At 56.1% G+C, this 113097-nt stretch carries 105 protein-coding genes, 4 tRNA genes, 16 pseudogenes, 4 CRISPR repeat arrays and 1 riboswitch (2 of these 130 only partly in view); of the genes and pseudogenes, 79 read left to right on the plus strand and 46 right to left on the minus strand.

All coding sequences use genetic code 11. From position 1 onward, the window contains the following. Window positions 1-1178, plus strand: a pseudogene (locus FDY98_RS00750) (putative bifunctional diguanylate cyclase/phosphodiesterase); it begins 665 nt to the left of the window's first position. On the opposite strand, the gene FDY98_RS00755 reads toward FDY98_RS00750, so the two are convergent. The 8 genes and pseudogenes from FDY98_RS00755 to FDY98_RS00790 all read right to left on the minus strand — a co-directional run bounded on the left by FDY98_RS00755 (window position 1156) and on the right by FDY98_RS00790 (window position 8800). Continuing rightward, window positions 1156-1665 carry a DUF2878 domain-containing protein gene (locus tag FDY98_RS00755; protein WP_022520893.1) on the minus strand — a complete coding sequence of 170 codons (510 nt, stop codon included), beginning with the start codon at window positions 1663-1665 and terminating at the stop codon, window positions 1156-1158. The pseudogene FDY98_RS00750 and the gene FDY98_RS00755 sit on opposite strands and share 23 nt — an antisense overlap. Further along, window positions 1666-2935, minus strand: a pseudogene (locus FDY98_RS00760) (class I SAM-dependent methyltransferase). It lies immediately after the preceding gene. After that, window positions 2932-3729 (minus strand): DUF1365 domain-containing protein, encoded by a 798-nt coding sequence (locus tag FDY98_RS00765; protein WP_241254316.1) that lies wholly within the window; start codon window positions 3727-3729, stop codon window positions 2932-2934. The pseudogene FDY98_RS00760 and the gene FDY98_RS00765 overlap by 4 nt, the downstream one beginning before the upstream one ends. Next, on the minus strand, window positions 3729-5096 hold the full coding sequence (locus FDY98_RS00770; RefSeq protein ID WP_101148325.1) for an NAD(P)/FAD-dependent oxidoreductase: 1368 nt from the start codon (window positions 5094-5096) through the stop codon (window positions 3729-3731). The genes FDY98_RS00765 and FDY98_RS00770 overlap by 1 nt, the downstream gene beginning before the upstream one ends. Further along, the gene (locus FDY98_RS00775) at window positions 5093-5878 is read right to left on the minus strand and encodes an SDR family NAD(P)-dependent oxidoreductase (RefSeq protein WP_022520890.1); all 786 of its coding nucleotides are present in this window, start codon (window positions 5876-5878) and stop codon (window positions 5093-5095) included. The genes FDY98_RS00770 and FDY98_RS00775 overlap by 4 nt, the downstream gene beginning before the upstream one ends. Before the next feature lie 36 nt (window positions 5879-5914). Further along, the gene (locus FDY98_RS00780) at window positions 5915-6346 is read right to left on the minus strand and encodes a nuclear transport factor 2 family protein (RefSeq protein WP_022520889.1); all 432 of its coding nucleotides are present in this window, start codon (window positions 6344-6346) and stop codon (window positions 5915-5917) included. A 31-nt stretch (window positions 6347-6377) separates the two neighbouring features. Then, the gene (phrB, locus tag FDY98_RS00785) at window positions 6378-7790 is read right to left on the minus strand and encodes a deoxyribodipyrimidine photo-lyase (protein ID WP_101148326.1); all 1413 of its coding nucleotides are present in this window, start codon (window positions 7788-7790) and stop codon (window positions 6378-6380) included. A gap of 86 nt (window positions 7791-7876) precedes the next feature. After that, window positions 7877-8800, minus strand: a pseudogene (locus FDY98_RS00790) (MerR family transcriptional regulator). Between the two features lie 491 nt (window positions 8801-9291). On the opposite strand from FDY98_RS00790, the gene FDY98_RS00795 reads away from it, so the two are divergent. After that, a complete protein-coding gene (locus tag FDY98_RS00795) occupies window positions 9292-10194 on the plus strand; it encodes a TIGR01777 family oxidoreductase (RefSeq protein ID WP_027958783.1) in 903 nt (300 codons plus the stop codon). On the opposite strand, the gene rapA is transcribed toward FDY98_RS00795, so the two are convergent. Together rapA and FDY98_RS00805 are read right to left on the minus strand one after the other, a co-directional pair. Then, complete coding sequence (gene rapA / locus FDY98_RS00800; RefSeq protein WP_027958784.1) at window positions 10191-13136, minus strand: RNA polymerase-associated protein RapA; 2946 nt, start codon at window positions 13134-13136, stop codon at window positions 10191-10193. The two genes, FDY98_RS00795 and rapA, sit on opposite strands and share 4 nt — an antisense overlap. A gap of 113 nt (window positions 13137-13249) precedes the next feature. Then, window positions 13250-14053 carry a TlpA disulfide reductase family protein gene (locus tag FDY98_RS00805; RefSeq protein ID WP_027958785.1) on the minus strand — a complete coding sequence of 268 codons (804 nt, stop codon included), beginning with the start codon at window positions 14051-14053 and terminating at the stop codon, window positions 13250-13252. A gap of 116 nt (window positions 14054-14169) precedes the next feature. Between FDY98_RS00805 and FDY98_RS00810 the strand changes: the two genes are divergently transcribed. The 3 genes from FDY98_RS00810 (at window position 14170) to FDY98_RS00820 (ending at window position 16875) form a co-directional block, all read left to right on the plus strand. Continuing rightward, a complete protein-coding gene (locus FDY98_RS00810; RefSeq protein WP_027958786.1) occupies window positions 14170-14415 on the plus strand; it encodes a hypothetical protein in 246 nt (81 codons plus the stop codon). A gap of 119 nt (window positions 14416-14534) precedes the next feature. Next, on the plus strand, window positions 14535-15743 hold the full coding sequence (locus tag FDY98_RS00815) for an ABC transporter substrate-binding protein (protein WP_027958787.1): 1209 nt from the start codon (window positions 14535-14537) through the stop codon (window positions 15741-15743). A 151-nt stretch (window positions 15744-15894) separates the two neighbouring features. Continuing rightward, on the plus strand, window positions 15895-16875 hold the full coding sequence (locus tag FDY98_RS00820) for a Fic family protein (protein WP_027958788.1): 981 nt from the start codon (window positions 15895-15897) through the stop codon (window positions 16873-16875). Window positions 16876-17019: 144 nt separating this feature from the next. Here the strand turns inward: FDY98_RS00820 and FDY98_RS00825 are convergent, their stop codons facing one another. The 6 genes and pseudogenes from FDY98_RS00825 to typA form a co-directional block, all read right to left on the minus strand. Then, the gene (locus tag FDY98_RS00825; RefSeq protein WP_027958789.1) at window positions 17020-18345 is read right to left on the minus strand and encodes a branched-chain amino acid ABC transporter permease; all 1326 of its coding nucleotides are present in this window, start codon (window positions 18343-18345) and stop codon (window positions 17020-17022) included. Next, window positions 18345-19349, minus strand: a complete 1005-nt coding sequence (locus tag FDY98_RS00830) for a branched-chain amino acid ABC transporter permease (protein ID WP_027958790.1) — start codon at window positions 19347-19349, stop codon at window positions 18345-18347. Before FDY98_RS00830 ends, FDY98_RS00825 begins: the two co-directional genes overlap by 1 nt. A 16-nt stretch (window positions 19350-19365) precedes the next feature. Further along, window positions 19366-20085, minus strand: a complete 720-nt coding sequence (locus FDY98_RS00835) for an ABC transporter ATP-binding protein (protein WP_027958791.1) — start codon at window positions 20083-20085, stop codon at window positions 19366-19368. A gap of 75 nt (window positions 20086-20160) precedes the next feature. After that, on the minus strand, window positions 20161-20931 hold the full coding sequence (locus tag FDY98_RS00840; RefSeq protein ID WP_027958792.1) for an ABC transporter ATP-binding protein: 771 nt from the start codon (window positions 20929-20931) through the stop codon (window positions 20161-20163). A 50-nt stretch (window positions 20932-20981) separates the two neighbouring features. Further along, window positions 20982-22425, minus strand: a pseudogene (locus FDY98_RS00845) (sodium-dependent transporter). 258 nt (window positions 22426-22683) lie between these two features. Next, window positions 22684-24535 (minus strand): annotated as a pseudogene (gene typA / locus FDY98_RS00850) (translational GTPase TypA). Window positions 24536-24765: 230 nt separating this feature from the next. On the opposite strand from typA, the gene FDY98_RS00855 reads away from it, so the two are divergent. From FDY98_RS00855 to rpsG, 16 genes are all read left to right on the plus strand, one after another. Beyond that, complete coding sequence (locus FDY98_RS00855; RefSeq protein WP_009288153.1) at window positions 24766-25761, plus strand: biotin--[acetyl-CoA-carboxylase] ligase; 996 nt, start codon at window positions 24766-24768, stop codon at window positions 25759-25761. Continuing rightward, complete coding sequence (locus tag FDY98_RS00860; RefSeq protein WP_009288152.1) at window positions 25758-26597, plus strand: type III pantothenate kinase; 840 nt, start codon at window positions 25758-25760, stop codon at window positions 26595-26597. Before FDY98_RS00855 ends, FDY98_RS00860 begins: the two co-directional genes overlap by 4 nt. A gap of 119 nt (window positions 26598-26716) precedes the next feature. Then, window positions 26717-26800 (plus strand) — tRNA-Tyr (locus tag FDY98_RS00865). Between the two features lie 105 nt (window positions 26801-26905). After that, window positions 26906-26979: transfer RNA gene (locus FDY98_RS00870), tRNA-Gly, on the plus strand. A 13-nt stretch (window positions 26980-26992) separates the two neighbouring features. After that, window positions 26993-27067, plus strand: a tRNA-Thr gene (locus FDY98_RS00875). A 251-nt stretch (window positions 27068-27318) separates the two neighbouring features. Continuing rightward, window positions 27319-27394 (plus strand) — tRNA-Trp (locus tag FDY98_RS00880). Between the two features lie 72 nt (window positions 27395-27466). Next, the gene (gene secE / locus FDY98_RS00885) at window positions 27467-27850 is read left to right on the plus strand and encodes a preprotein translocase subunit SecE (RefSeq protein WP_008959179.1); all 384 of its coding nucleotides are present in this window, start codon (window positions 27467-27469) and stop codon (window positions 27848-27850) included. 8 nt (window positions 27851-27858) lie between these two features. Then, window positions 27859-28392, plus strand: a complete 534-nt coding sequence (gene nusG, locus FDY98_RS00890) for a transcription termination/antitermination protein NusG (protein WP_008959178.1) — start codon at window positions 27859-27861, stop codon at window positions 28390-28392. Between the two features lie 119 nt (window positions 28393-28511). Next, window positions 28512-28943 (plus strand): 50S ribosomal protein L11, encoded by a 432-nt coding sequence (gene rplK / locus FDY98_RS00895; RefSeq protein WP_027958795.1) that lies wholly within the window; start codon window positions 28512-28514, stop codon window positions 28941-28943. Window positions 28944-28945: 2 nt separating this feature from the next. Next, window positions 28946-29638: a 50S ribosomal protein L1 gene (rplA, locus tag FDY98_RS00900; protein ID WP_027958796.1), complete on the plus strand. Its 693-nt coding sequence runs from the start codon at window positions 28946-28948 to the stop codon at window positions 29636-29638. A gap of 319 nt (window positions 29639-29957) precedes the next feature. Beyond that, window positions 29958-30458 (plus strand): 50S ribosomal protein L10, encoded by a 501-nt coding sequence (gene rplJ / locus FDY98_RS00905; protein ID WP_022520871.1) that lies wholly within the window; start codon window positions 29958-29960, stop codon window positions 30456-30458. Between the two features lie 112 nt (window positions 30459-30570). After that, on the plus strand, window positions 30571-30939 hold the full coding sequence (gene rplL / locus FDY98_RS00910) for a 50S ribosomal protein L7/L12 (RefSeq protein WP_022520870.1): 369 nt from the start codon (window positions 30571-30573) through the stop codon (window positions 30937-30939). Window positions 30940-31271: 332 nt separating this feature from the next. Next, on the plus strand, window positions 31272-35348 hold the full coding sequence (gene rpoB, locus FDY98_RS00915; protein WP_022520869.1) for a DNA-directed RNA polymerase subunit beta: 4077 nt from the start codon (window positions 31272-31274) through the stop codon (window positions 35346-35348). 10 nt (window positions 35349-35358) lie between these two features. Then, window positions 35359-39573, plus strand: coding sequence for a DNA-directed RNA polymerase subunit beta' (rpoC, locus tag FDY98_RS00920; RefSeq protein ID WP_009288147.1), 4215 nt, complete (start codon window positions 35359-35361; stop codon window positions 39571-39573). A gap of 213 nt (window positions 39574-39786) precedes the next feature. Further along, on the plus strand, window positions 39787-40161 hold the full coding sequence (gene rpsL / locus FDY98_RS00925) for a 30S ribosomal protein S12 (RefSeq protein WP_008959173.1): 375 nt from the start codon (window positions 39787-39789) through the stop codon (window positions 40159-40161). 188 nt (window positions 40162-40349) lie between these two features. Further along, window positions 40350-40820: a 30S ribosomal protein S7 gene (gene rpsG, locus FDY98_RS00930; RefSeq protein WP_009288145.1), complete on the plus strand. Its 471-nt coding sequence runs from the start codon at window positions 40350-40352 to the stop codon at window positions 40818-40820. Here rpsG and FDY98_RS29215 read toward each other — a convergent pair. Next, window positions 40753-40968, minus strand: coding sequence for a pentapeptide repeat-containing protein (locus FDY98_RS29215; RefSeq protein WP_081742684.1), 216 nt, complete (start codon window positions 40966-40968; stop codon window positions 40753-40755). The two genes, rpsG and FDY98_RS29215, sit on opposite strands and share 68 nt — an antisense overlap. A gap of 99 nt (window positions 40969-41067) precedes the next feature. Between FDY98_RS29215 and fusA the strand changes: the two genes are divergently transcribed. The 33 genes and pseudogenes from fusA to trhP all read left to right on the plus strand — a co-directional run bounded on the left by fusA (window position 41068) and on the right by trhP (window position 62496). Further along, window positions 41068-43191 (plus strand): elongation factor G, encoded by a 2124-nt coding sequence (fusA, locus tag FDY98_RS00940; RefSeq protein WP_009288144.1) that lies wholly within the window; start codon window positions 41068-41070, stop codon window positions 43189-43191. A 29-nt stretch (window positions 43192-43220) separates the two neighbouring features. After that, a complete protein-coding gene (tuf, locus tag FDY98_RS00945) occupies window positions 43221-44414 on the plus strand; it encodes an elongation factor Tu (RefSeq protein WP_009288143.1) in 1194 nt (397 codons plus the stop codon). Between the two features lie 159 nt (window positions 44415-44573). Then, window positions 44574-44885, plus strand: coding sequence for a 30S ribosomal protein S10 (gene rpsJ / locus FDY98_RS00950; protein WP_007112007.1), 312 nt, complete (start codon window positions 44574-44576; stop codon window positions 44883-44885). 160 nt (window positions 44886-45045) lie between these two features. Then, window positions 45046-45684 (plus strand): 50S ribosomal protein L3, encoded by a 639-nt coding sequence (gene rplC / locus FDY98_RS00955; RefSeq protein WP_009288142.1) that lies wholly within the window; start codon window positions 45046-45048, stop codon window positions 45682-45684. Between the two features lie 15 nt (window positions 45685-45699). Continuing rightward, window positions 45700-46305, plus strand: coding sequence for a 50S ribosomal protein L4 (rplD, locus tag FDY98_RS00960; protein ID WP_007112005.1), 606 nt, complete (start codon window positions 45700-45702; stop codon window positions 46303-46305). Then, a complete protein-coding gene (gene rplW / locus FDY98_RS00965; protein WP_008959167.1) occupies window positions 46302-46598 on the plus strand; it encodes a 50S ribosomal protein L23 in 297 nt (98 codons plus the stop codon). Before rplD ends, rplW begins: the two co-directional genes overlap by 4 nt. Window positions 46599-46615: 17 nt before the next feature. Further along, on the plus strand, window positions 46616-47446 hold the full coding sequence (rplB, locus tag FDY98_RS00970; protein ID WP_008959166.1) for a 50S ribosomal protein L2: 831 nt from the start codon (window positions 46616-46618) through the stop codon (window positions 47444-47446). Between the two features lie 33 nt (window positions 47447-47479). Then, window positions 47480-47743, plus strand: a pseudogene (gene rpsS / locus FDY98_RS00975) (30S ribosomal protein S19); the annotation flags it as partial. 29 nt (window positions 47744-47772) lie between these two features. Then, window positions 47773-48105 (plus strand): 50S ribosomal protein L22, encoded by a 333-nt coding sequence (gene rplV / locus FDY98_RS00980; RefSeq protein WP_007112002.1) that lies wholly within the window; start codon window positions 47773-47775, stop codon window positions 48103-48105. A gap of 10 nt (window positions 48106-48115) precedes the next feature. Continuing rightward, window positions 48116-48816 (plus strand): annotated as a pseudogene (rpsC, locus tag FDY98_RS00985) (30S ribosomal protein S3). Between the two features lie 15 nt (window positions 48817-48831). Then, a pseudogene (gene rplP / locus FDY98_RS00990) lies at window positions 48832-49244 on the plus strand (50S ribosomal protein L16). Beyond that, window positions 49244-49435, plus strand: a complete 192-nt coding sequence (gene rpmC / locus FDY98_RS00995) for a 50S ribosomal protein L29 (protein WP_007111999.1) — start codon at window positions 49244-49246, stop codon at window positions 49433-49435. The pseudogene rplP and the gene rpmC overlap by 1 nt, the downstream one beginning before the upstream one ends. A gap of 1 nt (window position 49436) precedes the next feature. After that, complete coding sequence (gene rpsQ, locus FDY98_RS01000; protein WP_007111998.1) at window positions 49437-49697, plus strand: 30S ribosomal protein S17; 261 nt, start codon at window positions 49437-49439, stop codon at window positions 49695-49697. A gap of 49 nt (window positions 49698-49746) precedes the next feature. After that, window positions 49747-50117 (plus strand): annotated as a pseudogene (gene rplN / locus FDY98_RS01005) (50S ribosomal protein L14). Window positions 50118-50131: 14 nt separating this feature from the next. Then, a complete protein-coding gene (gene rplX, locus FDY98_RS01010) occupies window positions 50132-50446 on the plus strand; it encodes a 50S ribosomal protein L24 (RefSeq protein WP_007111996.1) in 315 nt (104 codons plus the stop codon). A gap of 18 nt (window positions 50447-50464) precedes the next feature. Beyond that, window positions 50465-51004 carry a 50S ribosomal protein L5 gene (gene rplE, locus FDY98_RS01015; RefSeq protein ID WP_007111995.1) on the plus strand — a complete coding sequence of 180 codons (540 nt, stop codon included), beginning with the start codon at window positions 50465-50467 and terminating at the stop codon, window positions 51002-51004. Between the two features lie 10 nt (window positions 51005-51014). Next, window positions 51015-51320: a 30S ribosomal protein S14 gene (gene rpsN, locus FDY98_RS01020; RefSeq protein WP_022520866.1), complete on the plus strand. Its 306-nt coding sequence runs from the start codon at window positions 51015-51017 to the stop codon at window positions 51318-51320. Window positions 51321-51352: 32 nt separating this feature from the next. Next, on the plus strand, window positions 51353-51745 hold the full coding sequence (gene rpsH, locus FDY98_RS01025) for a 30S ribosomal protein S8 (protein ID WP_007111993.1): 393 nt from the start codon (window positions 51353-51355) through the stop codon (window positions 51743-51745). Window positions 51746-51754: 9 nt separating this feature from the next. Next, on the plus strand, window positions 51755-52285 hold the full coding sequence (gene rplF, locus FDY98_RS01030; RefSeq protein ID WP_009288139.1) for a 50S ribosomal protein L6: 531 nt from the start codon (window positions 51755-51757) through the stop codon (window positions 52283-52285). 9 nt (window positions 52286-52294) lie between these two features. Continuing rightward, the gene (rplR, locus tag FDY98_RS01035; protein WP_022520865.1) at window positions 52295-52645 is read left to right on the plus strand and encodes a 50S ribosomal protein L18; all 351 of its coding nucleotides are present in this window, start codon (window positions 52295-52297) and stop codon (window positions 52643-52645) included. An 11-nt stretch (window positions 52646-52656) separates the two neighbouring features. Then, window positions 52657-53157, plus strand: a complete 501-nt coding sequence (rpsE, locus tag FDY98_RS01040; protein WP_007111990.1) for a 30S ribosomal protein S5 — start codon at window positions 52657-52659, stop codon at window positions 53155-53157. 6 nt (window positions 53158-53163) lie between these two features. Then, window positions 53164-53346: a 50S ribosomal protein L30 gene (rpmD, locus tag FDY98_RS01045; RefSeq protein WP_022520864.1), complete on the plus strand. Its 183-nt coding sequence runs from the start codon at window positions 53164-53166 to the stop codon at window positions 53344-53346. Between the two features lie 3 nt (window positions 53347-53349). Further along, window positions 53350-53784, plus strand: a complete 435-nt coding sequence (gene rplO, locus FDY98_RS01050) for a 50S ribosomal protein L15 (RefSeq protein ID WP_009288138.1) — start codon at window positions 53350-53352, stop codon at window positions 53782-53784. Continuing rightward, on the plus strand, window positions 53785-55116 hold the full coding sequence (secY, locus tag FDY98_RS01055) for a preprotein translocase subunit SecY (protein WP_008959155.1): 1332 nt from the start codon (window positions 53785-53787) through the stop codon (window positions 55114-55116). A gap of 64 nt (window positions 55117-55180) precedes the next feature. After that, window positions 55181-55294, plus strand: a complete 114-nt coding sequence (gene rpmJ / locus FDY98_RS01060; protein WP_008959154.1) for a 50S ribosomal protein L36 — start codon at window positions 55181-55183, stop codon at window positions 55292-55294. A gap of 123 nt (window positions 55295-55417) precedes the next feature. Then, window positions 55418-55774, plus strand: a complete 357-nt coding sequence (rpsM, locus tag FDY98_RS01065; protein ID WP_022520863.1) for a 30S ribosomal protein S13 — start codon at window positions 55418-55420, stop codon at window positions 55772-55774. A gap of 39 nt (window positions 55775-55813) precedes the next feature. Beyond that, complete coding sequence (rpsK, locus tag FDY98_RS01070) at window positions 55814-56200, plus strand: 30S ribosomal protein S11 (protein ID WP_007111985.1); 387 nt, start codon at window positions 55814-55816, stop codon at window positions 56198-56200. 12 nt (window positions 56201-56212) lie between these two features. Then, a complete protein-coding gene (gene rpsD / locus FDY98_RS01075) occupies window positions 56213-56833 on the plus strand; it encodes a 30S ribosomal protein S4 (protein ID WP_008959152.1) in 621 nt (206 codons plus the stop codon). Window positions 56834-56931: 98 nt separating this feature from the next. After that, window positions 56932-57926 (plus strand): annotated as a pseudogene (locus FDY98_RS01080) (DNA-directed RNA polymerase subunit alpha). Window positions 57927-57965: 39 nt separating this feature from the next. Continuing rightward, the gene (gene rplQ, locus FDY98_RS01085) at window positions 57966-58352 is read left to right on the plus strand and encodes a 50S ribosomal protein L17 (RefSeq protein ID WP_008959150.1); all 387 of its coding nucleotides are present in this window, start codon (window positions 57966-57968) and stop codon (window positions 58350-58352) included. 328 nt (window positions 58353-58680) lie between these two features. Further along, entirely contained in the window at window positions 58681-60012 is a 1332-nt protein-coding gene (locus tag FDY98_RS01090; RefSeq protein ID WP_035539384.1) for a D-alanyl-D-alanine carboxypeptidase family protein, read from the plus strand. An 89-nt stretch (window positions 60013-60101) separates the two neighbouring features. After that, complete coding sequence (locus FDY98_RS01095) at window positions 60102-60977, plus strand: DMT family transporter (protein ID WP_027958798.1); 876 nt, start codon at window positions 60102-60104, stop codon at window positions 60975-60977. A gap of 140 nt (window positions 60978-61117) precedes the next feature. Beyond that, window positions 61118-62496, plus strand: a pseudogene (trhP, locus tag FDY98_RS01100) (prephenate-dependent tRNA uridine(34) hydroxylase TrhP). Here trhP and FDY98_RS01105 read toward each other — a convergent pair. Both FDY98_RS01105 and FDY98_RS01110 read right to left on the minus strand, forming a co-directional pair. Then, entirely contained in the window at window positions 62481-63101 is a 621-nt protein-coding gene (locus tag FDY98_RS01105; RefSeq protein WP_340146621.1) for a DODA-type extradiol aromatic ring-opening family dioxygenase, read from the minus strand. The pseudogene trhP and the gene FDY98_RS01105 overlap by 16 nt on opposite strands. 102 nt (window positions 63102-63203) lie before the next feature. After that, the gene (locus FDY98_RS01110) at window positions 63204-63632 is read right to left on the minus strand and encodes a DoxX family protein (RefSeq protein WP_442907953.1); all 429 of its coding nucleotides are present in this window, start codon (window positions 63630-63632) and stop codon (window positions 63204-63206) included. Between the two features lie 350 nt (window positions 63633-63982). Between FDY98_RS01110 and FDY98_RS26445 the strand changes: the two genes are divergently transcribed. Beyond that, on the plus strand, window positions 63983-64153 hold the full coding sequence (locus FDY98_RS26445) for a hypothetical protein (protein WP_340146622.1): 171 nt from the start codon (window positions 63983-63985) through the stop codon (window positions 64151-64153). 278 nt (window positions 64154-64431) lie between these two features. On the opposite strand, the gene FDY98_RS26450 is transcribed toward FDY98_RS26445, so the two are convergent. The 4 genes and pseudogenes from FDY98_RS26450 to FDY98_RS01130 all read right to left on the minus strand — a co-directional run bounded on the left by FDY98_RS26450 (window position 64432) and on the right by FDY98_RS01130 (window position 66669). Beyond that, window positions 64432-64611: a LysR family transcriptional regulator gene (locus tag FDY98_RS26450; RefSeq protein WP_340146623.1), complete on the minus strand. Its 180-nt coding sequence runs from the start codon at window positions 64609-64611 to the stop codon at window positions 64432-64434. A gap of 107 nt (window positions 64612-64718) precedes the next feature. After that, the gene (gene thiE / locus FDY98_RS01120) at window positions 64719-65351 is read right to left on the minus strand and encodes a thiamine phosphate synthase (RefSeq protein WP_027958802.1); all 633 of its coding nucleotides are present in this window, start codon (window positions 65349-65351) and stop codon (window positions 64719-64721) included. Beyond that, window positions 65341-66148, minus strand: a pseudogene (thiM, locus tag FDY98_RS01125) (hydroxyethylthiazole kinase). Before thiM ends, thiE begins: the two are co-directional and overlap by 11 nt. Before the next feature lie 23 nt (window positions 66149-66171). Beyond that, window positions 66172-66270, minus strand: a riboswitch (TPP riboswitch). A gap of 54 nt (window positions 66271-66324) precedes the next feature. Next, complete coding sequence (locus tag FDY98_RS01130; protein WP_022520854.1) at window positions 66325-66669, minus strand: hypothetical protein; 345 nt, start codon at window positions 66667-66669, stop codon at window positions 66325-66327. A gap of 244 nt (window positions 66670-66913) precedes the next feature. Between FDY98_RS01130 and gloA the strand changes: the two genes are divergently transcribed. Together gloA and FDY98_RS01140 are read left to right on the plus strand one after the other, a co-directional pair. Continuing rightward, the gene (gene gloA / locus FDY98_RS01135) at window positions 66914-67450 is read left to right on the plus strand and encodes a lactoylglutathione lyase (protein ID WP_009288132.1); all 537 of its coding nucleotides are present in this window, start codon (window positions 66914-66916) and stop codon (window positions 67448-67450) included. Window positions 67451-67459: 9 nt separating this feature from the next. Continuing rightward, the gene (locus FDY98_RS01140; RefSeq protein WP_027958804.1) at window positions 67460-67828 is read left to right on the plus strand and encodes a DUF6164 family protein; all 369 of its coding nucleotides are present in this window, start codon (window positions 67460-67462) and stop codon (window positions 67826-67828) included. Here FDY98_RS01140 and FDY98_RS01145 read toward each other — a convergent pair. Both FDY98_RS01145 and ampC read right to left on the minus strand, forming a co-directional pair. Next, window positions 67825-68490, minus strand: coding sequence for a cupin domain-containing protein (locus tag FDY98_RS01145; RefSeq protein ID WP_022520852.1), 666 nt, complete (start codon window positions 68488-68490; stop codon window positions 67825-67827). The two genes, FDY98_RS01140 and FDY98_RS01145, sit on opposite strands and share 4 nt — an antisense overlap. A gap of 191 nt (window positions 68491-68681) precedes the next feature. Next, the gene (ampC, locus tag FDY98_RS01150; RefSeq protein ID WP_035539380.1) at window positions 68682-69854 is read right to left on the minus strand and encodes a class C beta-lactamase; all 1173 of its coding nucleotides are present in this window, start codon (window positions 69852-69854) and stop codon (window positions 68682-68684) included. Window positions 69855-70003: 149 nt separating this feature from the next. Between ampC and FDY98_RS01155 the strand changes: the two genes are divergently transcribed. Continuing rightward, entirely contained in the window at window positions 70004-70879 is an 876-nt protein-coding gene (locus FDY98_RS01155; protein WP_022520850.1) for a LysR family transcriptional regulator, read from the plus strand. A 23-nt stretch (window positions 70880-70902) separates the two neighbouring features. On the opposite strand, the pseudogene FDY98_RS01160 reads toward FDY98_RS01155, so the two are convergent. From FDY98_RS01160 to FDY98_RS01175, 5 genes and pseudogenes are all read right to left on the minus strand, one after another. Beyond that, window positions 70903-71996: pseudogene (locus FDY98_RS01160) on the minus strand (metal ABC transporter solute-binding protein, Zn/Mn family). Window positions 71997-72031: 35 nt separating this feature from the next. Beyond that, window positions 72032-72921, minus strand: a pseudogene (locus FDY98_RS01165) (metal ABC transporter permease). Next, the gene (locus tag FDY98_RS01170) at window positions 72905-73639 is read right to left on the minus strand and encodes a metal ABC transporter ATP-binding protein (protein ID WP_035539377.1); all 735 of its coding nucleotides are present in this window, start codon (window positions 73637-73639) and stop codon (window positions 72905-72907) included. Before FDY98_RS01170 ends, FDY98_RS01165 begins: the two are co-directional and overlap by 17 nt. Beyond that, entirely contained in the window at window positions 73636-73785 is a 150-nt protein-coding gene (locus tag FDY98_RS25845) for a hypothetical protein (RefSeq protein WP_162836274.1), read from the minus strand. Before FDY98_RS25845 ends, FDY98_RS01170 begins: the two co-directional genes overlap by 4 nt. 155 nt (window positions 73786-73940) lie before the next feature. Further along, window positions 73941-74636: a hypothetical protein gene (locus tag FDY98_RS01175; protein ID WP_027958934.1), complete on the minus strand. Its 696-nt coding sequence runs from the start codon at window positions 74634-74636 to the stop codon at window positions 73941-73943. 161 nt (window positions 74637-74797) lie between these two features. On the opposite strand from FDY98_RS01175, the gene FDY98_RS26455 reads away from it, so the two are divergent. From FDY98_RS26455 to FDY98_RS26465, 3 genes are all read left to right on the plus strand, one after another. Further along, window positions 74798-75547, plus strand: coding sequence for a CRISPR-associated endonuclease Cas3'' (locus FDY98_RS26455; RefSeq protein ID WP_340146624.1), 750 nt, complete (start codon window positions 74798-74800; stop codon window positions 75545-75547). 68 nt (window positions 75548-75615) lie between these two features. Beyond that, window positions 75616-77274 (plus strand): CRISPR-associated helicase Cas3', encoded by a 1659-nt coding sequence (cas3, locus tag FDY98_RS26460; protein WP_340146625.1) that lies wholly within the window; start codon window positions 75616-75618, stop codon window positions 77272-77274. Next, on the plus strand, window positions 77267-77470 hold the full coding sequence (locus FDY98_RS26465; RefSeq protein ID WP_340146626.1) for a hypothetical protein: 204 nt from the start codon (window positions 77267-77269) through the stop codon (window positions 77468-77470). Before cas3 ends, FDY98_RS26465 begins: the two co-directional genes overlap by 8 nt. A 5-nt stretch (window positions 77471-77475) precedes the next feature. Here the strand turns inward: FDY98_RS26465 and FDY98_RS01185 are convergent, their stop codons facing one another. Next, window positions 77476-77907, minus strand: a complete 432-nt coding sequence (locus FDY98_RS01185) for a DUF29 domain-containing protein (RefSeq protein ID WP_027958936.1) — start codon at window positions 77905-77907, stop codon at window positions 77476-77478. Window positions 77908-78480: 573 nt separating this feature from the next. Here FDY98_RS01185 and casA point away from each other — a divergent pair. The 9 genes and pseudogenes from casA (at window position 78481) to FDY98_RS01230 (ending at window position 92607) form a co-directional block, all read left to right on the plus strand. Further along, window positions 78481-80177: pseudogene (casA, locus tag FDY98_RS01190) on the plus strand (type I-E CRISPR-associated protein Cse1/CasA). Continuing rightward, window positions 80177-80842, plus strand: coding sequence for a type I-E CRISPR-associated protein Cse2/CasB (gene casB, locus FDY98_RS01195; RefSeq protein ID WP_027958938.1), 666 nt, complete (start codon window positions 80177-80179; stop codon window positions 80840-80842). Before casA ends, casB begins: the two are co-directional and overlap by 1 nt. Window positions 80843-80902: 60 nt before the next feature. Next, window positions 80903-81994 carry a type I-E CRISPR-associated protein Cas7/Cse4/CasC gene (cas7e, locus tag FDY98_RS01200; RefSeq protein WP_027958939.1) on the plus strand — a complete coding sequence of 364 codons (1092 nt, stop codon included), beginning with the start codon at window positions 80903-80905 and terminating at the stop codon, window positions 81992-81994. 9 nt (window positions 81995-82003) lie between these two features. Beyond that, a complete protein-coding gene (cas5e, locus tag FDY98_RS01205; RefSeq protein WP_027958940.1) occupies window positions 82004-82756 on the plus strand; it encodes a type I-E CRISPR-associated protein Cas5/CasD in 753 nt (250 codons plus the stop codon). Beyond that, window positions 82756-83445 (plus strand): type I-E CRISPR-associated protein Cas6/Cse3/CasE, encoded by a 690-nt coding sequence (gene cas6e / locus FDY98_RS01210; protein WP_027958941.1) that lies wholly within the window; start codon window positions 82756-82758, stop codon window positions 83443-83445. The genes cas5e and cas6e overlap by 1 nt, the downstream gene beginning before the upstream one ends. A 9-nt stretch (window positions 83446-83454) precedes the next feature. After that, window positions 83455-84375 (plus strand): type I-E CRISPR-associated endonuclease Cas1e, encoded by a 921-nt coding sequence (cas1e, locus tag FDY98_RS01215; protein WP_155705661.1) that lies wholly within the window; start codon window positions 83455-83457, stop codon window positions 84373-84375. After that, window positions 84376-84669, plus strand: a complete 294-nt coding sequence (cas2e, locus tag FDY98_RS01220; RefSeq protein WP_027958943.1) for a type I-E CRISPR-associated endoribonuclease Cas2e — start codon at window positions 84376-84378, stop codon at window positions 84667-84669. A gap of 110 nt (window positions 84670-84779) precedes the next feature. Further along, window positions 84780-85175: direct repeats of the CRISPR family, unit length 29 nt; unit sequence CCGATCCCCGCACGGGCGGGGATGAACCG. A 390-nt stretch (window positions 85176-85565) separates the two neighbouring features. After that, window positions 85566-85900: a CRISPR direct-repeat array (repeat unit 29 nt; unit sequence CCGATCCCCGCACGGGCGGGGATGAACCG). A gap of 392 nt (window positions 85901-86292) precedes the next feature. Continuing rightward, window positions 86293-88152: a CRISPR direct-repeat array (repeat unit 29 nt; unit sequence CCGATCCCCGCACGGGCGGGGATGAACCG). A 90-nt stretch (window positions 88153-88242) separates the two neighbouring features. Next, window positions 88243-89857: a CRISPR direct-repeat array (repeat unit 29 nt; unit sequence CCGATCCCCGCACGGGCGGGGATGAACCG). 429 nt (window positions 89858-90286) lie between these two features. After that, window positions 90287-91504, plus strand: coding sequence for a DUF898 family protein (locus FDY98_RS01225; RefSeq protein ID WP_081742683.1), 1218 nt, complete (start codon window positions 90287-90289; stop codon window positions 91502-91504). Continuing rightward, window positions 91504-92607: a M48 family metallopeptidase gene (locus tag FDY98_RS01230; RefSeq protein WP_027958152.1), complete on the plus strand. Its 1104-nt coding sequence runs from the start codon at window positions 91504-91506 to the stop codon at window positions 92605-92607. Before FDY98_RS01225 ends, FDY98_RS01230 begins: the two co-directional genes overlap by 1 nt. A 42-nt stretch (window positions 92608-92649) precedes the next feature. Here FDY98_RS01230 and FDY98_RS01235 read toward each other — a convergent pair whose 3' ends face one another. Next, a complete protein-coding gene (locus FDY98_RS01235; RefSeq protein ID WP_027958153.1) occupies window positions 92650-92958 on the minus strand; it encodes a hypothetical protein in 309 nt (102 codons plus the stop codon). A 66-nt stretch (window positions 92959-93024) separates the two neighbouring features. Next, window positions 93025-93993, minus strand: coding sequence for an alpha/beta hydrolase (locus FDY98_RS01240; protein WP_009288119.1), 969 nt, complete (start codon window positions 93991-93993; stop codon window positions 93025-93027). Window positions 93994-94145: 152 nt separating this feature from the next. On the opposite strand from FDY98_RS01240, the gene FDY98_RS01245 reads away from it, so the two are divergent. Beyond that, window positions 94146-95237: an acyltransferase family protein gene (locus FDY98_RS01245; RefSeq protein WP_340146627.1), complete on the plus strand. Its 1092-nt coding sequence runs from the start codon at window positions 94146-94148 to the stop codon at window positions 95235-95237. Here the strand turns inward: FDY98_RS01245 and FDY98_RS01250 are convergent. Continuing rightward, window positions 95221-95844, minus strand: a complete 624-nt coding sequence (locus tag FDY98_RS01250) for a hypothetical protein (RefSeq protein ID WP_009288117.1) — start codon at window positions 95842-95844, stop codon at window positions 95221-95223. The two genes, FDY98_RS01245 and FDY98_RS01250, sit on opposite strands and share 17 nt — an antisense overlap. A 531-nt stretch (window positions 95845-96375) precedes the next feature. Here FDY98_RS01250 and glnA point away from each other — a divergent pair. Continuing rightward, on the plus strand, window positions 96376-97782 hold the full coding sequence (gene glnA, locus FDY98_RS01255) for a glutamate--ammonia ligase (protein WP_022520804.1): 1407 nt from the start codon (window positions 96376-96378) through the stop codon (window positions 97780-97782). Window positions 97783-97881: 99 nt separating this feature from the next. Here the strand turns inward: glnA and FDY98_RS26470 are convergent, their stop codons facing one another. Beyond that, the gene (locus FDY98_RS26470) at window positions 97882-98007 is read right to left on the minus strand and encodes a hypothetical protein (RefSeq protein WP_255200397.1); all 126 of its coding nucleotides are present in this window, start codon (window positions 98005-98007) and stop codon (window positions 97882-97884) included. On the opposite strand from FDY98_RS26470, the gene FDY98_RS26475 reads away from it, so the two are divergent. The 4 genes from FDY98_RS26475 to ntrC all read left to right on the plus strand — a co-directional run bounded on the left by FDY98_RS26475 (window position 97957) and on the right by ntrC (window position 101061). Beyond that, entirely contained in the window at window positions 97957-98109 is a 153-nt protein-coding gene (locus FDY98_RS26475; RefSeq protein ID WP_331280475.1) for a DUF4124 domain-containing protein, read from the plus strand. The two genes, FDY98_RS26470 and FDY98_RS26475, sit on opposite strands and share 51 nt — an antisense overlap. Next, complete coding sequence (locus FDY98_RS01260; protein ID WP_052475667.1) at window positions 98046-98330, plus strand: hypothetical protein; 285 nt, start codon at window positions 98046-98048, stop codon at window positions 98328-98330. The genes FDY98_RS26475 and FDY98_RS01260 overlap by 64 nt, the downstream gene beginning before the upstream one ends. Window positions 98331-98578: 248 nt before the next feature. Next, window positions 98579-99637 carry a nitrogen regulation protein NR(II) gene (gene glnL, locus FDY98_RS01265; protein WP_027958155.1) on the plus strand — a complete coding sequence of 353 codons (1059 nt, stop codon included), beginning with the start codon at window positions 98579-98581 and terminating at the stop codon, window positions 99635-99637. After that, a complete protein-coding gene (ntrC, locus tag FDY98_RS01270; RefSeq protein WP_022520802.1) occupies window positions 99634-101061 on the plus strand; it encodes a nitrogen regulation protein NR(I) in 1428 nt (475 codons plus the stop codon). Before glnL ends, ntrC begins: the two co-directional genes overlap by 4 nt. Before the next feature lie 326 nt (window positions 101062-101387). On the opposite strand, the gene FDY98_RS01275 is transcribed toward ntrC, so the two are convergent. The 5 genes from FDY98_RS01275 to FDY98_RS01295 form a co-directional block, all read right to left on the minus strand. Next, the gene (locus tag FDY98_RS01275; RefSeq protein ID WP_007111925.1) at window positions 101388-101561 is read right to left on the minus strand and encodes a DUF6435 family protein; all 174 of its coding nucleotides are present in this window, start codon (window positions 101559-101561) and stop codon (window positions 101388-101390) included. A gap of 88 nt (window positions 101562-101649) precedes the next feature. Continuing rightward, window positions 101650-102177: a YqiA/YcfP family alpha/beta fold hydrolase gene (locus tag FDY98_RS01280; protein ID WP_027958156.1), complete on the minus strand. Its 528-nt coding sequence runs from the start codon at window positions 102175-102177 to the stop codon at window positions 101650-101652. Window positions 102178-102182: 5 nt separating this feature from the next. Further along, the gene (locus FDY98_RS01285; RefSeq protein WP_027958157.1) at window positions 102183-102314 is read right to left on the minus strand and encodes an entericidin A/B family lipoprotein; all 132 of its coding nucleotides are present in this window, start codon (window positions 102312-102314) and stop codon (window positions 102183-102185) included. Between the two features lie 964 nt (window positions 102315-103278). Next, entirely contained in the window at window positions 103279-103818 is a 540-nt protein-coding gene (locus FDY98_RS01290; protein ID WP_022520798.1) for a phosphatase PAP2 family protein, read from the minus strand. After that, window positions 103781-104944 (minus strand): glycosyltransferase family 4 protein, encoded by a 1164-nt coding sequence (locus FDY98_RS01295; protein WP_022520797.1) that lies wholly within the window; start codon window positions 104942-104944, stop codon window positions 103781-103783. Before FDY98_RS01295 ends, FDY98_RS01290 begins: the two co-directional genes overlap by 38 nt. Window positions 104945-105267: 323 nt before the next feature. Here FDY98_RS01295 and FDY98_RS01300 point away from each other — a divergent pair, with 323 nt between their 5' ends. Next, a complete protein-coding gene (locus FDY98_RS01300) occupies window positions 105268-106272 on the plus strand; it encodes a porin (protein ID WP_022520796.1) in 1005 nt (334 codons plus the stop codon). A 321-nt stretch (window positions 106273-106593) separates the two neighbouring features. Beyond that, complete coding sequence (locus FDY98_RS01305) at window positions 106594-108267, plus strand: bifunctional metallophosphatase/5'-nucleotidase (protein WP_027958158.1); 1674 nt, start codon at window positions 106594-106596, stop codon at window positions 108265-108267. A gap of 21 nt (window positions 108268-108288) precedes the next feature. Here the strand turns inward: FDY98_RS01305 and FDY98_RS01310 are convergent, their stop codons facing one another. The 5 genes from FDY98_RS01310 to FDY98_RS01325 all read right to left on the minus strand — a co-directional run bounded on the left by FDY98_RS01310 (window position 108289) and on the right by FDY98_RS01325 (window position 110936). Next, complete coding sequence (locus FDY98_RS01310) at window positions 108289-108657, minus strand: DUF1428 domain-containing protein (RefSeq protein WP_027958159.1); 369 nt, start codon at window positions 108655-108657, stop codon at window positions 108289-108291. A gap of 21 nt (window positions 108658-108678) precedes the next feature. Further along, complete coding sequence (locus FDY98_RS01315; protein WP_027958160.1) at window positions 108679-109041, minus strand: YciI family protein; 363 nt, start codon at window positions 109039-109041, stop codon at window positions 108679-108681. Continuing rightward, a complete protein-coding gene (locus FDY98_RS26480; RefSeq protein ID WP_340146628.1) occupies window positions 109038-109397 on the minus strand; it encodes a VOC family protein in 360 nt (119 codons plus the stop codon). Before FDY98_RS26480 ends, FDY98_RS01315 begins: the two co-directional genes overlap by 4 nt. Beyond that, window positions 109382-109882: a YciI family protein gene (locus FDY98_RS26485; RefSeq protein WP_340146629.1), complete on the minus strand. Its 501-nt coding sequence runs from the start codon at window positions 109880-109882 to the stop codon at window positions 109382-109384. The genes FDY98_RS26480 and FDY98_RS26485 overlap by 16 nt, the downstream gene beginning before the upstream one ends. A gap of 142 nt (window positions 109883-110024) precedes the next feature. After that, a complete protein-coding gene (locus tag FDY98_RS01325; RefSeq protein WP_027958161.1) occupies window positions 110025-110936 on the minus strand; it encodes a LysR family transcriptional regulator in 912 nt (303 codons plus the stop codon). 98 nt (window positions 110937-111034) lie between these two features. Here FDY98_RS01325 and FDY98_RS01330 point away from each other — a divergent pair, with 98 nt between their 5' ends. Then, complete coding sequence (locus tag FDY98_RS01330) at window positions 111035-112087, plus strand: aldo/keto reductase (protein ID WP_027958162.1); 1053 nt, start codon at window positions 111035-111037, stop codon at window positions 112085-112087. Between the two features lie 7 nt (window positions 112088-112094). On the opposite strand, the pseudogene FDY98_RS01335 reads toward FDY98_RS01330, so the two are convergent. Further along, a pseudogene (locus tag FDY98_RS01335) lies at window positions 112095-113097 on the minus strand (RNA polymerase sigma factor); it runs 226 nt beyond the window's last position.

Below are 113097 nucleotides of genomic sequence, written 5' to 3' on the forward strand. Positions count from 1 at the left end.
TTTGAAATCAGTCAACGATAGCCTGGGGGTTGAGCAGGGTGATCGGCTGTTAGCACGTTTTGCCCAGCGGCTAACAGGCTATGTAGCAGGGAGCGTGGTAGGGCGCCTGGGCGGCGATGAGTTTATGGTAATCCGTACCACCACTTTTGACGATCACGACCAGTGGGTAGCCACCCTGCGTGAGCATATGAGTCGGCCCTTTGAAATTAACGACCACTCGCTGCGCTTAGGGCTCACGATTGGCAGCTGTCGCGTGCCTGAAGATGGTAACGACTCCGGCGTACTCTTCCAGCGCTTAGAGTCGGCGCTTTATAGCGCCAAACGGCTAGGACGTAACTTAAGTCAGCGCTTTCGCCCGGCGCTGGATAAGCAGGATAATCCTCAACTGGCGCTGGTCAGTGACCTGCGCGCCGCGCTTATTTCCGGTGACCAGTTGGAACTGCATTATCAAACCCAGCATGACCCTGCCAGCGGCGAGCTGGTGGGCATGGAGGCGTTACTGCGTTGGCGCCATCCCAAGGATGGCATGATTTCCCCAGGCGACTTTATTCCCTTGGCCGAGAGGCATGGTTTAATGAGTCAACTGGGAGCCTGGGTGATCGAAAAAGCCTGTGCCCAGCAGGGCCCATTGGCGTAATAGTGCTATGCCCAAGCTAACAATTTGGGTCAATATTTCGGCACTGCAGCTGTTTCAAGGTGACCTGGAGAGCCAACTGACGACCTGCCTAAAGCGTTACCAACTGAAGTCTTCGCAAATTGGCTTAGAGCTGACGGAGTCGGTGCTACTCGACGAGCGTGCGGGGGATATGGGGCCACGCTTGCAGGCGCTACGGGATCAAGGCTTTGCGATTGCCATCGACGACTTTGGTACGGGCTATTCGTCGCTTGGCTATTTGAAGCGCTTGCCGGTGGACAAAATTAAACTCGATCGGGCCTTCATTAAAGAGCTGCCGCACGATCAGGCGGACGCCTCGATTGTTAAGGCGGTGCTAGCGATGGCGGAAGGCATGGGGCTAGGAGTGATTGCCGAAGGTGTTGAAACCAAAGAGCAGTGTCAGTTCTTGGTTAATGCCGGGTGCACGTCCGTACAGGGGTTCTACTTTGCTCGGCCGCTTGCCGCCGCTGAGTTGGAAAAACGTCTGGTGCCTGCACCAGTCACCGTCCCCTCTGCCTCATAGGCTTAAAATAGCTAATACCCACACAAAGCAACGCCCAAACGAGCGCCTGAGCGGGCAGTAACCAAGCCGACAGGGTCACCTCTGCCAGTAGTGCGCCGCCATAATAAGAGAGTGGGCCACTAATGGCACCACATAGCGCGGCTAGCAGCGGGTAGCGCCACAGCCAGGCCAGTGAGTGATAGACCAGGGTGGCAAACAGCGGCCAGAGCATCCATAGCCATAGCGGCAGAAGCCCTAGCACCAGCGTTTGATCGTTAAAATCGAAACCACCTAGTAATTGCAAGCCTCCATCAATCACTAGTCCCAGCAGCGCAAATCCGGCGATAAAGCGCCACTCTCCGGGCCACGCGCAGCGCCATAGATGCCAGGCCAACAGGCTGCCCCCTGCAAAGGCTGCTACCCATGAACCACCGAGTACGCATAGTAGCCAGCCAGCCTCAAAGCGCAGGGCATTCAACACCAGCGTCTGCCACTTGCACGATACCATTTAGAGCGCGCCTGTGAGCGGAAGGGGTTTCGCCGCGGGTTTCGCCAGCAGTAGGTGGCAGGTGCCGATGGAGCGCTCGATAAAACCACCCTCGCAGTAGCACAGGTAGTAACGCCACATGCGAATAAAGCGCTCGTCGTAGCCCAGTGTTCTCACCTGCTCCAGGCTGGCTTCGAAGCGGTGGCGCCACTCGCGTAATGTACGCGGCGTAATGTGGGCCAATTTCATCCAGCGCGACGATGTTCAGCGACGTTTTACGCATAACGCTGGTTAACATGGCGTGGTGCGAGGGAAGAAAGCCGCCAGGAAAAATGTAGCGCTTGATAAAGTCCATATCGCGTTTAGCTTCTTCAAAGCGCTGATCGCGGATGGTGATGGCTTGCAGCATGGCCTGCCCATCGTCGGTCAGCAGGCTATCCAGCTTGTTGAGGTAGGTATCGAGGTACTGATGCCCCACCGCTTCAATCATCTCTACCGAAATGAGCCGGTCATAGCGGCCGGTCAATTCCCGGTAATCCTGCTTAAGCAGGGTAATTCTGTCCTCCAGCCCCTCTTCCATGATGCGTTTTGCTGTATGGGCGTGCTGCTCGTCCGAAATGGTGGTTGTGGTGACACGGCAGCCACGGGTTTTGGCTGCATGAATCGCCAGCCCTCCCCAGCCAGTGCCAATCTCTAGCAGGTGATGCTCGGGCTGCACATCGAGCTTTTCCAGCATCAAGTCGAGCTTGTAGGTAGAGGCCTCTTCCAAGCTGGCTTCGGGATAGGGAAACACGGCGCTTGAATACATCCAGTGGTGGCGATCTAAAAACGTCGAAAACAGATCGTTGCCAATATCGTAGTGGGCGGCAATATTGCGTTTCGAGCCAGTTAGGCTGTTGCGCTGAAAGCGGTAGGCGGCACCCAGCAGCCAGCGGGCAATGCGAGCGCTGCCGTTCTCCATTTTCCCATTCACATGCTCAAGGTTGGCAGCGAACAGCCGTACCAGGGCGACCAGATCGTCGGCGTCCCAATCGCCGTCCATATACGACTCGGCAGCTCCTACCGTGCCGCCAAAGGCGAGACGTTTCCAAGCGCGGGAGTGGCGTATCACCACGGTCACCTGCAGCGGGCCTTGCTGACCCAAGTGATGACACTGATTGCCCTCAATCAGGGTGATACGTCCGCCGCGAAAGGTGTCCAGTTGGGCCATTAGGCGTGGCTTTAGCCACTTGGTTAAGCGGCTTTCGGCAACCGGTTGAAGGTTAGGGGGCGTGGAACGCAGGGTCGTCACTTTGAAGTCTCCTTGCGCTTGGGGTGGTTATAAACGGGGACGCGCTTAAGCCACAGGCGAAGCGCTTCAAAATGAATACCCGCAATGGTTTTCAGGCTCATCCATGGCTGGCGAGCCAAGGCTTTTAGCAACGTGCCGCGGGTGGCGGGTGAGGCGTCAAGGGTCAACGTGGCATCAAAATGGCACTGCTGATCCTGCCAATTTTCCATATGCAGAAAGAGCTTTTCGCCGGGTGCATTAAACTTCCAACGGTAAGTCATCTCCATGGGGTTAAACGGCGAGACGTGGAGGTCTTTATCGAAATGCGCTTGGTGACTATGGCGTGAGGGATCCACCGCGCTGGCGTAGCAGGTGCGCTCACGCCAGGGCATATTGGTGACCTCACTTAATACGGCTGTCAGTCGCCCCAGGTGGTCGTAAGCGTAGTAGACGGAAATAGGGTTAAACATGCAGCCCAGCGTGCGTAGCTGGGTAAGCACGCAGATACGGCCATTAGGCGCGCTTCCCAACTGCCGAATTAGCTCTTCGCGAACGGCGGTTTTCAGCGGGCGATCAACCGGCCCCAGATAGTCTTCGCGACGAAAACGCGCCAGCGCAGGGCGACGGGCACTAAAGCCGGGCACCTTGTCGAACAGCTCGGGCAGCTCGTCCAGATCCAGCCAGGCCATCCATAGCTGGTAACTAAAGGCGTGGGATTTGGGCGTAAAGCGCCGGTGGCGTAGGGTGCCACGATAAATACGCGAGCGTGGCTGGGTGGTTATCCCAGCTGTCATTTCAGTCAGCATGCTAGCCATCAACTCAGCCCCTCGACACCTTGCGGCGTTAGCAGCTCATGGGCAGGCAGCGCGGAAGGTTGTGCAGGCGGCGGGGCGGCTTCATCACAGCCTAACGCTTGCGCCACCCGCAGTGCGCTCCACACGCCGTCTTCGTGGAAGCCGTTACGCCAGTAAGCACCGCAAAAGTGGGTGCGATGGGCCGTAGACGAAATGTCGGCGTGTCGCGCCTGAGCCGCCTGGCCAGCCAGGGTGAACTGGGGGTGTGCGTAAGTGTAGCGGCCCAGCACCTTGTTTGGATCAATGCTGGCGCTGTCGTTCAGGGTCACGCAAAAAGTGGTGTCGCTCTCTATCCGTTGAAGGATATTCATAGCGTAAGTGACCGATACCCGTGCTTCGCTATCGCGCTGATCCAGGCGGTAATTCCAGCTCGCCCAGGCGCGCTTGCGCCGCGGCAGCAGGGCGGTGTCGGTATGTAGCACCACTTCGTTATCCTGGTACGGCATGGCGCCGAGGATCGCTTTCTCGTCGCCGCTGGCGTCGCCCAGCATGGCAAGGGCCTGGTCGGCGTGGCAGGCGAGCACTACTTGGTCAAAGCGCTGGGTTCCGGAGGGCGTGGTGATACTAACGCCGGTACTGTTGCGGGTAATTCGGGTGACCGGTGTATTGAGGTGAATACGCGATGCATAGGGCGCCGTCAGACCGGGGATATAGCTTTTCGAACCGCCCACCAGGGTGTACCACTGGGGGCGATGGTTGACCGATAGCAGGCCGTGATTGCGAAAAAAACGCACAAAAAACGCCAGCGGGAAAGCGCGTAAATCACTGATGCTGGCCGACCAGATGGCAGCCCCCATGGGCAGTAAGTAGCGCTGCTGAAAATCGCGGTTGTAGTGGTTGCGATCCAGGTATTCACCCAGGGTTATATGTTCGGGAAGCTGTTGGCTCTCCAGCGCGTTGGTGGCCTGCTTGTTAAAGCGCAGAATGTCGCCCAGCAGGCGATAAAAAGAGGGATTAAACAAATTGCGTCGTTGGGCAAACAGCGAGCCCAAGGTATGACCGTTGTACTCAAAATCCCGCGCTGTTTCATGTACCGAGAAACTCATTTCGGTGGCTTGTGAGGCGACGCCCAGGGTGGCCATAAGGCGCTGAAAGTGCGGATAGGTCCAGTCGTTAAAGACAATAAAGCCGGTATCAATAGCGTAGGAGTCTTCCGCAACGTTCACGTCCATGGTGGCGGTGTGCCCTCCCAGGCGTGAATCTGCTTCAAACAGCGTGACGTCATGTTGGGCGGAGAGGTACCAGCCTGCTGCCATGCCGCTAATACCGCTGCCAACAATGGCAATACGTTGTGATGCCCCAGAACTTTGCGATGCCATGGCGCTCATGACGACTCCTTTTGGCTGCGGGTCATGCGCAGGCCAATCTGACGGCGCACAGTGGGGGGCAAAATGCCCAGCAATTTGACCAGATAGGTAAACCGGCGTGGAAAGTGGATATCCAGCCGCCCCTTCACCAGCCCCGCGATAATGGCATCAGCTGCTTGCTCTGCCGTTACCTGCATCGGCATAGGGAAGTCATTACGTTCGGTGAGCGGCGTTTTCACAAAGCCAGGGTGGATCAGGCTGACCTCAATGCCCTCCTGATCAAGGTCTAAGCGCAGCGACTCTAAAAAGTAACTTACCGCGGCTTTAGACGCCCCATAGGCTTCCGCACGAGGTAGCGGTAAATAGGCTGAAGCGCTGGAGGTGGCGGCTAACCGAGCCAGGAGACCCTCTTTGCGCGCCGCGCGCAACAGCGGCAGTGCGGCTTCGACGCCGTACAAAGTGCCGAATAGATTGGGCTTCAAAACCCGCTCGACTAAGTCCATATCGAACTGCTGAGCATTCAGATATTCGCAGGTGCCGGCATTAAAGAGCGCCAAATTTAACGCCCCGAGCTGCTCGCGGATGTCGTTACCCGCCTTGAGCACTGCTTGACGGTCGCTGATATCCAGCGGGAGAGGGTGGGCATTGGGGTGGCCCCGGCACAGAGCTTCGAGTGCTTCGTCACTGCGCGCGCTAAGCACTACCTGGTGGCCTTGGGCGATGAGCTTACGCGCAAGCGCTTCACCAATGCCGGAGGTGGCACCGGTTAACCAAATGCGTTGGGGCGTTTTCCATGTGCTCATTAAGCCTCCTCGGGTGCCCTGCGGTGATGTTATCGCTTAGGCAAGGCGTTTTTTTAACCAGCGAATGGCGCTTCCCATCAGCGGTAAATGTTCGTAAAGCATGGCGCCCGCATCAAAATAATCGCGATGACGCTCCACGCGCCCATCGGCGGCAAAGGTAAGTGCGCTACAGCCTTCCACATTGACAGGCTGGCCACCTGCCAATCGGGGATGAATAAACGTCATGCTCCAGGTGACAAATGCTTGCTGACCCTGTAACTGTCGAGTGTGGTAAGTGAAGTGGCACTGCTCGACATTTTCATACATGGTTGAAAAATAAAGCGCTAACGCGTCGCGACCTTCAATATGGTGCAGCGGGTCACTAAAAATTATATTTTCAGTATATACCTCGTATAGCTTTTCTGTACAGGTATTGTCTAGTTTATTAAAAAAGGCGCAGAAGGCCTCTAATACCGCAGGCTCAGCCATCACGGTCTCCCTAGTAGTTGCTACAACAGATTTATTTAGAGAGCGATTTAAATGCCTCTAAGGCGCGCTGACGTGCTGCCTTGTGATCGACAATAGGCGCTGGATAATCGACGTCGCTAAGCAGATCATGAGGTGGCGCGTGGCGCGCTTTGGCGGGTAGTTTGGCAAGCTCAGGCAGCCAGTGGGCAATAAACTCACCGTCCGCATCAAAACGGGTGGATTGGGTGGTGGGATTGAAAATACGGAAGTAGGGCGCAGCATCAGTACCCGTAGAGGCCGCCCATTGCCAGCCGCCGTTATTGGCGCAGAATTCACCGTCAATCAAGTGGCGCATAAAAAAGGCTTCACCGCGTCGCCAATCAATCAGTAGATGTTTGCTTAAAAACATCGCCGTGATCATGCGCAGTCGGTTATGCATCCAGCCGGTGTTCACTAATTGGCGCATGGCGGCATCAACAATGGGATATCCCGTACGCCCCTCGCACCAAGCCTGAAAGCCTTCGTCATCGTCACGCCAAGCTAGTTGCTTGGTATGCTCCTGAAAGGGCTGGTAGCGGCACACCTGTGGAAAACCCACCGCTACGTGCTGATAAAATTCTCGCCAGACCAGCTCGTTGACCCAGGTAGTAAGGCCGATATCGCCATCGGCTAAGTGACCGCCGTTTTCGCTCATCACCGCTTGTAAACATTGGCGATGGGAGATCATGCCTAGCGCTAGATAGGGCGACAGTTCACTGGTGCCGCGCACCTTCGGTAGGTCGCGCTGGGCGTTATAGTGACGACCACGAAAGCGTAGGAAGCGCGCTAAGTTATCCGCCGCGGCATTTTCACCGGCTGGCCACAGCTGCCCATCGATAGGGGAGCTATCAAGCTTGGGAAGTTCAGGCAGCAGGTCGCTTTGAATATCCAGCGCCGCTTGTACCTGTGGCGTCGCGCGCAGCGCCAACTGATCAGCGCTGACCTGCTTGTGCCACGCCTTGGAGAACGGTGTAAATACCCCGTAGTAGTCGCCCTTCCCGGTTAGCAGGCTGCCGGGGGCAAACGCTATGGCATCGTGGTAGCCATGTGCGGTAATCCCGGCCTGTTTGAAGGCGTCTTGCACAGCCTGGTCGCGGTGGCGCTCATTGAGCGCGTACTCGTGATTGAAGTGCAACTGCTCAACATCATATTCGCGAGCGATCTCAAGCAGCACCTCGGGTGCCTGGTCATAACGTTCAATATCGCGATGCAGCAGCGGAATATTCAAACCGTTAAGCGCCGTTTTGACGCTAGCGACGCCGCGCGCCCAAAAATCCAGCTTATTAGCGCCGTGGCCATGCGCTTGCCACTGAGGAATGCTGCGCAAAAACACCGCTATCACAGGGCCCTTAACCGCGGCGGCGGCGAGGGCACTGTTGTCGTCAATACGCAGGTCGCTGCGCAGCCATATCAACTGATGCTTTATAGGCTTTCCGGTCATAGGGGCCTCCTGCGACACAAAAAAATGGCCGGTCGCCACGAAGGCGAACGGCCAGAATGAAGGCGCGCTGGTTAGAGTACGCCAGACTCGCGTAACAGTGGGCGCAACCGGGCAATCGCCTGAGGCAGGTCATCGCCCAGCATGTGTACTGGCCCATCGCGCAAATCGTTTTCGCGCAGACGAGCCACTTCGCCGCATACGCCGATGGGTACGTTAAGCGTCTCAGCCGCTTTAGGCAGCGCCTGGCTGATATAGCTATCGCTCTCCCGCTGACCGCTAGAGAGCAGCACCATGGACGAGTGCAGCCGCGCCACTGCCTGGGGAAGATCCTCAAGCGGCAGCGAGTGGTCAAGCATCTGCACCCGGTAGCCCTGCTCGATCGCTGGCCATTAGCGCCGACATCAGTACCCACAGCGGGCCGGGGTCGTCGGGCATGGCGTTGAGTAGAATCAGCGGGCCACGGGTAGCCTGATTGGCATAGTGCAAGCGGATGCCCACCTGGCTGCGCAGAAAGGCTTCCAACGTGCGGCGAACAAGCTGGTCTGCCTGAATGGCCCACTTGGCTTCTAAGGTCAAAATAACTGGCTGCCAGAGTTCATTAATGGCCACGCTCAGTGGGTAGAGCGCCAAACTCTGATGATAAAACGCCTCCAGCTTGGCGAGATCCAACGCTTCGATAATAGCTTGCAACTGCTGGCGCTGGCTCGCCCAGTCTCCGGCATCAGGTGACGGGGCTTCAATTGTTTCTGGCTGGTCAAGCAAGTCGGCGACTTGACTGACCGGCACACCACGATTGAGCCACTGCAGGATGCGTTCGATGCGGGTGATGTCGTCCTGAGCGTAAAGACGATGACCTTCGGAGTGCGCTGGGGGCGAATTAGCCCGTAACGTCGTTCCCAGGCGCGAAGCGTGACCGAATTCACCCCAGTTAAGCGAGAAACCTCGCGTATCGGATAGAGTGGCGTATCGGGGGGGTGGGTCGCCTTAAGACTCATGGGCGCCAGTACCTCTTCGTTGACTGCAGCGCGGCGCTGCAGGGGCTTGTTATGTTCGCCGCGGCGAAGGTGATTCATGTTCCATTTAAAGGTTGCCTGATTTAAAAACTAAACATTAGCACGATACTGTATGCCCATTTGTACAACTTGTCGCTACCCGGTACAACCTTTATAAGAATCCTTCTTAATCATTTAAGCTCGCTCTTTATTGAACCGACCGGCCTATTAGCGCCTTTCCTAAACGGTGGCCGGATAGCCAAGCATCCTCAACGCGGCCGTCGCGGAAGCTGTCGCCGCACAGAGCCAGGCCACTTGCATTGTATAAGAAATCATGTGCGCAAGTAGTTGATGGCTGCGCATAGCGCCAGCGATAAGCAGCGCTTTTGATCATCATTGTGCGCCTGCCGGCCGCGTGAACTAGCCTGATAGGTAAGTGTCGGCCAGGCGGCTATGCAGGATTTCAACGATGCCACCAACAGGAGCAAAACCCCATGCGTGTATTAATCACCGGAGGCAGTGGCTTTGTCGGCCAGCGACTATGCCGGCAGTTAGTTGAACAGGGTCACGAGGTGCAGGTGGTCTCCCGCTCGCCTCACCAAGTGCGGGATCGTTTGCCGAACAATTGTGACATTCGCGATAGCGCCCAGGCGTTTATTGAATCGCCGCCGGACGCCTTGGTTAACCTGGCCGGTGAGCCGATTGCCGCCAAGCGCTGGAGCGATGAGCAGAAAGCCAAGCTGATTAACTCCCGGGTGGCGGCGACCGAGCAGTTGGTGGCGCTTTGCGAGCAGCTCAAAGCTAACGGCCAGCCGCTGCCCAAGGTGATGGTATCGGGTTCAGCGATGGGCTACTACGGCGATCAGGGCAAGCGCGTGGTGACTGAGAAGACCATGCCTAACGATGAGTTTGCCCATCGGCTGTGCAAACAGTGGGAGGCAGCCGCTAAGCCTATTGAGGCCATGGGCGTGCGGCTGGCGATTGTGCGCATTGGCCTAGTGCTAGAGGCGGGTGGAGGCAGCCTGGAGAGGATGCTGCCGCCGTTTAAGTGGGGGCTGGGTGGCCGCTTTGGCAGCGGTGAGCAGTTTATGCCGTGGATCCACCGCGACGATTTAGTCGCGGCGATCCTGTTTCTCATCAATCAAGAGGACTTGAGCGGTGCCTTCAATGGCTGTGCCCCGCATCCAGTGACTAATGCCACCTTCACTAAAACCCTGGCCAGTCACCTCAATCGCCCGGCCATTTTCCCAGTACCCGCTTTTGTATTAAAAGCGGGCTTTGGAGAAATGTCGCGGTTACTGCTGACCGGAGCAGATATGCGCCCCGTGCGCCTGGAAGAGGCAGGGTTTAGCTTCCAATACCCCACCCTGGACAAGGCGCTTGAGGCGATCCTTTAGCGGTCGGCATCAACGGTGATAATCACCCGTACTGAGTCCAGCCGCAGGCGGGTGTTTTCAATGGCTTCGCTAAGTGCCTTGCGCTCATCTTTTAGCGCGTCGATTTCCGCACTGCGCACCGCCGGGTTGTGCTCAGCCAGGGCGGTTAAGCGGGCAATCTCGGCGTCCAACTGAGTGCGCATACGCGCTTCGGCGTTCTCGACGATGCTGGGCAACTGGCGCTCGGCTTCGCCTTCACCCTGCGTTAGCAGTTCACGCAGCTGGTCGTGACGGCTCTTGATCAAATCCCGCGCCAGCGACTTGTTGACCTTCTGCAGGTTTTTGCCCAAGCCGGTGAAGGAGATCTTGCTGGTCAGGTTGGCGCCCGATTCATCCAGCAGCAAACGCACCGCGGTGGGTGGCAGGAAGCGGTTAAGGTGCAGCTTCTTGGGTGCCGGGCAGTGAGTGCGAAACACCAGCTCGGCCATCAAGCGGCCGCTGGGAATGGCGTCGTGGCGCAGTAGCGCCAGCGCCGAGTTGCCCATGGTGCCATCCAGCACCCGACCCATCATTTCACGCAGCAGTGGGTGTTCCCAGGAGAGCCGCTGCACATCGTCACGGGCCAGCGCCTGGGAGCGGCTGTAGGTGGCGGTAAAGCCCTCTTCACCTTTAACCAGGCCCGGCAGGCCATCCAGCATATGTTGGCTGGGCTGCAGGTGCATTAAGCCCTTGCCGATCTCCTGGCTATCCACGCCGAAAATATCCAACGCTCGCTCAAGATAGCGCGGCAGGGCGGCGTCATCGTCAAGCTCGCGCACCGCGTCGATCACCTGCTGAGCGCGGGCGGGGCGGCAGGCGTTGAGCTCCAGCAGTCGGTTGCGGCCCGCATCGTGCTCCGCCAGCTTGGCGCTAAACATCGTGCGGGTTTCGGCGATGATCTCGTCAAGTGCCTCATCATCCAGCAAGGCATCAGCCAGGGCGTCACCAAAGGCATCAAACAGCTCGTTGCCGACCCCATGGGGGGCACTGAAAGCATCCATACCTTCGTGGTACCAGCGCAGCAGGCGCTCGCCGGGGCTGCCCTCAAAAGTAGGAATATGCAGCTCAATAGCGTGGCGCTGACCGATGCGATCCAGGCGGCCAATGCGCTGTTCGAGCTGATCTGGGTGCTGGGGCATATCGAACATCACCAGGTGGCGGCAGAACTGGAAGTTGCGCCCCTCTGAGCCAATTTCCGAGCAGACCAGAACCTGTACGCCCTCATCCTCATCGGCAAACGCCGCCGCCGCGCGGTCACGCTCGATCAGGGAGAGGTCTTCGTGGAACACCGGAGCGTGGTAGCCGCCCAGCACCCGTAGCCCTTCAGCAAGGCCTTCAGCGGTTTCCCGGTGGTGGGCAATGACCAGGACTTTTTCGTTGGCGAAGCCGCTCTCACTGTCGTCGCTAAGCTTTTCCAGTAGCCAGTTAACCCGCGGGTCGATGTGCCACCAGTCTTCGCCATTGAGGGGATCATTGCTGAGCTCGCGGTAGGCCGCGTCGGGGTAGATCAGCACGTCGGGGTGATCCATGCCGGTCTCGATCAACAGCTCGTCGAGGTAGTCGTCGTCTCGCTCTAAGCGGCGCACCACGCGACGGTAGGCCGAAGGCAGCGCTAACGGTGCCAGGTTTAAGCGCCGCTCCGGGAAGCCTCCTACGTGACGGCGGCTGTTGCGGAACATCACTCGACCGGTACCGTGGCGATCCAGCAGCGCTTCGCTCAGCTGGTCGCGAGCGGTGTCCTGCTGCGCTTTGCTTGCCTCCGGGTTGCACAGGATGGCCAGCAGCGCCTGGCTGTCGCGGTCATCGGCTACCGCAGAGACGTCGGTACGGGCGCTAGGGTCGTCAGGCAGTGCCTCCAAGGCGTCGATGGCGCGGGCCACTTCGGTGTAGTGGCTCTCTTCGGCTTTGAAGCGCTCAAGATCGTGGTAGCGCTCGCTATCCAGCAACCGCAGGCGGGCAAAGTGGCTCTTGATACCCATCTGTTCGGGGGTCGCGGTGAGCAGCAGCAGGCCGGGAATCACCGCCGAAAGCTGTTCGACGCACCGATAGCCGGGGCCGCTGCCTTCTTCACTCCAGTCGAGGTGGTGCGCTTCGTCAACAATCAGCAGGTCGAACTGGCTGGCCAGTGCCTGCTCTTGACGCTGAGGGTTGGCAAATAGCCAGCCCTGGCTCGCTAGCACCAGCTGGGCGCTCTCAAAGGGGTTGGCGCTGCCGTGGGCCTGGCTCTGGGTTTCATCCAGTAGCGAGACGTTGAGCGAAAAGCGTCGCAGCAGCTCGACCAGCCACTGGTGAGTGAGGCTGTCGGGTACCAGAATCAGCGCCCGCTCAACGCGGCCATTGAGCAGTAGGCGGTGCAGAATCAGGCCAGCTTCAATGGTTTTACCCAGGCCCACTTCGTCCGCCAGCAGTACCCGAGGTGCATGGCGGTTGGCAACTTCATTGGCAATGTAGAGCTGATGGGGTATCAGATCGATGCGCGGCCCAGAAAAGCCCAGCGCGCTGTGCTGCTCGATACGTTGATAGTGGTGCAGGGTACGAAAGCGCAAATCAAACCAGTCGTTGCGATCGACCTGGCCGGTCAGCAGGCGGTCGCGAGCCTGGTCGAACTGCATGGTATCGGCGAGTTTGGCCTCGGGCAGCTCGCGCAGATTGCCTTCCTTGTCTTCACCGATATAGGTGATCAGGCCGTTGGACTCTTTGCTGTCATCGACAACGATCTGCCAGCCGTCAGCAGAGAGTACGCGGTCGCCGCTGCCGAACATAACGCGGGTCAGCGGGGCTTGGCGGGTGTTGTAGGTACGGGTTTCCTGACTGGCACTGAACAAAATGGTAACGCTACGGGCGTCGCAGTTAAGCACGGTACCGAGCCCAAGCTCGGCTTCGCCGTCGCTAATCCAGCGTTGGCCGGGAGAAAAATCGCTCATGATGCCTCGGGAGAGTCTGCAAAACGGGTCGACTGCCGCCGGTAGTGAGCGCCGGCAGCAACAGGGCGGGGGATTCTAACGCAAAGCAGCGGGGGGATTAAGGTGTATCGGCATCAATCTTGTAACCAGCGATCCAGCTGGGCGCGAGTAAGCTCGCCAACGTGGATATCCAGGGTGTTCCCCCGGCCGTCGAACAGCACTGTGGTGGGCAATCCCGGTGCTTGAAAAAGCGCCATCAGCTGCTGGCTGGGGTCACGCAGGGCGTAGCGAAATTCAAGCTGCTGCTCATCCAGGTAGCGCACCATGGGCAGTAGGTCTTCGCCTTGGTTAGCAACCACCACGCTGACACCATCGCGTTTTGCGGCCTCCTCGAGCAGCGGCATTTCACGCAGGCAGGGAGGGCACCAGGTCGCCCACAGGTTGACGATAATCAGGTCAGCGTTGTCGGTCAGTGAGGGCAGATGCACGTCATTGCCTTCCACATCCTCAAGGGTGATCTCCGGTAGGGCGTCAACCGCAAAGTCATTGCCCAGGGGCGCCAGGGTGACCAGCACCAGCCATAGGCTGGAGGCGGCGACCAGCATGGCCATTGCACCGCCCATAGCCAATAACCGAGCCCGCAGCGTCCAGGCCGTCCATACCAAGCCTGCCGCCATCCCCCATAGACCGTGGTAGCCGGGTTGCCAGACTTTGAGCGCTTCAAGCGGGGCGGCGCTATAGCTATCCAGGTTGAGCAGGATATGGCCCACTCGAGCGCCGACTAACCAAACAATAATAAGCCCGGCAAACCAGCGCTGCTGAGCCGGGCGGGGCAGCCCTAACAAGAAGCGTGCGCAGAGCAGCAGTAGCAGCGCGCAGCCAACGGCGTACAGGCGTGGTAGCGAAATCAGTAGCGGGCCGAGAGAAATGGCGTTCATGGATTTCCCGTTCAGGTTTTCAACGTAGGTTTTTAATTCGGGTTCCCAGTTAAGCATGCTGCGAAGCAGGTACACTAGGAGACCATATCATTTGAGCTGAAAATTACGGAGACGTTATGCCCTCACCCGCTTTCGATAAGCTGCGCGCGCTAGCGATCGGATCCCAGGCGATTGGCTTGATCCTGATAATGACTCTGGAAACGGTAATGGGCAATGCGGCTCGCCCCTGGCAGGGTGTGGTGTTAGCCGCCATGCTGGTCACCGCGTTAACGATTGCGCTGGTGCGGCTTTACCGACGCAAACGCCTTCAAAAGCAGCTTGCTGAACGCAGGCGATATCTTGAAGAAGGCGACGAGCGTTAGAAAGCGTTGCTTGTGTTTTTGCCGTTCCAGTTCCAGATTAATAGCAGCCTTAACGATTGTCCGCTGGGGCACACTAAAAAATTGCACAACTTTTTACGACACTGGGAGCGACAAATAATATGATCAATAAGCGCGCATTAGCCACCGCTGTGGCGGCCTCAACCCTGGCAATGACCGGGTTCGCACAGGCAGAGGTCAAAGTTGGCTTCTTGGGCGGCTTTACCGGGGGAATCGAAAGTTTAACGCCACCCATTTTTGAAGGTGCTCAGCTAGCCGTTGAGCAGATCAATGAGCAGGGCGGTATTTTAGATGGCCAAACGTTGGTGATGCCGTCTGGTGATACCACCTGTTCCGATGCATCGGCTGCCTCTAACGCCGCCGACCGCATGGTGAACTCTGAAAATGTCACCGCGATTGTCGGTGCGCTGTGTACTGGTGCGACCATTGCCGCGGCTAATAACGCCGCCATTCCCGGTGGTGTGTTGATGGTGTCGCCCGCTTCGACTGCCCCTGCGGTATCTGAGCTGGACGATAATGATCTCGTCTTCCGTACCGTGCCGTCGGATGCTTTCCAGGGCGAGATCCTTGCCAAGCTGTTGCTTGAAAAAGGTATCGACGCAGTGGCGGTCACTTATGTCAACAATGATTATGGTCAGGGGCTTTCTGACGCCTTTAGCGCTGCTTTTGAAGCCGGCGGAGGTGAGATTACTGAGAACCTTGCCCACGAAGATAACCGCGCGGATTATCGCTCTGAGCTAGGCTCACTGTCAGTCAGTGGCGTGGATACTCTCGTCGTGCTGGCCTACGCCGACACCTCAGGTCAGACCGTGCTGCGCCAAGCCTATGAAAGCGGTATGTTTACCCAGTACGTAGGTGCTGACGGCATGGTCGGCGATAGCCTTATTGAAGCCATCGGTGCAGACGTGCTGGATGGCATGATCGCCACGCGCCCCGGCAGCCCTGACCTGCCCGGTACCGATATCTTTATCGAAGCCGCCGAAGCTGCTGACTTCGATCCAAGCGCAGTATTTGCCGCCCAGGCCTACGATGCCGCTTTCCTGGTCGCATTGGCGATTGAGCAGAACGGCAGCGCCGAGCGTGAAGGCCTTTCCGAAGCACTGCGCAGTGTTTCCAGCGCCCCCGGCGAGGTCATTCTGCCCGGCGAGTGGGAAAAAGCGGTTGAGCTGATTGCCGCAGGTACCGATATCAACTACGAAGGCGCCTCTGGTTCGCATGAGTTCGATGACAACGGCGACGTGCCTGGCGTGGTGGTCGAGATGGCTGTAGAAGACGGCACCTTTACCAGCAAAGGTCAGGTTGATCTTTAATTCTCAGCCTTAGTGTTAAAAATGCCGGGCTTATTAAAGTCGGGCATTTTTTATTGGCATGGCCCACCTTGTTGTCCTTAATCTTCCCGGCAATTCCGCGTGTGATAGGATCAGAATTAAATTCTGAATGTGTTGGGGGATGATTAAACCCATGAGTTATAAACCCCCGTTTACCATCACCGCCGATATTCTCAATCTGGTCGCAGAGATCAGCGAGCAAGTGGGCAGACTGAACGCTAATGCACTGGAAGCTTCGCCTCAGTTGCGCAAGCAAAACCGCATTAAAACCATTACCGGAACGTTGGCGATTGAAGGCAATACCCTGACTGAAGAGCAGGTCACCGCGATTGTAGACGGCCAGCGCGTGATGGGGAGTGTGCGCGAGTTGGCTGAGGTCAAAGGGGCGATTCAGGCTTACGATGCCTTACCCAAGCTGCAACCTGATAGCATCAATGACTTACTCACCGCCCATGGCTTGATGATGTCGGATATTCTGGTAAATGCTGGCGAGTTTCGGCATAAAGCGGTGGGCATCCACAAAGGGAATGTAGTACATCATGTTGCGCCACCTGCTCATCAGGTATCGGGGCTAATGGCGGATTTAACCCATTGGCTAAAACAGGCTAAAGACCATCCTTTAATTACCAGCAGTGTATTTCATTACGAGTTTGAATTTATCCATCCTTTTAACGATGGCAATGGTCGCATGGGACGCTTGTGGCAAACGCTGATTTTGTCGCAATGGCATCCGCTGTTTTTATCGTTGCCGCTGGAAAGCGTTATCAAAGACAACCAGCAGCGCTATTACCAAGCGCTTGAACAAGCGGATCAGCAAGCCGAGAGCACGCCCTTTATTCATTTTATGTTATCGGTCATCGCTCAGACACTAGTACAAAACGCCCCTGTAAATGTCCCTGTAAACGCCCCTGTAAATGTCTCTGGGCTAAAAACACCTGAAGCGATCATGGCGTTAATTCAGCACAACCCGGCGATTACTCGCCAGCAAATAGCCGACACCACAGGGAAAGACATACGTACTATTGGCCGTGCGATGGCCAAGTTACAGCAAGCGGGCAGGTTGAAAAGAGTAGGGTCAGATAAGTCGGGCCATTGGGAGATTATCAGTGAGTGAGCCCCACCCCACGCTTTTCGTTATACGAGTATTGATTGTTACCAAAACTTGTCGTACTGAAGGCGCTTGGTGACCTGTTGCTGCCCGAAAGCGCGCCAGATCTGGCGCGCCGGGCTTAGCTCATAGGTCATATCAATTGTCCCATCAACTGTGACTTTTGATTTTCTCGGGTAGTAGCCCTTTGGGCGCGAAGCGCAGCACCATGGTGATCAATAAGCCAATCACCAGCACCCGTGCCTGCAGGGCGCGGCTATCCATATTGCCTGGTGCATCCCAGCCGAAAGCGCCTTCGCCAAAGGCCACCGCTAACTGCATTAAGAACAGCGCCAGGGGCTCGGACATAATCCAGATAATGTACACCGCCACGGCGCCAAAAATGGTGCCCAGGTTATTGCCCGGTCCGCCAAGTATCACCATCACCAACACCAGGAAGGTATGGTTGAGCGGCAGGTAGCCTTGAGGATCGAAGAGGCTGTTGAAGGTGCCCAGTATGCCGCCGCCCAAGCCCATCAGAATGCAGCCCAGCACGAAGATTTCCAGACGCCGTTTGTTGATATCCTTACCCATCGCCGCAGCGGAGACTTCATTGTCGCGAATCGCCCGGATCATACGGCCCCAAGGGGCGTTGTAGGCGCGATTGAGTAAAAAGAAGATTACCGCGATGATCACCGCCGTAAACGAAAGGTAGATCGCTCGTGAGAGCGTAAACCCCAGTTCGGCAGGCCCCGGTGTGGGCCAGGGAAGTGGGGAAACCGTAGCGGTGCCGCGGGTCAGCCAGTCGGAGTTCTTTAGAAACGCCTTGATGATCTCGGCAATGCCGAGGGTGGCTATCGCCAGATAGTCGCTGCGCAAGCCCAAACAGATATGGCCAATAAAGTAGCCGACGCCACCCGCCAGCGCGCCACCGACAATCCAGCCGATCCAGGGCGGTAAGCCCAGCCCACCGACGAAGCCTGCCTGGCTTTCAATCGCATCAGTGACTTCACGCAGCTGGCTAATCACCACGAGGTAAAGCACCACACCCAGCACCACCGCGATAAACGTACGCAGGGGCTTGGGTACGCCCAGTCGATCCAGCTTGCTGGCGCCAACAATCAATACAATAGCGGCTGCGCCATAAAGCAGCACGCGGCCAAATTCGCCGGGTAGCGCCGTGCCCCAGAAGGCATCGTTGACCGGTACACTGAAAAACATCGCACAGAAGCCACCCAGGGCGACAAAGCCCATTACCCCGGCGTTGAACTGACCGGCATAGCCCCACTGGATGGTTAATCCCAGCGCGAGGATGGCGTAGCAGGCAGCTTCTACCAGCATGCGCGTGCTGTAGGCGGCGCCCATGATGGCGTAGACCGCCAAAACCGCTACGAGCAGCACACCAAACAGAATCAGCTCGCGCAGCGGGAAGCGACGGGCAGACGTGGCGTCTTGGGGAGTGTAGGCAGGGTTGCGCGTTTTTTCTGAGTTGCTCATTAGATCACCTTGCCCTTAAAGAGTCCGGTGGGACGCCACACCAAAATGGCTACCAGAATGAAAAACGGCACCACAATTTTGTACTCGGTACCCACAAAGGCCAGATTCGACGGTAGCTCGAGCCAGGCGGGCAGGCTGTCGCGGAAGGGGCGTAGCAGCACGTTCCAGTTAAACACCGCCAGGGTTTCGGCAAAGCCGACCACAAAGCCACCGGCAATGGCGCCGTAAGGGTGGCCAACGCCCCCCACAATAGCGGCGGCGAAAATGGGCAGCAGCAGAAAGAAGCTCAAGTCGGGTTTGAAGGTAACGTCTAAGGAGAGCAACGTTCCGGCAATAGCCGCCAGCGCTCCGGCAATCATCCAGGTCACTGCCACGATGGTATTGGTATTAATACCCGATGCTTGGGCCAGCTCAGGGTTATCCGACATGGCGCGCATTGCCTTGCCTAACCGCGAACGGTTAAGGAAAAGGTGCAGTGCGACGACCGCAACGATGGTAATCACGAACAGGTAAATCTGCGGCTCGGTAACCACAATCGGAGCCCGGGCACCCTCGAAGGGCAGCGCAATACGGAAGATCTCTTTACGGTCGTCGACATATAAACTCTGCCCGCCGGTGCCCGAAAAGAGACGGATCAAGCCCTGCAGAATCAGCGTGACCCCCAGCGAGCCAATCACCAGCACAATCGGTTTGACACCATGGGCACGTAGCGGTTTATAGAAGGTTTTGTCGATCCCCACGGCCAAAGCAGCGGTGAGCAGCATTGCCAGCGGCAGCATTAACACGGCGGTGGGTACACCTAGGCTGGCGCCAGCCGCCGGAAATAGCGTGGTGAGTAACAGCACCATAAAGGCGCCGAAGGTCATCATGTCGGCGTGGGCGAAGTGGGCAAAGCGCATAATGCTGAAAATCAGCGTTACCCCAATGGCCCCAATGGCATAAATAGAGCCGCTGACGCTGCCCGAAATCACCACATTATTGATGAAAAAAACCAGTTCGTTCACGTCTATCTCCCTGGGGCTAGCCGCCCAAAAAGCTTTTGGCGACATCGGGGTCGGCGAGCAGTGCCGCCCCAGTGTCGGTAAAGCGGTTTTGGCCAGCAGCCAGCACAAAGCCCTTATCGGCTATCGCGAGTGCCTGTTTGGCGTTCTGTTCCACCATCAAAATACCCACGCCAGCGGCGTTGATCTGTTTGACGCGGTCGAAAATCTCATTCATATACAGCGGCGACAGCCCTGCGGTGGGTTCGTCCAGCAACAGTAGGCTCGGCTCGGCCATCAGAGCGCGGCCCATGGCGACCATTTGGCGCTGTCCACCGGAAAGCTCACCGGCAGGCTGGCGGCGCTTTTCGTACAGCGGTGGGAAAAACTCATAGATCTGAGCGAGCATGCGCTTGACGTTTTGCGGCTTTAAAAAGGCGCCCATCTCCAGGTTTTCCTGCACCGAAAGGCTGGGGAAAACGTTCTTCTCCTGGGGCACGAAGCCCATGCCGCGCTGCACCAGCTGGTTAGGCGGCAGGTTTTGGATGGGCTGGCCGTTAAGCAGTATCTCGCCCTGATTAACATGCAGCAGGCCAAAGACCGCTTTCAGCATGGTGGATTTACCCGCCCCGTTAGGGCCGACGATCACACCGACCTCATCGGCTTCCAGCGTCATGTTTACCCCGTTAAGGATATTCATGCCGCCATAGCCGCCGTGCACATCCCGTGCGTCGATTAATGGCCTGATTGTTGATGACATAAGCAAAGTATTCCAGCAAGGTCGCTTGGCAGCGACATCATTATATTAATTGGCTAATGGGAGAAAACGTCACGTTTAAGCGGCATCTGTACCGAAGTAGGCCTCGATGACCTCAGGGTTATTCTGGATGTCGTTGATATGCCCCTCCACCATCACACTGCCCTGAGCCAGCACGATAACCGGGTCGCAAAGGCGGGCAATCATCTCCATGTCGTGCTCAATGACCAGAAAGGTGTAACCCATTTCGCGGTTGAGCCGCTCAATATTGCCGATCAAATCACCCAGCAGGGTGCGGTTTACCCCGGCGGCGATCTCATCAAGTAGCACTACCTTGGCGTTGGTCATCATGGTGCGGCCAAGCTCCAGCAGCTTCTTTTGCCCTCCGGACAAATTACCCGCCAGCTCGTTGCGCACATGGTGCAGGCCAACAAAGTCGATGACTTCCAGGGCGCGGCGGCGCACCTCCGCCTCTTCTCGCTGCACTTTGCCGGGCTTTAGCCAGGCACTGAAAAGGTCTTCACCGGCTTGCTTGGGCGGTACCATCATGAGGTTTTCCAGCGCGCTCATCTGGCTGAACTCGTGGGCGACCTGAAAGGTGCGCAATAAGCCGCGATGAAAGCGCTGGTCGGCGCTGAGCGAGGTAATGTCTTCTCCATCAAGCAGCACATGGCCGCTGTCAGGGGTCAGGGCGCCAGCAATGAGATTAAACAGGGTTGATTTACCTGCGCCGTTGGGGCCAATCATCCCGGTAATGGAGCCCTTCTCCACTTGAATGGAGCAGTCATTAATCACCTGTAGGCCGCCGAACGCTTTGTTGACTCGCTGTACTTCAATAAGAGGGGTCATGGTGTCTCCACGCGATACAGGCGGCTAATTAAGCCGCCTGCACACTGTTATTAAGTTATTTGTCGTGGTTTTTTCAGCCACCGCTGGCTGGCTGCAAAGGCACCAATAATGAGCAGCGCGCCGAGGGTGGGGATAAGATAGCCATCCACCTGAGGAATGGTGCGTAAAAACACAAAGGCTACGGCGGCGGGGGCCACAAAGCGCACCAGAAACCGCCAGAATTTAAACCAAGTGACGCTGCTGCCCAGTTCCTTCATCACTTCGCTCTGGGTTAGCGCCCAACCGGCGAATAGGGCTATCAGCAGGCCGCCCACCGGCATAAATATATTGGTGAGTAGCTCGATAAACTCAAACGCACTGCGCCCAAACAGGCTATGGAAAATCGTCCCCTCGGCCCAAATGTTGAAGCTAACCACGGTCAACAGACCCATTGCCCAAGCGGCGATGACCATAACTGCGACCGCCTGGGGGCGAGTCATGTCAAAGCGCTCCACCAGGAACGCCGCGACGGGCTCAATCAGCGAAATAGAGGAGCTGATAGCGGCGCCGAGAACCAGGATAAAGAACACACCGCCGACCAAAGCGCCAAATGGCATCTCGGCAAACGCCAGCGGAAGGGTAACAAAACATCAGCCCAGGGCCTTGTCCGGTTTCTAACCTGCGCCAAACACCAGGGCAAAAATAGCCAGGCCGCCACCATCGCCACGGCGGTATCGACAATGGCGACGGCAAAGGCGGTGCGGGTCAGTGAGACATCGCTGGGCATGTAGGCGCCGTAAGCCATGATGGCTCCCATGCCCAGGCTAAGGGTGAAGAATGATTGGCCCATGGCCTGCAGCCAGCCTTCAAGGCTGAGGTCGGCGATATTAAAGGTAAACAGGAAGCTGGCAGCGGCACCTATATCGCCATTCACTACGCCGTAGGCCAGCACTACCAACAGAATCACAAACAGCGCGGGCATCATAATGCGCAGGCCTGATTCGATGCCTTTATGAATCCCCATGCCGACAATCAGCGCGGACGCGGCAATGAAAAGGGTGTGATAGAGCGTCATTAGGCCAGGGGCGGCCAGTAGTGCGTCAAAGCCAGTGCTAATGGTCTGAGCGTCGGCACCGACCAGTGAGCCGGTCAGCATCAGCCAAGTGTAGTGAATCGCCCAGCCGGCAATCACCGAATAGAAGCTTAAAATCAAAAACGCCGAGGCAGCGCCCAGCCAGCCGATCGTTTCCCAGGCCGAGAGGTGCCATGGGTTTTGGTCAGGTGCCGCATACCCATAATCGGGCTCTGGCGGCTGGTGCGACCCAGCATGATCTCGGCAATCAGAATCGGTATGCCAACGGCGAAGATCGTCAGTGCGTAAACCAATATAAAGGCACCGCCACCGTTTTCACCGGTGAGGTAGGGGAAGCGCCATAGATTGCCCAAACCGACGGCGGAACCAACGGCGGCGAGAAGAAAAGTGCCTTTATGCGTCCAGACGTTATGACCGCTCATGGGTAAGAGTGTCCGTGTTTGGGCGTCAGGATGGGGGTAAGTATCCAAACACCTGTATGAATGTAGCGATGTCAGCGTGCCTTGGACGCGCTGAATTTAGCGTCACTGTGCGATAGAACGCGGCACCTTTCCAGCGTATTAGCGTTTAGGCTGCGTTTAGGGAAGTATCTTGGCAGCTATTGAGCGGTCATGAAGTGTGGCAACGAGGCATAAAAAAACCCGCTTTCGCGGTTTTGGGTACTGACTGCTTGGAACGGATTACTTCTTGCTGTAACGCTTACGCTCGGTTTCTTTCAGCAGCTTTTTGCGCAGGCGGATGTGCGCCGGCGTGACTTCGACGAGCTCGTCAGAGTCGAGGAACTCGATGGCCTGCTCCAGGGAGAACTTAACCGGCGGGGTTAAGACGATGTTTTCATCGTTACCGGTGGAGCGCATGTTGTCGAGCTTCTTGCCTTTGGTGGGGTTAACCACCATGTCGTTAGCGCGGTTGTTGATACCGATCAGCATGCCTTCGTAAACTTCCGTGGCGTGATCGATAATCAGCTTGCCGCGCTCTTGCAGCGCATACAGCGCATAGGCAAGGGCTTTACCGTCGACCATCGAAACCAACACGCCGTTGCGACGCTCGATAGAGGCTTCAGGCTTCAGCGGGCCGTAGTGATCAAAGCGGCTGGTCAGGATGCCGGTGCCCGAAGTCAGGGTCAGAAACTGGCCACGGAAACCGATCAAGCCGCGGGCAGGAATGATGAAGTCCAGGCGAACCCGTCCTTTACCGTCCGGCAGCATGTTGGTCATCTCACCTTTACGGTAGCCCAGCTCTTCCATGATCGAGCCTTGGTGCTGCTCTTCACAGTCGATGATGACCTCTTCGTAGGGCTCCTGCTTCTCACCGTCGATCTCTTTGATGATGACTTCAGGGCGGCCTACGGCCAGCTCAAAGCCTTCACGGCGCATGGTTTCGATCAGCACCGAGAGGTGCAGCTCGCCACGGCCAGAAACCTTGAACTTCTCAGGGGTTTCGCCCTGCTCAACGCGCAGGGCCACGTTGTGAATCAGCTCTTGATCAAGGCGATCCTTGATGTTGCGGCTGGTCACAAACTTACCGTCTTTACCGGCGAACGGTGAATCGTTGACCTGGAAGGTCATTGAAACGGTCGGTTCGTCGACGGACAGTGGCGGCAGCGCTTCGACCTTGGCCGGATCGCATAGCGTATCCGAAATCGACAGATCGTCGATGCCAGTAACACAGACGATGTCGCCCGCGGTGGCTTCGTTGGTGCTGCACGCGCTCAAGGCCCATATGGGTCATGACCTGACCGATTTTGCCCTTACGCACATTGCCGTCAACGCCGATGATCGACACCTGCTGGTTCGGTTTCACCGCGCCACGCTTGATGCGACCCAGGCCGATAACGCCTACATAGCTGTTGTAATCCAGCGCAGAGATCTGCATCTGGAAGGGGCCGTCAAGCTCAACCTTCGGCGGCTCGACGATATCGACGATGGCCTGGAACATGGGATCCATGTTGTCCGCCAGCTCTTCAGGATCCATACCGGCAATGCCGTTTAGGGCAGAGCAGTAGATGATTGGGAAATCGAGCTGTTCGTCAGACGCACCGAGGTTGTCGAACAGGTCAAAAATCTGGTCGATAACCCAGTCAGGGCGTGCGCCGGGACGGTCAATTTTGTTGACCACCACGATCGGCTTCAGGCCTTGGGCGAATGCTTTCTGGGTCACAAAGCGGGTTTGCGGCATCGGGCCATCAACGGCGTCTACTAGCAGTAGCACCGAATCGACCATTGACATGACGCGCTCAACCTCGCCGCCGAAATCGGCGTGCCCAGGCGTATCCACGATGTTGATGTGGTAGTCGTTACCTTGGCTGTCTTGCCATTGAATGGCCGTATTCTTGGCCAAAATGGTAATGCCACGCTCTTTTTCCTGATCGTTTGAGTCCATGATGCGCTCTTGACCTTCTGCTTTACGGTCAAGGGTGCCGGACTGGCTCAGGAGCTTGTCGACCAGTGTGGTTTTACCATGGTCAACGTGGGCTATGATCGCGACGTTGCGCAGGTTATTAACCGCGCTGGAGTTTTGCTGGTTTTGCATGCTGAGAGAGAACTCTTGTGAACACCCGTTCGTCCACGGGTCGGAAAATGCGGGTCGCAAGGGCTGGCAATTTGCCGACCATCTTGGCTCAGGGCTTGCGTCCAATAGCCATTCTACCATGTCGAAGGCTTCGCTGATATTACTGCCTCTCATATCAACCTTGGTCTAGGAATGTTTTCGCCATGAACCTCCATCCGCTAGACTAGCGCTTTTCCCACTGGGGCAGGAGCATGACCATCGGCAACCTGATGCGTTTGTTAAGCGATGGCGAGGTTCACTCTGGCGAGCAGCTGGGTGAAGCGCTGGGTATTTCTCGTGCGGCGGTGTGGAAACAGTTAAAAAAACTGGAAGCACTAGGGGTGGAGGTAGTGGCGGTGAAAGGCCGTGGCTACCAGCTATCCCAGCGCCTGGAGCCCTTGGAGGGCGCCAAAATCGTGGAGCGGCTGCCCGCACAGGCGCGCCACCACCTTGCGCGCCTGTTTGTTGAGGACCAGTTACCCTCCAGCAATGAGTATCTGCGCCAACGCTTTGAGCAGGGCGCCGGGCATGGCGAAGTGTGCCTGGTTGAGCTGCAAACGGCGGGACGTGGGCGCCGTGGTCGTGTCTGGTCGACGCCCTGGGGTCAGAGCTTAATGCTATCGCTGGGCTGGCGCTTTGAGTCGGGTATTGCGGTGCTGGAGGGCTTGAGCTTGGCGGTAGGCGTTGTCGTTGCCCAAGTGCTTGAGCAGCATGGTGTGGCGCCGAAGCTTAAGTGGCCTAACGATATCCTGCTCTCCGAGCAGGGTGATGGCCCAGGCGACGAGTTAGGCAAGCTGGCCGGTATTCTTATCGAAGTGACCGGGGATGCCGCAGGCCCCTGCGAAGTCGTCATTGGTATGGGCATGAATCTTTGGCTGCCCGCTGCCCAGCGGGCAGCGATCGACCAACCTGTTGCGGCGCTTTTCGAGCGACTGCCGGATATCTCGCGTAATCAGTTGGCCTCAGACGTAGTGTCGGGCCTGCTGGCGATGCTGGCTAACTTTGAACAACATGGCTTTGCCGCCTGGCGGGATGCGTGGAATCAGCGTCACGCCTATGCGGGGCTGCCGATTAGAGTGATTCAAGGACAGCAGACCAGCGATGCGATCGCCGGAGAAGTGGATGAGAGTGGTAACCTCTGGGTTGCCGAAAATGGTCACTCGCGACGCCTAGCCGGCGGTGAGATCAGCGTGCGCAGGCGTTTATGATTCTGGATCTGGATATCGGCAACACGCTGTCTAAATGGCGGCTCAAGGATGCCGAGAGTAGCGAGATACGTTCCCGCGGGGCTGTGTGGACCCGGGAGGAGTGGCGCCCAGGGGCTGATATTCCCGACCTGGACGTGGTCGAGGCGGTGCGTATATCAAGCGTTGCCAGGGCAGCCGTGCTGGAAGAGACGGTCGCCTTGTTGCGCCGCCGGGTGCGTCATGTGCACGTGGCGCACTCAACCCATGAGGCACTAGGCGTGGTTAATGGCTACGAAGAGCCGGGGCGTTTAGGCGTCGATCGTTGGATGGGGGCGCTGGCGGGCTATCAGCTAGCAGGCGGTTGCTGTGCGGTGGATTGTGGCAGCGCGATTACTATCGACTTTGTGCTGCCAGGCGGCCAGCACCTGGGCGGCTTTATTATCCCCGGTCTTCGCCTGATGAAAGAGAGCCTGAAGCTGGGTACTCGCAATGTGGCCATCGACCCTGAAAGTGAGGCCGATGAGTTGCTGGAGCCAGGACGACGCACCGTTGATGCGGTTAATCATGGTATTTATATGGCCGCCGTCAGTGCCATTAACCGCATTTATAGCGAAGTGTGCGATCAAGAGGGTGTGGCGCTGCCAATGCTGTTGACGGGGGGCGATGCGCGCGTTGTCTCACGGGGAGTGCAGGTGCCTCATGCGGTGTGGCCGGATATGGTTTATGGCGGCTTAGAGGCGTGCTTTCCGATGACTTTCGCCGAGCGTGCGGGCAAAATGTCGGGTGCGCCGCGGGTGCCTGAGCCGGTAGCGCTAGAAAAGATTCGCGCGGCACTTGCATTCTCCATGCTGCTTTGACAGAATGCAGCGCGTTCCAAGGCAGGCAGAAGATGCACTGGCATCGCAAGCTACGATAAATTAAGTAAATATCTAGCTTGACACTGTTTTGGAGGCTGGCATAATGTGCCGCCACAGTTGGAGAGGTTCCCGAGTGGCCAAAGGGAGCAGACTGTAAATCTGCCGCGAAAGCTTCGAAGGTTCGAATCCTTCCCTCTCCACCAAGTTTATCAGGCGCTGAACTGTTCAGTGTTTGGGAATGAAAAGCCGGTAAGCGGGCGTTAGCTACTGTTTCTCGTGCAGCGGATTGTCATTCTATAGGCAAGTTCGGGGGCGTAGTTCAATGGTAGAACCTCAGCCTTCCAAGCTGATGGTGCGGGTTCGATTCCCGCCGCCCGCTCCAGTTGATGTGTTTAGCTCATGTAGCTCAGGGGTAGAGCACACCCTTGGTAAGGGTGAGGTCGACGGTTCAATTCCGTCCATGAGCTCCATATTGCAGATCAAGCGAGCGAAGCTCGCTTTTTTTGTCTCTGCGTTTGGGTGGGTTTTTGTGACGCTTGAGCGTAAAGAAGGGGTTGTCAGGTGTGGGATTCTCCGCTACCATGGCGCCCGCTGTTGTATAGGCGGTCGAAAAGACGCTTGTTAGCAGAAGTAAGAAGCAAAAAGTAGATAGACGTTAGAAAGTCTAGAAAGTACGAAGATAGAAAGTCAGTACGAAGATAGAAAGTCAGTACGACGATACAGGCCAGTAGCTCAATTGGCAGAGCAGCGGTCTCCAAAACCGCAGGTTGGGGGTTCGATTCCCTCCTGGCCTGCCAGCCTTCCCAGGTTGGTATGTCTTTTTCCAAAATTCTTTTATCGTTCGCCGCACCCTGAGGAGTCTCGTTTTTATGAAGCCTGGTTCTGTAAAACATGGCGCCGAGGTGCAACAGACGCGCCATGACGGGCTCAAGTGGGCGGCGGTCGTAGCGCTGCTTGTCGTTGCTGTTGTTGGTAATACCTATTTCGCCGATATTGGCCTGCTCTACCGCGTGCTTGGTGTGGTGGTGTTGTGTGTGATTGCGGGTTTGATCGCGCTAACCACTACCAAGGGTCGTGATTTAGTAGAGCTTGCCAGAAGCGCCAAGAAAGAGATTCAGCGCGTTGTATGGCCGACCCGAGCCGAAACCATTCAAACCACGGCCATTGTGCTAGTGGCCGTTTTGGTGGTGGGGCTAATGCTGTGGTTGATCGACACTCTTCTTGGCTGGGCGATGTCCGGCGTCATTGGTTAGGAGCTTTCATGTCCAAACGTTGGTACGTCGTTCACGCTTATTCTGGCTTTGAAAAGCATGTCATGCGCTCATTGATTGAGCGTGTGAAGATGTATGGTATGGAGGATCGCTTTGGCGAAATTCTGGTGCCGACCGAAGAAGTTGTCGAAATGCGTGACGGCAAGCGGCGCAAGAGCGAGCGCAAATTTTATCCCGGCTACGTGCTAGTCGAGATGGAAATGGCCGACGAAACATGGCATCTCGTCAATGAGACGCCGCGTGTTATGGGCTTTATTGGCGGAACAAAAGAGAAGCCAGCGCCAATCACTTCTCGCGAAGCAGATGCCATTTTGCTGCGCGTTAAAGACGGTACTGATAAGCCGCGGCCTAAGACGATGTTTGAGCCGGGCCAATCAGTGCGTGTTGTCGACGGGCCGTTTGCCGATTTCAACGGTGTTGTCGAAGAAGTTAATTATGAAAAGAGTCGTCTGCATGTCAGTGTGCTGATCTTCGGGCGCTCTACACCTGTTGAGTTAGAGTTCTCTCAAGTTGAGAAAGAGTAACGGGTGAGTAGTAAATAGTAAGTAAGCGGTAAGTTTTAATTCGTGTGAAATGGCTGGTTCAGCTGTTTCACTGGTACCGGGGAGCCTTCGGGCGCTATTACCCAACTGGAGTGTTAAAGATGGCCAAGAAAGTACAGGCTTATATCAAACTGCAGGTTGCTGCAGGTAAAGCCAATCCAAGTCCGCCGGTAGGCCCTGCGCTGGGTCAGCACGGCGTGAACATCATGGAATTCTGTAAGGCGTTCAACGCTGCGACTCAAGAAATTGAGCCGGGCCTGCCGACGCCAGTCGTGATCACCGTCTACTCTGACCGTAGCTTCACGTTCGTCACCAAGACGCCGCCTGCTGCCGTGCTGCTGAAAAAAGCCGCTGGCATCAAGTCTGGTTCTGGTGAGCCGAACAAGAAGAAGGTCGGCACCGTAACGCGTGAACAGCTTGAAGAGATCGCCAAGGCTAAAGAGCCTGATTTGACGGCTGCGAATCTCGATGCCGCTGTACGCACCATTGCTGGCAGCGCTCGCAGCATGGGCCTAAACGTGGAGGGTCTCTGATCATGGCTAAACTGTCTAAGCGTGCGAAAATCATTCGCGAAAAAGTAGACACTACTAAAGCCTACTCTATTGAAGAAGCGGTAGCGCTGCTCTCTGAGCTGTCTACAGTTAAATTCAAAGAGTCTGTTGATGTTGCCATCAACCTGGGCGTTGATCCACGCAAATCCGACCAGGTTGTACGTGGCGCTACCGTCATGCCTAACGGTACCGGTAAAGACGTACGCGTTGCAGTCTTCACCCAGGGTGCCAATGCCGATGCCGCTAAAGAAGCCGGCGCCGACATCGTGGGTATGGACGACTTGGCTGAGCAAGTGAAAAAAGGCGTGATGGATTTTGACGTCGTTATCGCTTCGCCAGACGCCATGCGCGTTGTGGGTCAGTTGGGTCAGATTCTAGGTCCGCGTGGCCTGATGCCTAACCCGAAAGTTGGCACCGTAACGCCCGATGTGGCGACAGCGGTCAAGAATGCCAAAGCGGGTCAGGTGCGTTTCCGTACCGACAAAAACGGCATCATCCACACTACCCTGGGTAAAGTGGATTTTGACGCCGCAGCAATTAACGGCAACCTGGAAGCACTGGTTGCTGACCTGAAGCGCCTCAAGCCGAGCGCCTCTAAAGGTATTTACTTCAAAAAAATGACCCTGTCTACTACTATGGGCCCGGGTTTAACAATCGATCACTCTGCTTTCGCGTAAGCGAGTAATCGTTGGTTTTTTTGTAAGAACCGAGCAAGAACTTTGCGGTCCCCCGTTTGGTGGCTATCACTGGCCGGGGCATCGTCAAAGACCGCAGGTGCCGCGCTTGATAAGTACGCAAGTACTTACAAGGGCGGCTTAATTGCCCTATAAGCGCCTGCGCAGATGGTGTGGCCGCCAGTTGGTTAAGCTTAAGACGGCTTTCTGGTGAGCACCATCCCCAAGGCTTCCCGCTTTGCAGCGCTTTTAGCACAGCAGAGTGGGGAGAGATGGTAACCACCGGAACCTTCCTGGGTTCCGGCACGAAGGAGTGATCACTGTGCCACTAGCACTTGAAGGCAAGAAAGCGATTGTTGCCGAGGTCAGTGAAGCGGCCAAGGGCGCACTCTCCGTCGTAGTTGCTGATTCTCGCGGCGTTACGGTTGGTAAAATGACCGATCTGCGCAAGCAGGCGCGTGAGAATGGTGTAGAGCTGCGTGTTGTACGTAATACGCTGGCTCGCCGCGCTCTCGAGGGCACTCAGTGGGAGTGCTTGAACGATAGCTTCGTTGGTCCTACGTTGTTGGCCTTCTCTACTGATCATCCGGGCGCTGCCGCTCGTCTGTTCAAAGAGTTTGCTAAAGCGGACAAGAACTTCGAAGTAAAAGCGTTGGCCTACGAAGGTGAGCTGATTCCGGCTGCTGACATCGACCGTCTGGCAACCCTACCGACTCACGACGAAGCAATTGCCAAGTTGATGTCGGTAATGAAAGAAGCCTCCGCTGGCAAGCTGGTTCGTACTCTGGCCGCTCTGCGCGACCAGAAGCAAGAAGCTGCATAAGCAGTTCTTCTTGCAGGTGGCGTAAACGGTTTAACCAGGGCGCTGCCTGAACCGAGCAATGAATCCTGAGTCCTCGGCTGACCGAGACTCCCGCAAAGTTAGGAATGAAACAATGGCACTGTCTAAAGACGATATCATCAATGCTGTAGCCGACATGACCGTAATGGAAGTTGTCGAGCTGATCGAAGCAATGGAAGAGAAATTCGGCGTTTCTGCTGCCGCTGCCGTAATGGCTGGTCCGGCTGCTGGCGGCGAAGTAGCTGAAGAACAGACTGAGTTTGACGTAGTTCTGACCGCTGCTGGCGACAAGAAAGTTAACGTGATCAAAGCAGTACGTGAGATCACTGGCCTTGGCTTGAAAGAAGCTAAAGGTGCTGTTGACGGCGCTCCGGCGACCATCAAAGAAGGTCTGTCTAAAGACGACGCTGAAGCAGCTAAAGCCAAGCTGGAAGAAGCGGGCGCAACCGTCGAGCTCAAGTAAGCCTTGTGCGGACGGCTTTACGCGCTGCGTGAGCTTCCACGGCTGGCGGCGGGATTTCCCGCTGCCGGCCTTTTTCTGTTGTAGCTGATGTTGGACAGTCGATGATATTGAACAACAGCAGTGCTGCTCATTGAGAGCAGCCACGACAGAAACGTAACAGCGTTATTGAAGATGGCGTTATTGAAGATAGTGTTATCGACGACTGAGTTATCGAACTAGATTTTCGACGGCGAGCTACCGATTTAGGAGCTTGCTGTCTGCGTCTGACGAAGCCCGCCGGGCAGCGATGACCACGCATCGGTCACCCATGGTGAACAAGCTGGGGAATACAGATGGCTTACTCATATACTGAGAAAAAACGCATCCGCAAGGATTTCGGCAAACTGCCCCAAGTGATGGATGTGCCTTACTTGCTGGCGATCCAGCTTGATTCCTATTACGACTTCCTCCAGCAAGATCGTTCGCCCGACGAGCGTCACGAGGTCGGTCTGCACGCGGCATTCAAGTCCGTGTTTCCGATTGAGAGCTTCTCCGGCAATGCAGCGCTTGAGTATGTCAGCTACCGCTTCGGTACGCCGGCGTTCGATGTTAAGGAGTGCCAGCTGCGCGGCGTGACTTACTCCGCCCCGCTGCGCGTCAAGGTTCGCTTGATCATCTATGATCGCGACTCCTCGAACAAAGCAATTAAAGATATTAAAGAGCAAGAGGTCTACATGGGGGAAATCCCCCTGATGACTGAGAACGGTACCTTTGTTATCAACGGTACTGAGCGGGTTATCGTCTCCCAGCTCCACCGCTCGCCCGGTGTGTTCTTCGATCACGACAAAGGTAAGAGCCACTCTTCCGGCAAGCTGCTCTATTCAGCTCGCGTGATTCCTTATCGTGGCTCCTGGTTAGACTTCGAGTTTGACCCCAAGGATAACGTTTTCGTACGTATTGACCGTCGCCGCAAGCTGCCGGCCTCGGTACTGATGCGTGCGCTGGGGATGAACACCGAAGAGATCCTGGCCGAGTTCTTTGAAACCAGCGTCTTCCACATTGAGAAATCCGGTTTCTATGTTGAGTTGGTTCCGTCGCGCCTGCGCGGCGAGACAGCTACTTTCGACATCAAGGATGGCGAAGGCAATGTGATCGTTGAAGAGGGGCGTCGGATTACCCAGAAGCACATTCGTCAGCTTGAAAAAGCCGGCCTTGAGCGTCTGGACGTGCCGATGGAGTACCTGTTCGGCAAAACGCTGGCTAAAGATCAAATCGACTCCAAAACAGGCGAGCTGATCTGCCCGTGTAATACCGAGATCACTCCCGAGGTGCTTGAGCGCATGGCCCAGGGTGGCATTACCTTGGTGGAAACGCTCTACACCAATGATCTCGACTGCGGTTCATTCATTTCCGACACCTTGAAGCTGGATGCTACTAATTCCGCGCTTGAAGCGTTAGTCGAAATTTACCGCATGATGCGTCCCGGCGAACCGCCCACCAAAGAGTCTGCCGAGACGCTGTTTAACAACCTGTTCTTCTCTGAGGACCGCTACGACCTGTCTGGCGTTGGCCGCATGAAGTTCAACCGTCGCCTGCGTCGTGATACTGACACGGGCTCCGGCGTACTGGATCGCAAAGACATTCTTGATGTGCTGCGCGAGCTGATCAGTATCCGTAACGGCTTCGGTGACGTTGACGATATCGATCACCTGGGTAACCGCCGTATTCGCTGTGTGGGCGAGATGGCAGAGAACCAGTTCCGCGTAGGCCTGGTGCGTGTAGAGCGCGCCGTGAAAGAGCGTCTTTCCATGGCGGAAAGCGAAGGCCTGATGCCCCAAGACTTGATCAACGCCAAGCCGGTCGCGGCGGCGGTGAAGGAGTTCTTCGGTTCCAGCCAGCTTTCGCAGTTTATGGATCAGAACAACCCGCTTTCTGAGGTTACCCACAAGCGTCGTGTGTCGGCACTCGGCCCCGGTGGTTTGACCCGTGAGCGTGCTGGCTTCGAAGTACGTGACGTTCACGCCACGCACTACGGGCGTCTATGCCCGATCGAAACGCCAGAAGGCCCGAACATCGGTCTGATTAACTCGCTGGCCACATACAGCCACACTAACAGCTACGGTTTCCTCGAAACGCCGTACCGTAAAGTGGTTGATCGTCAGTTGACCGACGACATCGTTCACCTCTCGGCGATCGAAGAGGGCGATTTCGTTATTGCCCAGGCGTCAGCGGCGGTAGATGAGTCCAACAAGCTAAGCGATGATCTGGTTCAGGTGCGTCACCGCGGTGAGACCACCTTTATGCGTCCCGAGCAAGTGACGCTGATGGACGTATCACCCCGTCAGGTCGTCTCGGTTGCAGCGGCATTGATTCCGTTCCTGGAGCACGATGACGCCAACCGCGCCTTGATGGGTTCTAACATGCAGCGTCAGGCGGTACCGACCCTGCGTGCCGATAAGCCGCTGGTGGGTACCGGCATGGAGCGCTTTGTTGCCCGTGACTCCGGCGTCTGTGCGGTGGCCAATCGCGGCGGCGTGATTGATTCCGTCGATGCGCGTCGTGTCGTGGTACGGGTTAATGAAGATGAAATCATCGGCGGTGAAGCCGGCGTTGATATCTACAACCTGACCAAGTACACCCGCTCGAACCAGAACACCTGTATGAACCAGCGCCCCATCGTGCGGCCTGGCGACAGCGTGGCACGTGGCGATATTCTCGCTGACGGCCCGTCGGTGGATATGGGCGACCTGGCGCTGGGCCAGAACATGCGTATCGCGTTTATGCCCTGGAACGGTTACAACTTCGAGGACTCCATCCTGCTTTCCGAGCGGGTCGTTCAAGAAGACCGTTTCACCACGATCCACATTCAGGAACTGACCTGTGTGTCCCGCGACACCAAGTTGGGCTCGGAAGAAATTACCTCCGATATCCCTAACGTGGGCGAGTCTGCGCTCTCCAAGCTGGATGAAGCGGGCGTTGTCTACATCGGTGCCGAAGTCGGCCCGGGCGATATTCTGGTCGGTAAAGTAACGCCGAAGGGTGAAACCCAGCTGACGCCTGAAGAGAAGCTGCTACGTGCCATCTTCGGCGAGAAAGCGTCTGACGTTAAAGACACCTCCCTGCGTGCCCCCACCGGCATGAAAGGTACGGTCATCGACGTTCAGGTGTTTACTCGTGACGGCGTTGAGAAAGATTCACGCGCCCTGTCGATCGAGCGCACTCAGCTTGACGAAGTTCGTAAGGATCTCCAAGAGACTTACCGTATCGCCGAAGACGCCACTTTTGAGCGTCTAAAGCGTACCCTTGACGGTCAGGCTGTTAACGGCGGCCCGAACCTCAAGAAAGGTGACGTGCTCGACGAGGCATACCTGGATGAATTGCCGCGTCAGCAGTGGTTCAAACTGCGCATGCAGGATGAGTCCTACAACGAGCTGCTGGCACAGGCCGACGAACAGCTGGAAACCCGTCGTAAAGAGATGGACGAGCGCTTTGAAGATAAGAAGCGCAAGCTGACCCAGGGCGACGATCTCGCACCGGGCGTGCTAAAAATCGTCAAAGTCTATATGGCGGTTAAGCGTCGCATCCAGCCGGGTGACAAGATGGCCGGTCGTCACGGTAACAAAGGTGTTATCTCGGCGATTATGCCCATCGAAGACATGCCGTTTGATGAAAAGGGCGAGCCGGTTGACGTGGTGCTGAACCCGCTGGGCGTACCGTCGCGTATGAACGTCGGTCAGATTTTGGAAACCCACCTGGGTATGGCGGCACGTGGCTTGGGCGTCAAGATCGAAGCCATGCTGCGCGACGCACGTGGACAGCAAGTGGCCGAGATCCGTGATTTCCTGGGTCAGATCTACAATACGCAAGGTACGCGCGTTGAAGATCTCGACTCCCTGACGGATGACGAGATCATCGCCCTGGCGAAGAACCTCAAAGGTGGTGTGCCTATGGCCACGCCGGTGTTTGACGGTGCCAAAGAGCACGAAATCAAGCACCTGCTGAAGCTGGCGGACATCCCCGAGTCGGGTCAGATGGCCCTGTTCGATGGCCGTACCGGTGATGCTTTTGACCGTCCGGTCACCGTTGGCTACATGTACATGCTGAAGCTTAACCACTTGGTAGACGACAAGATGCATGCGCGTTCTACTGGTTCTTACTCGCTGGTTACCCAGCAGCCCTTGGGTGGTAAGGCGCAATTCGGTGGTCAGCGCTTCGGTGAGATGGAAGTGTGGGCGCTGGAAGCTTACGGCGCTGCATACACGCTACAAGAGATGCTCACCGTCAAGTCGGACGACGTCGAAGGCCGCACCAAGATGTACAAAAACATCGTGGATGGCGACCACACCATGCAGGCAGGCATGCCGGAATCCTTCAACGTACTCGTGAAGGAAATCCGCTCGCTGGGCATCGATATCGAGTTAGAGAGCTAGGAGCCGTCCCATGAAAGATTTGGTGAAAGTACTCAAATCGCAGTCTCAGTCCGAAGAGTTTGACGCGATCAAGATTACCCTGGCGTCGCCGGACATGATTCGCTCCTGGTCGTTTGGCGAGGTGAAGAAGCCTGAGACCATCAACTACCGTACCTTTAAACCGGAGCGGGATGGCCTGTTCTGCGCCAAGATTTTTGGCCCGGTTAAGGATTACGAGTGCCTGTGCGGCAAGTATAAGCGCATGAAGCACCGCGGTATCATCTGCGAAAAGTGTGGCGTAGAAGTGACCAAAGCCGCCGTGCGCCGTGAGCGCATGGGGCACATCGAGCTCGCTTCGCCGGTGGCACACATTTGGTTTTTGAAGTCACTGCCGTCGCGTATCGGCATGTTCCTCGATATGACCCTGCGTGATATCGAGCGCGTGCTGTATTTCGAAAGCTTTGTCGTTATCGATCCAGGTATGACCACGCTGGAGCGTGGTCAGCTGATGAACGACGAGCAGTACTTTGAAGCACTGGAAGAGTTCGGTGATGACTTCGACGCCCGCATGGGTGCCGAAGCCGTTCAGGAGCTGCTCAAAGATATCGATCTGGAAGAAGAGATTAACCACCTGCGCGAAGAGATTCCGCAGACTAACTCCGAAACCAAGATCAAGAAGCTCTCCAAGCGCCTCAAGCTGCTTGAAGCCTTCTACCACTCCGGTAACGCGCCGGCGTGGATGGTCATGGAAGTGCTGCCCGTGCTGCCACCGGATCTGCGTCCGCTGGTACCGCTGGACGGTGGCCGTTTCGCGACCTCCGATCTCAACGACCTTTACCGTCGTGTGATCAACCGTAACAACCGCCTGAAGCGTCTGCTCGATCTCAATGCGCCGGACATTATTGTGCGCAACGAGAAGCGTATGCTGCAGGAAGCCGTCGATGCACTGCTCGACAATGGTCGTCGTGGCCGCGCGATCACGGGCTCTAACAAGCGCCCGCTGAAATCGCTCGCCGACATGATCAAAGGTAAGCAGGGTCGTTTCCGTCAGAACCTGCTGGGTAAGCGCGTCGACTACTCGGGCCGCTCGGTAATTACCGTTGGTCCGACCCTGCGTCTGCACCAGTGTGGTCTGCCCAAGAAAATGGCGCTTGAGCTGTTCAAGCCGTTTATCTACTCCAAGCTGCAGTCGCTGGGCTATGCCTCCACGATCAAAGCTGCCAAGAAGATGGTCGAGCGCGAGCTGCCGGAAGTGTGGGACATCCTTGCCGATGTTATCCGCGAGCACCCGGTACTGCTTAACCGCGCCCCCACGCTTCACCGTCTGGGTATCCAGGCATTTGAGCCGCTGCTGATCGAAGGTAAAGCGATTCAGCTGCACCCGCTGGTATGTGCCGCCTACAACGCCGACTTTGACGGTGACCAGATGGCGGTACACGTGCCGCTGACCCTGGAAGCCCAGCTCGAAGCGCGTGCGCTGATGATGGCCACCAACAACGTGCTTTCGCCCGCTAACGGCGAGCCGATCATCGTGCCGTCCCAGGACGTTGTACTGGGTCTTTACTACATGACCCGCGAAAAGATCAACGCCAAAGGCGAGGGTATGGTGTTCTCTGACCTCAACGAGGTAGAGCGCGCTTTCGGTACCCAGTCAGTATCGCTGCACGCCCGGGTCAAAGTGCGTCTGGACGAAATCGATATCGAAGAAGAGAGCGGCGAGCGTAGCTTCCACCGCCGTATTTACGATACGACGGTAGGCCGTGCACTGCTGTTCCGCATTCTGCCCGAAGGTGTGCCTTTCGAGCTGATCGACCAGCCGATGAAGAAGAAGGCGATCTCTAGCCTGATCAACGAAGTTTATCGTCGTGCCGGCCTCAAGCCGACCGTCATTTTCGCTGACCAGCTGATGTATACCGGTTTCCGTCTCGCGACTTGGTCCGGCGCCTCAATCGGTGTTAACGACTTCGTTATTCCCGAAGCAAAAACTGAAATCGTTGATGCAGCGGAAGCCGAAGTTAAAGAGATCGAAGACCAGTTCTCTTCTGGCCTGGTAACAGCGGGCGAGAAGTACAACAAGGTTATCGATATCTGGTCCAAGGCCAACGATAAAGTCGCCAAGGCGATGATGGTGGGTATCTCTAAAGAGACCGTCATCGATCGTGATGGCAACGAAGTTGAGCAGGACTCGTTCAACAGCGTCTTCATCATGGCCGACTCCGGTGCCCGTGGTAGTGCTGCCCAGATCCGTCAGTTGGCGGGTATGCGTGGTCTGATGGCCAAGCCGGATGGCTCGATCATCGAAACGCCGATCGTCGCCAACTTCCGTGAAGGTCTGAACGTACTGCAGTACTTCATCTCGACCCACGGTGCACGTAAAGGTCTTGCGGATACGGCGTTGAAAACCGCCAACTCCGGTTACCTAACCCGTCGCTTGGTAGACGTAGCGCAAGACCTGGTCATCACCGAAGTCGACTGTGGTACCGAAAATGGCTTGACCCTGCACCCGATCATCGAAGGCGGCGACATTATCGTACCGCTTTCCCAGCGCGTGCTGGGTCGTGTGGTTGCTCAGGATGTGGTTCACCCTGGCAGCGGTGAAGTCTTGATCGCGAAAGGAACCTTACTCGACGAGAAATGGTGTGCCGAGCTCGACACCATGGGTGTCGACGAGATCATCGTTCGCTCTACGATTACCTGTGAGACCGCACACGGCGTGTGTGCCTCCTGTTACGGCCGTGACTTGGCCCGTGGCCATCAGGTCAACATCGGTGAAGCCGTCGGCGTTATCGCTGCACAGTCCATCGGTGAGCCGGGTACCCAGCTGACCATGCGTACCTTCCACATCGGTGGTGCGGCATCGCGTTCGTCTGCTGTGGATAGCGTACAAGTGAAGCACGGCGGTAAGGTTCGTCTGCACAACATCAAGCATGTAGAGCGTGCCGACGGCAAGCTGGTTGTCGTATCTCGCTCCAGCGCCCTGGCCGTTGCTGACGACCATGGCCGTGAGCGTGAGTACTATAAGCTCCCTTACGGTGCTGAGCTTTCTGTACGCGACGGCGACGTGGTCGACGCTGGTGCGACGGTCGCCAAATGGGATCCGCACACTCACCCGATCGTTGCCGAAGTAGAAGGTAAAGCGCAGTTCATCGATCTCGACGAGGGTGTCACCATGCACCGCAGCGTCGATGAGATGACCGGCCTCTCCTCTATCGAGGTGATCGAGTCTGCAGCACGTCCCATGGCCGGTCGCGACAAGCGCCCGATGGTCATGCTGCAAGACAGCTCGGGCGAGTACGTCTCTGTATCGGGCTCCAACACCCCGGTTCAGTACCTGCTTCCGGGCAACTCGATTATTTCGGTCGACGATGGTGTGACGATCGGGGTGGGTGAAGTGGTTGCCCGTATCCCGGTAGAAGCCTCGGCGAACAAAGACATCACCGGTGGTCTGCCGCGGGTTGCTGACTTGTTCGAAGCGCGTAAGCCGAAAGAGTCCTCGATCCTGGCCGAGATCAGCGGTGTGATCAGCTTCGGTAAAGAGACCAAAGGTAAGCGTCGTCTGACCATTACCCCGGAATCTGGCGATCCGTTTGAAGCGTTGATTCCGAAATGGCGTCAAATTGCCGTCTTCGAAGGCGAAACCGTCGAGAAGGGCGAGGTGATTTCCGATGGGCCGAGCAATCCGCACGATATCCTGCGCTTGCTGGGTGTTGAGGAGCTCGCCAAGTACATCACTGCCGAAGTACAGGACGTTTATCGTCTGCAGGGCGTAGGCATCAACGACAAGCACATCGAAGTCATTGTGCGTCAGATGCTGCGTAAGGTAGAGATTACTGATTCGGGCGATTCTGACTTCATCACGGGCGACCAGGCTGAACTGGTTCGCGTGCTGGAACAGAACGAACGTCTTGAAAAAGAGAAGAAATTCCCGGCCAAGTATCAGCGTATGCTGCTGGGTATCACCAAGGCCAGCCTGGCCACCGAGTCGTTCATTTCCGCGGCCTCCTTCCAGGAGACAACCCGCGTACTGACCGAAGCAGCGGTGACTGGCAAGCGCGATTACCTGCGTGGCCTGAAAGAAAACGTGGTGGTTGGTCGCCTGATACCGGCTGGTACAGGCTTGACTCACCACGCAGAACGTCGTCGCAAGCGCGAAGACGTTGAGCAACTGTTCAATCCTTCGGCTACCGAAGTCGAACAGGAGCTGGGTGCACAGTTGACCGCTCTCGATTCTGACGACGAGCTGTAGATTTGGCGCCTAAAGCAGTAGGTAACATGAGTAAGTAAAACGAATAGCTGACCTGAAAAAGTGTCACCTTGCCGGTAAAACCGCCGGCAAGGCTTGACGCGACCTAGGGTCAGCCTTTAGAATGCGCAGCCTTTAACAGTGGGGTGGGTGCGCCCGCATCCGCTGCCCGCATTTGTTAAAAGGCAAGGCAACCATTGGAGTCAGCTAAACACCATGGCAACGATTAATCAGCTAGTGCGCAAGCCGCGCAAGCGCCCCGTCACAAAAAGTGACGTGCCAGCGCTGCAGGCCTGTCCGCAAAAACGCGGCGTTTGTACGCGCGTTTACACCACCACCCCGAAGAAGCCTAACTCGGCTCTGCGTAAGGTTTGCCGTGTGCGCCTTACCAACGGCTTTGAAGTGTCTTCTTATATCGGTGGTGAAGGTCACAACCTTCAAGAACACTCTGTCGTTTTGATTCGCGGCGGTCGTGTAAAGGATTTGCCAGGTGTGCGTTATCACACCGTTCGTGGCGCCCTTGACACCTCTGGCGTTCAAAATCGTCGTCAGGGTCGTTCTAAATACGGTACTAAGCGTCCTAAGTCCTAAGTTTTAAGTCCTAGGGCTAGGTCAGCTGTGCAGCGTCGCCCCGTCAAAAGGGCATGCTGAGTAACGATTTTCACGAATTTGACGGTCTGATAAGAGTAAGGTCGGGCTGCACTTGTGGTACTTGAATATCGTACGCAGGTTGCATGAGTTCCGGGTTTACCTGAAAGATCCTTAATTGAGGGCTTATCATGCCTAGAAGAAGAGTAGTAGCTAAACGCGAGATTCTGCCGGATCCTAAGTTCGGAAGTGAGCGTCTGGCGAAGTTCATGAACCACCTGATGGTCAGCGGCAAGAAGTCCATAGCTGAGCGTATCGTCTACGGTGCGTTGGATAAGGTTGCCGAGCGTAGTAAAGAAGATCCGCTGGAGATCTTCGACAAAGCGCTGGAAGCCATCCAGCCGATGGTCGAAGTGAAGTCGCGCCGCGTTGGTGGTGCGACCTATCAGGTGCCGGTTGAAGTACGTCCGTCTCGCCGTCAAGCGCTGGCAATGCGCTGGCTGGTAGACGCGGCGCGTCGTCGCGGTGAGAAAACCATGGTTCAGCGTCTGGCGGGTGAAATGCTGGATGCCGCTGAAGGTAAAGGTTCTGCCGTTAAGAAGCGCGAAGACGTGCATCGCATGGCAGAAGCCAACAAGGCCTTCTCGCACTACCGTTTTTAAGGTCGGCGTTTTTAAGGTCAGCGTTTCTAAAATCGGCGTTTCTTTGTACGGCGTTTTTAAGTATGGCTTTCTGGTTTATATATGCACGTTGTTCAGCATGGTGGAATGTTTGCTGAGTCGCGTTGTTGCAATTCAAAAGTTGCAACACTCAGCCGCTACCATGACGCAGTGGTAGCGGCGGCCGCATAAACCTCGCTTGCATACGCCGCTAAATTAACGAGCATCGCCAACAAACGGGAGTTTCACCGTGGCACGCAAGACTCCACTAAATCGCTACCGTAATATCGGTATCGTCGCTCACGTCGACGCGGGTAAAACCACAACGACTGAGCGTGTACTGTTCTACACCGGCCTCTCCCACAAAGTGGGCGAAGTACACGACGGTGCTGCGACCATGGACTGGATGGAGCAGGAGCAGGAGCGTGGTATCACTATCACCTCAGCTGCAACTACCTGTTTCTGGCAGGGCATGAACAAGCAGTTCCCTGAGCACCGTATCAATATTATCGACACCCCGGGGCACGTTGACTTCACCATTGAAGTTGAACGTTCTCTGCGCGTACTCGATGGTGCGGTTGTTGTACTGTGTGGTTCTTCCGGCGTTCAGCCGCAGACCGAAACAGTATGGCGCCAAGCCAACAAGTACGAAGTTCCGCGCATGGTTTTCGTCAATAAGATGGACCGTACCGGCGCTGACTTCTTCATGGTTGTCGAGCAGTTGAAAGAGCGTTTGGGTGCCAAAGCTGTGCCAATCCAGATTAACTGGGGCACGGAAGAGGACTTTAAAGGCGTTATTGATCTGATTCAGATGAAGGCTATCCTGTGGGACGAGGAAAGCCTGGGTATGAATTATGACCTCGCGGACATTCCTGCTGAGCTACAAGAAACAGCAGAAAAGTACCGCGAAGAGATGGTCGAAGCTGCTGCCGAAGGCTCTGACGAGCTGATGGAAAAGTACCTTGAAGGCGGTGAGCTATCGGTTGAAGAGATCAAGGCCGGTCTGCGTGCGCGCACCCTGGCTAACGATATCGTTCTGGTTACCTGTGGTTCTGCCTTTAAGAACAAAGGCGTTCAAGCAGTGCTGGATGGCGTTATCGAATACATGCCTTCGCCGACGGAAGTTAAGGCGATCGAAGGTGAGCTCGACGATAAAGACGGCACCGTTGATACCCGTGAAGCTGATGACAGTGCGCCGTTTGCGGCCCTGGCGTTTAAGATCGCCACTGACCCCTTCGTTGGTACGCTGACCTTTATTCGCGTCTACTCGGGTGTTCTTAAATCTGGTGACGGTGTCTATAACTCCGTTAAGCAGAAGAAAGAGCGCGTTGGCCGTATCGTTCAGATGCACGCCAATTCCCGTGAAGAGATCAAAGAAGTTCTGGCGGGCGACATCGCTGCTTGTATCGGTCTGAAAGACGTCACCACGGGTGATACCCTGTGCGACATCGATAACAAGATCGTTCTCGAGCGCATGGAGTTCCCGGATCCGGTTATCTCGGTTGCTGTAGAGCCTAAATCTAAGGCAGACCAAGAGAAGATGGGTGTTGCGTTGGGCAAGCTTGCTCAAGAAGACCCTTCCTTCCAGGTCAAAACCGACGAAGAAACCGGCCAGACGATTATTTCTGGCATGGGTGAGCTTCACCTGGATATCCTCGTTGACCGTATGCGTCGCGAGTTTAAGGTTGAGGCCAATATCGGTAAGCCTCAGGTTGCCTATCGCGAAACGATTCGCGGCAGCATTGAGCAAGAAGGCAAGTTCGTACGTCAGTCCGGTGGTCGTGGTCAGTATGGTCACGTATGGCTGCGTATCGAGCCGCTGACAGCAGAAGAGAAGGGTGAAGGCGAAGACGAACTGTTCTTCAAGTTCAACTCTGAGATCGTGGGTGGTGCGGTTCCCAAGGAATACGTTCCCGCGGTTGAGAAGGGTGCTTTTGAGCAGCTCAAAAACGGCGTCATCGCGGGTTACCCGATGATCGACGTTAAAGTAACGCTGTTTGATGGCTCCTTCCACGACGTAGACTCCAACGAGACTGCGTTTAAGATTGCTTCTTCTATGGCAGTAAAAGAAGGTGCCAGGAAGGCCAAGGCCGTGCTGCTGGAGCCGGTGATGAAGGTCGAAATCGTGACCCCCGAAGAATTTATGGGTGACGTCATGGGTGACCTGAGCCGTCGTCGCGGCCTGGTGCAGGGTATGGATGACTCCTCTTCTGGTAAAGTCATTCGTGCGACGGTGCCACTGGGCGAGATGTTCGGTTATGCAACCGATCTGCGCTCACAAACCCAGGGCCGTGCGAGCTACTCTATGGAGTTCTCGAAGTACGACGAGGCGCCCTCCAGCGTCGTTGAAGCCGTCATCAATCAAAACGGTTAACCGTTAGCTAACGTAAAGAGGTTATAGCAGTGGCTAAGGAAAAATTTGAACGTTCCAAACCGCACGTCAACGTCGGCACCATTGGTCACGTCGACCACGGTAAAACGACTCTGACGGCGGCCCTGACCCGCGTGTCTGCTGAGGTTTTCGGCGGCGACTGGCGTGAGTTTGATACCATCGATAACGCTCCTGAAGAGCGTGAGCGCGGTATCACAATCGCTACTTCCCACGTGGAATACCAGTCTGAAGATCGCCACTACGCGCACGTTGACTGCCCGGGACACGCTGACTACGTCAAGAACATGATCACCGGTGCTGCGCAGATGGACGGCGCTATCCTGGTATGTTCTGCCGCAGACGGCCCGATGCCGCAAACTCGCGAGCACATCCTGCTGTCTCGTCAGGTTGGCGTACCGTTCATCGTTGTGTTCCTGAACAAAGCGGACATGGTCGATGATGAAGAGCTGCTCGAGCTGGTAGAAATGGAAGTTCGCGAACTTCTAGACCAGTACGACTTCCCGGGTGACGACACGCCGATCATCACTGGCTCTGCGCTGATGGCGCTGAACGGTGAAGATGACAAGGGCATGGGTACGACTGCCGTCGCTAATTTGATCAAAGCTCTGGATGCTTACATCCCTGAGCCGGAGCGTGCGATTGATCAGCCGTTCCTGATGCCGATCGAAGACGTGTTCTCTATCTCTGGCCGCGGTACTGTTGTTACCGGTCGTGTAGAGCGCGGTATCGTCAAAGCGGGCGAAGAAGTGGAAATCGTGGGTATCCGCGATACCACCAAAACGATCGTTACCGGTGTTGAAATGTTCCGTAAACTGCTCGACGAAGGTCGTGCTGGTGAGAACGTTGGCGCCCTGCTGCGTGGTACTAAGCGTGATGACGTCGAGCGTGGCCAAGTGCTGGCCAAGCCGGGCACCATCAACCCGCACACTACCTTCGAAGCAGAAGTTTACGTACTGTCCAAAGAAGAGGGTGGTCGTCACACGCCTTTCTTCAAGGGCTACCGTCCGCAGTTCTACTTCCGTACCACCGACGTAACTGGTACCTGTGAACTGCCGGAAGGCGTTGAAATGGTCATGCCGGGTGACAACGTTCAGATGGTTGTTACCTTGATCGCCCCCATCGCAATGGACGAAGGCTTGCGCTTCGCTATTCGTGAAGGCGGCCGTACTGTCGGTGCTGGCGTTGTGGCCAAAATCGTCAAGTAAGCAGCATGCTTGAATGATGAAGGGGGCTCTGATGAGCCCCCTTTTCTGCGCACCAACAGCAAATGTTTGACATGGGCTTTTGGCGTGCCTATAATGCGCATCCTTTGAATGCGTGGGTAGACGGCTCGCGCCGTCGACATCCATTGGAGTTTAGGGCAAATGCAGAACCAAAAGATTCGCATTCGGTTGAAAGCTTTCGACCATCGCCTGATCGACCAGTCTACAGCGGAGATTGTTGAAACCGCTAAACGTACTGGTGCTCAGGTTCGTGGTCCGATTCCGCTGCCGACCAACCGCGAGCGTTACACCATTCTGATCTCACCGCACGTCAACAAAGATGCGCGTGACCAGTATGAGATTCGTACGCACAAGCGTGTGCTCGACATTGTTGAGCCGACTGAAAAAACTGTTGATGCTTTGATGAAGCTTGATCTCGCCGCAGGCGTTGACGTGCAAATCAAACTCAACTAATTACACTAGTCACTTGCGGCCCAGCGCTCATCGTTCTTTGTAAAGAGCTAGCATGAGCAGCAGCCGCCGCGCCGTGAGGCGCCATACAATGTGCTAGTGGAATGCTCTGGAAAGGGCAGCCATAGCGGGTGATAGCCCCGTACACTATAGGAGACTGAGTATGACTATCGGTTTAGTCGGTAAAAAGGCCGGGATGACCCGTGTCTTTACCGAAGACGGCGCGTCTGTGCCCGTAACCGTTATTGAAGTTGATCCTAATCGTGTTACACGCGTTAAATCTGTCGAGTCTGACGGTTACGCAGCGATTCAGGTCACATCTGGCTCTCGTAAAGCTAAGCACCTCACCAAAGCGCAAGCGGGTCAGTTTGCCAAGGCGGGTGTTGAAGCTGGTCGTGCACTGATGGAATTTCGTCTTGCAGAAGGCGAAGAGATTCCTGAAGTAGGCGGCGAACTCACCGTATCCCTCTTCGAAGCTGGTCAAATGGTTGACGTGACTGGCACCTCTAAGGGTAAAGGCTTCCAGGGTGCTGTTAAACGCTGGAATTTCCGTACCCAAGATATGACTCACGGTAACTCTCTGTCGCATCGCGCGCCGGGTTCTATCGGCATGTGTCAGACTCCGGGTCGCGTTTTCAAAGGCAAAAAGATGGCCGGTCAAATGGGTAACGCCCGTTGCACCGTGCAGAGCCTTGAGATCGTCCGTGTCGACGCCGAGCGTAACCTGCTGCTGATTAAAGGCGCCGTACCGGGTGCTCCCGGTAGTGACGTTATCGTTCGCAGCGCCGTGAAAGCAGGCTGAAGGGGATAATTACCAATGAATCTGAATCTTGCTGCAGGCGCGGGTACCGTTGAAGTAGCCGACGCCACTTTTGGCAAAGAATTCAACGAAGCGCTGGTTCACCAGGTTGTCACTGCCTATTTGGCGGCTGGTCGTCAGGGAACCCGCGCACAAAAGAGTCGTTCCGACGTTCGTGGCGGTGGTAAAAAGCCGTGGCGTCAGAAAGGCACCGGTCGTGCACGTGCCGGTACCATCCGCTCTCCGCTATGGCGTAGTGGTGGCGTAACCTTCGCGGCGCGTCCGCAAGACTACACCCAGAAGGTTAACCGCAAGATGTACCGCGCTGCCATGCGCTCCATCTTGTCAGAGCTGGTACGTCAAGAGCGTTTAGTCGCGATTGAAGAGTTCGTCGTCGATGCGCCTAAGACCAAGCAGGTAGCTGCCAAGCTAAAAGAGCTCAACCTTGAAAAAGTGTTGATCGTCACTGAAGAAGTTGACGAGAAGCTCTATTTGGCCGCACGCAACCTTCCCCACGTTGACGTGGTGGATGTCGCGGCAGCTGACCCGGTAAGCCTGGTAGCCTTTGATAAGGTGCTGATTACCGTCTCCGCCCTGCGTAAATTCGAGGAGAAGCTGGCATGAACCAGGAACGCGTATTTAAGGTTCTGCTTGGGCCGCACGTGACCGAAAAGGCCGCAATGGCAGCCGAGCGCAACCAGTACGTTTTCAAGGTGGCATCTGATGCTACCAAGCCCGAGATCAAAAAGGCCGTTGAAGCACTTTTCGGCAAAAAGGTCGGTAGTGTTCAGGTACTGAACATGAAGGGTAAAACAAAACGTACTGCGAACGGCGTTGGCCTGCGTAAGGGTTATCGCAAAGCGTATGTGACCCTGGCTGCGGGTGAAACGCTCGAAGACTTCTCTGGCGCCGAATAAGGGCAGGAGTACGGATAATGGCAATCGTCAAGACCAAACCCACTTCCGCCGGTCGTCGCCACGTCGTCAAGATCGTTGGCGAGGAACTGTTTAAAGGCCGTGCCTATGCACCGCTTTTAGAAAAACAGTCCAAGTCCGGCGGCCGTAACAACTACGGTCGTATCACCACCCGCCACGTGGGCGGTGGTCATCGTCACCACTATCGGTTGATCGATTTCAAACGCACCAAGGATGGCATTCCTGCCACCGTTGAGCGTCTTGAGCACGATCCCAACCGCAGTGCGCACATTGCGCTGCTGAAGTATGCCGATGGTGAGCGTCGTTACATCATTGCACCGAAAGGTGTCAGCGCGGGTGACGTGCTGGAATCTGGTGTTAACGCGTCAATCAAGAAAGGCAATGCCTTGCCGCTGCGCAACGTCCCGTTGGGTTCTACGGTGCACTGCATCGAACTCAAGCCGGGTAAAGGCGCGCAGATTGCTCGCAGTGCCGGTACAAGCGCCCAGCTGGTTGCTCGTGAAGGTAACTATGCCACCCTGCGTCTTCGCTCTGGCGAAATGCGTAAAGTGTTGGCCGAGTGCCGCGCGACCTTGGGTGAAGTGAGCAACTCAGAGCACAGCCTGCGTCAACTTGGCAAGGCCGGTGCGAAGCGCTGGAGAGGTGTGCGTCCGACTGTTCGCGGTGTCGCGATGAACCCAGTCGATCACCCGCACGGTGGTGGCGAAGGCCGCACCAGTGGTGGTCGTCACCCGGTATCCCCATGGGGTGTGCCGACTAAGGGTCACAAGACGCGTAAGAACAAGCGCACCGACAAGCTGATCATTCGTCGTCGTAATAAGACGCGTTGATCTACATTGCCAAGACATTAAGAGGTAACGGCTGTGCCACGTTCACTAAAGAAAGGTCCCTTCATTGACCTTCATCTTTTGAAGAAGGTAGAGGTTGCAGTGGAGAAGAACGATCGCAAACCGATCAAGACTTGGTCGCGTCGTTCTATGATCCTGCCCAATATGGTAGGCCTCACTATCGCGGTCCATAACGGTCGCCAACACGTCCCGGTGCACGTCTCCGAGGAAATGGTTGGCCACAAATTGGGCGAATTCGCTGCTACTCGCACTTATCGCGGGCATGCGGCGGATAAAAAGCCAAACGGTAAGCCAGAGAGGATTGAGAGATGGAAGTCACAGCTAAGCTGCTTGGCGCTCGTTTATCCGCCCAGAAGGCCCGTTTGGTGGCTGACCAGGTGCGCGGTAAACCTGTCGCCGAGGCACTCGACCTGCTGACCTTCTCACCGAAGAAGGCTGCCAAGCTGGTTAAGAAGGTGCTGCAATCCGCGATTGCAAACGCGGAAGAAAATAACGGCATGGATATTGACGAGCTGCGTGTCTCGACCATCTGCGTCGATGAGGGCATGACGCTCAAGCGTATCAAGCCGCGTGCCAAGGGGCGTGCGGATCGTATCTTGAAGCGCACGTGCCACATCACCGTCAAGGTAGCCGAGAAGTAGGAGTCGACCGATGGGTCAGAAAGTCAATCCAACAGGCATTCGACTGGGCATCGTCAAAGACCATGCTTCTGTCTGGTATGCTGAGCGCGGCGCTTACGCCGATAAGCTCAATAACGATCTCGAAGTGCGTAGCTTCCTGGAAGAGCGTCTTAAAAGCGCCTCTGTTAGCCGCATCCACATCGAGCGTCCGGCGAACAATGCCCGCATCACCATTCACACTGCCCGTCCGGGTATCGTGATTGGTAAGAAAGGTGAAGATGTCGACCGTCTGCGTCGCGATCTCACTCAGATGATGGGCGTTCCCGTGCATGTGAACATCGAAGAAGTTCGCAAGCCGGAGCTGGATGCCAAGCTAGTCGCTGCTAACGTAGCGGGTCAGCTTGAGCGTCGCGTCATGTTCCGTCGTGCTATGAAGCGCGCGGTACAGAACGCAATGCGTCTTGGCGCTGGTGGCATCAAGATTCAGCTGTCAGGTCGTCTTGGTGGCGCTGAAATCGCACGTACCGAATGGTACCGCGAAGGTCGCGTTCCGCTGCACACGTTGCGTGCGGATATCGACTACGCCACTTACGAAGCTCACACCACCTATGGCGTTATCGGCGTCAAAGTGTGGATCTTCAAGGGTGAAATCCTCGGCGGTATTGAGGAAGTACGTGCCAAGGCTAACAACAGCCTGCCGGCAACGCGCCCAAGAAGAAAGGTTCCAGGTAAGGGGAGAGCGAGTCGATGTTACAGCCCAAGCGTATGAAATTCCGCAAGATGATGAAAGGCCGCAACCGTGCCTGGCGCATCGCGGAAGCAAGATCAGCTTCGGGGAATACGGCCTTAAAGCTACTGGTCGCGGCCGCATCACTGCGCGTCAGATCGAAGCAGGCCGTCGTGCGATCAACGTCACGTAAAGCGTGGCGGTAAAATCTGGATCCGCGTCTTCCCTGATAAGCCGATCTCCAAGAAGCCGCCTGAAGTTCGTATGGGTAAAGGTAAAGGTTCTGTTGAGTAACTGGGTTGCCCAGATCCAACCGGGTCGGGTCCTGTATGAAATTGAAGGCGTGTCGGAAGAGCTCGCTCGTGAAGCGTTTGAGCTTGCCGCACAGAAAATGCCCTTATCCACCACCTTTGCGAAACGGACGGTGATGTGATGAAAGCCCAGGAAATTCGTGAAAAGTCCGCAGGAGAGCTCCAGGAGCAACTCCTCGAACTCCTCCGCGAGCAGTTTAACCTGCGCATGCAGAAGGCCACTGGCCAACTGAGCCAGACTCATCTGCTCAAGCAGGTCCGCCGGGATATCGCCCGCGTTAAGACTTTGCTCAACGAGAAGGCAGGTGATTGAGATGGCCGAAGAAAACACAAAGCGTACGCTCACCGGTAAAGTGGTGAGCGATAAGATGGACAAGTCCATCGTCGTCATGATCGAGCGGCGCGAGCGTCACCCGATCTACGGAAAATACGTTAAGCGCTCCACCAAGCTGCACGCCCATGATGAGGCGAACCAGGCTAAGGCAGGCGATACGGTTTCCATTCAGGAGTGCCGTCCGCTTTCCAAGAAGAAAGCCTGGACGCTGGTCGAGGTGGTTGAACACGCCAAGGGTTAATCCCAAGGCCTGTCAATCAGTGCAGTCAGATTAGGTTTGGAGAAAACCGATGATTCAGACTCAGACAATGCTGGATGTCGCCGACAACAGCGGAGCGCGCCGGGTGCAGTGCATCAAGGTGTTAGGCGGTTCACATCGTCGTTACGCTCGCGTTGGTGATATCATCAAGGTCACGGTTAAGGAAGCGATTCCGCGTGGCAAGGTCAAAAAAGGCCAGTGCTAAAAGCGGTCGTGGTCCGGACCCGTAGTGGCGTCCGTCGTCCCGACGGTTCGCTCATCCGTTTCGATGGAAATGCGGCAGTTTTGTTGAATAACACCAACGAACAGCCCATCGGTACCCGTATTTTTGGGCCGGTGACTCGTGAACTTCGTAATGAAAAGTTCATGAAGATCATTTCCTTAGCGCCTGAAGTGCTGTAAGGAGCGAGGCGGATATGCAAAAGATCAAACGTGACGATGAAGTCATCGTCATCGCCGGGAAGGATAAAGGCAAGCGTGGCACCGTTAAGCGGGTATTAGAAAACCGCTTTTTGGTGTCCGGTGTGAACATGATTAAACGTCACACCAAGCCAAATCCCATGGCGGGTAATCAGGGCGGTATCGTCGAGCGTGAGGCTCCGATTCACGCGTCCAACGTAGCCATCTTCAATTCGGAGACCGGTAAGGCGGATCGCGTCGGCTTCCAAGTGAAGGAAGACGGTACCAAGGTACGTATCTACAAGTCGACGCAGACGCAGATCGACGCCTAACGCGAGTCGGGTAGCACAATGGCGAACTTGAAAGAACGTTATCAAAACGAGGTAGCAGCTCAACTCAAAGAAGAGTTCAGCTATGCCAACGTTATGCAGGTACCCCGGATCACGAAAGTGACTCTGAACATGGGTATCGGCGAAGCAGTCAACGATAAAAAGTTGATTGACAATGCCATCGGCGATCTAGAGAAACTCTCTGGTCAAAAACCGCTGGTGACCAAGGCACGTAAGTCCATCGCGGGCTTCAAGGTGCGCGAAGGTTGGCCAATCGGCATCAAGGTAACTCTGCGCGCTGAGCGTATGTGGGACTTCTTGGACCGTTTGGTTTACATCGCGATTCCCCGCGTGCGTGACTTCCGTGGTCTCAACCCGAAGTCTTTCGACGGTCGTGGTAACTACTCCATGGGTGTGCGTGAGCAGATCATCTTCCCGGAGATCGAGTATGATAAAATCGATCGCATCCGGGGGTTGGACGTCACTATCACTACGACCGCCAAAACCGACGAGGAAGGTCGCGCGCTACTAACCGCGCTGAACTTCCCGTTCAAGAAATAGGGGCGAGATCATGGCTAAGAAAAGTATGGTAGAGCGTGAGCTTAAGCGTACTCAGCTGGTCGCGAAGTATGCGACCAAGCGCGCTGAACTCAAGAAGATCATCTCAGATGTGAACACGTCTGAGGAAGACCGCTTCGAGGCGACGCTGAAGCTGCAGCAACTGCCGCGCGACTCAAGCCCGGTGCGTCAGCGTAACCGCTGCCGTATCACCGGTCGTCCGCACGGTTTTTACAACAAGTTCGGCCTTGGCCGTAACAAGCTGCGTGAAGCCGCCATGCGTGGCGACGTTCCTGGGTTGAAAAAATCCAGTTGGTAACGCCACGTAGAATTATCAGGAGCGCACATTAAATGAGCATGCAAGACACTCTGGCGGATATGTTTACACGTATCCGCAATGCGCAGATGGCCACCAAGGAGACGGCTACCATGCCGTCCTCCAAGTTGAAAGTGCAAGTGGCCCGAGTGCTAAAGGAAGAAGGCTACATTGCCGACTTTGCGGTAGCGGAGGGCGCTAAGCCCGAGCTAACCGTAACTCTCAAGTACTTTGAGGGTAAGCCGGTCATTGAGCACATTCAGCGGGTTTCCAAGCCGTCCCTGCGCCGCTACATGGGCAAGGATAACTTGCCTAAGGTTGCCGATGGCCTGGGTATCGCGATTGTCACCACATCCAATGGTGTCATGACCGATCGTGCCGCGCGCCAAGCGGGTGTCGGTGGCGAAGTCATCTGCACCGTATTCTAGGAGGCTGGAATGTCCCGCATAGCGAAATATCCGGTTAAAGTGCCTGCCGGCGTTGAGATTAAAATCAATGCTGACCAGCTGACCGCCAAAGGCGGCCAGGGCACGCTATCTATGACCATCCACTCTGATGTAGTGGTCGGTCAAGAAGATGGCCAGCTGACCTTCGCCCCGAGTGAGTCTGCCAAGAGCTGGGCCATGGCCGGTACTACCCGCGCCTTAGTTCAGAACCTGGTAACGGGCGTATCCGAGGGTTTCACAAGAACTCTCGAAATTGTTGGCGTCGGTTATCGTGCCCAAGCTAAGGGCCAGACGCTCAATCTTTCACTGGGCTTCTCGCACCCGGTCGACTATGAACTGCCTAAAGGTGTCTCAGCGGAAACGCCGAAGAACACCGTTATCGTGCTGAAAAGCGCGGATAAGCAGATGCTCGGCCAGTGCGCCGCGGAAATCCGCGCCTTCCGTCCCCCCGAGCCGTATAAAGGCAAGGGTGTTCGGTACGCCGACGAGCAGGTGCGTCGCAAAGAAGCCAAGAAGAAGTAAGGCAGGGTTATGAACGCGAAGAAAGAATCTCGTCTCCGTCGTGCCCGCCGCGCTCGCGCAAAGATCCGCGAGCTGGGCGTGTATCGCCTGTGCGTCAACCGTACCCCGCGTCACATCTATGCGCAGATTATCTCGCCGGATGGTGGCAAAGTGCTAGCCAGTGCTTCTACGCTGGACAAAGTACTGCGCGAGGGTGCGACCGGCAACTCAGATGCGGCCTCTAAAGTGGGTGCTCTGATTGCTGAACGCGCTAAAGAAGCAGGCATCACCCAGGTGGCCTTCGACCGTGCTGGCTTTAAGTATCACGGCCGCGTCAAGGCGCTGGCCGACGCCGCACGTGAAGGCGGCCTGGAATTCTAAAGGGTTTTACGATGGCGAAGAACGAACAGCAAAGCGGTGATCTGCAAGAGAAGTTAGTGCAGGTCAACCGCGTCGCCAAGGTGGTCAAGGGTGGTCGTATTTTCGGCTTCACCGCACTGACCGTCGTTGGTGATGGTAAAGGTCGTGTCGGTTTCGGTCGTGGCAAGGCGCGTGAAGTGCCTGTCGCAATCCAGAAAGCGATGGATCAAGCTCGTCGCAACATGGTCAAGGTGAACCTTGCTGGCCATACGCTGCAGTACCCGGTCAAAGCCCGTCACGGTGCTTCCAAGGTGTACATGCAGCCGGCTTCCGAAGGTACCGGTATCATCGCCGGTGGCGCCATGCGCTCTGTATTAGAGCTCGCCGGTGTCCACGACGTACTGGCCAAGTGCTACGGTTCCACCAACCCGGTTAACGTGGTACGAGCGACTGTTAAAGGTCTCTCCTCCATGCAAGCACCGGAAGACGTGGCCGCCAAGCGCGGTCTGTCTGTCGAAGCGATCACGGGGTAAGGCACCATGGCAGCAACGATCAAGGTTACCCAGATCCGCAGCACCATCGGCATTATGCCCAAGCACAAGGCTACTATGAAAGGCTTGGGCCTGCGTCGCATCGGTCATACGGTTGAACTGGAAGACACCCCTGCCGTACGCGGCATGATCCACAAGGTGAACTACCTTGTGCGCGTTGAGGGAGAGTAATCCATGAAACTCAATAACCTAAGCCCGGCTCCGGGCTCCAAACACGCTGCAAAGCGCGTTGGTCGTGGCATCGGTTCCGGTCTTGGTAAGACCGGTGGCCGTGGTCACAAAGGTCAGAAGTCACGTAGTGGCGGCAGTGTTAAGCCCGGTTTCGAAGGCGGTCAGATGCCTTTGCAGCGTCGTTTGCCGAAATTTGGCTTTACGTCTGCAAAATCTCTGGTCTCTGAAGAAGTACGCCTGGCTGAGCTTGCTAAAGTTGCCGGTGGCGAAGTCACCCTGGCATCTTTGAAAGAAGCCAACGTGCTAAAGGACTCTACGCTACACGCGAAGATCATCCTTTCTGGCGAACTGAAAACGGCGGTTACCGTTCGCGGAATCAAGGTCACCAAAGGTGCCCGTGAAGCGATCGAAGCCGCTGGCGGCAAGGTAGAGGACTAAATGGCCAAGTCAGGAAAAATGCCGGCGATGGGCAGCGGTCTGAGTGAACTGTGGGCGCGTTTGCGCTTCGTGCTCCTCGCCATCGTGGTGTACCGTATTGGTGCCCACATTCCCGTTCCCGGTATCAATCCTGACCAGCTTGCTGCCTTGTTTAGGGAGCAACAGGGCACCATTCTGGGCATGTTTAACATGTTCTCGGGTGGCGCCCTGGAGCGCATGAGTGTTCTCGCCCTGGGTATCATGCCCTATATATCGGCGTCGATTATCATGCAGCTCATGACTGCGGTCTCCCCTCATCTTGAGCAGCTCAAGAAAGAGGGTGAGGCTGGCCGCCGCAAGATTAGCCAGTACACCCGCTACGGCACGGTGATACTGGCGTTTGTCCAGGCTACCGGCATGTCCGTCGGTCTGGCTAGCCAAGGCATCGCGTACAGTGCTGACTTCAGCTTCTATTTCACCGCCGTGATTACGTTTGTATCGGGCGCGGTGTTTATGATGTGGCTAGGTGAGCAGATTACCGAGAAGGGCATCGGCAACGGTATTTCGCTGCTGATCTTCGCCGGTATTGTCGCTGGACTGCCCAGTGCCGTGGGCCAAGCCTTCGAGCTTGCCCGTAATGAAGGGGCCTGGAATGTTCTGCCGCTGTTAGCGCTGTCAGTGTTAGGTATTGCGACTGTCGCCTTTGTGGTTTTCATTGAGCGCGGCCAACGCCGTCTTAAAGTTAATTACCCTCGGCGACAAGTGGGCAATAAGATGTATGCAGGGCAAAGTAGCTACCTGCCTTTGAAGGTCAACATGGCCGGTGTTATTCCGGCGATTTTTGCCTCCAGTATCCTGCTTTTCCCGGCCTCTATTGGTCAGTGGGTAGGTGCCGGTGAAGGTATGGAGTGGTTGCAGCGTGCATCTCAGGCATTAGGCCCAGGTCAACCGCTTTACATCTTGCTTTTCGCGGCGGCAGTGGTATTCTTCTGCTTCTTTTACACAGCGCTGGTCTTCAACCCCAAGGATGTGGCTGACAATCTTAAAAAGTCAGGCGCTTTCCTGCCGGGCATTCGCCCCGGCGAGCAGACCGCTCGCTATATCGACAAGGTCATGACACGTTTGACCCTGTTCGGTGCCTTGTATATCACTGCGGTTTCCTTGATGCCCCAGTTCTTGATTGTGGCGTGGAACGTGCCGTTTTTCTTCGGCGGTACCTCGTTGTTAATCGTAGTCGTGGTCATCATGGACTTCATGGCCCAGGTGCAGTCGCATCTCATGTCGCATCAGTATGACTCAGTGATGAAGAAGTCCAACCTGAAAGGCTACGGTAGCGGCGGTATCATGCGCTGAGGCGCCGTCCACCCCTATTTAGTTAGAGAGGGCGCGCCGCGAGCCGGTTTTTGGAGAAAGATCGATGAAAGTTCGAGCTTCCGTAAAGAAAATGTGCCGTAACTGCAAGATCATTCGTCGCAATGGCGCTGTCCGCGTCATCTGCAGCGAGCCACGGCACAAACAACGCCAGGGTTAATAGCCTGGGTTGTATTAAGCGGGTGCCAGCATACCCCTTGCCTTAGGGCAAATGATGGGGTATGCTGTTGCGCCTTTTGTAGATGAATAAACGAGCAAGCCGCTCAAATTTCGGAGTAAGCTGATGGCCCGTATTGCAGGCGTCAATATCCCGGACAACAAGCATGCGGCGATCTCGCTGACCTATATCTTCGGGATTGGCCGTACCCGTGCTGAGCACATCTGTGCTGCAGCCGGTATCGCGCCTACTGCCAAGATCCAGGATCTGTCTTCTGAAGAAGTCGACACCCTGCGTTCTGAAGTTGGCAAGTACACCGTAGAAGGCGACCTTCGTCGTGATGTCACGCTTAACATTAAGCGTCTCATGGACTTAGGCTGCTACCGTGGTCTGCGTCATCGTCGTAGTCTTCCGCTGCGTGGTCAGCGGACTAAGACTAACGCGCGCACCCGTAAGGGCCCGCGTAAGCCGATCCGCAAATAACACGCACGTTCTGGCGTAAAGACAGGAATAGACATCAACATGGCTAACCCGCGTAGTAACCGTAAAAAGGTTAAAAAGCAGGTAGTGGATGCGATTGCGCATATCCATGCCTCTTTTAACAACACGATCGTGACGATCACAGACCGCCAGGGCAACGCTCTTTCTTGGGCGACTGCCGGTGGTTCGGGTTTTCGTGGTTCTCGCAAGAGCACCCCGTTCGCTGCTCAAGTGGCAAGCGAACGTGCAGCAACTGCTGCAGCCGAGTATGGTGTGAAAAACGTAGATGTACTGGTTAAAGGCCCAGGTCCCGGTCGTGAATCCGCCGTGCGCGCACTGAATGCCGCCGGCTTCCGCGTGCAAAGCATCGTAGACGCGACGCCCATTCCCCATAATGGCTGCCGTCCGCCTAAGAAACGCCGCGTTTAAGGAGACAGATTCATGGCTCGTTATATTGGACCGAAGTGCAAACTGTCTCGTCGTGAAGGCACCGACCTCTTTTTGAAGAGTGGTGTTACTCCCTTCGAGAAAAAGTGTAAATCCGAGCAGATCCCGGGTGTACACGGCCAGCGTCGTCAGCGTCTTTCAGACTACGGCTTGCAGCTTCGCGAGAAGCAAAAAGTACGTCGCATGTATGGCGTACTCGAAAAACAGTTCCGTAACTACTACAAAGAAGCCGCTCGCCTGAAAGGTGCGACCGGTGAAGTATTGTTGCAGTTGCTCGAATCCCGACTGGATAATGTCGTCTACCGCATGGGCTTCGGCTCGACTCGCTCTGAAGCGCGTCAGCTGGTCAGCCACAAAGCGATTTCCGTGAACGGCCGCACCGTTAACGTTGCTTCCTATCAAGTGAAGCCGGGTGACGTTGTTTCCATTCGCGAAAAGGCGAAAAACCAAGCACGTATTCAAAGCGCGTTGTCCATTGCGGCCAACCGTGGCGATATCGCTTGGATCGAAATCGACGCCAAGAAGATGGAAGGCACTTTCAAGGCTCTGCCTGAACGCGGTGACCTGTCTGCCGACATCAACGAAAACCTGATCGTCGAGCTGTACTCCAAGTAAGCAGTTTTCTGTTTCTTGTCAATCTGGTGCCGGTTTAACGCCCGCACCAGATCTTACCGAGTACCAAGTATCCGTTTGGCAGCCTGAAAGGTGTTCATATGCAGCGTTCAGTGACAGAGTTTCTCCGTCCTCGCGACATCAAGGTCGAAGAAATCAGCGCACATCACGCCAAAATCGTGCTCGAACCGTTCGAGCGTGGTTTTGGTCACACCCTGGGGAATGCACTACGTCGCATTCTGCTTTCGTCCATGCCCGCTGTGCCGTGGTAGAGGCTGAAATCGCCGGCGTCGAGCATGAATACAGTGCGCTTGAAGGGGTGCAGGAAGATGTCATTGAAATCCTCCTGAACTTGAAAGATGTTGCGATCAAGATGCACAGCCGCGATGAGGCGGTGCTCACGCTGAACAAGCAGGGCCCAGCCGTCGTCACCGCTGGCGACATTGCGCTTGATCATAGCGTCGAAATCGTCAACCCGGACCACGTCATTGCTCATGTCAATGAAGGTGCCGAGCTGAAAATTCAGCTTAAGGTAGCGCTGGGTCGTGGCTACGAACCGGCTGACGCGCGCGGCTCTGATGAAGAGTCACGTGCCATTGGCCGCCTGCAGCTGGATGCCACCTTCAGCCCTGTCCGCCGTGTTTCCTACTCGGTTGAGGCCGCTCGTGTCGAGCAGCGCACCGACCTCGATAAGCTAATTATCGATCTGGAAACCGACGGTACCCTGGATCCGGAAGAGGCTATCCGTCGCAGTGCGACCATCCTGCAAGAGCAGCTGGCCGCCTTCGTCGACCTGGAAGCTGATAAAGAACAGGAAGTCGAAGAGGAAGAGGATCATGTCGATCCAATTCTATTGCGCCCCGTAGACGATCTTGAGTTGACCGTTCGTAGCGCGAACTGCCTAAAAGCCGAGAATATTTACTACATCGGTGATCTTATCCAGCGCACAGAAGTTGAGCTGTTGAAGACACCGAACCTCGGTAAAAAGTCTTTGAATGAAATCAAAGATGTATTGGCGGCTCGCGGCTTGTCCCTTGGCATGCGGTTGGAAAATTGGCCACCGGCAAGCCTGAAGGACGACAAAGCCTCCGCGTGAGCGTCGACTTGAGTCCCAGTTTGGTAAGGAATTACAACCATGCGTCATCGTAAGAGTGGTCGTCATCTGAATCGCACCAGCTCGCATCGTCAGGCCATGTTCAAGAACATGTCTGTCTCGCTGGTCGAACATGAAGTCATTAAGACAACCCTGCCGAAAGCCAAGGAGCTGCGTCGCGTAATCGAGCCGCTGATCACCTTGTCTAAGCAGGATAGCGTTGCAAACCGTCGTTTGGCGTTTGCCCGCACGCGCTCTAAAGAAGCCGTCGGCAAACTGTTCAACGAATTGGGTCCGCGTTATGCCGAGCGTCCGGGCGGTTACGTCCGTATTCTCAAGTGCGGTTTCCGCACCGGCGACAACGCGCCTATGGCGTTCGTTGAACTAGTTGACCGTCCGGTTGTTGAAGAAGCCGCTGCAGAAGAGTAATCCTCTGCGCCAGGCCTCTTTGGTAGCGAATGAAAACCGACCCTCAGTGGTCGGTTTTTTTATGGGCGCATTTATCTTCTGTTTTCTACACTTAACGGCGTCTATTCTTCGTACTAATACCCTATACTCGGCCTATTATTAAATTGAGTAAGCGTCGCGTGCCGCTTGGCAAGCCTTGTGTTGTAGCTTGAGTGTGGCATGGTAGTTAAGCAGTGGCAGGTTGGTTAAACAGCGATTCGAACTAGCGCATTGATAACAAGCAAGGGGCAGGTATGTATGCGAGGATAAAAAGCGCTGCCGGGGAGCGTCGGCGATAGGGTTTTTGAGTATGCTAATGCTGCTCATACTTGCGATGGTCACTACTGCGCATGCCGACAACCCGCGCTATGCGGGTATTGTCGTTGATCTGGACAATGGCGAAGTGCTTTACGCCGAGAATATTGACGATCAGCGCTATCCTGCGTCGCTTACCAAAATGATGACGCTCTATCTAACCTTTGAAGCGTTAGAAGAGGGTACGCTGCGCTTGGACCAACCCTTGCCGGTTTCCCATTACGCTGCCGCCAAGCCTGCTGTCAAACTGTGGCTGGCGGCGGGCAGCTCAATTCCGGTGGATACCGCTATTCGCGCACTCGCGGTTCGCTCTGCCAATGATGTTGCCGCAGTGGTTGCCGAAGCCCTGGGCGGCAGCGAAGCCCACTTTGCCCAAATGATGACCACCAAGGCACGCGAGCTGGGCATGCATGCCACCACCTTTCGCAATGCCTCTGGCTTGCCGGATGACGGCCAAATCACCACCGCGCGGGATATGCTCACGCTTTCGGTACGCGTGATGCAGGACTTCCCCCAGTACTACCACTACTTCGGCCTGCAAGAGTTTACCTACCGCGGCACCCGGCACACCAGCCACAATCGATTGGTGCGTGACTACCCAGGTGCCGATGGCCTAAAAACGGGGTTCATTCGCGCCTCTGGCTTTAACGTGGCCACTACCGCAGTGCGCGGTGATCGGCGGCTGGTGGGCGTCGTCATGGGTGGTTTTTCATCCCAGTCCCGGGATACCCATATGGCCAATCTGCTGGATCGTAGCTTCTTGCGTGCGTCGCTACGCGACCAGCAAAGCTGGATGGGTGACACCAGCTTCTCGCGGGAATTTATGGCCTTTGCACCCCCTGCTCAGCCGGTGGCACCACAGCAGCCAGCGTCACGCCAACCCCTGCTGGCGGTGGTCGAAACGTCAACATTGTCACCATCGAGTAACTCTACCCCCTCAACGCCGGTTGTCGATCTTGAAGAACAGCTAGCCGATATTGTCACCATTCAGCGCCCCACGCCGGCAAGCGAAGATCCACAGCCCGACCCACTTCAAGCGTTCATTGAGCGTGAACGCAAGATGGCCTCTGTCAATGAAACGGGCGGCGGCTGGGGGGTGCAAGTGGGTGCTTTCAGTCGTGAAGCCCAGGCACGGCAATTGGCGCAGCAGGCGGCTCAGCGGATTGCTCAGACTTTAGGCGGACGCATTGCTGTAGACACGGTAGAGGGCCAAAACCCGGTTTATCGCGCCCGGCTAATGGCATTGGACGAGCAGCGCGCTCGCCAAGCGTGCCGTGAGCTGCACTCCCAAGGTATGGACTGTATGGTCGTTAACGCCAGCTTGTAAGGGGGGGCCGTCATCACCCCGCCAATGGCTAATTGGCGGGGTTTTTCTTTTTTGGCACTTTGTATTGACCAGTGAACAGGGAGATCGCGGTGACAACCTCGCTGAAAGGCATACTCTGCATGTGTTTGGGCGTTCTTTTCCTCGCCCTAGGCGACGCTGTTTCCAAGTGGTTAGGTGAAGTGCACTCGCCACTGCAGATTATTTTCTTCCGTGCCTTGGTATCGCTACCGCTGATTGCGCTGCTTGCCCATTTTGCCGGCGGGTTACGCAAGCTGCGTACGAAACGGCCGGGTGTCCATTTGCTGCGCGGATTGATTTATACCGCCACCATGGTCTGTTTCGTATGGGGGCTAACGCTTCTCCCCCTGGCGGAGGCCACGGCGATTGCCTTTGTGGCGCCGCTGTTTGTGACCCTGCTTTCGGTGCCATTGTTGGGTGAGCGCATTGATCCACCGGTGCTGATCGCATCCTTGGTGGGGTTTGCGGGGGTGCTGATCGTGGTGCGGCCCAACGGCGATGCGTTTCAGATGGGCGCGCTGGTATTGGTGGGGGCGGCGCTATTCTATGCGCTGATGATGATTACCGCCCGGCGCTACGGCGCCCGCGAACACCTCTGGGCAATGCTGTTTTACATGACCTGTGTGCCGCTGGTGGTGACCGCGCTAACGCTGCCCTGGGTGTGGCAGACACCCCAGCCGTGGCACTGGGTAGGCTTTTTCGCCTCGGGAGTATTGGGCGTTGCGGCCACCGCTTTCATCACCTTGGCCTTTCGGTTTGCTCCTGCGGCCATCGCCGCGCCGTTTGATTACACCGCCATGCTCTGGGCGGTACTGCTGGGCTGGTGGTTCTGGGGCGAAATGCCGGATCTCTGGGTCTGGGTAGGCAGTGCCTTGATAATGGGCAGCGGGTTAGCGGTGGCGTATCACGACCGTAGGACAACCCTTAAACGTCGTCCTACCGCTTAACTGACGTCACTCTACCGCCACTTTTTGATCTAGGTCACGGAAGCGGTGAGCTTGCCAAAACGGCGGGTTTGGGCTGGTTATAATCCTGGCCTTTCATCGCAGTCCGCTGCGAGCCATCGTCCTGATCACGGTGACTGTCTATGCAAGCCCCCGAACTACTTTCCCCTGCCGGCACCTTCAAGAACATGCGTTACGCCTTTGCCTATGGGGCCGATGCGGTCTACGCAGGGCAGCCACGCTACTCTCTCAGAGTGCGCAACAACGATTTTAAAATTGATAACTTACACCGTGGTATCGAGTATGCCCATGCCCGAGGCAAGCAGTTTTACGTTGCTTCCAACATTGCCCCTCACAATAGCAAACTGAAAACCTACCTTCAGGATATGGCGCCGGTGATCGAGGCAGGGCCCGATGCGCTGATTATGTCGGATCCCGGTTTGATTATGATGGTTCGTGATCGCTGGCCGGATCAACCTATCCACCTCTCGGTGCAATCGAACGTCGTCAACTGGGCTGCCGCCCAATTCTGGCAGCGGCAGGGTATCAGCCGCATCATTTTGTCTAGGGAGCTATCACTGGAAGAGATCGGCGAAATACGCGAACAGTGCCCAGGCTTAGAGATCGAAACCTTTGTTCACGGCGCACTGTGTATCGCCTATTCAGGGCGTTGCCTGCTGTCGGGTTATTTCAATCATCGCGACCCTAATCAAGGTACCTGTACCAACGCGTGTCGCTGGAAATACAACACCGTAGCAGCGACCCAGGATGACACGGGCGACTTAATAGCCGCCCAAGGAAGTGGCAGTGCAGCGGTCGGCAGCCCAGACGAGCTTTCGGCGCTGATTGAAGACGTTTCACGCCCTGGCAAGCTGATGCCTGTGTATGAGGATGAACACGGCACCTACATCATGAACTCCAAGGATCTGCGCGCGGTGCAGCACGTGGCTCGACTGACGCAAATGGGCGTGGCGTCACTAAAGATTGAAGGGCGCACCAAGTCCCATTATTACGTTGCGCGTACAGCGCAAGTCTATCGCCAAGCCATTGATGACGCAGTCGCTGGGCGCCCCTTCAATAAACGGCTAATGGATGAACTTGAGAACCTGGCGAATAGAGGGTACACCGAAGGTTTCTATCAACGCCATGTGCACGGTGAGTTCCAAAGCTATGAGCAGGGAACTCGATCGGCGTTCACCAACAGTTCGTCGGTGAAGTGCTGGGTTTCGATCCGGCTCGTGGCAGGTTGGAAGTCGAGGTTAAAAATCGCTTTGAAGTAGGGGATGGCATGGAGCTTATGCTGCCAGGTGGCAATCACCGCTTCGTGCTTGAGCATATCGAGAACTTGCGAGGTGAAGCGCAGAGCGCAGCACCTGGTTCTGGGCATCGCGTGCGAATCCCCGTTCCCAAGGTCAGCATTACCCCTGAACAGCTTGAGTTTGCGCTGTTAATGCGTGATCTCAAGCCTTCCAGAGCAGCACAATCTGAATCGTTGGGGGGTAGCGATCAGCTAAACGCATAAACGTCCATTGCAAGCACACCGTGCTCCACGCTGTGGTGTAGCTGTTTTGCGTCACCTCCTGCCCCCATGGCCACCAGCAGCGGCTGGAAGTGTTCAGGGGTCGGGTGGTTCTCCCGCGCGTTGGGGGCGTTCTCCCAGCTAAGCAGTGCTTCACGATCATTGGCGATAAGGCGGTCGCTCACCCAAGTGGCAAATGCACCTACCCAGGGCATAGGGCTCTCCTGGGGCATGATTTCATACAGGTTATGGGTCAGGCTGCCCGAGCCGATCACCAAAATCCCCTCTTCCCGCAGTGCCGACAGGCGCTCGCCCAGCGTGACCAGCTCCGCATTGCTCCAGCGCACCGGAAGCGACAGCGAAACAACCGGCACATTGGCGTCAGGAAACATCAGCGAAAGGGGCACCCAGGCGCCGTGATCCAGGCCGCGCTCTACCCGCTCGGCGCCCAGTAACACGGCCAGCCGTTCAGCCAGTTCCGGCTCACCCGGGGCGGGATACTGGCACTCGAAAAGCGCCTGTGGGAAGCCGCCAAAGTCGTGAATGGTTTCTGGCTTGGCGCTGATGCTGACCTTGAGCGCCAGGCTCTCCCAGTGCGCTGAGACCACTACCACCGCCTTGGCGCAAGCTGCCTGCCCAGTTCGCGTAGAAAGGCATGAGCCGGGGTTTTATTGAGGGCCAGCATGGGCGAGCCATGGGAAATAAACAGACTAGGTAACATGAGTGAGTCTCCTCAGCAGCATTGCCAACGCTGGCGGTAAGCAAGCGCTGGCAATAGGGTTAGGCGATAGTTTTAGTGTTAGGCGAATCGGTTTGCTTAACACCCAGCGGCCGCTGCCCAGGCCGGCTTGCACGATTAACGCCAGCGTCCAGAATACCGGGAATTCCCAACCGCCGCCGGCATTTGAAAACATCCAGCCGTTGCCAAGATGCACCCAAGCAGCACCAAGCAGTACCGGCACCAGTGCCAGGCTCACCCAGCGGGTGTAAACACCCAGAATCAGAGCGGCTCCACCGCCTACTTCCGCGGCAATGGTCAAGTAGGCCAGAAACCCTGGTAAACCCAGTGATTCAAAATAGCCGACGGTGCCCGGTAGGGTAAATACAAACACCTTGAGCAAACCGTGAGCAAGGGCCATCACACCCAGTGCGACGCGCAGTAGCGAGATGGCCTGGGGTTGTAAAGAGTGCTGTACAGAGGGCTGTAGAGAGGGGGCAGAGTGAGTATGCGTTGTCATCGTAGTAGCTTCCATCGAGTGGTTGATGACGCTACTTTACAGCCGGATAAGATCGAGATAATCAGCGTATTTTGCACATCACTGTTGCGTTATTGGCGATAATCCAATGTTTTGCCCCAAATCGGCGGATCACCCCATGCCTCGGTGAGCAGGTCGATGAAGCGCTCCACCTTGGCGGCAGGTAGCGCCGGGCGGGGTAGAGCGCGTGAACATCGAGCCGTACCGCTGGCTCATTGGTCAATGGGCACTAAATGCCCGCTGGCGATACTCTCTGTGACCAGAAAGCTGGGCTGCTGAGCGATGCCCAGGCCAGCTTCCGCGGCGTGGGTGAGTACATCGCCGTTATTCTTTCCAGTGGGCCATTGACCGTCAATGACTGCGTGGCAATCTTCCAGTCAGCGCTCTGTTGGCCGCTGCGGTAGCGTAGGCAGTGGTGCTTGGCAAGGGCTTGAACGCTGTCGGGTTCACCGTGGTTGGCAAGATATTCAGGCGAGGCGCAAAACAGTAGGGCGGCACCGCGTCAGTCGGCGCGCCACCAGCTGGAGTCGGCAGGCTGCCGATACGGATCGCTACGTCGTAACCCTTCCAGCAGGTCGACACGGCGGTCGTTCAAATCCAGGCGCACTTCCAGCGCCGGTGAGTGTGCATAAATTGCGCGACGAGTGGCGCTAGGTAGCGGGTGCCAAAACTCATCGGCCCATTAACGCGCAGCCGCCCACGCACATATCGCTGTACCTTGGCCCACCTCGGCGGCGGCCTCATCGAGCGCTTGCAGTATCCCTTGGGCGCGGACTAGATAGCGTTCTCCGGCCTCAGTGAGATGTAGTCGTCGCGTGGTGCGTTGTATCAGTCGCGCGCCCAATGTCTCTTCCAGTGCCATGACCTGGCGGGATACGCGAGTGCGGGAAATATCCAGCCGCTTCAGCAGCGCGGGTATAGCTACCCAACTCGGCTACCGCACAAAAGCGACGATATGCTCTAACTGATTCATGACGCCGAATCGGCTTGGAAAATCTGAAAAGCGCGCGCTGCCTGGTAAGGGTCGGGCTGGCCACAAATGGCTGATATCACCGCTAAACCGTTCGCTCCCGCGCGCTGTACGCTAATCGCATGATCCGCTTTCAGCCCACCAATGGCCACGCTGGGCAGTGGGCACGCCTTGACCAGCGCAGCCAAGCCACCAAAGCCGATGGGCTGGGCGTGATCTTGTTTGCTCTCGGTGGCAAACACCGGGCCAATCCCGACATAATCGAGTAGCTCAAACGGAGAGACTTGCAGTTGGGCGATAGTATTGATCGACAGGCCGATAATCGCTTGCTCACCTAGCACCCGGCGCGCTTGCTGAACGGCTGCGTCGCTCTGACCGACATGCAGGCCATCTGCCTGGCTTTCTAGTGCCACCTGCAAACGGTCGTTAATGATCAGCGGGACACCGGTGCCCGCCAGAAGCGCTTTTAACCGTTTGGCTTGGGCAATCATCTGTTCGTCGCTGGCATGCTTGTCACGCAACTGCACGATGGTGACACCGCCTTTTACCGCTGCCTCAACCGTTTGTTCCAAACCATGCTCTTGGCAGAGCGTGGAATCGGTGACCAAGTAGAGCGATAGATCAAGCGGCATGGATTGCCTCCAGTTGGGCATAAGTAGTGAGGTCGTCAGGGGTGAGTTGATACAGCGCATCCAGCAGTGCCACTTGAAAGCTACCAGGCCCGTTGGCGTGGCTGCCCGCACGCTCTCCTGTGACCGCAAAGCAGGCCAGCGCGGCTGCCGTTGCACCCAGTGGGGTCGCGGTTGGCAGCCACAAATCCCGCCACTAGCGCGCTCAGCCCACAGCCAAGCGTTGTTACGCGGGGCATCAAAGGATGGCCACCGTTAATGCGGTAGTGCTGTGTGCCGTCCGTCACCCAGTCGCTTTCACCGGTCATCGCGACAATACAGCCGTGTTTTTGCGCTAATGCTATTGCAGCGTCCACGGCTTGGTCGGTGGCGGCTGTGGCGTCCACGCCGCGGCCTTGGCTAGCTAAACCGTTAAGGGCAAGAATTTCAGACGCATTGCCACGGATCACGCTGGGTTTAGCGGCCAGCAGCTTCGCGCACAGCGTTTGGCGATAGCGCGTGGCGCCAACGGCGACGGGATCTAATACCCAGGGAATGGCATGCTGATCGGCAGTCGCTGTGGCGGTGAGCATAGCGTCAGCCCAGTGGGCAGAGATCGTACCGATATTAATCGACAGCCCCGCGGAGATAGCCGTGAATTCAGCCACTTCTTCAGGCGCATGCAGCATGGCGGGCGACGCGCCGGTGGCTAACAGCAGGTTGGCAGTGCTGTTCATGGCCACATAGTTGGTTATGCAGTGAACCAGCGGTGTCACTGAGCGCAGCGTCTCAAGGTAATCGCCAAGCGGGCGTAGGGTCATAGCATCCTCCCGGCAGGGAGGTGGTAAGCGTTACCACGACTCCCTACGCCGGTGTTATCCGGTTCAGGTTCAAAGGGTGCTTCTCAGCCCAACCGTAACGGAGGGCGCCCCTGTCGAGGGATTACTATCCTTGCCTGAAGTAGCCCTGTAAAGCCCCGGATGCGGACGATAGCAATCTAACGAAACGAAATACGCGTACCGTAGGTAAGCATTTCATCAGGTGTCATCGCTTTACCCTCGACCCCAATCATCTCGTCACCACACTGGTCGGCGAAGGTTAGCACGCCGTGGGTCAAGCCCAGTTGGCCCAGGGTATCGCGGATTTCGCCCGTGCCCAGAAAAGTACTGACGTGGCCCTTGTTATCGCTCAGCTCAGACACGCCGTTAGCATGGTGAAAACGCACTTTGTAGATTCCATCCATCGACTCGACTTCAACAATCGGCGAAAAACCGTTGTGAAGCGCATTGGAAAGCTGTTTTAGCGTCAGGTGGTCACCCAGCGTCATATCGATCGCACTCATGGAAAACTCCTGTGGACGCCTCAAAGGTGGGGCATCACTCATGTTGCGGGAACTGCTTTTTGTAAAGCTTATGAAGAATAAGTGTAGGGTTTTTGTTTAGTATTGCCAGTGCGCTTATCGGCACCTCGATACGACACTGCCTACGTGCTTGTAAGGGCTGTTATTATGGCCATAAAGCCCCCATGGTAAGCGGTACGTGAAGCTCAATGGATTCAATGATCAACATCAGCGATAGGAGAGCAAAATGAGTTTTCAAGGCGAGCAGCATCCTGGCGTCGTGGCTACGCCGCCCCAAACTCAAGGGTTTCGTTTAAACCACACCATGCTGCGGGTGAAAGACCCTGAGCAGGCATTGGCGTTCTACTCAAAAGTGTTTGGTATGCAGGTGATGCGGCGGCTGGATTTCGAAGAGATGCAGTTCTCGCTCTACTTCCTGGCCAACCTGGAACCCAGCGACAGCGTTCCGGACGATGCACAAGCGCGTACCGCCTGGACGTTTAGCCAGAAAGGGCTGCTGGAGCTGACCCACAACTGGGGGACTGAAGACCAGGAAGATTTCGCCTATCACGATGGCAATGCCGAACCCCAGGGCTTTGGGCATATCTGCTTCAACGTACCGGATTTGGCAGCGGCCCAGGCGTGGTTCGACGAGCATGACGTCACCTTCGTCAAACGCTCCGATCAGGGCAAGATGAAAGATGTTATCTTCGTTAAAGACCCGGACGGCTACTGGATCGAAGTGATTCAGGCAGACCTGATGGTGGGGAAGAGCGACTCTTGAGGCACGCCAATGGCTGAACTACTGTTCCGGCTGCGCCATGTGACCGACGAAGAGGCCATGGAGGTGCGTGACCTGCTCGCTGCCCATGGCTTTGATACCTATGAAACCCAGGCGGGCTTTTTCCGCCTGGGCGTTGACGCGATTTGGCTGCGCAATCCACATCAGCACGACGCTGCCATCGCGGCGTTAGAGGCCTACCAGGCGGAGCGCCTTGAGCGCGCCCAACGCGAGCACCAGGCGGCGGTTGAGCGGGGTGACGCGGATACACTGTGGCGTCGTTTGGCCGCTCACCCGGTGCAGGTCGTGTTAGTACTGCTAGCAGTGGGGCTTATTGCCGCCCTTACGCTGCTGCCGTTCCTGGGTATGTCGCGAAGCTAAGCAGCTGGCAGATGGCCGCGTTTGAGGTACATCATGACGCCATCATCACCGGCGGTAAGTGCCGGAGCAGAACCGCTGGGGTAGCGGCACCAGGTGCCTGCCGTGTAACTCTGCTCGCTATCGCTCAGTGTGCCTTCCAGAATCAAAAACTCCAGCCCGCCCAGCAGCGTGGGGTAGGTAATGGAGGTGCCCGCCGACCAGCGCTCCAGGCTGGTGCGCTCCTGCTTGTAGGTGTGCAGCATTTTATAGGCAATGCGCGGGCGTCGATCAGGCTGCCAGGGCAGCCGATGCGCTGGCACTGCCAACTGTAGCGTGTCGTTGGGGTCAAACTGGTGCAGTTTGACAAATATCAGCGCGCCTTCCTCGCCAATTTGCGGGGTATGGCCGGTACCAATGGGGTTTCTTAAGTAGCTGCCCGCCGCGTAGCGCCCATGCTCATCGGCGAACACGCCTTCCAATACCAGAATCTCTTCGCCGCCGCCGTGGGTATGCCGCTCAAACTTTGTATTGGGGGCGTAGCGCACAAGGCTGGTAGCGCGAGCAACTTCATCACCAATCCGGTCAAACATCATGCGCTCTACCCCCGCGCTGGGGGAATCGACCCACTGATACTCTTCCGGGGTAACACAGGCAAAGTGGCTAAAATCGGCGTTTAGACGCATGGGAAAGGGCTCTTCGCAGTGAAGGTAAGTGACGGGGGAGGGTGCTAGTCTCCTTATCGACAGCAAAAAATGCAACTTTCGGTTGTTTGATCTTCGTTATATCGCCATAAAAAACACCCCAACCATTGGATGAATATCCAACGATTGGGGTGCAGTTCACGAAGGCGGCATCAGGTTGTCTGGCTGCTTGCTTAGGGCGCTTCAGTCAGCTTGGTAAGGATATGTTGTGCTGCTTCGATGCGCGCCTGATTGGGGTAGTTGCGGTTAGCCAGCAGCACAATGCCGATTTGCTCGCTGGGTACAAAAGCCACGTAGCCGCCAAAGCCGTTGGTAGCGCCGGTTTTGTTATAGAGCGCTTCCTGCCTGGGGGCTAGCGGTGGGGTTAAGCGGTTGGCGGGGTTGGGCTGCAAAATCATCTCAAGCGAGTTGCCTACCAGCAACTGATCGAGCGCCACCGGGTAGGCATAGCTTTCCCACCCGAGTCCTTGGGTCATATTGCCGACCTCAAAGTACCCCGTGCGCGTAGCGGCCAAGGCTTGGCTTAGTGGTTCATTAAGCTCAGCACCACTCATATTGGCTTCCACCAGCGTTAGTACGTCTGCGGCAGTCGATTTCAATCCGTAGGCTTGGGCATCCAGCATGCCTGGGTTCACCCGAATGGGTTCATCCTCTTTAGAGTAACCGTAGGCATAGTTCGCCTGCTGCGCTTCAGGCACCTGAAAGTAGCTATGCTCAAGCCCTAACGGGGCAAACAGCGCCTCCTCCATCGCCATCTCGAAGGGCTGACCAAGGCTTTGTGCGGCGAGATAACCGAACAGGCCCAGGCTCGGGTTGGAGTAGAGCCGATGGCTGCCAGGGGCGGATTCAGGCTGCCACTGGCGGTAGTAGTCGATCATCGTCTCTTCACTTTGGACCGACTCAGGGAACTGCAGCGGCAGCTCGCCCGCCGTGTAAGTGCCCAGTTCCAGCAGCGTGATCTCATCGAAGGCGCTGCCTTCAAGTTCAGTCAGGTAGTGGCTGGCCGGGTCGGAAAGCGAGAGGGCGCCGCTAGCCTGGGCATAGCCAGTGAGTGCAGCCGTGAAAATCTTGCTGATAGAGCCGAGTTCGAACAGCGTCTCATCAGTGACCGGAATCCCCGCTTCTTGATTAGCGAGGCCATAATTAAAGTAGTGCTGCTGGCCGTTAATGCTCAGCGCAATCGCCATGCCGGGGATACGGTGTTCGGCCATCAAAGGCGCGATAGTATCGTTCACCAAGGCCTCAATATCGGCGCTTTCAGGCGTGCCGGAAGCCCATGCAGTGCCGTTGAGTAGAAGCGAACCTGTCATGATAAGGCCGCAGTTTGCTGCTAACATCTTACGCATACCAAAATCCTGTTGTGATTAATACCAAGAGAGGGCGGAGAGTTATTTCCAGACGCAAAGCCTGTGACAGGGGTTAACTTACGGCGCGCTGCGGCAATTCACAAACAGCGATATTTTGCATAAGCCATTAGAAAAATTTGGGGGTCAAGGTGGTGCGTCCCTACTTGCCGTTGAAGGCGCTGCGCGCGTTTGAGGCGTCGGCCAGGCATTTAAGCTTTACCCGCGCGGCAGAAGAGCTTCACGTGACCCAGGCGGCGGTAAGCCACCAGGTAAAGCTGCTCGAAACGCTGTTGAAGGTACCGCTATTCAAGCGTTTGCCCAGGGGGCTAATGCTTACCCAGGAGGGCGAGCTGCTGCTGCCGGTATTGAAGAGTTCATTCGACCAGATAGCCCACACGCTGGAGCGGGTGGGCGAGAGCAGCTATCGGGAGGTATTAAACGTCGGCGTGGTGGGGACTTTTGCTGTCGGCTGGTTACTGCCGAGACTGGGAGATTTTCAGCGCCAGTATCCTTACGTCGATTTGCGGCTCTCCACCCATAACAACCGCGCGGATATTGCCGGCGAAGGGCTGGATTTTGCGATCCGCTTTGGCACAGGGGCCTGGCATGGCACCGCGGCGCAGCCGCTACTACCGGCGTCACTCTCGGTAATGTGCATACCTGATATCGCCGCGCGGCTTAACACCCCAGCCGATGTGCTGGGGGAAACCTGGCTGCGCTCTTATCGCGCTGATGAGTGGACAGAGTGGCTATTGGCGGCAGGGCTACCACGCAGCTTTCCGATGACCAACAGCATTGTGTTTGATTCTTCCATCGCCATGGTGGAAGCAGCCCTACAAGGGGCAGGCGTGGCGCTGGCGCCACCGCTGATGTTTCCCCGCCAACTAAACAGCGGCGCACTGATACAGCCTTTCGACACCGCTGTTAGCCTAGGCGGTTACTGGCTGACTCGCCTGCAGACACGCCCCGAAACCCACGCCATGGCGTCCTTCCGGGAATGGCTGCTCACGGCCATTAATGCCTGAGCAGCACTATTGACGTTAACTGCTTAGTGGCTGTGACCATGATCATCGTGGTCGTGGTCGTGGTCGTGGTCGTGGTCGTGGTCGTGGTCGTGGTCGTGGTCGTGGTCGTGGTCGTGGTCGTTATGACCCGGCTGGGCCAACGCGTCGTGCAGCACGTGGGCATTGTGGCGCATCATACCCAGATAAGTGCTAGCTTCACCCTCTGCTGCCAGCGCATCGGCGTAGAGCGTGCCCGCAATGGGCAGGCCGGTCTCTTCGGCGAGCTGGGTGATGATCGATTGGTTGGTCATGTTCTCGTGGAACAGCGCCTTCACGTTCTCCTGCTCAATCACATCCACTAGCGCCGCCATGCTGGCGCCACTGGGGTCGGCTTCCGTGGAAAGCCCTACCGGAGAGAGGAAGGTCACCCCGTAGGCGCTTGAGAAGTAGCCAAAGGAGTCGTGGCCGGTAATCACGCTGGTGGAGGCCGGGATCTCGTCAATCAGCGCACGAATCTCGTCGTCTAACTCGGCCATTTCCTGTAAATACTGCTCCGCATTGGCGCGGTAGGCATCGGCGTTATCTGCGTCGGCGGCGATTAAGCCATCGCGGATATTGGCGATATACACCTCGGCTTGGTGCATATCCTGCCAGGCGTGAGGATCTTGATTGCCATGGTCATGCCCCGCGTGCTCATCGGCATGCTCTTCGTGGTCATGGTCGTCGTGCCCATGGTCGTGCTCGTCATGATCATCATGGCCGTGCTCTTCATGTGCAGCGAAAGAGAGCGGTTCAATACCATCGGTCGCGGTGACCATCGGCCCGTTGTAGTCGCTGGCGCTAATCAGGCGCTCCATCCAGCCCTCAAACAGCAGGCCGTTGAAAACGACTAAATCGGCATTGGCCAGGGAGCGTGCATCGCCGGGGCTGGGGAGTAAACGTGGGCATCGCCATCGGCAGCCACCAGCGGGGTCACCTCGACATGCTCGCCGCCTACGTTTTCGACCATATCCGCCAGGATAGAGAAACTGGTCACCACCTGCACGCGCTCATTAGCCATGGCAGCAGGCAGAGCCAGCAGCGCGGAAACACCGACTAACCAGCGCGAAGGCCGAGATGATAAATAGGCAAGCGACATACAACACTCCTTACGATAAGCATGAAGACTGATAATTAAGCCCCTTGCTCCACTTCAAGCGGCGTTGTTTTACGCCGCAGCTTGGCTGCCAAGCTGTGGTAGCGACCAAACAGGGCCGAAAAGAGATAACCGAACCCCGCCAGCAGAATAATGCTCGGGCCAGAGGGGATATCCAGATGAAAAGAGAGCAGCAGGCCACCGGTGCTCGCTACCATGGCCAGCACAATCGCGATGCCGATCAAGCCCTCAGGCGTTTGCTCCAAAAGCGCGCCGAGGTGGCGGGCAGCATCATCAGTCCCACCGCCATTAGCGTACCCAGGGTTTGAAAGCCGGCGGTTAGGTTCAGCACCAGCAGGCCCAGGAAAACGCTGTGTACCCAACCGCTGCGGCGGCTTTGGCCACGTAAAAACAGCGGGTCCAAACACTCCACTACCAGGGCGCGAAACACCACTGCCAGGGTCAGCACAATCAGCGTACTGATACCCGCGATTAGCAACAGCGCGGTGGAGTTGATCGCCAGAATCGAGCCGAACAGCACATGAGTAAGGTCGACACTGCTGCCGCCCAATGAAATCAGCATCACGCCTGCGGCTAGCGAGATAATAAAAAAGCTCGCCATGGCGGCATCTTCGCGTTGGCCGCCCATATTTGAGACCGCCCCCGCCAGCAGCGCGACCATTAAGCCAAATAGCACCCCGCCAATGCTCATAATCGGCAGCGAAAATCCCGCCAGCAGGAACCCCAGCGCGACACCGGGCAGAATCGCGTGGGCCATGGCATCGCCAATCAGGCTCATACCGCGTAGCACCAAAAACACACCCAGCGGCGGCGCGGCCAACGAAAGCGCCAAACCACCCACCACCGCGCGGCGCATAAAGCCGTAATCGAACGGGCTGACAAACCACGCATTAAGCAGATCCAGCATGGCGTCCTCCCATGGTAAACGGCACTACCTGAGCGGGTGCGTGTTGATGGGTCAGCGCACTGGGCGCGACCCAACGGCCATGGCCGCCGTTTAGCATCAGTACTTCATCGGCCAGGCGGCGCAGGTGATCCATATCGTGCAGCACGACAATGATCGTCGCGCCGTCGTCCGCCATTTGGCGCAGGATACGGATCAAAATATCCACGGTTTCGCTATCCACGTTGGCAAACGGCTCATCAAGCAGCAGTAGCTCGGCTTCCTGCATTAGCGTACGGCCGATCAGTGCACGCTGGCGCTGGCCACCGGAAAGTTCGCCCAGCGGGCGGTGGGCCAAGTGCGAAATACCCAGCCGCGCCATAATCTCGCGGCCTTTACGGTAGTGCCCTGCACAATAGCCGGTTAACGCGCCGTGGCTGGGCCAGCTGCCGGTCATGACTAACTCTTCCACACTCATCGGGAAGGTGAGATCCAGCGCCAACTGCTGTGGCAGCCACGCCCGGCGCTCTTTTGCGACGGTGCAGACCACTTCGCCGCTAATGGGCCGAAGTTCGCCCATAATGGCCTGAATCAGCGTGCTTTTACCGGCGCCGTTAGCGCCAATCAGCGCGGTAATCGCACCCGGCTTAAAGTCGCCCTCGATATGTTCCAGCACCGTGCGGCGCGCCTGGGCCAAATGCAGGTTGTGCAGCTGTAAGCGTGATAAAGAGCGTTGACTCATCCTAACCACCCGCTAGCCCAAACCACCAAACCCCACAGCGCCAATAGCGGCACGGCAACAAACAACAGCCGTTTAACAGCCGATAGCGACATCAAGGAGAAGTGACAAGGGCCCTCCTTGTTATGGCGGTGCGTATGCTCACTCATCAAGCGGCCTCGTATAATTTCAAATAGGTTATAACATAACGTTTGGCAAAGCCAAAAAATTGCTGAGTATTTTACTCGTTCACGCCGCGCTAGCAACGATAAAGCGCTAGCGGAAAACCGTCGCCAGCGCTTTAAGGGAATAACCGTAGGGTGTATCAATAGCGCCAGGTAGCACCTAGCTGCTGCGGCGCTACATGCAGCGCGTATTCACCGGGAATAGTGATCGGCCCCAGCGATAGATTAGCGGGTTGGAAGCGATTAATCGCAGAAGACGCCTGATTCGGCTGTGTCCAAATTTGTAGCTCATTCACCAGCATGCCGGTAGCAAAGTTGATAGCACCATCACTTTTTCTGCCATCGGCGGCAATCACTGCACCCGCCACGCCATTCACCACTAGCGAACTTATCTGGGCACCCCAGCCGCGCCGCTCACGCTCTGCCTGGGCGAGCTGCAAGCCTAGCGCCTGTACGCCGCTTAAATCGCCACTGGCTTTCAAACGCTCATATTCGGTCAGTGCCGCCGGGTGCGGCTGGCGGTCGGTCAGCATACCACCCAAGGCCAGCGCTGATTTCACCACACCCACCCGTGCATCAAAGCGGTCATCTGGATCGCTCGCCTCGCTGGATTGGTAAGCGTTCACCGCCAGGCTGGTGGCGTAAATGCCCGACCAACCCCATTGCCAAATATTAGCGTGGCGTGCGCCGTCCTCAAACACATCATCGTACTCACTCCACTGCTCGCTGGTTTGAGCTTGGGTCTGGGCTTGTGCTTGTAGCGAGACAGGCAGAGTGATTACCAAGGTGGTAACCAACGCGGTAACCAACGCGGCAACAAGACGAAAAGCATGCATGGTGAAGTGCCTATATAGGGGGAGCAGTCGCGCTAAGCGTAGCACGCAAAACAAATGAGACGTGGGGGGATTCAGGGGTGGCGAAGTATGACTAAGGTCAATGGTGTTTAAGGATAAAGAATGATTAGATGAGGTGTTGGTCAAACAGCGGAGGAGAGGCGGTGATTTACTATCACTACTGGGGCAAGGCGCAAGCTAAGGGGCAAGATGTAGAGTGTCATCTATTACCGTATCACAGCCTGGATGTTGCTGCTGTGGGCTGGTTACTGCTTTCGCCGGATAGACCGCTGACACAACGCTTGGCAGCGCAACTAAGTCTTGAGCCTAAAGCACTGCGTCAGCTATTAGTTTTTTGGTTGGGTTTGCACGATATTGGCAAATTTGCGCGATCTTTTCAGGGGCTTTTTCAACCGACCCCAAACTTGGCATTAGTACCTCCCGCTGCGCAATATGCATATACAGAGCGCCATGACCGCTTAGGCGCGGTGATCTGGGAGGCTGAATATCTGGATTGGCTGGAAGATGGCACATTGCAGTGGCCTGCCAGCTTGAATCTTACTGAGTTCAATGCGCTTAACGCCGCTTTGCCTGTCCTCGCAGCGCCGTTCTTTGGTCACCACGGCCAGCCAGTGGACGCCGGAAAAATCGACGTAGAGATGTTTTTCTGTCGTGATGAGCACGCAGATGATATTGAAGCAACCCGTCAGTTCATCGCTGATTGGGCCAACGTCGTTCCACCAGAGTGGCCGTTGGAGCAGCTATTTTCTGAAGAGTGGGTTTATGCACTGCAAACGCTAAGCTGGACAATCGCCGGATGGGCAACCTTAAGTGATTGGTTAGGCTCCAATCAGGATCACTTTCCCTACCTCCAAGAAGAGCTTCCCTTGCGGACTATTGGCACGTTGCGTTAGCTCACGCTGAAAAAGCACTGCAAGACACAGGGTTTAACCGACTTCCCGAACCACTCCCTTATGCAGGCATGGCAAGCTGGTTTGGTCAGCAATCCATCACACCAACGCCCCTGCAGCAGGCCGCAGAAACAGTAGAAATCATGGATGGGCCGCAGTTGCTTATCTTGGAAGACGTAACAGGTTCGGGGAAAACAGAAGCCGCCTGCATTCTTACCCAGCGCCTATTAGCGTCAGGCCATGGAGACGGGCTCTATTTTGCACTGCCCACCATGGCAACTTCTAACGCTATGTATTCACGGTTGGGCAATTTGCATCGCCGATTCTACACCGCTGAATCTACGCCCTCTTTTGTTCTTGCCCACGGTGCACGGGATTTAAACGACGATTTTATCGCCGCAGTCGCTGCACCTCAGCCGTCCGATCTTGATTACACCGCCAGCGAACTGTCGGCCACTAGCCGCTGTAACCAATGGCTAGCGGATTCACGTAAAAAGGCGCTGCTGGCAGAAGTGGGCGTAGGCACCATCGACCAAGCCTTAATGGCCATTTTACCGTTTCGCCACCAGTCGCTGCGCTTGTATGGGCTGGCGCGCAAGGTATTAGTGATTGACGAGGTTCACGCCTACGACAATTACATGCAGACCCTGCTGAACCAACTGCTGAGCTACCACGCTCGTCAGGGTGGCAGCGCGATTTTGCTAACCGCCACGCTGCCCCGTGCGATGCGCAGTGCTTTGATGGCTGCTTGGCAAACAGGGCTTGGGCAGCCGGAAACGAAACCACAAAAAGATGATTTTCCATTACTGACCCATGTGAGCCAAGGTCAGCCGCTAGAGTTGCCGTTAGGCTCACGCGCGGAAGTTTCCAGAAGTGTCGATGTTGAATGGCTAACCGAAGAAGAGCAGGCCATTAACGCGGTATTGGAAGCGGTAGAAGCCGGTGAGTGTATCGCTTGGGTGCGCAATACTGTTGATGATGCCATTCGCGCGTTTGAAGCCATCGCTGCCCGCCACCCTGAGCCCGAGCACTGCCTGCTTTTCCACAGCCGCTTTGCCATGGTCGATAGGCAGCGTATTGAGTCCCAGGTCATTGAGCGATTAGGCAAAGATTCGACCCCCGAAATGCGCAAGGGGCAGGTGTTGGTCAGCACACAGGTTTTTCAGGAGTCCCTGGACTGTGACGTGGATGTGATGATCAGCGACATTGCCCCCATTGATCTACTTATCCAGCGGGCAGGACGTTTACAACGCCACCAGCGTGGGGCGCGCTGCCTCCCGCGTCTGCTGGTGCTAGCTCCGCCCTGGGCGGATGATCCCGATGAGCACTGGCTTAAACGTACGCTGCCAGGCACCCAGGCGGTTTACCGTGATACGTCGCTGTGCTGGCTAACCCAGCGGGTATTGCGTCGCCTTGGTGAGATCCGTATGCCGGAAAAGGCGCGAGCGCTTATTGAGGGCGTTTACGGTCAAGTCATAGATGATATTCCAGATGCCTTGCAACAAGCTCGCATAGAGCAAGGCAGCATACGGAAAGCGTCTGGCTCGCTCGCTACCTTTAATGCCCTCAATCTTGAGGATGGCTACATAAAAAGTGATCAGTGGCAGGAAGAGCAAGAAATAGGCACACGCCTGATGGATGAACCAACAATTAATGTCGTTCTGCTGTCACTCACCGATGATAACGAGCTAGCGCTATGGGCGGGAGAGCCGTCATGCCGGTATGCTTAGCCAGGTAAAATTACGCCAAAGCCAAGCTGCCAAGTTGGCAGCGCTGTCAAGCCTCTATGAAAGCCAGTGGCTTACCCTTCAAGAGCGCTATAAAGCACTGAAGTATACCCAGCCTTGGCTGCCCAGTGATGACTCAGATTGTGACTACGACATCCAGTGGGGCGTTAGGCTAGGCGGTAAGGAGCAAACGTCATGAGGCGTTCAATGTTCGCTGGGTTCAAAGCTAATGGCTTCTTCAAAGCTGTACAGACACTGCTCGGGAAATTCTTGCGGTTCCCGATCAGTTTCGATAGCCGCTGCTCGGCGGGCATCATCGTAGGCTTCGTTCATCAGTTCAGGCAGCGATGCCTTCAAGCTGGGGTTGTCCTTCAGCAGGCGATTCACTTTGCTTTGAGCATCCTGAATCGTCAGCCGCCAGCTGCGCGAACGCCGTTCCGGCTGGTGGTCCCATTTCAGCAGGTGCATAAGCAAGCGAGCCAACTGGCTAATCAATGCGCGCCGCTCGCTTTTCCCCATGCTTTCAATCTCCTCAGCGAGATGCTCAATATCCAGTTTGTCCAGTTCACCGGCCCGCAGCAGCCCCGCCTGTTCAAGCGCCCAGGCGTAGGCATCCTGCTCATAATGAATTGCCATTGTCTTATACCTCCCAACCAACTGGCTGATTGCCTGTATATCAGTAAACGGTGCGCTGGTGCTGCAAATGATCGGCTAGGAAATCCCCGCTGGCGCGGGGAACGTGCCTTGGTTCTATTTAGAACCGGTTCATCCCCGCTATCGCTGGGGAGTTTGTACTTTACAACACTTGTTGACATCCCGCTTGCAGCAGATACATACTAACTGGGCACCCTACTAAAAGCAATTGGTTCTATTGAGAACCTTGTTGTTTGGGATGCACAGAACGGCGACGAATCACCGAACCATGCATTGTTGCTCGCAACGACAAGTTAAGGTTTTCGGTGCTACTACGCAAGTAGAGGTCGCCTACTTCGGATACAACGCCTTCGAAGGAGGCCAAAATGATATTTCGACGATACCGCAAAACCAAAGATGGAAGAGTGCTTGATGCGCATGACTATGGCTATCAAGCTTGGCCAATCACGCCTCGGCCAACACGCAAAAGCAAGAAACCAAAGAAATAGTTGATTGTATTGGCTGGCCTCAGTAATGAGGCCAGCTTTTTTGATTTATAGCATTTCTGAGGTGCTCATGAACCTACTTGACGACCCGTGGTTCCCCTTCCTGCTGAAAGATGGAACGGTAGAGAAACGCCCTCCCTCAGCAGTGGCTGATTCTGATGTGATTAACCTCGCCCTGCCGCGTGCGGACTTTCAAGGAGCAGCCTATCAGTTCCTGATCGGCCTGCTACAAACAGCGCTACCGCCGAAAGCGCATGACGATTGGCTTGATTTGCTAATGGCGCCTCCCAGTGTGGGCGCGTTGGACAAGGCGTTTGCGCCTTTCAGTAGTGCTTTTGAACTGGACGGCGACGGCCCTCGTTTTATGCAAGACCTTGACCCGCTGGAGGATGTGAAAAACGCCACTGTCAGTGGGTTATTAATTGATGCCCCCGGCGCTAACGGCATCAAAAATAATACTGACTTTTTCATAAAGCGCGGCCGCGTTGATGTGATGTGTGATGCCTGTGCGGCCATAGCGCTTTACACCATGCAGATCAATGCGCCTGCGGGCGGTGCCGGTATCCGTGTGGGCCTTCGTGGTGGTGGCCCGCTGACTACACTGGTCATGCCTGAGTTATCCACAGCCAGCTTGTGGGAGCGGCTGTGGCTAAACGTCATTACGCAGAAAGAAGCCATTCAGAAAGGGCAGCAGTGGTCGACGCCGCATCCAGAAGAGCCGTCGCTCTTTTTCTGGATGGCTGATACGCGGGTAAGCGATAAAAAAGGCACCGAGGTGCTACCTGAAGACACCCATCCCCTACACGCTTACTGGTCAGTGCCGCGCCGCTTCCGGCTGCTATTTGAAGACGCAGATGAGTGCCCGTGCGATATTTGCGGACGAAAAACACAGCGGGTAGTGCGCGAACTACGTGCTAAAAAACAGGGGGCAAACTACGACGGCCCTTGGTTACACCCGCTAACACCCTACCGACGTGATCCAAAAAAGCCCAATGAACTGCCGCTTTCCAGTAAAGGTCAGCCGGGTGGGCTGGGCTATCGGCACTGGTCGGGCTTTGTGCTTAACGATGAAGAAAGCAGTGGCGCAATCGCAGCAGCGGTTTTAAAGAGCTATATCGATAAACAAGTCTTGGCGAGGAAAGTGCGTCGCTTTGATAAAGATATTCCGAAGCTGCTGAGAGAGGCACGTCTATGGGTGTTTGGCTACGACATGGACAATATGAAGCCGCGCGTTGGTACAGTATCGAAATGCCCCTGGTGGAAATTCCACAAGGCCAGCAAAGGCTCCGAACATGGATCCACCAGCTGACAGAGCTTTCGCGCAATATCGCCTGGATGGTGCGCACCCAAGTTAAAAACGCCTGGTTTTCGCGCCCATCGGATGCCAAGGGCGATATGAGCGCCATTGATAACCAATTTTACGATGCAACCGAGCCTGAATTTTTTAAAGCGTTGCTAGCCCTTCAGCAGATGCTGCAACAAGACTCGCCGCCACCGCATATCCCTCCCAGCATCGCTGAACGTTGGTACTTCGCCTTGAAGAAGGAAGCAATGCGCGTTTTTGAAGATTTGGCACTAAGCGGTGCCCAGGAAAGCATGGACCTTGAACGTACTACCGCTGCCCATCGGCAGCTGCAAAGCTTTCTTGGCGGCAAGAGCAAAGGTAGCAAAGTGGTGAGTGACTTTATCCAACAGGGTGATTTTGACCCCTCCGCGAAGGCCAAGCGTAACGCGGCCTCTGCTGCAACAACGACAGGAGACGCCTGATGAGTGATGTGGAGACGCCGGAAGCAATCGAAAAAGAAGATATTTTGTCCGAGGCGGAGAAAAAAGCGCTAGTCGCTTTGAAGTTGGATGAGGCCGCCGCCTTACGTCGTTGGTGGCAGCGGTTGACGCTAACCCCACAGGCTTTGAAAGCATTGACCCCTCAGCCACCACTGCCCCGTGGTGTACGAGCGGTACTGCGCCGTTGTGATAGCGCTGAAGCAGCGATGCTGACCCAAGGTTTTCGTGAGCTTTGGGCAATGCTGCCGGAGACGACGGAGCAAGCGGATTACCGCGATGAAAAGCTACAAGTGTGGTCATGCATCGCGCTAATAGCCGCGGAGTTGCGTGAGGAAAAGAAGAGCACGTCGTTAGCCTTGCGCCTTGGCCAGCAAAAAGAGCAAACCGGTAAACCACTGATGAGCGAGCTGCGCTTTCAACAGTTACTTTCTTGCCGAACGCCTGCGGAGTTTATCCAGCGCTTACGCAGGGCACTGGCGCTTGCGGATAAGAAGGATATCAGTGTCGTACTACTGGCAAGTGTTATCTCGCTCTGGTGGCGCGAGCATCGTGGGCGTTTATCTGCCAAGCCTACTCAAAGGCTTGGTTTTGTACTGGCGAACGACTATTTCGCAGCAACGTCTCGCTACAGCCACCGCGGCGACTGACTTTTACGACTGATTGTCACCATTTTTAGCTTCATATTGACACCACTAACGGAGTTATCCATGAGCCACTTTATTCAACTGCACCTACTCACCTCTTATCCGCCCGCTAACCTTAACCGCGATGATTTGGGCCGCCCCAAAACTGCTTTGATGGGTGGGGCGAAGCGCTTGCGTGTTTCATCACAAAGTCTTAAGCGTACTTGGCGTACTTCTGCACTGTTTGAAGAAGCACTAGCCGGGCATGTAGGCACGCGCACCAAGCGTTTAGGCAAAGAGGCTTACGATCAACTGGTCGAGAAGGGCGTTGATCAAAAAATGGCGGGGGCTTGTGCAGAAAAAATAGCGGGCGTATTTGGCAAGCTGCGTAAAGTAGAAAAGGGCGAGCCTAAAGAGTTTGAGATTGAGCAGCTAGTCCATGTTGGCCTGGAAGAACGCCAAGCGATCAGCGAACTGGTGGAAACGCTGGCAGAAGAAAAGCGCGAGCCCAACGATGATGAATTAAAGCTCTTACGCCACAAACCTGCTGCCGCCGATGTAGCGCTGTTTGGCCGTATGCTGGCCGCCGTTCCTGAATATAACGTGGATGCCGCCTGCCAAGTGGCCCACGCCATTACCGTGCATGCCGCTGAAGTAGAAGATGATTACTTTACCGCTGTCGATGACTTAAATAGCGGTGATAAAGACCGGGGCGCGGCCCATATCGGTGAGTCTGGCTTTGGGGCCGGGTTGTTCTATCTCTATATCTGCATTGATCGCCAGCAACTGGTTGAGAACTTGCAAGGCAACAGTGAGCTAGCCGACCAAGCGATTGCTGCATTGGTGGAAGCCGCGGTTAAAATGTCGCCCAAAGGCAAGCAAAACAGCTTTGGCTCCCGTGCCCACGCGAGCTACGTGCTGGCGGAAAAAGGTAACCAGCAGCCACGCTCACTCTCCACCGCTTATCTGCGCCCGGTGACGGGGCAAGATCAAGCACTCGATGCCATTAAGCGTATTGAAGAACAGGCCAACGCTTTTGATAGTGCCTATGACGCAGGTGCTGATAGCCGCTTTGTCGTTAGCGCCGAGCCTAGTTATGAAACACCACAGTTAAAAGGTAATGTTAAAAAAGGCAGCCTTACTGAGCTGATCGCCTTCCTGAAAGCTGACCAATAAGGGGGCGGCATGACCGACTATCTTATTTTTCGGCTCTATGCGCCCCTAGCTAGTTGGGGGGAGGCCGCCGTTGGTGAAACGCGCCCTACTGCGACTTACCCTGGCAAAGGGGCTGTTTTGGGGTTGCTTGGGGCCGCACTAGGTATTCGTCGCGACGACGATGCAGGCCAAACGCAACTGCGTGACAGCATTGCCATAGGCGTAAAGCAGTACACGCCGGGCTTACTGATGCGCGACTACCACACGGTGCAGATGCCCGCCTCTCAGTCAAAAGTGAGCTATCGCACCCGTAAGGAAGAGCTAAGTGCGCCGCGCGATACGCTGAAAACGATACTTTCCAGCCGCGACTATCGCTGCGATGGCCTATGGACGGTGGCCGTATGGCTAACGCCTGCGGCAAGCCTCACGCTTGGCGAGATTGAGCAAGCACTGAAAACGCCCCATTACCCGCTTTATTTAGGGCGCAAATCCTGCCCGCCTGCTGCGCCGCTTGCACCCCAGCGGCGCGAATGCAGCACGCTTAAAGAAGCGCTCGATATTGACTTCCCCTCTTTAGACGAACGCTACGGCAATGACAAAGTGGCGCTGCGCTTTCCCGATGAAGCGCTATACGCCTGGGAAGGAAAAGCCAGCACGTTAGATGGCGATGACCAAGCGGCAGAGTACAACGATGTGTGGGATTTTCCGCTGAACCGCCGACGCTGGCAGTTTGGCCCCCGGTTAGAGTTTCGCCGGGCCATAGCAGCAGAGGAGGCGCGCTAATGTATCTCTCACGCGTACGCGTTGACCTGAACGGGCTTTCCCGCGAAAAGTTGTTTGATGTGATGAACGCCGAAGCCTACGCGGGTCATCAGCTTCTATGGCAGCTATTCCCCGACTATGAAGGGCCAAGGCCGTTTATTTTCCGGCAAGAACTGGAAGAAACCGAGGAAGGGCGAGGCCCCAAAGGACTACCGCTGTTTTACCTTCTTTCAGACCGTGAACCCACCTCGGTGCCGGGCTTGCTTGAAGCCGAGTGCAAACCCTTTACGCCCGAGCTAAACGTGGGCGATAGGCTGGCGTTCCGCCTGCGTGCTAACCCCACCATGGCGGTTCCGGTGCCGGGAAAACGCGGCCAGCGCGCCGATGTGCTGATGGCGGCCAAAAAGCCATTTCCACCAGGGCAGCGCACCAGCCAAGCCTGTGTTGATGCGATGAATGGCAAGGCCCGTGAATGGCTCGAAAGTCGCGCTGAAACATGGGGCTTTAGCTTGCCGGTTACGCCAGAGCTGGGTGCCTACCGCCAGCATGTGCTGAATAAAGGGAGAGGCAAGCCGGTTCAGTTCTCAACGGTGGATTACGAAGGCCTGCTGGAAGTTACCAATCCAGGAAAGCTGATCGAAACAATGGCCCACGGCATCGGGCGGGCCAAGGCATTTGGCGGTGGTTTGCTACTACTGCGCCGACCTTAGGAGACCAACATGGGCTTTATTCCGCTAAAGCCCATCCCCGAAAAAGATCGTATGTCGATGATCTTTATCGGGATGGGGCAGATAGATGTCCGTGACGGTGCTTTCGTCGTCATTGACGAAGTTAACGGCGAGCGCATGCACATCCCGGTGGGCTCGGTAGCCTGCCTACTGTTAGAACCGGGCACCCGGGTTTCTCATGCGGCGGTGAAATTGGCCGCCACGGTCGGCACCCTGTTGATCTGGGTCGGGGATGCGGGAGTTCGGCTATACAGCGCTGGCCAACCGGGTGGTGCGTGTTCAGATAAATTACTCTACCAAGCGCAGTTGGCGCTGGATGAAAAGCTGCGCCTTAAAGTGGTACGCAAAATGTTTGAGCTGCGTTTTGGCGAAGAGCCGCCTTCGCGTCGCAGCATCGAGCAATTGCGTGGCATGGAAGGCGCAAGGGTGCGCAAAACCTATCAACTGTTAGCCAAACAATATGGCGTGAAATGGAACGGGCGCCGTTACGACCCTAAACAGTGGGACGCCTCTGATGTTGCGAATCAATGCTTATCGGCAGCAACCGCCTGCCTATACGGGATTACCGAAGCGGCTATTTTGGCCGCTGGCTACGCTCCTGCGATTGGGTATCTGCACACCGGCAAGCCGTTGAGTTTTGTCTACGATATTGCCGATATCGTGAAGTTTGAAACGGTGGTACCCGCGGCCTTTCGAGTTGCGGCGCGCAATCCGCCTATGCCGGAAAGGGAAGTCCGTATCGCCTGCCGCGATGCATTCAAGCAATCCCGTATACTCCAGCGCTTAATCCCCATGATCGAAGATGTACTTGCCGCTGGCGATATTCAGCCGCCACCGCCAGCACCCGATGCGGTGCCGCCTGCGATTCCCGAACCACCTTCGGTTGGCGATGCTGGGCACAGGAGCGGATAAATGGCGATGCTCGTAGTGATTACAGAAGCCGTGCCGCCACGTCTGCGTGGCAGGTTGGCGGTATGGCTCTTGGAGATTCGAGCCGGTGTTTACGTTGGTGACGTTAGCAGGCGCATCCGCGAAATGATCTGGGAGCAGGTAGAAGCGTTAGCTGAAGATGGCAACGTAGCAATGGCCTGGGCCAGCAATCATGAATCCGGCTTTGAATTTCAAACCTATGGTGAAAACCGCCGAGAACCCGTCGACCATGACGGGCTACGCTTGGTGCGCTTTGTACCACCACAAGTTAACTAGCTGATTTTATTTGATCTTTAATAATTTAGCCTGATTAAAAAGTAAGCAAAATAGCTGGTAGATTTTTTATCTGCTATTTTCTTCTTGTAGATCAATTATCTACAACTAGTCCGATCCCCGCACGGGCGGGGATGAACCGCCGTAAATGGATTGAAACGGATCCCCTACTAACCGATCCCCGCACGGGCGGGGATGAACCGCGTTTCTTATTGCCGTTCCCGTGGCGGTGGCTCCGATCCCCGCACGGGCGGGGATGAACCGCCAACACTCTATCGACGGCCTCGTTGTCTGCTCCGATCCCCGCACGGGCGGGGATGAACCGCGCGGTGTTAGCAAGAAGCTGACGCCCAAGATCCGATCCCCGCACGGGCGGGGATGAACCGCAAGGTCTTCTTCATCATTTTTGATAGCTCCTCCGATCCCCGCACGGGCGGGGATGAACCGTATTACCAAAAAACGTAAATCCTATTGTCCGCCCGATCCCCGCACGGGCGGGGATGAACCGTCTATCTGTGATGCCAATTAGTCAAAACAAAGCCGATCCCCGCACGGGCGGGATGAACCGATTTCTGCGATCTAATAAGCGCAACTTCTACCGATCCCCGCACCGGGGATGAACCGACTGAGAGAGGAAGTCAAAGTTGTGCCAGAAACCGATCCCCGCACGGGCGGGGATGAACCGGCAACAATGTCCGTTTCGCCTACCGCGCCCCGCCGATCCCCGCACGGGCGGGGATGAACCGCAGAGCAGCTACGCGTTGAGGAAGACGAAGCCCCGATCCCCGCACGGGCGGGGATGAACCGTCACGCTCGCCGCGCTCCCATAGGTTCATCAACCGATCCCCGCACGGGCGGGATGAACCGAGTGACCGTATCGGTCGCTGCTGCCGTTTCCCCCGATCCCCGCACGGGCGGGGATGAACCGCTGCATGCCCCTGCTTGCTCATTCGCCCTTCTCCGATCCCCGCACGGGCGGGGATGAACCGTCGGTCGCGGCTTGTTGCGCAGCATCAGCGGGCCGATCCCCGCACGGGCGGGGATGAACCGTTGGCGAAAGATTAGCTGCTGCGTCAGCACCACCGATCCCCGCACGGGCGGGGATGAACCGCATCCAGATTGGCCGCCTACGCTGCCGCAATTCCGATCCCCGCACGGGCGGGGATGAACCGCTGCCCAATCGGCGCCAGATAACCCGGGTCAACCGATCCCCGCACGGGCGGGGATGAACCGTAGGCCAAAGCAACGAGGCTAGCATCATGGGACCGATCCCCGCACGGGCGGGATGAACCGGCGATTTTTACCTAATGGCCAATGCCCTGGCGCCGATCCCCGCACGGGCGGGGATGAACCGTGGCTGGCGGCGCCGCTTACGGTGGCTGGGCGCCGATCCCCGCACGGGCGGGGATGAACCGTAATCAATTAGCTCTTGGGCATTGCTTGATAACCGATCCCCGCACGGGCGGGAACCGCTGCTGCCCCTACAAGGCTGCACAAGGCCAAGCCGATCCCCGCACGGGCGGGGATGAACCGCATTACCACCAGCTATCTGGCGGCTAGCCCGACCCGATCCCCGCACGGGCGGGATGAACCGCGCTGCCGGGGCAGATTAGTGCCGAAGAGTATCCGATCCCCGCACGGGCGGGGATGAACCGCGGACGCGATTACCGAGCGCGACCGGCTCTTACCGATCCCCGCACGGGCGGGGATGAACCGTTGGTGCTTTCAGAGTCTGAGAAATTACCGCCCCGATCCCCGCACGGGCGGGGATGAACCGTTCAGCGTCCGCAGCGACCACCACTCTATTAACCGATCCCCGCACGGGCGGGGATGAACCGCCAGCCACAGCCGAAAACATCGCCAACTATCACCGATCCCCGCACGGGCGGGGATGAACCGCATTCGCCCCTCAATCGAGGGGCTTTTTATTGCCGATCCCCGCACGGGCGGGGATGAACCGAGGATTTCCGCGTGATTGGCCGTGTATTCTGGCCGATCCCCGCACGGGCGGGGATGAACCGCTATTATCACTAAGCTGGACAAGATGCGCTCTCCGATCCCCGCACGGGCGGGGATGAACCGTTTGTTGAGCGCCGCGAATTTAAACCGGAGGACCGATCCCCGCACGGGCGGGGATGAACCGCTCCTTACTTGTCCACTTTCCAACTTCCTTATCCGATCCCCGCACGGGCGGGGATGAACCGGCCATTTTGGCGAGTTCGTGCGCGGGCTAGAGCCGATCCCCGCACGGGCGGGGATGAACCGTGCGCATGGCTTCCTTACTTTTAATCTGATCACCGATCCCCGCACGGGCGGGGATGAACCGCCCGTTTCAGCAACAACGGCATCATTTAAAAGCCGATCCCCGCACGGGCGGGGATGAACCGAATTAACCGCCGCTAGTGTCGAAATGGATAATCCGATCCCCGCACGGGCGGGGATGAACCGATGATGGCCATTGGCGCCGGTTGTGGGTGTCGCCGATCCCCGCACGGGCGGGGATGAACCGTTAGGAACGGCTTGCTCCAGGCTTACCCAAAACCGATCCCCGCACGGGCGGGGATGAACCGACGGTCAGTGTCAGACTGATTGTGTCATCGAGCCGATCCCCGCACGGGCGGGGATGAACCGTTAGGGCGGCTAATTATCGTGAGCCGTTCGCCCCGATCCCCGCACGGGCGGGGATGAACCGCGGTTATTGATCACCGTTTGCAGCTGCTCGGCTCCGATCCCCGCACGGGCGGGGATGAACCGCGCACCCTAAGCGGGTGTTTAGGGTCGCGCAACCGATCCCCGCACGGGCGGGGATGAACCGTTTCGTTTTGCGTGGGCAGGTTCGCCCACTGACCGATCCCCGCACGGGCGGGGATGAACCGCTCAAGCACGGCTCATGCACTCACTGCGCGGGCCGATCCCCGCACGGGCGGGGATGAACCGTCCTGAACCTGCAGCGTGCGGTCTTCGCACTTCCGATCCCCGCACGGGCGGGGATGAACCGACATGCTACTGCGACGGCTACCACTTCCCCACCGATCCCCGCACGGGCGGGGATGAACCGACTTCGATGCAGCACAAAAGCTCAATTACACGCCGATCCCCGCACGGGCGGGGATGAACCGATCTACGTCAACGTTAGGCTTGAGCATTAGCGCCGATCCCCGCACGGGCGGGGATGAACCGCTTGGTGCTGGACTCAACACTGGTACCGCCCACCGATCCCCGCACGGGCGGGGATGAACCGCTAAATATAACGCCATCGCAAAAGACATGCGGCCGATCCCCGCACGGGCGGGGATGAACCGCAGCACGAGGGCGTCGTCGGTCTTGTCTTCGCCCGATCCCCGCACGGGCGGGGATGAACCGATGCGTTAACCACACTGAGTAGCTATGAACCCCCGATCCCCGCACGGGCGGGGATGAACCGGCTAATAGTCTGCGCGGCATGGTCATAAACCCCCGATCCCCGCACGGGCGGGGATGAACCGGTGCCCGGCGATGGGGCTGTGCTTTGCAGCTGCCGATCCCCGCACGGGCGGGTGAACCGGCACGTTAGCGCTTCAGCGTGAGCGCGAGCTACCGATCCCCGCACGGGCGGGGATGAACCGGCTTGGACGATGGCCGCATCCCCGGCCAGAAGCCGATCCCCGCACGGGCGGGGATGAACCGGTTTGCTACATCGTCGATAACCAGACCGTCGCCCGATCCCCGCACGGGCGGGGATGAACCGAGTTCGGCAAGAATTCTGCTGAGTACAAATTCCCGATCCCCGCACGGGCGGGGATGAACCGCAACCTGCGTCTTATCTGCGGCGTAGTAGTGACCGATCCCCGCACGGGCGGGGATGAACCGCCGGAGGATGTATGACAGATCAGGAATTGTTACCGATCCCCGCACGGGCGGGGATGAACCGGCGCAATCACGATGCTGATGGCTGCATGTGGGCCGATCCCCGCACGGGCGGGGATGAACCGCTAGATAACAAATTTGGCGCGCTCTCGGACAACCGATCCCCGCACGGGCGGGGATGAACCGTTGACCAGCGCCGTGATGGGCTTAATGACCGTCCGATCCCCGCACGGGCGGGGATGAACCGGAATAACGAACCACCATTTCGCACGCCGCCACCCGATCCCCGCACGGGCGGGGATGAACCGGTGTTTGGCAAGCGGAAGGCCGATCAGATGACCCGATCCCCGCACGGGCGGGGATGAACCGTATGGATATCGCTTTGTTCTTCTTCGAGTTCGCCGATCCCCGCACGGGCGGGGATGAACCGGACATAGGTCTGCCAGTTTCATCGGTTAGCAACCGATCCCCGCACGGGCGGGGATGAACCGTCCTGATCGGAGTTGACGTCCGCATTATCGCTCCGATCCCCGCACGGGCGGGGATGAACCGTTGGGCGACCAAATGCCTCTTGGCCCCTCCATCCGATCCCCGCACGGGCGGGGATGAACCGGGTACTCGCGATGTCTCGTTAGTAATTCGCGCCCGACCCCCGCACGGGCGGGGATGAACCGCCAGCTTTTTACAGAGAACGTTGAAAGCATCCCCGATCCCCGCACGGGCGGGGATGAACCGTCGTAAATAGCTTCTCTGACTGTTGATATCCGCCGATCCCCGCACGGGCGGGGATGAACCGGCGCCGGTGTTGGTCAGTGCACTCTTAATTTGCCGATCCCCGCACGGGCGGGGATGAACCGCACTGGAGACAGATTGGCGCATTGCTGAGCGCCCGATCCCCGCACGGGCGGGGATGAACCGATTACGCCACCAAAGCCCCATGGAAGCTTGGGCCGATCCCCGCACGGGCGGGGATGAGCCGCCTGACGGCTACGCCGACGACAAGATGCGTCGCCGATCCCCGCACGGGCGGGGATGAACCGGTGATTGAGAAGTCGCGCCGTATCGGCCTTTCCCGATCCCCGCACGGGCGGGGATGAACCGAATTATTATGGCTGCAGTGTTCACCACAATATCCGATCCCCGCACGGGCGGGGATGAACCGCCTCCTTTCAAGTCAAGGTTGGTACGTACCGTCCGATCCCCGCACGGGCGGGGATGAACCGATCTGAACGGCGTCCCAGTTTTCGGGCAGTACCCGATCCCCGCACGGGCGGGGATGAACCGTCGTCGTTATCGTCATTTCCCCCGGTGCGTAGCCGATCCCCGCACGAGCGGGGATGAACCGTTCAAAGTGGCGTCAAAAAGATCATTTAGATGGTCGGGAGTTAGATTTAAAGTATGTGCCCTTGGCCGCTGCGCGGTGCTTTCGCGCCGGGCCGCCGTCGCGGGTGCGCTAACGCTTACGCCGCGCTACTCGAAATGTGCATGCCCCGGAATAGGTGGCAGAAGGTGTTGCCATATAGGCCGCTCATAAAGCATCGCCAGCGGCCAAGGCTTATTAAACTGTGTGCTCGTGGCACCGCTGCGCTTGAGGCTTATCACGCCTACTCGAAATGTGCATGAACCGTCATAAGTGGCGAGCATTGAGTCCTTCTGCCGGTTTCTGGTTGGCTAACTGCTATTAATGGCAAAGCCTACTTAGTTTTTGTGCGGCGTTGAGATATACTTATTTAGCTAGACGTCAAATTAAGCTATATCACTAACGTTAAAAGACATGGATCTTTCCCGCATGGACACTCATCACTTAGCGTCTGAACCGAAAAGCGTGGCCGCTCGTCAAGAGCCCGATAGTCTCTCGCTTTTCTTTCTGGTTTTTAAGACCGGCTTACTCACTATCCTTACTTTGGGGATTTACCGTTTCTGGCAAACGACTCGCATCCGTCAGTATCTTTGGGGCTCTACAAGCGCCAATGATTCTGCCTTGGAGTACACGGGAACAGGGCTTGAGAAGTTTATTGGCTTTCTCATTGCCCTGGTTATCCTGGCGTTGTATCTCGGCGTTCTCCAGATGCTGCTCTTCTACTTCGGCCTTTCGATGTTTAACGTCTCGTCGAGTGCTACTAATCCGGCGGAGCAAGTCCGCTATCTAATAGTTGTGTATATGCATGTCATTGCTGTTTTGCCTCTTCTGTTTTATGCCAGTTATCAGAAACGCCGATATATGATGAGTCGAACGCGGTGGTGTGGCATTCGTTTTAGTATGGAAAAAGGCGCTTGGGGCTATGTGATCCGTGCCATCGGTTACAGGTTGCTGACGGTCGTAACACTGGGTGCGCTGGCCCCACTGGCTACGTTCAAGTTAGAGCAGTATATGGCCGCGCGGAGTTACTATGGTGATGCTCGTATCAAGCAGGGTGGATCTTGGCCGCGTCTCTACTCGTCGCTAACGCATTTGTTTATTGGTATCGTCATTCTCTTGGTATGTTTAGGTATTTTTACATGGGGGTATAACGGTCTCGCGACAGCCCTGCTTTGTGTTGGCGGTGTCTGGGTGGCTATCGGTGTTGTGTATTACCAGGTTAAGAGTTTTGCTTATATGACTTCTCACAAGACGCTAGGCGAGGAGGTTAGCTTTAAGGCTGAGCCGCGCACGGGGGCTATTATCAGGATTTACTTTATTGCAGCTGTCGGGATGGGGGTAATGTCGTTATTTATAATATTTATAATAAGTGTTATGACGGCCATTTTTGATTTTGGTATCTCGTCAGTCACGGTTGGATTCATTGGTGCTGCGCTGAGCTATATCTTTTTATTCTTGCTGTTTCAGGCAATGAAAATGGTGATGATTACTCAGCCTATACTGGGTCATTATGTTCAGACGTTTAGTATCATAAATCCCGAGCCTTTACATCAAATCCAGCAGCGTCAGGCAGATGATGCCGTTGGTGCTGAGGGCGTGGCGGATGCACTCGATGTCGCTGGCGCATTTTAATGTTGCAGGCGCAATTCTTTGACGGCGTGACGGCCTATCGTCATGAGGTGTGCATTTCGGTGTTAGATGACCAGCAGGCGCTGGTCATCCACGCAGAATCGCTAGCTGACCACGTTCGCTGGGAACTCGCCGATCTTCGTGCTCTTCGTGATAGCTCGAGTACAAAACAGCTGACCTTGACCCGTTATGTCTCGTCTGTTGACGAGAGAGATCCTGCACGGCTTATTGTCACTGATAACGACTTTATTGCTTGGTTGCGTGCCACACAGCCTGATCTTTTCCGCCGTGATGTCCGTAAAAGAACCTGGTTGCGCATGGCAGGATGGGGAACGGGCGCGGTGGTGGCCATTGCGCTGATGCTTTTCGTTATTTTGCCGGGCATGGCCAATATCCTGGCTCAGGCCATTCCTATCGAGCGCGAAGTTGCGTTTGGTAAAGCCGTTACCCAGCAAATCGAATGGGTGCTAAGTAGTTCAAACGCAGGCATGCAGCGCTGCGATTCTCCTGAGGGGGTGGCGGCGCTAGATACGATGCTGGAGAGGCTGACTGCAGGGCGTGATATGCACTACGCCATAGACATTCAGGTTTTCGGTCATTCTGAAGTCAATGCGTTTGCCGCTCCCGGCGGGCAGGTGGTTATCCTGAGTGCATTGCTGGAAGAGGCTGAGTCCCCCGAAGAGGTGGCGGGGGTACTGGCTCATGAAATTGGCCATGTGGAGCGGCGAGACCCAATGCGGCAAGCATTACGGGCGGCGGGGGCTGCGGGGCTGCTTAGCATGGTTTTTGGCGATCTTGCGGGTGCCGCGGTGGTGGGTGAGCATTTGCTTACTGCTTCTTATAGCCGGGAGGCTGAAGTCGAGGCAGACCGTTTTGCTCTCGAAATGCTCGCTACGGCGGAAGTTGATGCAGCTGGGTTTGCAAACTTTTTTACGCGGATCGAGGGGCTGGAGGACGGTGATATTGCTACCCCCGAGCATTTATCTACACACCCTGATTCCAGCTGGCGCGGTACCCAGGCCCAGCAATTAGCTGAAAGCCAAGGCGGTACTACTGCGATTCTAACGCCAGCTGAATGGGCTGCCTTGCAAGCGATCTGCGATTAAAGGCTGTTAACGCTGTATCGCGAACCGCGCCACTCTGCATGCTTATGTTTCGTTGTCACCCCATTTTTCCATGGCGCGTTTGCCATCGGGTACCCGGACGATATGGCCGACTTCCAGCTTGTTGTGGCTTTGATGGCGGCTGCCGTCGGTGTCGATGATGGCGGCGACTTCACCGATGCTGACGGCGTCATCTTCTCGGTAGGCTTCTACTTTAACGCGCACCATGGCGCCTTGGTAGCGTGCGGAAATGATGTCGCCCGGGTCGGGTTGGCTGCTTTGATCCGGGTGTTTTTTAAAGTACTGCATAACACTGGCGCTGCCGGGTTCGTCCCATTCGATATGCTGATGCATCGCTGTCTTCCTTGTCTTGTTGAATGACGTGATGAGTGTAGTTTCAGTGTAGTGCCTTCAATGGGGTTATGTATGCTGTTCATCCTCCGCCCTGTTGGTCTCCACCTCTGGGCTGTTTTCTTGTCCCACGTATTGAAAGAGAAAGTTTAGCGCTGCCGGTAGGCTGGCGCGCCATACTTTCCATGTATGGCCACCGGGGTAGAGGTCGAGGCGCACATCGTTGGGCTGGATGCGTTCCATGGCTTGGCGCAGTATGCGGGCGTGAAATTCTGCATCATAAACGTCGCTACGCCCGGCGCTGATATACAGCGGTACGGGGGAAAGGTCGCCCTCATCTTCGGTACCGCGGGGGGTTACGCGCAGGCGATACTCTTCCAAGTAGTTGGTGTAGTTAAGGTTTTGCCACAGCTCGCGATCAAATCGACCCTGGTCATTGATAAATGAGGGGTGGCGCCAGGCGGTGGAGTTACGCGGCGGCAGGGGGGCGTAGCTGGCGGGGCTTAGCGCGGCTACCGCGGCAAACAGTTCAGGCCGTTCCAGGGCAAAGTTGAGTGCGCCGTAACCGCCAGCGGAATAGCCTGCCACGCCACGCAGGTGGCGCTCTTGTCCCACGCGATAGGTTGCTTCCACATGTGGCATTAGGTCGTTAAAAAATGCGCTGCGGGCGGGTTCGTTGTGGCCATCTACCCACCAACTGCGACTGCCGGGCATAATGAAAACGGCCGGAGGAATATGCCCGGCAGCGATTAACCTATCCGCCACCTGCTGCAAGTTGCCGCGAGAAACCCAGTCGCGGTCAGTGTTAAATGAGCCGTGCAGCATATAAACGACCGGATACGCGTCTGTCGCTTGGGCGTCATAATTGTCGGGTAAATAAATACTGTAGGGGTAGTCGTAACCTAGCGTGGGCGAGAAAAACTGATGGTGTTCAACCTCGCTGGCTAAGCTATGGCCACTGAACGTTAGCCAGCCAATAAATGCCGTAAGTAGGGAGTGAAATCGGTACGAGAATACTGGTGGCTTAGGGATGAACACGTTTCCTCCGGGAATTAAAACTGTTCAATGGGGTCGGACAGCGCGAAGGCTTTTATTGTTCATCATAGCCATATAAGACAGTCAGTTAGCATAGTCATTCATCATCGCCATGCAAAATGCCAGGGTAGGAGTAGGTCGAGGCGGGAGGCCCAATGCGCAAAATTGAAGAGATCTATTGGTTGCGTGCTTACGGCTGTATAGCCGTTTTTTTGTTTCACTTACTAGATCATGTCAATCAGCGCCTCGATAATGTTGCCACCGATTTGATGCGCATACCGCTGGTGTTGGGTACCCCGATTTTCCTGTTTATTGCGGTCTTTGTGTTTGCCGTTCGCTACGATAAATCCGTGCCGGAAGGATTCCTTGCCCAGCGCGTGAAGTATGTAATGGTGCCCTATTTTGTGTATGGCTTTATTTATTCGACGGCTGAATGGCTAAGCCAACAGCCATCGGATGAACCGGTGGGGTTCGTGGCCAACGCCATTGAGTATTATGTGTACGCGGGCTGGCATGGCTATTTTTTGATTATTGCGATGCAGTTTTATGTGGCCTATTGGCTGTTTACCCGTTGGCAGCTGTGGCGTTTGAACCCGGTGCCGTGGCTGTGGGGCGCTTGTGTGATCAGCATGGCGTATTGGGGGTTGGCTTACTGGTTTGAGGTTGACCTGCCCGGCTATCTGCTGTGGATTGCTCCACTGGGTTGGATCTATGTGTTTTTTCTTGCCCTGGTGCTGGTGCGCTACTACCCGCTACCCCCTGAGAGCGTGATGCTGGCGCGGCCTGCCTGGATGCAGCAAATGGCCCGCCCGGTCTGGTTGGTGCTAATGGTGGCGCTGATTATTGCCGCGACCTTTACAGGTTGGCTGGCCTTCTCTTCCAAAGAGGTGTGGTCATTCCTTTCTTCGTGCTGTTCACGCTGTGTGCCATGCGCTACTTGGCCGGGCGTCCTGCGCCTTTGTGGGTGCGCCACATTAATGCGTATTCGTTTGGCATTTACTTGGCTCACCCTATGTTCTTTGTGCTCGCTGATCTGGCTGTCGAGCCGTTGTCGTTGCCCATTGGCGTGTATGCACTGGCGCTTATGGCGGTTGGTGTGGTGGGGTCAGTGGGGCTTAATAACTCGCCAATACCACGACACTGGGCGCCATGCTGTTCGGCAAGCGATTAAAGGTAAGCTAGTCAGAGAGTGGCGGTGGATGGTATCTGTGGATAGCGGCAGAAAACGCATTATAGGCGTGGAGTGAAAGCCGTAGCCGGGGGGTTAGGTAGAAAAGGGTTTTCTGGCTCTTTCGTTAGTCTAAGCAGGTTTCCGTTGTAGGTTTTTAAACGCGTAGGGCAGGCGTGTAAACGTTGCAGAAAATCGTCGATCGCGCTGTTATCGTCCAGCTCAGGGTCAAACCCACCCAAGCGTTCTAGCCAGGCTCGCCTCACGGCAATGTAGGGCGGCAAAAGTAAAGCACTGGCCAATAAGCGCCGCAGGATGCGTTCCGACAGCGATGGCCGGGTGAGGCCAATAATCAAGGCGTCAAGGGTGTAAGTGTTGAGCTGTGAATAGAGTGCACACCAAAGCTCCGCAGGCAGTGGTTTTTTCTGTAGCGCAATGATGAGCCACTCTGCTTGGCTGGTAAACGCGGCTTTATTCAAGCGAGCCCCCAGCGGCCTTGATGGTGTAATCAGCGAATGAGCATGGTAGCGCTGTTCAATAGCACTCAGGCGTGCTTGCGCTTGAGTGGCTGTCACCAAAATGGGCAGCAAGTGGTCGGCGACACCGGATTCACGTATGGATTTTAAGTGGCGTGGCAACATTTCACCCGTCACCATGGCATCAACGATAAAGCAGACCGATCCCATTTGCCGACTCCGATTGTGAGCAAATCTATCAAATTGTAATTTATTGTAGTATCTGGTTTATTTGCGTAGCAAGTAAAAAAATTTGCGAGCTAAAAAACAGCGCTAAGTATGACTTGTGCACTTTGATGGGCGCGCGGCATTATTTTTGTTCTATTTTGGTGCATAAGAGGTTTTTTAGACGGTTCAGAATAGCCTGTTGCGCCGTTATGCGTCATCAAGAGGCATTCGAAGCCATTTTTTAATGTTTATAAAACAGATAGTTGTTGTTTTTTATGCCATATTGGTGCAGTGTTGGCATGTTCTCTGCATTGTATTTGCAAGCGGCTAGCGGGCCGTAGGCATAAGCCCTGCGGCGTGCTAAAACGATAGCCGGTCTGAAATGCTCGCTGAGCGATTTGTTAACCAATGTCAGGCAAACGTTGAGCGAACAAGAATGACAAACGTGCGGTTTAGCACGTATTTTGTCGAACAACACTTTTATCGGTAGCTTACTGTCGTTAGCTTTAAGCCACGCTCATACCGGAGGACACTATGTCAGCCAAGACTCTCGCGCTAATTGAAGAACACGATGTTAAATGGGTAGATCTGCGTTTCACCGACACTCGCGGTAAAGAACAGCACGTGACCGTGCCTGCGCGCGATGTAGACGAAGAATTCTTCGAGAATGGCCAAATGTTCGATGGCTCTTCTATTGAAGGTTGGAAGGGCATTAACGAATCCGACATGATTCTGCGCCCGGAAGATGGTACGGGCTACCTTGACCCCTTCACCGAAGATGCGACGCTGGTGCTGCGCTGTGACATCATCGAGCCGGCCACTATGCAAGGCTATGATCGTGACCCGCGCTCTATCGCTAAGCGTGCAGAAGCTTACCTGCAGTCTACTGGCCTGGGCGACACCGCGTTCTTCGGCCCTGAGCCTGAATTCTTTATCTTTGACGAAGTGCATTGGAAGTCTGATATCCAGGGCTCCATGTACAAAATCACTTCCGACGAAGGCGCCTGGGCAACCGACAGTGTCGTTGAAGGCGGCAACCTTGGCCACCGCCCGCGCGTTAAAGGCGGCTACTTCCCGGTTCCTCCGGTCGATAGCTTCCACGATATTCGTGGCGCAATGTGTAATACCCTGGAAGCGATTGGTCAGACCGTCGAGGTACACCACCACGAGGTTTCCAACGCAGGTCAGAACGAAATCGGCGTTAAGTTCAACACGCTGGTGAAGAAAGCTGACGAAGTTCAGGAAATGAAGTACGTGATCCACAACGTGGCCCACGCGTATGGCAAAACGGCCACCTTTATGCCGAAGCCGCTGGTCGGTGATAACGGTTCGGGTATGCACGTTCACCAGTCGTTCTGGAAAGATGGCAACAACCAGTTCGCCGGTGACGAGTACGCTGGTCTGTCTGAAATGGCGCTTTTCTACATCGGCGGCATCATCAAGCACGCCCGTGCCCTGAACGCCTTTACTAACGCTTCTACCAACTCGTACAAGCGTCTGGTGCCTGGCTTTGAAGCGCCGGTCATGCTGGCCTACAGTGCCCGCAACCGTTCGGCTTCAATCCGTATTCCTTACACCGCCAGCCCGAAAGGCAAGCGTGTGGAAGCGCGCTTCCCTGATCCGACTGCCAACCCTTACCTGGCGTTCTCTGCCATGTTGATGGCGGGTATCGACGGTATCAAAAACAAGATCCACCCTGGCGATGCCATGGACAAAAACCTGTACGACCTGCCGCCAGAAGAAGGCAAGTCAGTACCGACTGTGGCGCACAGCCTGGATCAAGCACTGGAAGCCCTCGACGCTGACCGTGCGTTCTTGACCGAAGGTGGCGTGTTCACCGACGAAATGATCGATGCCTACATTGACCTCAAGATGGAAGAAGTGGAGCGTATTCGTATGACCACTCACCCCATCGAGTTTGATATGTACTATAGCTGTTAAGTACAGCTGCAAATCAGCGTTACTCGCCCTTGGCTGTTACTATCAGCCAGGCGGTGGTAACAATGATTGCCAATAGAACCCCGCTACGGCGGGGTTTTTTTATTGCTGGGAGGCTGAGAAGCGTGCCAGAGGGGCGATGAGCAGTGTGCTGGTAGCTCTCTTGGGCGTGGGGGAGTGGGTGGCACGGCGTTCGGGCAGGCGGTGTATCGGGTGACCGATCAGCACGGCAACGTTACCTTTACCGATAACCCAAGCAGCCCTTTATGCCCTGCGACCACTTTTCCATCGCTCTGCCCCAACAAGGCGCACAGGTGGAAGAGGGGATGACCGTGGTGGAGGTGGTTATTGCGCCACCGTTGCGCGACGACAATCAGGTACGGCTGTTGGTGAATGGCGAGATTAGCCAGAAAGCGCTGCACAGCGATGTCTTCTGGTTAACGGGCCTGCCGCAAGGGGGCACGAGATCCAGGCAGAATGCTGGAGAGCAGCCAGCGTTTACAGCACCGCACGGCAGCGGTGACGATTACGGTTCCTTAAGAGCGCTTTAATAAACGCGATCAAAAAAACAGCCCTAAGTATTACCTACCAAAACCTGTGTGCACTAAAGTGGTGCATGAGCAGGAGCATTTGGCACGGCAAGTGCGCTAAAACGATTCGCGCTCTTTCGCTGCGATGCCCGCAAGCCGTGCAAATGGACATAAACGTATAGTTGGCGCGCTTTTTGCAGCTCCCTCATTGATCATCCACCTGTAGGTCTGTATCGGCGATGGAAGACGCGATTTTTCAGGACACCACCATGCATCAGCGTTTGCTTGAGCATCTCACCACAGCGGTATTGCTGCTAGACGGCGAACTGCGTGTGCGATGGATGAACCCTGCCGCTGAAGCGTTGTTAGCGGTCAGCCTTAGCCGTGTTCACGGCATCAGCCTGGATACGCTACTTGGCGGGGATGTAAGCATTGACGAAGTATTGGCCAAGGCGCGGGATGCGTTTCACCCCTATACCCAGCGTGAAGCACGCATTACCCCGTTGAATAGCGAACCGCTCACGGTGGACTACACGGTGACGCCCTTATCCGACGATGAGCTGCTACTGGAAGTAGAGCCGCGGGATCGGCTGATGCAGATCTCCCGGGAAGAGGCGCTAACCACACGCCAGGAGACCATCAAGGTGCTCGCCCGCGGGCTCGCCCATGAAGTCAAAAACCCGCTGGGTGGCATTCGCGGGGCAGCACAGCTACTAGAGCGTGATCTAGACGACCCGGCGCTGCGCGAATATACCCATATCATTGTTGAAGAGGTGGATCGGCTGCGCGACCTGGTCGACTCCATGCTCGGCCCTAACCGGATGCTTAAACACGAGCCAGTCAACATCCATAAGGTGCTGGAGCGAGTGCGGGCGCTGCTGATTGCCGAACACCCTAGTGTGACAATCAGCCGTGATTACGACCCCAGTTTGCCCGACCTTTCCGGCGATGAATCGCAAATGATTCAGGCGGTGCTCAATGTGGCGCGCAATGCGGTACAGGCCATGAGCGATGCACAAACGCCGGAGCCCACTTTAATACTACGCACCCGCGCCCGTCGCCAGTTTACGCTTGGCGCCGAACGTCACCGGCTGGTCAGTGAAGTCGCCGTGATCGATAACGGCCCCGGCATTCCCGATACGCTGCAGGAGACGCTGTTTTATCCCATGGTGTCGGGACGCGCGGAAGGCAGCGGCCTTGGGCTCTCTATTGCCCAGTCGATTTTGCACCAACATCAAGGATTGATTGAATGCGATTCACGTCCTGGACACACCGAATTTCGTTTACTGATTCCCATGGTTATTAATTTCACCGGAGAAGCGTCATGACTGAGGCTGCACGTAATGATGTTGCGCGGGTGGTCATTGTCGATGATGACCGCGCTATCCGCTGGGTGTTGGAGCGCGCCTTGGCGCAACCCGACCTTGACGTTGAGTGTATCGAGCGCGCCGACGTTGCCCTGACACGTTTGTTGGAAAATCCACCCGACGTGCTGGTCACCGATATTCGTATGCCGGGTATCGATGGGCTGGATCTAATGTCCCGGGTACGCGAAGCGCATCCTGACCTGCCGGTGATCGTGATGACCGCGCACTCCGACCTGGACAGCGCCGTGGCCTCGTATCAGGGCGGGGCATTTGAATACCTGCCCAAGCCGTTCGATGTTGACGAGGCCCTGGCGCTGGTACGTCGCGCCGTGGCTCACGCCCGTGAACGCCAACGTCCGGTGACCGTGCCGGAAGGCTTGAACGCCGAAATTATCGGTGAAGCGCCCGCCATGCAGGAGGTGTTCCGCGCCATTGGTCGCCTCTCTCACTCCCACATCACGGTGTTGATTAATGGGGAGTCGGGAACCGGCAAAGAGCGCGTTGCCCAGGCACTCCATCAGCATAGCCCTCGTGCGGGCAAGCCGTTTATTGCCCTCAATATGGCGGCGATTCCCCGTGATTTGATTGAGTCTGAGCTGTTTGGTCACGAGAAGGGGGCTTTTACCGGGGCGACCCAGCAGCGCCAGGGGCGGTTTGAGCAAGCCAACGGCGGTACGCTATTTTTAGACGAAATAGGCGATATGCCCGCTGAAACCCAAACGCGGCTACTGCGCGTGCTGGCCGATGGAGAGTTCTATCGCGTTGGCGGGCATACGCCGGTCAAAGTGGATGTGCGCATTATTGCTGCCACCCACCAAAACCTAGAAGTGTTGGTGGATGACGGCCGCTTCCGGGAGGATTTGTTCCACCGCCTGAACGTGATCCGTATTCACCTGCCCAAGCTTGCCGAGCGCCGCGAAGATATCCCTCGTTTAACGCGGCACTTTTTAGCTGAAGCGGCGAAAGAGCTGACGACCGATATCAAGGTGCTGACCAGCGAAGCGGAAGCCCACCTAACGCGTTTGCCGTGGCCCGGCAACGTGCGACAGTTAGAAAATATCTGCCGTTGGCTCACCGTGATGGCATCAGGGCGTGAGATTCTGGTTGAAGATCTACCGCCGGAGCTGCGTTCACCCAGCGCTTCTGAAAGCAGCGCCCACGGCGATTGGCGCACGGCGTTTCGTGACTGGGCGGATCATGCCCTGGCCGAAGGCCATACCCATCTACTGGAAGAAGCGGTGCCCGATTTTGAGCGGATTCTGATTGAGACAGCGCTAAAACATACCGGCGGGCGCAAAGGTGAAGCCGCCGAGCTGCTGGGCTGGGGGCGCAATACGCTCACGCGTAAACTGAAAACACTGCTACCGGCACTCGCTGACGAGTAAACGTTAGGAGCCTGTCTGGCTTAACACTGATCTACTGCGAGTCCCGGCATTTTGGCCAACTTTATTCGATCGATTTCGTTAAATAGCATGCTATTCGCCTCAATCGATCGATAAATTTGGCTCAAAATTCGTGCTTCTCGCGATGATCGGTCAAGCCAGACAGGCTCCTAGTCGCCAGCGAGTATATATACCGCATCGGCTAGGGTGGTGGGGTTGGGCAAAGTGCAGTCGCTACTGGTGAGTGGCTGTTCATCCTGCCACCACTACCCTGGGCTTGAGTAGGCTGCCGAAGTGACGCTGGGCAGCAACAGCGTTGTCTATGGCAGTTATTGTGTCGCTTCAATGCGCCTGATTTCGGCAAGTAACGCTTCTGCTTCTTCAGTAAGTGTGGCATTGGCACGCATATCGCCATTGCGTGAAGCCTCCATGGCGGCTTGTAGTTTGCGCTCATACTCTTGTTGAAGCTTCTTTTTGGGGTCACGCTTAAACATACCTAACATGAGCAATCTCCTCGCTATCAATGTCTCTTGTACACTATTTGTATAGGATTGAAGTGCTCGTGTCGAATGTTTGCTTTAACTAGCCTTGCTAATCGTAGTGATTAGGCGTGGCGCACTGGCATAAGAAGCGCTCAAAATCACATAAAATAGTCTCCAGGCTCGCGTGCAGGCGGTGATCGTCGTCAACCATCCGCAGCGATAGGCGCTGAAGACGAGCACGTTCGATCACCGGTTCAGGGGCAACCACATCATCCCGCCAGCCATGAATAATATGGCTGTGCTGCGCCTGAATAACCGGTGACGTTTCCGGGTAGTCGGCAAGTCCCAATGCAGGCGCCAGCAGAAAGCAGCCCAACACCGGCTGCTGAGCGCTAACTGCCGCGCTTAGCCAACCCCCCAAGCTGGAGCCTGCCAGTACACACTGGGCAGGATCATCTCCGCGCTCGGCTAATACTCTCAGCAGGTATTCAAGGCGTTGCTGTGGCTCTGCTATGCCTCGATAATCCATGACCACCGGCTCACAGTCATCCAGCTTTTGCGCAACACCTTTCATTGCCTGGGTTTTCAGTGCGCCTGGCCCGCTCTCAAGGCCATGGGATAGATAAACGGTCATCATAACGGTTAGCTCGCTGCACGCTGGATAGCTTCGCCACCCTGTTGAAGGTCTTCACCCGCACCGCGAATGGTATTACAGCCACTGACCAGCATCAGGGTCACCACCATCACGAAGCCGAGGGCGATAGTGCGTTTCATAAAAGCCTCCTTCGAAGGCATACCGCTAGTGAAAGGAGTAGAAAGCAAAAATACCCTCTGTCGTGACGATACGCTACGGTTTTCAATACGTTTAAACACAAGGAAGCATAGCAGTGTGCCTCGAAACCGTATGTTTATGTCGCATGTGCCACTTCTATACATGAAAAATAGAGGTGGAGAGTGCTTTGTCATTCATTTTTTATTGTTTTAAGTAGTTGTTTTTTAATGTTTATATTCGTTATTGGCATGGTTTGGCTCATTGCCTGCAGTTACTAAGTAGAATCCAGCAAGAAACCAAGTAAATACTCGCAAATGAATAAAGTAAGTCATTTTTAAATTCAGTCACTTAACGCTAGTCGAGTTAACATTTTTCACCAGTAACTGAGTGAGTGGGCTAACAGCAAAATGGAAGGCAGGAAGCCGAAAAACGAACAGGATGTTTAAGGGACAATTAGCCCACTCACTGGTTGCAGCGTAAGGAGGCGCTGTTCATCAAACCAGGGAGCGGACCGATGCGAATCAACCATCTCATGCAAGTGAGGTGGTTTTTTCGCATGTGTGATTTAAATAATCATTTGATAGATAAGTACTTTCTATAAGGCTCTGGTTTTTGCACAGCTTTTGTACAGAAAAAAGTGTGATTTTGGTCTATCCTTCGATGAAACCAAAATGCAGCGGTTAGAAAACGTCAACGTAACGACCGCGCACGATCAGGGACAAGATTATGGCGATGGCATTGATGTTATGCATGTTTGTTTTGTTCTTAGGGTTTTCAGGCGTGGGCGTGTATATGATGTTTAAGACATCGTTTACGGCCAGTATTGATGAACGCGATGACATGCCGCCCGACGTTTAACTATCTGCCTTGAAAGTAAAACGCCCGCTTATGCGGGCGTTTTTGCGCTGGTGTCTATCACGCGGCTGTCCATCAAAGGGTTGTCCATTGGGGGGGGCAGGACGCGCTTTATCCCATCCAATACAGGCTGGCCAAGGCAAAAGCGTAGCCCATCGCTGCCCCTGCCAGTACATCGCTGACATAGTGCAGCCCTAAGCCTACCCGTGAGACCGCTATTAGAAGCGTTAATGGCAATACCACCGGTAGTAGCCAGGGCGTGTGGGCGGCGACCAAGACGCTAAACATCACCGCGTGCATGGTGTGGCCGCTGGGAAAACTGTAACGGTCGCGGGCAGGTTCACAGCACTCGATGCCTTCACTATAGGTAATGAAGGGTCGCTCACGGCATAAGCGAGTTTTCACCAGTCGATAAACCGCCACGGCAAATAGAGCGATAACGCTGTACTGCAGTACGCGCCAGGCGCCATTGGGTTGAAGCCAGGGCTGGGCGAGAATCAGCAGCACCCAAATAGGCCAATCGCCTAAGCGGCTGGCGGCCTGAAGCGTGATTCGCCAGGGGCGGTAGATCGATAGCCGCGCAATGCGCTGGCAGAACTGCCACTCCAGCAGGTCAAGACGATCGAATACGACAAGCGGACGCGGGCGCATGATGAGCCTCCTGGGCTTGGTGTAAGTAACGCAAAAACTGCTCGGCAATACCTGTCCAACTCTGCTCAAGGGCGCGTAAACGCGCTACTCGGCCTAAACGAGCGTAGTCAGCTGGGTGTTGGCACAACTCAACTGCTGCCTGTTGAAAAGCGGTGCTATTGCCAGCGGGTACGGTGACACCGTTGTGGCCGCTGCTAATGAGCTCAGCGCTGGCTGCATGATCATAGGCCACCACGGCTAAGCCGCTGGCCATGGCTTCCGCCACCACATTGCCCCAGGTTTCTGAAAGCGAGGGGAAAATAAACAGGTCGGCGCTGGCATAGTGGCGAGCAAGCGATCCCTGCCCCACGAAGCCGGTGAAATGGGCATCGGGCAGCGCCTTTTCCAATTGTGCCCGTGCGGGGCCATCGCCGACGATCACTTGGGCGATATCGGGCCGCACCTCACGCATGGCTTGAAGGCTTTCATGGAGCAAGGTGAGATTTTTTTCTGCGGCTAGTCGGCCAACGTAAAGGGCCACCGGCTGATGCTCGCTAACTCCCCAGCGTTCGCGTAATGAAGGGTCACGGTGGGCAGGTGAAAAGCGCTCGCCATCCAGCCCGCGTGACAGCACATGAACCCCCCGAATCCCTTGACGCTGCAGTGCTTTAGCCTGCTGATGAGTGGGCACTAACGTTAGGTCACAGCCGTTATGGAAGTAGCGCAGGTAGCGGCGTGTGGTCGAGGCCAACCAATTGACGCCATAATCTTCACAGTAGTGGTCAAAGTTGGTGTGCCAGCCCGCTACCAGGGGGATATTGAGTTGCCGTGCCGCTTGGCGTGCCGCCCAGCCGAGAGGGCCTTGGGTCGCTACATAGATGATATCGGGGCGATGTTGGCGCCAAAAGCGGCGCAGTGTAACGGGCCTAACCAGCCCTACCTGCACATCGGTGTAGCCAGGTAGGGCAAGGCGCTGCACCTGTAGCTCGCGGTTAATACCGGTTGCATTACCCGCAGATCGTGGCCGAGGGCGGATCACATCCACCGGCACTCCTTGCCGGTTAAGTTCATAGCTTAACCGGCTCAGCGTATGGGCAACGCCATTGATGTCCGGTGACCATGTCTCACTAACGATGCAGAGCCGCATGAGCGATTCATCCCTTTATCACGTTTTCGTACAGTGTGGGTGGGGTGAATGACACTGCCGAGACAAACAGGTGAATAAGTGATGACACGCTTAAATAAATAGGCTAGTAGACAAAGTGCTACAGCCATCTGTTCTAGTATCAGTTCAATGTTAAATTTGGATGGCAGTTTTATTTAATATCGCATAAAAAAATAAGTTCCCAAAAAATAAAACTTTAAGATTAATGAAACATAACTCCTTTAAGGTTCCCTGTGTTGAGGCGTTATTCGTCCTTCATTGTGCCTTCGCAAGCGCAAGCATTAACTACTTCAATGGGAACGATCATGTTTAAAAAAACGACACTGGCCCTAGCCGTTAGCGGTTTATTGGCAGCCTCTGCAGCACAAGCAGCAACCGTTTATGACCAAGACGGTACCGATCTCGAAATCTATGGTCGCATCGCTATGGGTCTTGAAGGCGGTGGTGTTGACAACGGTGTTGATAACGGCGAAGAGTTCCGTAATTTCGGCTCGCGTTTACGGATTACCGCTGGCCACCAGATTTCCTCTGACCTGCGTGCATTCGCCCGTGTAGAGTGGCGTTTTACGGGTGATGAGCGTAATACATCCTCTGGTTTCGATGAGGTACGTAACAGCTACCTAGGCCTGGAAAGCCAGCAGTTCGGTACCTTTATGGCCGGGAACTACAACAGTTTCTACGATAACTACGTGATGACGCCGTTCGATGTTTACGTTGAGCGCGGCTACGAGTTTGCGGGTGGTGGTACCCAGGCACGCGGCGACTCTATTGGCTATAAAACGCCTAAAATGAGTGGTTTTCAGGCGGTTATTTCTGCCAAGCACTTCTCTGAGCGTGGTTTGACTGAAGCCGAGCAGACTTCCGAAGGATCCGTTATCGCCACTCAGGGTGGTGTTGTCTACGAAACAGGCCCAGCTCGTTTAGCGCTTGGCTATGTGGAAGATACGGTACGTGGTGGCGGTAACGGTGAAGTGCGTTATGGCGCTACGGGCGAGTTTGCTGTTACAGATGCTTTCGCTGCTCGTGTAGGTTATGAAACCCGCGGTGATGACGATGTTAACGGTGGTGGTTTCGATAAAATCGGCGTTGGTGCTACGTACGCCATCGATTCCTGGAAGTTCTTCGCCGATTACTACAACATCGACGTAGACGGCGCTAGCGATGAGCGTAACGCTTGGGCGCTAGGGTCAATGTACAAGCTGTCTAGCAATTTCGATATGTTCCTTGAGCTGAACGATCGTAACCTGGATGCTGTTAATGACTTCGAAGAAGATATGTACTACGCATTAGGCGCTCGCTATCACTTCTAATTAATAGAGTGATGTTAGCGGTAGTGTTGCATTAGTTTTTTGCATTAGTTTTTTGCATTAGTTCTTTAGCTTTTAGTTAGCTCGCATGTTTCGATCTTTACCGGTGTGGATAATTCCACACCGGTTTTTAGCGTTTTTATATTTTATGCTTTACTTGCCTGCCTTAAAAGAGGCGCTCTTTTTCTCGGTGAGTTATTCCTCTCAATATAAATTTAGGGAGAGGGGGGTAAGGCAATACTTTTACCATGGAGACGAAATGTCGCTGGTAGGCTATCTTTGCTGCTAAAGTGTCTGAACACTGTTATGAAAGGAGTCATTTAAATGCGTTTTCACCGCTATGGCTTGGCGCTAGGGACAGCGTTATTTGCCACCGTTCCTCCTGCCTTTGCTGATAACTACACCCTGACGCTATTTCACACCAACGATCTACATGGGCGTACCGATCAGTACCCCTATCTAATTACCACGCTGAATGAGGCGCAGGAGCGCTTTGGCGAAGGGTTGCTGCTGGATGCCGGTGATATCTTTACAGGCACGCTCTACTTCACAGAGTTTCAAGGCCAGGATGCCCTCGAATTTATGAATTTAATGGGCTACGACGCCTTTGTGCCCGGCAACCATGAGTTCGATTTGGGTGACCCGGAACAGGGGCACCAAGCGCTAGCGGCGTTTTTCGCAGGCGCCGAGTTTCCTATTTTAGGGGCGAATCTGGACTTCTCCGCAGGCCCGGAGTTTGCTGACATGTTGGGTGATTCAGTCAGCGCTGAGCCGCAGGCGGGGGCGCTTTATGACGGCATGATCGTTGAGCATAACGGCGAGCCAATCGGCATCTTTGGGTTAAGCACTCAGGACAGTGAGACGATTTCCAGCCCTGGCCACGTCACCATCAGCGATTATCGCCAAGCGGCTGAAGCCATGGTGGCAAGCTTTGAAGAGCAGGGCGTTAACAAGATTATTGCCCTTACCCACTTGGGCTACGACAGTGACCCCAGCGTAGGTAATGACCTGCTGCTGGCAGAGCATGTCGAAGGCATCGACATTATTATTGGTGGTCACAGCCATACCCAAGTGTCGCCCCTCAGGCTGCTGAGCGAGAGCCGCGCTGGTGAGAAGCTCCTATCACCGACGGTGATTGGCCAGGCAGGCGAGTATGGCCAGCACCTGGGCGTTATGCAGGTCACCTTCGACGAAAACGGCGTGGTGGTGGATGCCAGCGGTGAACTGCTCGCTGCCGACGATCGCGAAGCGGACGCTGATGCCGCCAAGCGGCTTGAATCCTACACCGCAGAGATTGAGACACTGCGGGATACCCAGGTCGGCGCCAAGGTAATCTCCACGCTACCCAACCCGCGCCATGGGCGTGGCGATGAACGGAGCGTGCGTGCCAATGAAACAGCGCTGGGCAATTTAATCGCCGATGCCCAGTTGCATGCTGCGCAGCAGGTGGCACCCGACACGGTTATGGCGATTCAGAATAGCGGCGGCATCCGTGAAGCGATTGAGAGTGGGGATGTGTCTGTGGGTGATTTGATCGCCGTGCAGCCATTTGGCAATCGCCTGACGCTGCTTGATGTCACCGGCGCCGAGCTGCTGGAAACCTTCGAGATCGCCCTGGCTAATGCACCCGGCGAAGACGGCGGTTTTCTGCAGGTGTCGGCAGGCGTTGAGTTGATATACGACAGCGGCGAGCCGTCGGGCGAGCGGGTGGTTAGCCTAAGCGTTGCCCAGGAAGGCGCAATGCAGGCGATTGACCCCGAGCGTACTTACACCATCGCCACCAATAACTTTACCGCTGCTGGCGGCGACGGTCATACGGTACTTGGCGCTGCCTATGAAGATGGGCGCAACACCATCGTCGGCAATACGGACTGGGAAATGCTGCGCGACTACATGGTGGAGCGTAAAGAGGTGTTCTACCAGGTTGAAGGGCGGATTGCTGATGTGGCTCAAGAAGGTGTGACGCAAGAGGAGGTGGCCCAGGAAGCGTCGCCGTGAGTTCCGGGCCACGAATAGCGCTTACTCATCAATGATGCTTTCAAAGCCGCCAAAGATTAGCCGCTTGCCATCAAAGGGCATCGGGTTAACGTCCATCTGCAAGCGCGGGTCTTGCATCACTTTGGGCATGGCCTCATCGCGCACGGCGCGGGATGGCCACTCTATCCAGGAAAAGATGATGCTTTCGTCATCTTTTCGCTTAACCGCCATGGTGAAGGAGGTCACTTCCCCTTCGGGGACATCGTCTCCCCAGCACTCCACGACCCGCAGTGCGCCGTGTTCCTTGAAAACAACGGCCGCGGCACGGGCATGCTCAATAAACTCATCTTTATTAGCGCTGGGCACGGCAGCGACGAAACCATCTACATAAGGGTGTGTAAGCTTGCTCATGGCTGTTCTCCTATTGCTGTTTTATTCTGCTTTAGGGGGGAGTTCTCGAACGGGGCGTATCTCAATGCTGCCCAGCCGGGCTGGTGGAATACGGCTAGCCAGCTGCAGTGCTTCATTCAAGTCGTGGGCTTCGAGCAGGTAGAAACCGGCCAACTGCTCCTTGGTTTCCGCAAAGGGACCATCGGAGATTAACGTCTCGCCATCGCGCACGCGCACGGTGGTGGCGGTCTCCGTCGGTTGTAACGGCTGTCCGGCCAGGTAGTGGCCGCTGGCGCTCAGGCGCTCAACCCCAGCAATACACTCCTGGTTGAGGTCGTGCCACTCCTGTTCGCTCATGGCGTTGATAATCTGTTCCTGGTAATAGACCAGCGCAACGTACTTCATGGGGAGTCTCCTTCTGTGGCCAAGGGGCAGTTGTCTGACGGAACGTTTACCATCCAGCCGACGCCAAAACGATCTACCGTCATGCCGAACCCTGGTGACCAGAAGGTCGCTTCGAACGGCATGATCATCTTTCCACCTTCCGCTAGTTGAGCAAAGGTTCGTGCGGCCTGCTCGATATCCTGATACTCCAATTGAACCTCTATCCCTTGCGGTGGTGTATAGCAGTCAGCCGCCATATCGGCACCCATCAAGCGGCGTCCACGCAGGTTCAGTGAGGCATGGATGATGCGGTCATGAAGGGCGGGCGGCGTGTGTTCAGCGGCGGGTGTGTCAGCATAGGTTAACAGGCACTCCAAATGCCCTCCGGTGACATCGGCATAGAACTGCATGGCTCCCGGCAGGTGCCGGGAAAGGCGACATGCACGTTCATGGCATCCGGTACACGAGCAAGGTTACGGTGCTGCTCAATTCCGGCACCGGGCTCAAAATCCTCCAGCGAGAAGTAGCGCCGTAATTCAAGGGTCACGTTGCCATCGGCATCCTGGGTGGGCCACTGCTGGGCCCACTCAATGGCCGCCTGCAGGGAAGGGGCTTCGAGCACACTATAGCCAGCAATACGCTCACTGGCTGGAGACAAAGGCCCGGGGATGATGGTGGGCTCACCGTTTTTGAAACGGATCAGACACCCGTCGCTGGTCGGATGTAGGCCATCGCCGCTCAAAAACACGCCTGCCTCGGTCATGCGCTGGTTATAAGCAGCCATGGCGGCAAACATTTCCTGGGATGGCATAGCGCCATTCTCGGTGTTGGCATCGGCACGGCGTATCAGCATGAATTTCATTGAGAGCCTCCTGGTTGTTCAGGGTAGTGACTCTCTGTAGTCGTTTGACGTGCTCACGGATCGACACAGCCTAGATTATTTTTGGTAATCGGAATATCTGGTTGATTTCCTTCTGCTATCGGATGCAGGTTAAATGATCTTATTACGTAGCAACGACTTTCCGACGGCGCGCCATGACATGATCGAGAAACGCCCGAAGTTGCGGAGTGACTAGTCGGTTGCCTGGGTAGTAGAGGTAGAACCCTGGCTCCCTTGGACACCAAGACGCCAGCACCTCAACGGCATCGCCGGCCGATAGCAAGCCCCTCACCTCCGGCTCAAGGAAATAACCAATACCAAGTCCATCCTTGACCGCACGCAGTCGCGTTGCCACATCGTTGGTACACAGCGGGCCGGTCACAGCCACCCGAACGGACTGACCTTCGCACTCGAATTCCCAATGGAACAGATGTCCTCCGCTGGGCCAGCGCATATTGATACAGGTGTGTTCCTTCAAAGCAGCGGGATGCTCCGGTGTCCCTGCCCGAGCCAGATAGAGCGGCGATGCCACCGCAATCCAACGTAGCGGCTCGCTCATTGGCACTCCCACCATATCCTGTTCCAGGCTCTCACCGAGCCGCAGCCCGGCATCACACTCACTAGCCACCACATTTTCCAAACGATCAGAGACGACGATCTCGACTTCAATTCCAGGGTAAGTCTCGGCAAAGCTAGCCAGATGTGGTGCCAGCGCATAAGCAGCCCCAGCGCGCGACGCATTGATCCGCAACCGTCCGCCAAGCTCGTCCTGTTGCTCCAGCAACTGCGCTTGAGCCGCTGAAATCTCCTTCAGAGCGGGCCGAACTCGCTCATACAACTGTTGGCCCGCCTCCGTTGGCCGCGTGGTTCGGGTGGTTCGGTTCAAAAGGCGCTGTCCTAAGCGTGCCTCTAACCGCTGGATCGTCTGACTGAGTGCCGAGGGCGAAACACCAAGCCATCCCGCTGCTCGTGCGAAATTACCACGTTCGACGATTGCCACGAAGGCGCTCAATTCCGCCACATCGCTACCTTTCATTGTTCATTTCAGCTTCATAGTCCATGATATATCGGTGTATTCTGTCAGTTTAAGAACAAGCCTACCATTGTGGAAACCAACAGCTAAGGGAGAACCCCATGCAGCTCGACCATTACCGCTTGCTGGGCCGTTCGGGCCTGAAAATATCGCCTATGGCGCTAGGCACCATGACTTTCGGTACGGAATGGAACTTCGGCGCCGACGAGTCGACCTCCCGCGCGCTCTTTGATCGCTACGTCGATCACGGCGGCAACTTCATTGATACGGCGAATTACTATACGGGTGGCACTTCCGAGTCCTTTGTCGGCCGTTTCGCCCAGGGGAAACGGGATCGCCTGGTCATTGCCACAAAATACACCTTGCCGATGCGCGGTGATGATCCCAACTCTGGAGGCAACAGCCGACGTAGCATGGTTCGTTCGGTAGAAGACAGCCTGACGCGCCTGGGCAGCGACTATATCGACCTGCTGTATCTGCACGCCTGGGATTTCACCACTCCCGTGGAGGAGATTCTGCGCGCCATGGATGATTTGGTGGCAGCAGGAAAGGTCGTTTATCTGGGGCTGTCGGATATCCCTTCCTGGCAGGCTTCACGGATGCAGGCTATCGCCGATCTCCGGGGCTGGTCGCCAATGGTTGCAATGCAGCTGGAATACAATCTGATTGAGCGCAGCGTGGAAGGTGACTTGGTTCCGATGGCGCGTGAAATGGGGATGGGTATCATGCCCTGGTCACCGCTGGCGAGTGGACTCCTGACGGGGAAGTACAATCGTGCTGCACTCGTACCCGAAAACGTGGTCAGCGGCAGCCGTGCCGCCATCGTGACCGAGGCGGGGCCCGTCCCCGAACGCAGCTTTCGCATTATTGACGAAGTGAAACAGGTCGCTACGGAACAAAATACATCACCTGCCACTGTGGCTTTAGCATGGCTGCTCACCCGTCCTGGTATGGCTGCACCGCTCATTGGAGCGCGATCGATAAGTCAGCTTGAAGCCAATCTGGCTGCACTCGAACTGGAACTGACAGGTGACCAATTGGCACGGCTCGACGAGGTCAGCGCGGTGCCTTTAGGATTTCCCCATGAGTACCTGCGGCGCCCGGCGGTTCAGGCAAATATCTATGGCGACATGTCGATCTCTATGCGGGGCTAATGAATGTTTATGGAGCTGGCTCTAGTTCGTTTAACCGCTTTAGCAAAAAGCGTTTTTCTGGATCCAGGGTGACCAATAGCAGCGCCTGTTGATAGGCGCTGCGCGCGGCCTCATGCTGGCCTTGGCGACGCAGTAAATCCGCTTTGGCGGCATGAAATAGATAATAGCGGTTGATTTGCGGGTGTTGAGCGATGTCGTCGAGTAACTTCAGGCCGGTATCGGGTGCACCATTCATGGCAATAGCGACCGCACGGTTCAGCGCCAGGATGGGTGATGGAAAACGTCGGCAGAGGGCGTCGTAGAGCCTGACGATGCGCCCCCAATCAGTCAGCTCGGCGCGGCTAGCCTGGGCATGTACGGCGGCAATCGACGCCTGAAGGGTGTAGTACCCGGTGGGGGTGAGCGCCAGCGCCTGTTCCAGCCATGCAATGCCGGTCTGGATATCCTCTTGGCGCCATAGGCGTCTGTCCTGAGCATCCAGGGTGACCAGTTCCCCGTCGCTATCCTGACGCGCATCCCGGCGGGCATCATTAAGCAGCATTAAGGCCATCAGCCCAAATACCTCCCCCTGGGGCAGTAGCCGTGCCAGCTCATTGCCCAGTCGCATGGCTTCTTTTGTTAGGCTGATATCGACCACGCTGGCGCCCGTGCTGCGCGAGTAGCCTTCGTTGAAGACCAGATAGATGACTTGGAGCACATCGGGTAAACGCTCGGGCAGCTCTTCCTGGGTAGGCACGGCATAAGGGATATGCGCATCGCGAATTTTGCGTTTGGCTCGTACGATACGCTGTGCCAGCGTCGTAGGCTTCATCAGTAGCGCGCTGGCTACTTGCTCAGTGGTCAAACCGCACATCTCGCGAAGCGTCAGGGCAATCCGTGCTTCCATGCTCAAACTTGGGTGGCAGCAGGTGAATAGCAGCCGCAAGGCGTCATCTTCGATGGTGGTGGGCTCAAGATCCAGCGCTTCATCTGTGGGTAATAGCAAGTGAGCCCGACGGCGAGCAGTACTG

This window comes from Halomonas sp. PA16-9 (genome assembly GCF_009728585.1).
GTDB lineage: Bacteria > Pseudomonadota > Gammaproteobacteria > Pseudomonadales > Halomonadaceae > Vreelandella > Vreelandella titanicae.

Excerpts from the sequence above, each read along its gene's own strand:
- FDY98_RS00755 (WP_022520893.1), bottom strand. The coding sequence starts at position 1,665 with ATGGTATCGTGCAAGTGGCAGACGCTGGTGTTGAATGCCCTGCGCTTT.
- FDY98_RS00765 (WP_241254316.1), bottom strand. The coding sequence starts at position 3,729 with ATGGCTAGCATGCTGACTGAAATGACAGCTGGGATAACCACCCAGCCA.
- FDY98_RS00770 (WP_101148325.1), bottom strand. The coding sequence starts at position 5,096 with ATGAGCGCCATGGCATCGCAAAGTTCTGGGGCATCACAACGTATTGCC.
- FDY98_RS00775 (WP_022520890.1), bottom strand. The coding sequence starts at position 5,878 with ATGAGCACATGGAAAACGCCCCAACGCATTTGGTTAACCGGTGCCACC.
- FDY98_RS00780 (WP_022520889.1), bottom strand. The coding sequence starts at position 6,346 with ATGGCTGAGCCTGCGGTATTAGAGGCCTTCTGCGCCTTTTTTAATAAA.
- FDY98_RS00795 (WP_027958783.1), top strand. The coding sequence starts at position 9,292 with ATGCGTGTATTAATCACCGGAGGCAGTGGCTTTGTCGGCCAGCGACTA.
- rapA (WP_027958784.1), bottom strand. The coding sequence starts at position 13,136 with ATGAGCGATTTTTCTCCCGGCCAACGCTGGATTAGCGACGGCGAAGCC.
- FDY98_RS00805 (WP_027958785.1), bottom strand. The coding sequence starts at position 14,053 with ATGAACGCCATTTCTCTCGGCCCGCTACTGATTTCGCTACCACGCCTG.
- FDY98_RS00810 (WP_027958786.1), top strand. The coding sequence starts at position 14,170 with ATGCCCTCACCCGCTTTCGATAAGCTGCGCGCGCTAGCGATCGGATCC.
- FDY98_RS00815 (WP_027958787.1), top strand. The coding sequence starts at position 14,535 with ATGATCAATAAGCGCGCATTAGCCACCGCTGTGGCGGCCTCAACCCTG.
- FDY98_RS00820 (WP_027958788.1), top strand. The coding sequence starts at position 15,895 with ATGAGTTATAAACCCCCGTTTACCATCACCGCCGATATTCTCAATCTG.
- FDY98_RS00825 (WP_027958789.1), bottom strand. The coding sequence starts at position 18,345 with ATGAGCAACTCAGAAAAAACGCGCAACCCTGCCTACACTCCCCAAGAC.
- FDY98_RS00835 (WP_027958791.1), bottom strand. The coding sequence starts at position 20,085 with ATGTCATCAACAATCAGGCCATTAATCGACGCACGGGATGTGCACGGC.
- FDY98_RS00840 (WP_027958792.1), bottom strand. The coding sequence starts at position 20,931 with ATGACCCCTCTTATTGAAGTACAGCGAGTCAACAAAGCGTTCGGCGGC.
- FDY98_RS00855 (WP_009288153.1), top strand. The coding sequence starts at position 24,766 with ATGACCATCGGCAACCTGATGCGTTTGTTAAGCGATGGCGAGGTTCAC.
- FDY98_RS00860 (WP_009288152.1), top strand. The coding sequence starts at position 25,758 with ATGATTCTGGATCTGGATATCGGCAACACGCTGTCTAAATGGCGGCTC.
- secE (WP_008959179.1), top strand. The coding sequence starts at position 27,467 with ATGAAGCCTGGTTCTGTAAAACATGGCGCCGAGGTGCAACAGACGCGC.
- nusG (WP_008959178.1), top strand. The coding sequence starts at position 27,859 with ATGTCCAAACGTTGGTACGTCGTTCACGCTTATTCTGGCTTTGAAAAG.
- rplK (WP_027958795.1), top strand. The coding sequence starts at position 28,512 with ATGGCCAAGAAAGTACAGGCTTATATCAAACTGCAGGTTGCTGCAGGT.
- rplA (WP_027958796.1), top strand. The coding sequence starts at position 28,946 with ATGGCTAAACTGTCTAAGCGTGCGAAAATCATTCGCGAAAAAGTAGAC.
- rplL (WP_022520870.1), top strand. The coding sequence starts at position 30,571 with ATGGCACTGTCTAAAGACGATATCATCAATGCTGTAGCCGACATGACC.
- rpoB (WP_022520869.1), top strand. The coding sequence starts at position 31,272 with ATGGCTTACTCATATACTGAGAAAAAACGCATCCGCAAGGATTTCGGC.
- rpoC (WP_009288147.1), top strand. The coding sequence starts at position 35,359 with ATGAAAGATTTGGTGAAAGTACTCAAATCGCAGTCTCAGTCCGAAGAG.
- rpsL (WP_008959173.1), top strand. The coding sequence starts at position 39,787 with ATGGCAACGATTAATCAGCTAGTGCGCAAGCCGCGCAAGCGCCCCGTC.
- rpsG (WP_009288145.1), top strand. The coding sequence starts at position 40,350 with ATGCCTAGAAGAAGAGTAGTAGCTAAACGCGAGATTCTGCCGGATCCT.
- rpsJ (WP_007112007.1), top strand. The coding sequence starts at position 44,574 with ATGCAGAACCAAAAGATTCGCATTCGGTTGAAAGCTTTCGACCATCGC.
- rplC (WP_009288142.1), top strand. The coding sequence starts at position 45,046 with ATGACTATCGGTTTAGTCGGTAAAAAGGCCGGGATGACCCGTGTCTTT.
- rplD (WP_007112005.1), top strand. The coding sequence starts at position 45,700 with ATGAATCTGAATCTTGCTGCAGGCGCGGGTACCGTTGAAGTAGCCGAC.
- rplW (WP_008959167.1), top strand. The coding sequence starts at position 46,302 with ATGAACCAGGAACGCGTATTTAAGGTTCTGCTTGGGCCGCACGTGACC.
- rplB (WP_008959166.1), top strand. The coding sequence starts at position 46,616 with ATGGCAATCGTCAAGACCAAACCCACTTCCGCCGGTCGTCGCCACGTC.
- rplV (WP_007112002.1), top strand. The coding sequence starts at position 47,773 with ATGGAAGTCACAGCTAAGCTGCTTGGCGCTCGTTTATCCGCCCAGAAG.
- rpmC (WP_007111999.1), top strand. The coding sequence starts at position 49,244 with ATGAAAGCCCAGGAAATTCGTGAAAAGTCCGCAGGAGAGCTCCAGGAG.
- rpsQ (WP_007111998.1), top strand. The coding sequence starts at position 49,437 with ATGGCCGAAGAAAACACAAAGCGTACGCTCACCGGTAAAGTGGTGAGC.
- rplX (WP_007111996.1), top strand. The coding sequence starts at position 50,132 with ATGCAAAAGATCAAACGTGACGATGAAGTCATCGTCATCGCCGGGAAG.
- rplE (WP_007111995.1), top strand. The coding sequence starts at position 50,465 with ATGGCGAACTTGAAAGAACGTTATCAAAACGAGGTAGCAGCTCAACTC.
- rpsN (WP_022520866.1), top strand. The coding sequence starts at position 51,015 with ATGGCTAAGAAAAGTATGGTAGAGCGTGAGCTTAAGCGTACTCAGCTG.
- rpsH (WP_007111993.1), top strand. The coding sequence starts at position 51,353 with ATGAGCATGCAAGACACTCTGGCGGATATGTTTACACGTATCCGCAAT.
- rplF (WP_009288139.1), top strand. The coding sequence starts at position 51,755 with ATGTCCCGCATAGCGAAATATCCGGTTAAAGTGCCTGCCGGCGTTGAG.
- rplR (WP_022520865.1), top strand. The coding sequence starts at position 52,295 with ATGAACGCGAAGAAAGAATCTCGTCTCCGTCGTGCCCGCCGCGCTCGC.
- rpsE (WP_007111990.1), top strand. The coding sequence starts at position 52,657 with ATGGCGAAGAACGAACAGCAAAGCGGTGATCTGCAAGAGAAGTTAGTG.
- rpmD (WP_022520864.1), top strand. The coding sequence starts at position 53,164 with ATGGCAGCAACGATCAAGGTTACCCAGATCCGCAGCACCATCGGCATT.
- rplO (WP_009288138.1), top strand. The coding sequence starts at position 53,350 with ATGAAACTCAATAACCTAAGCCCGGCTCCGGGCTCCAAACACGCTGCA.
- secY (WP_008959155.1), top strand. The coding sequence starts at position 53,785 with ATGGCCAAGTCAGGAAAAATGCCGGCGATGGGCAGCGGTCTGAGTGAA.
- rpmJ (WP_008959154.1), top strand. The coding sequence starts at position 55,181 with ATGAAAGTTCGAGCTTCCGTAAAGAAAATGTGCCGTAACTGCAAGATC.
- rpsM (WP_022520863.1), top strand. The coding sequence starts at position 55,418 with ATGGCCCGTATTGCAGGCGTCAATATCCCGGACAACAAGCATGCGGCG.
- rpsK (WP_007111985.1), top strand. The coding sequence starts at position 55,814 with ATGGCTAACCCGCGTAGTAACCGTAAAAAGGTTAAAAAGCAGGTAGTG.
- rpsD (WP_008959152.1), top strand. The coding sequence starts at position 56,213 with ATGGCTCGTTATATTGGACCGAAGTGCAAACTGTCTCGTCGTGAAGGC.
- rplQ (WP_008959150.1), top strand. The coding sequence starts at position 57,966 with ATGCGTCATCGTAAGAGTGGTCGTCATCTGAATCGCACCAGCTCGCAT.
- FDY98_RS01090 (WP_035539384.1), top strand. The coding sequence starts at position 58,681 with ATGCTAATGCTGCTCATACTTGCGATGGTCACTACTGCGCATGCCGAC.
- FDY98_RS01110 (WP_442907953.1), bottom strand. The coding sequence starts at position 63,632 with ATGGCCCTTGCTCACGGTTTGCTCAAGGTGTTTGTATTTACCCTACCG.
- FDY98_RS26445 (WP_340146622.1), top strand. The coding sequence starts at position 63,983 with ATGCCCGCTGGCGATACTCTCTGTGACCAGAAAGCTGGGCTGCTGAGC.
- FDY98_RS26450 (WP_340146623.1), bottom strand. The coding sequence starts at position 64,611 with ATGGCACTGGAAGAGACATTGGGCGCGCGACTGATACAACGCACCACG.
- thiE (WP_027958802.1), bottom strand. The coding sequence starts at position 65,351 with ATGCCGCTTGATCTATCGCTCTACTTGGTCACCGATTCCACGCTCTGC.
- FDY98_RS01130 (WP_022520854.1), bottom strand. The coding sequence starts at position 66,669 with ATGAGTGCGATCGATATGACGCTGGGTGACCACCTGACGCTAAAACAG.
- gloA (WP_009288132.1), top strand. The coding sequence starts at position 66,914 with ATGAGTTTTCAAGGCGAGCAGCATCCTGGCGTCGTGGCTACGCCGCCC.
- FDY98_RS01140 (WP_027958804.1), top strand. The coding sequence starts at position 67,460 with ATGGCTGAACTACTGTTCCGGCTGCGCCATGTGACCGACGAAGAGGCC.
- FDY98_RS01145 (WP_022520852.1), bottom strand. The coding sequence starts at position 68,490 with ATGCGTCTAAACGCCGATTTTAGCCACTTTGCCTGTGTTACCCCGGAA.
- ampC (WP_035539380.1), bottom strand. The coding sequence starts at position 69,854 with ATGCGTAAGATGTTAGCAGCAAACTGCGGCCTTATCATGACAGGTTCG.
- FDY98_RS01170 (WP_035539377.1), bottom strand. The coding sequence starts at position 73,639 with ATGAGTCAACGCTCTTTATCACGCTTACAGCTGCACAACCTGCATTTG.
- FDY98_RS25845 (WP_162836274.1), bottom strand. The coding sequence starts at position 73,785 with ATGAGTGAGCATACGCACCGCCATAACAAGGAGGGCCCTTGTCACTTC.
- FDY98_RS01175 (WP_027958934.1), bottom strand. The coding sequence starts at position 74,636 with ATGCATGCTTTTCGTCTTGTTGCCGCGTTGGTTACCGCGTTGGTTACC.
- cas3 (WP_340146625.1), top strand. The coding sequence starts at position 75,616 with ATGGCAAGCTGGTTTGGTCAGCAATCCATCACACCAACGCCCCTGCAG.
- FDY98_RS26465 (WP_340146626.1), top strand. The coding sequence starts at position 77,267 with ATGCTTAGCCAGGTAAAATTACGCCAAAGCCAAGCTGCCAAGTTGGCA.
- FDY98_RS01185 (WP_027958936.1), bottom strand. The coding sequence starts at position 77,907 with ATGGCAATTCATTATGAGCAGGATGCCTACGCCTGGGCGCTTGAACAG.
- casB (WP_027958938.1), top strand. The coding sequence starts at position 80,177 with ATGAGTGATGTGGAGACGCCGGAAGCAATCGAAAAAGAAGATATTTTG.
- cas7e (WP_027958939.1), top strand. The coding sequence starts at position 80,903 with ATGAGCCACTTTATTCAACTGCACCTACTCACCTCTTATCCGCCCGCT.
- cas5e (WP_027958940.1), top strand. The coding sequence starts at position 82,004 with ATGACCGACTATCTTATTTTTCGGCTCTATGCGCCCCTAGCTAGTTGG.
- cas6e (WP_027958941.1), top strand. The coding sequence starts at position 82,756 with ATGTATCTCTCACGCGTACGCGTTGACCTGAACGGGCTTTCCCGCGAA.
- cas1e (WP_155705661.1), top strand. The coding sequence starts at position 83,455 with ATGGGCTTTATTCCGCTAAAGCCCATCCCCGAAAAAGATCGTATGTCG.
- cas2e (WP_027958943.1), top strand. The coding sequence starts at position 84,376 with ATGGCGATGCTCGTAGTGATTACAGAAGCCGTGCCGCCACGTCTGCGT.
- FDY98_RS01225 (WP_081742683.1), top strand. The coding sequence starts at position 90,287 with ATGGATCTTTCCCGCATGGACACTCATCACTTAGCGTCTGAACCGAAA.
- FDY98_RS01230 (WP_027958152.1), top strand. The coding sequence starts at position 91,504 with ATGTTGCAGGCGCAATTCTTTGACGGCGTGACGGCCTATCGTCATGAG.
- FDY98_RS01235 (WP_027958153.1), bottom strand. The coding sequence starts at position 92,958 with ATGCATCAGCATATCGAATGGGACGAACCCGGCAGCGCCAGTGTTATG.
- FDY98_RS01245 (WP_340146627.1), top strand. The coding sequence starts at position 94,146 with ATGCGCAAAATTGAAGAGATCTATTGGTTGCGTGCTTACGGCTGTATA.
- FDY98_RS01250 (WP_009288117.1), bottom strand. The coding sequence starts at position 95,844 with ATGGGATCGGTCTGCTTTATCGTTGATGCCATGGTGACGGGTGAAATG.
- glnA (WP_022520804.1), top strand. The coding sequence starts at position 96,376 with ATGTCAGCCAAGACTCTCGCGCTAATTGAAGAACACGATGTTAAATGG.
- FDY98_RS01260 (WP_052475667.1), top strand. The coding sequence starts at position 98,046 with ATGCCCTGCGACCACTTTTCCATCGCTCTGCCCCAACAAGGCGCACAG.
- glnL (WP_027958155.1), top strand. The coding sequence starts at position 98,579 with ATGCATCAGCGTTTGCTTGAGCATCTCACCACAGCGGTATTGCTGCTA.
- ntrC (WP_022520802.1), top strand. The coding sequence starts at position 99,634 with ATGACTGAGGCTGCACGTAATGATGTTGCGCGGGTGGTCATTGTCGAT.
- FDY98_RS01275 (WP_007111925.1), bottom strand. The coding sequence starts at position 101,561 with ATGTTAGGTATGTTTAAGCGTGACCCCAAAAAGAAGCTTCAACAAGAG.
- FDY98_RS01280 (WP_027958156.1), bottom strand. The coding sequence starts at position 102,177 with ATGATGACCGTTTATCTATCCCATGGCCTTGAGAGCGGGCCAGGCGCA.
- FDY98_RS01285 (WP_027958157.1), bottom strand. The coding sequence starts at position 102,314 with ATGAAACGCACTATCGCCCTCGGCTTCGTGATGGTGGTGACCCTGATG.
- FDY98_RS01290 (WP_022520798.1), bottom strand. The coding sequence starts at position 103,818 with ATGCGCCCGCGTCCGCTTGTCGTATTCGATCGTCTTGACCTGCTGGAG.
- FDY98_RS01295 (WP_022520797.1), bottom strand. The coding sequence starts at position 104,944 with ATGCGGCTCTGCATCGTTAGTGAGACATGGTCACCGGACATCAATGGC.
- FDY98_RS01300 (WP_022520796.1), top strand. The coding sequence starts at position 105,268 with ATGTTTAAAAAAACGACACTGGCCCTAGCCGTTAGCGGTTTATTGGCA.
- FDY98_RS01305 (WP_027958158.1), top strand. The coding sequence starts at position 106,594 with ATGCGTTTTCACCGCTATGGCTTGGCGCTAGGGACAGCGTTATTTGCC.
- FDY98_RS01310 (WP_027958159.1), bottom strand. The coding sequence starts at position 108,657 with ATGAGCAAGCTTACACACCCTTATGTAGATGGTTTCGTCGCTGCCGTG.
- FDY98_RS01315 (WP_027958160.1), bottom strand. The coding sequence starts at position 109,041 with ATGAAGTACGTTGCGCTGGTCTATTACCAGGAACAGATTATCAACGCC.
- FDY98_RS26485 (WP_340146629.1), bottom strand. The coding sequence starts at position 109,882 with ATGAAATTCATGCTGATACGCCGTGCCGATGCCAACACCGAGAATGGC.
- FDY98_RS01325 (WP_027958161.1), bottom strand. The coding sequence starts at position 110,936 with ATGAAAGGTAGCGATGTGGCGGAATTGAGCGCCTTCGTGGCAATCGTC.
- FDY98_RS01330 (WP_027958162.1), top strand. The coding sequence starts at position 111,035 with ATGCAGCTCGACCATTACCGCTTGCTGGGCCGTTCGGGCCTGAAAATA.